General features: G+C 63.7%; 114 protein-coding genes and 2 pseudogenes (2 of these 116 only partly in view). 66 read left to right on the top strand and 50 right to left on the bottom strand.

Annotation, left to right across the window (positions count from 1 at the left end; translation table 11 throughout):
• Positions 1-89, bottom strand: partial view of a preprotein translocase subunit SecA gene (secA, locus tag AB7008_RS03415; RefSeq protein ID WP_304492462.1) — the 5' end (the start) only. It extends 2752 nt beyond the left edge of the window; only the first 89 of its 2841 coding nucleotides appear in the window; its start codon is at positions 87-89; the stop codon falls past the left edge of the window.
• Between the two features lie 354 nt (positions 90-443).
• Between secA and AB7008_RS03410 the strand changes: the two genes are divergently transcribed.
• From AB7008_RS03410 to AB7008_RS03400, 3 genes are all read left to right on the top strand, one after another.
• Entirely contained in the window at positions 444-1364 is a 921-nt protein-coding gene (locus AB7008_RS03410; protein ID WP_028159575.1) for a peptidylprolyl isomerase, read from the top strand.
• Between the two features lie 100 nt (positions 1365-1464).
• Positions 1465-2706 carry a bifunctional glutamate N-acetyltransferase/amino-acid acetyltransferase ArgJ gene (argJ, locus tag AB7008_RS03405; protein WP_028159576.1) on the top strand — a complete coding sequence of 414 codons (1242 nt, stop codon included), beginning with the start codon at positions 1465-1467 and terminating at the stop codon, positions 2704-2706.
• 11 nt (positions 2707-2717) lie between these two features.
• Positions 2718-3128, top strand: a complete 411-nt coding sequence (locus AB7008_RS03400; RefSeq protein WP_038959663.1) for a (deoxy)nucleoside triphosphate pyrophosphohydrolase — start codon at positions 2718-2720, stop codon at positions 3126-3128.
• Positions 3129-3260: 132 nt separating this feature from the next.
• On the opposite strand, the gene AB7008_RS03395 is transcribed toward AB7008_RS03400, so the two are convergent.
• Positions 3261-4097, bottom strand: coding sequence for a methyltransferase domain-containing protein (locus AB7008_RS03395; RefSeq protein ID WP_304494311.1), 837 nt, complete (start codon positions 4095-4097; stop codon positions 3261-3263).
• Positions 4098-4265: 168 nt separating this feature from the next.
• Here AB7008_RS03395 and AB7008_RS03390 point away from each other — a divergent pair, with 168 nt between their 5' ends.
• From AB7008_RS03390 to AB7008_RS03375, 4 genes are read left to right on the top strand one after another with little or no spacing between them, the layout of a single operon-like run.
• Complete coding sequence (locus tag AB7008_RS03390; protein ID WP_304492461.1) at positions 4266-5075, top strand: ComF family protein; 810 nt, start codon at positions 4266-4268, stop codon at positions 5073-5075.
• Positions 5076-5110: 35 nt separating this feature from the next.
• Complete coding sequence (gene grxC, locus AB7008_RS03385) at positions 5111-5386, top strand: glutaredoxin 3 (RefSeq protein WP_014490422.1); 276 nt, start codon at positions 5111-5113, stop codon at positions 5384-5386.
• Positions 5383-6261: a carbon-nitrogen hydrolase family protein gene (locus tag AB7008_RS03380; RefSeq protein ID WP_304492460.1), complete on the top strand. Its 879-nt coding sequence runs from the start codon at positions 5383-5385 to the stop codon at positions 6259-6261. The genes grxC and AB7008_RS03380 overlap by 4 nt, the downstream gene beginning before the upstream one ends.
• Positions 6258-6740 (top strand): DUF1178 family protein, encoded by a 483-nt coding sequence (locus AB7008_RS03375; RefSeq protein ID WP_028149488.1) that lies wholly within the window; start codon positions 6258-6260, stop codon positions 6738-6740. The genes AB7008_RS03380 and AB7008_RS03375 overlap by 4 nt, the downstream gene beginning before the upstream one ends.
• 113 nt (positions 6741-6853) lie before the next feature.
• Here AB7008_RS03375 and AB7008_RS03370 read toward each other — a convergent pair whose 3' ends face one another.
• From AB7008_RS03370 to AB7008_RS03360, 3 genes are all read right to left on the bottom strand, one after another.
• Positions 6854-7753, bottom strand: coding sequence for an EamA family transporter (locus AB7008_RS03370; RefSeq protein ID WP_304492459.1), 900 nt, complete (start codon positions 7751-7753; stop codon positions 6854-6856).
• A gap of 108 nt (positions 7754-7861) precedes the next feature.
• Positions 7862-8635 (bottom strand): bifunctional 2-polyprenyl-6-hydroxyphenol methylase/3-demethylubiquinol 3-O-methyltransferase UbiG, encoded by a 774-nt coding sequence (ubiG, locus tag AB7008_RS03365; protein ID WP_028159583.1) that lies wholly within the window; start codon positions 8633-8635, stop codon positions 7862-7864.
• 14 nt (positions 8636-8649) lie between these two features.
• Complete coding sequence (locus AB7008_RS03360; RefSeq protein WP_014490427.1) at positions 8650-9117, bottom strand: PH domain-containing protein; 468 nt, start codon at positions 9115-9117, stop codon at positions 8650-8652.
• Positions 9118-9290: 173 nt separating this feature from the next.
• On the opposite strand from AB7008_RS03360, the gene AB7008_RS03355 reads away from it, so the two are divergent.
• From AB7008_RS03355 to prfA, 3 genes are all read left to right on the top strand, one after another.
• On the top strand, positions 9291-10547 hold the full coding sequence (locus AB7008_RS03355) for an aspartate kinase (RefSeq protein ID WP_441258424.1): 1257 nt from the start codon (positions 9291-9293) through the stop codon (positions 10545-10547).
• A gap of 288 nt (positions 10548-10835) precedes the next feature.
• Entirely contained in the window at positions 10836-13103 is a 2268-nt protein-coding gene (gene ptsP, locus AB7008_RS03350) for a phosphoenolpyruvate--protein phosphotransferase (protein WP_014490429.1), read from the top strand.
• 57 nt (positions 13104-13160) lie between these two features.
• Positions 13161-14246: a peptide chain release factor 1 gene (prfA, locus tag AB7008_RS03345; protein WP_028159584.1), complete on the top strand. Its 1086-nt coding sequence runs from the start codon at positions 13161-13163 to the stop codon at positions 14244-14246.
• A gap of 8 nt (positions 14247-14254) precedes the next feature.
• Here the strand turns inward: prfA and AB7008_RS03340 are convergent, their stop codons facing one another.
• Together AB7008_RS03340 and AB7008_RS03335 are read right to left on the bottom strand one after the other, a co-directional pair.
• Positions 14255-14725 (bottom strand): MarR family winged helix-turn-helix transcriptional regulator, encoded by a 471-nt coding sequence (locus AB7008_RS03340; protein ID WP_441258423.1) that lies wholly within the window; start codon positions 14723-14725, stop codon positions 14255-14257.
• 112 nt (positions 14726-14837) lie between these two features.
• Positions 14838-15455, bottom strand: a complete 618-nt coding sequence (locus AB7008_RS03335) for a hypothetical protein (RefSeq protein WP_304492457.1) — start codon at positions 15453-15455, stop codon at positions 14838-14840.
• A gap of 249 nt (positions 15456-15704) precedes the next feature.
• Here AB7008_RS03335 and AB7008_RS03330 point away from each other — a divergent pair, with 249 nt between their 5' ends.
• The 5 genes from AB7008_RS03330 to AB7008_RS03310 all read left to right on the top strand — a co-directional run bounded on the left by AB7008_RS03330 (position 15705) and on the right by AB7008_RS03310 (position 21669).
• Positions 15705-17039 carry a substrate-binding protein gene (locus AB7008_RS03330; protein ID WP_441258422.1) on the top strand — a complete coding sequence of 445 codons (1335 nt, stop codon included), beginning with the start codon at positions 15705-15707 and terminating at the stop codon, positions 17037-17039.
• 99 nt (positions 17040-17138) lie between these two features.
• Positions 17139-18014, top strand: a complete 876-nt coding sequence (locus AB7008_RS03325; protein WP_014490434.1) for a branched-chain amino acid ABC transporter permease — start codon at positions 17139-17141, stop codon at positions 18012-18014.
• A gap of 11 nt (positions 18015-18025) precedes the next feature.
• Positions 18026-19873 carry a branched-chain amino acid ABC transporter ATP-binding protein/permease gene (locus AB7008_RS03320; protein ID WP_028159588.1) on the top strand — a complete coding sequence of 616 codons (1848 nt, stop codon included), beginning with the start codon at positions 18026-18028 and terminating at the stop codon, positions 19871-19873.
• On the top strand, positions 19870-20568 hold the full coding sequence (locus AB7008_RS03315) for an ABC transporter ATP-binding protein (protein ID WP_028149500.1): 699 nt from the start codon (positions 19870-19872) through the stop codon (positions 20566-20568). Before AB7008_RS03320 ends, AB7008_RS03315 begins: the two co-directional genes overlap by 4 nt.
• Positions 20569-20724: 156 nt before the next feature.
• Positions 20725-21669 (top strand): DUF5996 family protein, encoded by a 945-nt coding sequence (locus AB7008_RS03310; RefSeq protein WP_041960047.1) that lies wholly within the window; start codon positions 20725-20727, stop codon positions 21667-21669.
• Positions 21670-21814: 145 nt separating this feature from the next.
• Here AB7008_RS03310 and AB7008_RS03305 read toward each other — a convergent pair whose 3' ends face one another.
• Entirely contained in the window at positions 21815-22240 is a 426-nt protein-coding gene (locus AB7008_RS03305) for an HIT family protein (protein WP_304492456.1), read from the bottom strand.
• Positions 22241-22329: 89 nt separating this feature from the next.
• Between AB7008_RS03305 and prmC the strand changes: the two genes are divergently transcribed.
• Both prmC and AB7008_RS03295 read left to right on the top strand, forming a co-directional pair.
• Positions 22330-23226, top strand: coding sequence for a peptide chain release factor N(5)-glutamine methyltransferase (gene prmC / locus AB7008_RS03300; RefSeq protein WP_304492455.1), 897 nt, complete (start codon positions 22330-22332; stop codon positions 23224-23226).
• A gap of 463 nt (positions 23227-23689) precedes the next feature.
• The gene (locus AB7008_RS03295) at positions 23690-24472 is read left to right on the top strand and encodes a DUF4167 domain-containing protein (RefSeq protein WP_304492454.1); all 783 of its coding nucleotides are present in this window, start codon (positions 23690-23692) and stop codon (positions 24470-24472) included.
• Positions 24473-24529: 57 nt separating this feature from the next.
• Here AB7008_RS03295 and AB7008_RS03290 read toward each other — a convergent pair whose 3' ends face one another.
• Positions 24530-25270 (bottom strand): class I SAM-dependent methyltransferase, encoded by a 741-nt coding sequence (locus AB7008_RS03290; protein WP_014490441.1) that lies wholly within the window; start codon positions 25268-25270, stop codon positions 24530-24532.
• A gap of 107 nt (positions 25271-25377) precedes the next feature.
• On the opposite strand from AB7008_RS03290, the gene gloB reads away from it, so the two are divergent.
• A complete protein-coding gene (gloB, locus tag AB7008_RS03285; protein ID WP_028159594.1) occupies positions 25378-26145 on the top strand; it encodes a hydroxyacylglutathione hydrolase in 768 nt (255 codons plus the stop codon).
• A 23-nt stretch (positions 26146-26168) separates the two neighbouring features.
• Positions 26169-26591, top strand: coding sequence for a cupin domain-containing protein (locus tag AB7008_RS03280; RefSeq protein ID WP_041960039.1), 423 nt, complete (start codon positions 26169-26171; stop codon positions 26589-26591).
• A gap of 51 nt (positions 26592-26642) precedes the next feature.
• Here the strand turns inward: AB7008_RS03280 and yddG are convergent, their stop codons facing one another.
• The 3 genes from yddG to AB7008_RS03265 all read right to left on the bottom strand — a co-directional run bounded on the left by yddG (position 26643) and on the right by AB7008_RS03265 (position 29764).
• On the bottom strand, positions 26643-27512 hold the full coding sequence (yddG, locus tag AB7008_RS03275) for an aromatic amino acid exporter YddG (protein ID WP_304492453.1): 870 nt from the start codon (positions 27510-27512) through the stop codon (positions 26643-26645).
• A 100-nt stretch (positions 27513-27612) separates the two neighbouring features.
• The gene (phbB, locus tag AB7008_RS03270; RefSeq protein ID WP_028159596.1) at positions 27613-28338 is read right to left on the bottom strand and encodes an acetoacetyl-CoA reductase; all 726 of its coding nucleotides are present in this window, start codon (positions 28336-28338) and stop codon (positions 27613-27615) included.
• A gap of 247 nt (positions 28339-28585) precedes the next feature.
• A complete protein-coding gene (locus AB7008_RS03265) occupies positions 28586-29764 on the bottom strand; it encodes an acetyl-CoA C-acetyltransferase (RefSeq protein WP_014490446.1) in 1179 nt (392 codons plus the stop codon).
• A 303-nt stretch (positions 29765-30067) separates the two neighbouring features.
• On the opposite strand from AB7008_RS03265, the gene phaR reads away from it, so the two are divergent.
• Together phaR and AB7008_RS03255 are read left to right on the top strand one after the other, a co-directional pair.
• Positions 30068-30667, top strand: a complete 600-nt coding sequence (gene phaR, locus AB7008_RS03260; protein WP_028159597.1) for a polyhydroxyalkanoate synthesis repressor PhaR — start codon at positions 30068-30070, stop codon at positions 30665-30667.
• Between the two features lie 103 nt (positions 30668-30770).
• Positions 30771-31388 (top strand): class I SAM-dependent methyltransferase, encoded by a 618-nt coding sequence (locus AB7008_RS03255; RefSeq protein WP_441258421.1) that lies wholly within the window; start codon positions 30771-30773, stop codon positions 31386-31388.
• Between the two features lie 21 nt (positions 31389-31409).
• Here AB7008_RS03255 and AB7008_RS03250 read toward each other — a convergent pair whose 3' ends face one another.
• Positions 31410-32297, bottom strand: a complete 888-nt coding sequence (locus tag AB7008_RS03250; RefSeq protein WP_441258420.1) for a branched-chain amino acid aminotransferase — start codon at positions 32295-32297, stop codon at positions 31410-31412.
• 104 nt (positions 32298-32401) lie between these two features.
• Here AB7008_RS03250 and AB7008_RS03245 point away from each other — a divergent pair, with 104 nt between their 5' ends.
• Positions 32402-33337 carry an alpha/beta hydrolase gene (locus AB7008_RS03245; protein ID WP_441258419.1) on the top strand — a complete coding sequence of 312 codons (936 nt, stop codon included), beginning with the start codon at positions 32402-32404 and terminating at the stop codon, positions 33335-33337.
• Between the two features lie 85 nt (positions 33338-33422).
• Here AB7008_RS03245 and AB7008_RS03240 read toward each other — a convergent pair whose 3' ends face one another.
• Positions 33423-33671: a hypothetical protein gene (locus AB7008_RS03240; protein ID WP_039158278.1), complete on the bottom strand. Its 249-nt coding sequence runs from the start codon at positions 33669-33671 to the stop codon at positions 33423-33425.
• A gap of 463 nt (positions 33672-34134) precedes the next feature.
• Between AB7008_RS03240 and AB7008_RS03235 the strand changes: the two genes are divergently transcribed.
• Positions 34135-35718: a diguanylate cyclase gene (locus AB7008_RS03235; RefSeq protein ID WP_441258418.1), complete on the top strand. Its 1584-nt coding sequence runs from the start codon at positions 34135-34137 to the stop codon at positions 35716-35718.
• A 16-nt stretch (positions 35719-35734) separates the two neighbouring features.
• Here the strand turns inward: AB7008_RS03235 and AB7008_RS03230 are convergent, their stop codons facing one another.
• On the bottom strand, positions 35735-36295 hold the full coding sequence (locus AB7008_RS03230) for a carboxymuconolactone decarboxylase family protein (RefSeq protein ID WP_028159603.1): 561 nt from the start codon (positions 36293-36295) through the stop codon (positions 35735-35737).
• A 155-nt stretch (positions 36296-36450) separates the two neighbouring features.
• Between AB7008_RS03230 and AB7008_RS03225 the strand changes: the two genes are divergently transcribed.
• Positions 36451-37026: a hypothetical protein gene (locus tag AB7008_RS03225; RefSeq protein ID WP_248881104.1), complete on the top strand. Its 576-nt coding sequence runs from the start codon at positions 36451-36453 to the stop codon at positions 37024-37026.
• Positions 37027-37051: 25 nt separating this feature from the next.
• On the opposite strand, the gene AB7008_RS03220 is transcribed toward AB7008_RS03225, so the two are convergent.
• Complete coding sequence (locus tag AB7008_RS03220) at positions 37052-37516, bottom strand: Lrp/AsnC family transcriptional regulator (RefSeq protein ID WP_014490456.1); 465 nt, start codon at positions 37514-37516, stop codon at positions 37052-37054.
• A gap of 163 nt (positions 37517-37679) precedes the next feature.
• On the opposite strand from AB7008_RS03220, the gene AB7008_RS03215 reads away from it, so the two are divergent.
• Positions 37680-38693, top strand: a complete 1014-nt coding sequence (locus AB7008_RS03215) for a 1-aminocyclopropane-1-carboxylate deaminase (RefSeq protein WP_441261178.1) — start codon at positions 37680-37682, stop codon at positions 38691-38693.
• Positions 38694-38880: 187 nt separating this feature from the next.
• Here AB7008_RS03215 and recQ read toward each other — a convergent pair whose 3' ends face one another.
• The 5 genes from recQ to AB7008_RS03190 all read right to left on the bottom strand — a co-directional run bounded on the left by recQ (position 38881) and on the right by AB7008_RS03190 (position 46136).
• Positions 38881-40746, bottom strand: coding sequence for a DNA helicase RecQ (gene recQ, locus AB7008_RS03210; protein WP_441258417.1), 1866 nt, complete (start codon positions 40744-40746; stop codon positions 38881-38883).
• Positions 40747-41016: 270 nt separating this feature from the next.
• Positions 41017-41760 carry a polysaccharide deacetylase family protein gene (locus AB7008_RS03205; RefSeq protein ID WP_038934348.1) on the bottom strand — a complete coding sequence of 248 codons (744 nt, stop codon included), beginning with the start codon at positions 41758-41760 and terminating at the stop codon, positions 41017-41019.
• 103 nt (positions 41761-41863) lie between these two features.
• Positions 41864-42865: a homoserine O-succinyltransferase MetA gene (gene metA / locus AB7008_RS03200; RefSeq protein WP_441258416.1), complete on the bottom strand. Its 1002-nt coding sequence runs from the start codon at positions 42863-42865 to the stop codon at positions 41864-41866.
• A gap of 12 nt (positions 42866-42877) precedes the next feature.
• Positions 42878-44179 carry an O-acetylhomoserine aminocarboxypropyltransferase/cysteine synthase family protein gene (locus AB7008_RS03195; protein WP_028159608.1) on the bottom strand — a complete coding sequence of 434 codons (1302 nt, stop codon included), beginning with the start codon at positions 44177-44179 and terminating at the stop codon, positions 42878-42880.
• A gap of 370 nt (positions 44180-44549) precedes the next feature.
• Positions 44550-46136 carry an amidase family protein gene (locus AB7008_RS03190; protein ID WP_441258415.1) on the bottom strand — a complete coding sequence of 529 codons (1587 nt, stop codon included), beginning with the start codon at positions 46134-46136 and terminating at the stop codon, positions 44550-44552.
• A gap of 247 nt (positions 46137-46383) precedes the next feature.
• On the opposite strand from AB7008_RS03190, the gene AB7008_RS03185 reads away from it, so the two are divergent.
• The gene (locus AB7008_RS03185; RefSeq protein ID WP_441258414.1) at positions 46384-47202 is read left to right on the top strand and encodes a uracil-DNA glycosylase; all 819 of its coding nucleotides are present in this window, start codon (positions 46384-46386) and stop codon (positions 47200-47202) included.
• On the top strand, positions 47199-48809 hold the full coding sequence (locus AB7008_RS03180; RefSeq protein ID WP_441258413.1) for an amidohydrolase family protein: 1611 nt from the start codon (positions 47199-47201) through the stop codon (positions 48807-48809). The genes AB7008_RS03185 and AB7008_RS03180 overlap by 4 nt, the downstream gene beginning before the upstream one ends.
• Before the next feature lie 7 nt (positions 48810-48816).
• Here AB7008_RS03180 and AB7008_RS03175 read toward each other — a convergent pair whose 3' ends face one another.
• Both AB7008_RS03175 and AB7008_RS03170 read right to left on the bottom strand, forming a co-directional pair.
• Complete coding sequence (locus AB7008_RS03175; protein ID WP_441258412.1) at positions 48817-49851, bottom strand: aldo/keto reductase; 1035 nt, start codon at positions 49849-49851, stop codon at positions 48817-48819.
• Between the two features lie 10 nt (positions 49852-49861).
• The gene (locus tag AB7008_RS03170) at positions 49862-51043 is read right to left on the bottom strand and encodes an MFS transporter (protein ID WP_441258411.1); all 1182 of its coding nucleotides are present in this window, start codon (positions 51041-51043) and stop codon (positions 49862-49864) included.
• Positions 51044-51141: 98 nt separating this feature from the next.
• On the opposite strand from AB7008_RS03170, the gene AB7008_RS03165 reads away from it, so the two are divergent.
• The gene (locus AB7008_RS03165) at positions 51142-52092 is read left to right on the top strand and encodes a LysR family transcriptional regulator (RefSeq protein ID WP_441258410.1); all 951 of its coding nucleotides are present in this window, start codon (positions 51142-51144) and stop codon (positions 52090-52092) included.
• A 46-nt stretch (positions 52093-52138) separates the two neighbouring features.
• Here the strand turns inward: AB7008_RS03165 and AB7008_RS03160 are convergent, their stop codons facing one another.
• The 3 genes from AB7008_RS03160 to AB7008_RS03150 all read right to left on the bottom strand — a co-directional run bounded on the left by AB7008_RS03160 (position 52139) and on the right by AB7008_RS03150 (position 55363).
• A complete protein-coding gene (locus AB7008_RS03160) occupies positions 52139-52573 on the bottom strand; it encodes a cupin domain-containing protein (RefSeq protein WP_028159615.1) in 435 nt (144 codons plus the stop codon).
• Between the two features lie 186 nt (positions 52574-52759).
• Positions 52760-53725, bottom strand: coding sequence for a LysR family transcriptional regulator (locus AB7008_RS03155; RefSeq protein ID WP_441258409.1), 966 nt, complete (start codon positions 53723-53725; stop codon positions 52760-52762).
• 228 nt (positions 53726-53953) lie between these two features.
• Complete coding sequence (locus tag AB7008_RS03150; RefSeq protein WP_441258408.1) at positions 53954-55363, bottom strand: amidase; 1410 nt, start codon at positions 55361-55363, stop codon at positions 53954-53956.
• Between the two features lie 100 nt (positions 55364-55463).
• Between AB7008_RS03150 and AB7008_RS03145 the strand changes: the two genes are divergently transcribed.
• The 7 genes from AB7008_RS03145 (at position 55464) to AB7008_RS03115 (ending at position 66265) form a co-directional block, all read left to right on the top strand.
• On the top strand, positions 55464-56024 hold the full coding sequence (locus tag AB7008_RS03145; RefSeq protein WP_441258407.1) for a TetR/AcrR family transcriptional regulator: 561 nt from the start codon (positions 55464-55466) through the stop codon (positions 56022-56024).
• A 708-nt stretch (positions 56025-56732) separates the two neighbouring features.
• Entirely contained in the window at positions 56733-59378 is a 2646-nt protein-coding gene (locus tag AB7008_RS03140; RefSeq protein WP_441258406.1) for an MMPL family transporter, read from the top strand.
• Between the two features lie 304 nt (positions 59379-59682).
• Complete coding sequence (locus AB7008_RS03135) at positions 59683-60417, top strand: class I SAM-dependent methyltransferase (RefSeq protein WP_049801893.1); 735 nt, start codon at positions 59683-59685, stop codon at positions 60415-60417.
• A 331-nt stretch (positions 60418-60748) separates the two neighbouring features.
• The gene (locus AB7008_RS03130) at positions 60749-62971 is read left to right on the top strand and encodes an ATP-binding protein (RefSeq protein WP_049801894.1); all 2223 of its coding nucleotides are present in this window, start codon (positions 60749-60751) and stop codon (positions 62969-62971) included.
• Positions 62972-63430, top strand: a complete 459-nt coding sequence (locus AB7008_RS03125) for a response regulator (RefSeq protein ID WP_028141937.1) — start codon at positions 62972-62974, stop codon at positions 63428-63430.
• Positions 63427-65862, top strand: a complete 2436-nt coding sequence (locus AB7008_RS03120; RefSeq protein WP_049801895.1) for a response regulator — start codon at positions 63427-63429, stop codon at positions 65860-65862. The genes AB7008_RS03125 and AB7008_RS03120 overlap by 4 nt, the downstream gene beginning before the upstream one ends.
• 55 nt (positions 65863-65917) lie before the next feature.
• On the top strand, positions 65918-66265 hold the full coding sequence (locus AB7008_RS03115) for a response regulator (protein WP_028141938.1): 348 nt from the start codon (positions 65918-65920) through the stop codon (positions 66263-66265).
• A gap of 341 nt (positions 66266-66606) precedes the next feature.
• On the opposite strand, the gene AB7008_RS03110 is transcribed toward AB7008_RS03115, so the two are convergent.
• The 3 genes from AB7008_RS03110 to AB7008_RS03100 form a co-directional block, all read right to left on the bottom strand.
• Positions 66607-67359 carry a ZIP family metal transporter gene (locus AB7008_RS03110; RefSeq protein ID WP_028141939.1) on the bottom strand — a complete coding sequence of 251 codons (753 nt, stop codon included), beginning with the start codon at positions 67357-67359 and terminating at the stop codon, positions 66607-66609.
• A 247-nt stretch (positions 67360-67606) separates the two neighbouring features.
• On the bottom strand, positions 67607-68512 hold the full coding sequence (locus AB7008_RS03105) for a glucose 1-dehydrogenase (protein WP_244429559.1): 906 nt from the start codon (positions 68510-68512) through the stop codon (positions 67607-67609).
• A complete protein-coding gene (locus AB7008_RS03100) occupies positions 68490-70319 on the bottom strand; it encodes a glycoside hydrolase family 15 protein (RefSeq protein WP_441258405.1) in 1830 nt (609 codons plus the stop codon). The genes AB7008_RS03105 and AB7008_RS03100 overlap by 23 nt, the downstream gene beginning before the upstream one ends.
• Positions 70320-70465: 146 nt before the next feature.
• On the opposite strand from AB7008_RS03100, the gene AB7008_RS03095 reads away from it, so the two are divergent.
• The 10 genes and pseudogenes from AB7008_RS03095 (at position 70466) to AB7008_RS03050 (ending at position 78404) form a co-directional block, all read left to right on the top strand.
• Positions 70466-70921, top strand: a complete 456-nt coding sequence (locus tag AB7008_RS03095; RefSeq protein WP_028141941.1) for a low affinity iron permease family protein — start codon at positions 70466-70468, stop codon at positions 70919-70921.
• A 644-nt stretch (positions 70922-71565) separates the two neighbouring features.
• The gene (locus tag AB7008_RS03090; RefSeq protein ID WP_080670152.1) at positions 71566-73026 is read left to right on the top strand and encodes a glucan biosynthesis protein G; all 1461 of its coding nucleotides are present in this window, start codon (positions 71566-71568) and stop codon (positions 73024-73026) included.
• Positions 73014-75125: a glucans biosynthesis glucosyltransferase MdoH gene (mdoH, locus tag AB7008_RS03085; protein WP_028141943.1), complete on the top strand. Its 2112-nt coding sequence runs from the start codon at positions 73014-73016 to the stop codon at positions 75123-75125. The genes AB7008_RS03090 and mdoH overlap by 13 nt, the downstream gene beginning before the upstream one ends.
• A gap of 180 nt (positions 75126-75305) precedes the next feature.
• The gene (locus AB7008_RS03080; protein WP_028141944.1) at positions 75306-75644 is read left to right on the top strand and encodes a DUF1236 domain-containing protein; all 339 of its coding nucleotides are present in this window, start codon (positions 75306-75308) and stop codon (positions 75642-75644) included.
• Positions 75645-75724: 80 nt separating this feature from the next.
• On the top strand, positions 75725-76144 hold the full coding sequence (locus AB7008_RS03075; RefSeq protein ID WP_049801898.1) for a hypothetical protein: 420 nt from the start codon (positions 75725-75727) through the stop codon (positions 76142-76144).
• Positions 76145-76315: 171 nt separating this feature from the next.
• Positions 76316-76516 (top strand): hypothetical protein, encoded by a 201-nt coding sequence (locus AB7008_RS03070; RefSeq protein WP_441258404.1) that lies wholly within the window; start codon positions 76316-76318, stop codon positions 76514-76516.
• Positions 76517-76532: 16 nt separating this feature from the next.
• Positions 76533-76940, top strand: a complete 408-nt coding sequence (locus AB7008_RS03065) for a hypothetical protein (protein ID WP_028141946.1) — start codon at positions 76533-76535, stop codon at positions 76938-76940.
• A gap of 100 nt (positions 76941-77040) precedes the next feature.
• Positions 77041-77250: a hypothetical protein gene (locus AB7008_RS03060; RefSeq protein ID WP_028141947.1), complete on the top strand. Its 210-nt coding sequence runs from the start codon at positions 77041-77043 to the stop codon at positions 77248-77250.
• Positions 77251-77255: 5 nt separating this feature from the next.
• On the top strand, positions 77256-77378 hold the full coding sequence (locus AB7008_RS03055; protein ID WP_256379450.1) for a hypothetical protein: 123 nt from the start codon (positions 77256-77258) through the stop codon (positions 77376-77378).
• A 4-nt stretch (positions 77379-77382) separates the two neighbouring features.
• Positions 77383-78404, top strand: a pseudogene (locus AB7008_RS03050) (glycosyltransferase family 4 protein).
• Between the two features lie 81 nt (positions 78405-78485).
• Here AB7008_RS03050 and AB7008_RS03045 read toward each other — a convergent pair.
• A complete protein-coding gene (locus tag AB7008_RS03045) occupies positions 78486-78713 on the bottom strand; it encodes a hypothetical protein (RefSeq protein WP_028141949.1) in 228 nt (75 codons plus the stop codon).
• A gap of 25 nt (positions 78714-78738) precedes the next feature.
• Between AB7008_RS03045 and AB7008_RS03040 the strand changes: the two genes are divergently transcribed.
• Positions 78739-79056 (top strand): hypothetical protein, encoded by a 318-nt coding sequence (locus tag AB7008_RS03040; protein ID WP_441258403.1) that lies wholly within the window; start codon positions 78739-78741, stop codon positions 79054-79056.
• 114 nt (positions 79057-79170) lie between these two features.
• Here AB7008_RS03040 and AB7008_RS03035 read toward each other — a convergent pair whose 3' ends face one another.
• A complete protein-coding gene (locus AB7008_RS03035) occupies positions 79171-79626 on the bottom strand; it encodes a carboxymuconolactone decarboxylase family protein (RefSeq protein ID WP_028141951.1) in 456 nt (151 codons plus the stop codon).
• Positions 79627-79836: 210 nt separating this feature from the next.
• On the opposite strand from AB7008_RS03035, the gene sigJ reads away from it, so the two are divergent.
• The 5 genes from sigJ to AB7008_RS03010 all read left to right on the top strand — a co-directional run bounded on the left by sigJ (position 79837) and on the right by AB7008_RS03010 (position 84146).
• The gene (gene sigJ / locus AB7008_RS03030; protein ID WP_244659518.1) at positions 79837-80739 is read left to right on the top strand and encodes an RNA polymerase sigma factor SigJ; all 903 of its coding nucleotides are present in this window, start codon (positions 79837-79839) and stop codon (positions 80737-80739) included.
• 449 nt (positions 80740-81188) lie between these two features.
• The gene (locus AB7008_RS03025) at positions 81189-82787 is read left to right on the top strand and encodes a hypothetical protein (RefSeq protein ID WP_028141952.1); all 1599 of its coding nucleotides are present in this window, start codon (positions 81189-81191) and stop codon (positions 82785-82787) included.
• A gap of 22 nt (positions 82788-82809) precedes the next feature.
• Positions 82810-83376: a hypothetical protein gene (locus tag AB7008_RS03020; RefSeq protein WP_028141953.1), complete on the top strand. Its 567-nt coding sequence runs from the start codon at positions 82810-82812 to the stop codon at positions 83374-83376.
• Positions 83377-83520: 144 nt separating this feature from the next.
• Complete coding sequence (locus AB7008_RS03015) at positions 83521-83721, top strand: hypothetical protein (RefSeq protein WP_028141954.1); 201 nt, start codon at positions 83521-83523, stop codon at positions 83719-83721.
• A 20-nt stretch (positions 83722-83741) separates the two neighbouring features.
• The gene (locus tag AB7008_RS03010; RefSeq protein ID WP_441258402.1) at positions 83742-84146 is read left to right on the top strand and encodes a hypothetical protein; all 405 of its coding nucleotides are present in this window, start codon (positions 83742-83744) and stop codon (positions 84144-84146) included.
• A 663-nt stretch (positions 84147-84809) separates the two neighbouring features.
• On the opposite strand, the gene AB7008_RS03005 is transcribed toward AB7008_RS03010, so the two are convergent.
• Entirely contained in the window at positions 84810-85541 is a 732-nt protein-coding gene (locus tag AB7008_RS03005; RefSeq protein ID WP_049801900.1) for a winged helix-turn-helix transcriptional regulator, read from the bottom strand.
• A gap of 130 nt (positions 85542-85671) precedes the next feature.
• Here AB7008_RS03005 and AB7008_RS03000 point away from each other — a divergent pair, with 130 nt between their 5' ends.
• The gene (locus tag AB7008_RS03000; protein ID WP_063615322.1) at positions 85672-86916 is read left to right on the top strand and encodes a vanadium-dependent haloperoxidase; all 1245 of its coding nucleotides are present in this window, start codon (positions 85672-85674) and stop codon (positions 86914-86916) included.
• A 113-nt stretch (positions 86917-87029) separates the two neighbouring features.
• Here the strand turns inward: AB7008_RS03000 and AB7008_RS02995 are convergent, their stop codons facing one another.
• Positions 87030-88133: a DNA topoisomerase IB gene (locus AB7008_RS02995; protein ID WP_220013878.1), complete on the bottom strand. Its 1104-nt coding sequence runs from the start codon at positions 88131-88133 to the stop codon at positions 87030-87032.
• A gap of 261 nt (positions 88134-88394) precedes the next feature.
• Here AB7008_RS02995 and AB7008_RS02990 point away from each other — a divergent pair, with 261 nt between their 5' ends.
• Entirely contained in the window at positions 88395-89219 is an 825-nt protein-coding gene (locus tag AB7008_RS02990; RefSeq protein WP_220013877.1) for a ribonuclease HII, read from the top strand.
• A 28-nt stretch (positions 89220-89247) separates the two neighbouring features.
• Here the strand turns inward: AB7008_RS02990 and ligD (AB7008_RS02985) are convergent, their stop codons facing one another.
• The 4 genes from ligD (AB7008_RS02985) to AB7008_RS02970 are packed head-to-tail and all read right to left on the bottom strand — an operon-like array spanning position 89248 to position 92666.
• Positions 89248-90195 (bottom strand): non-homologous end-joining DNA ligase, encoded by a 948-nt coding sequence (gene ligD, locus AB7008_RS02985; protein WP_441258401.1) that lies wholly within the window; start codon positions 90193-90195, stop codon positions 89248-89250.
• 12 nt (positions 90196-90207) lie between these two features.
• Positions 90208-90771 carry an MOSC domain-containing protein gene (locus AB7008_RS02980; RefSeq protein WP_028141960.1) on the bottom strand — a complete coding sequence of 188 codons (564 nt, stop codon included), beginning with the start codon at positions 90769-90771 and terminating at the stop codon, positions 90208-90210.
• Positions 90771-92450, bottom strand: a complete 1680-nt coding sequence (locus AB7008_RS02975) for a DNA polymerase/3'-5' exonuclease PolX (RefSeq protein ID WP_028141961.1) — start codon at positions 92448-92450, stop codon at positions 90771-90773. The genes AB7008_RS02980 and AB7008_RS02975 overlap by 1 nt, the downstream gene beginning before the upstream one ends.
• Positions 92451-92666: a hypothetical protein gene (locus tag AB7008_RS02970; protein ID WP_441258400.1), complete on the bottom strand. Its 216-nt coding sequence runs from the start codon at positions 92664-92666 to the stop codon at positions 92451-92453. It abuts the gene before it with no gap.
• 320 nt (positions 92667-92986) lie between these two features.
• Between AB7008_RS02970 and ligD (AB7008_RS02965) the strand changes: the two genes are divergently transcribed.
• The 4 genes from ligD (AB7008_RS02965) to AB7008_RS02950 all read left to right on the top strand — a co-directional run bounded on the left by ligD (AB7008_RS02965) (position 92987) and on the right by AB7008_RS02950 (position 94758).
• A complete protein-coding gene (gene ligD / locus AB7008_RS02965) occupies positions 92987-93877 on the top strand; it encodes a non-homologous end-joining DNA ligase (RefSeq protein WP_441258399.1) in 891 nt (296 codons plus the stop codon).
• Positions 93878-93911: 34 nt separating this feature from the next.
• The gene (locus AB7008_RS02960; protein WP_049801902.1) at positions 93912-94217 is read left to right on the top strand and encodes a hypothetical protein; all 306 of its coding nucleotides are present in this window, start codon (positions 93912-93914) and stop codon (positions 94215-94217) included.
• 70 nt (positions 94218-94287) lie between these two features.
• Entirely contained in the window at positions 94288-94491 is a 204-nt protein-coding gene (locus AB7008_RS02955; RefSeq protein WP_038974728.1) for a hypothetical protein, read from the top strand.
• A gap of 81 nt (positions 94492-94572) precedes the next feature.
• Positions 94573-94758: a DUF3606 domain-containing protein gene (locus tag AB7008_RS02950; protein ID WP_028133503.1), complete on the top strand. Its 186-nt coding sequence runs from the start codon at positions 94573-94575 to the stop codon at positions 94756-94758.
• 30 nt (positions 94759-94788) lie between these two features.
• On the opposite strand, the gene AB7008_RS02945 is transcribed toward AB7008_RS02950, so the two are convergent.
• Entirely contained in the window at positions 94789-95001 is a 213-nt protein-coding gene (locus tag AB7008_RS02945) for a hypothetical protein (RefSeq protein WP_028141964.1), read from the bottom strand.
• A gap of 199 nt (positions 95002-95200) precedes the next feature.
• On the opposite strand from AB7008_RS02945, the gene AB7008_RS02940 reads away from it, so the two are divergent.
• Positions 95201-95332, top strand: a complete 132-nt coding sequence (locus AB7008_RS02940; RefSeq protein WP_312017539.1) for a hypothetical protein — start codon at positions 95201-95203, stop codon at positions 95330-95332.
• Between the two features lie 23 nt (positions 95333-95355).
• Here AB7008_RS02940 and AB7008_RS02935 read toward each other — a convergent pair whose 3' ends face one another.
• Positions 95356-96285 (bottom strand): 3'-5' exonuclease, encoded by a 930-nt coding sequence (locus AB7008_RS02935; RefSeq protein ID WP_441261177.1) that lies wholly within the window; start codon positions 96283-96285, stop codon positions 95356-95358.
• A gap of 188 nt (positions 96286-96473) precedes the next feature.
• Here AB7008_RS02935 and ku point away from each other — a divergent pair, with 188 nt between their 5' ends.
• From ku to AB7008_RS02900, 7 genes and pseudogenes are all read left to right on the top strand, one after another.
• Positions 96474-97403, top strand: coding sequence for a non-homologous end joining protein Ku (gene ku / locus AB7008_RS02930; RefSeq protein ID WP_028141966.1), 930 nt, complete (start codon positions 96474-96476; stop codon positions 97401-97403).
• An 8-nt stretch (positions 97404-97411) separates the two neighbouring features.
• Complete coding sequence (locus AB7008_RS02925) at positions 97412-97735, top strand: hypothetical protein (protein WP_441258398.1); 324 nt, start codon at positions 97412-97414, stop codon at positions 97733-97735.
• Positions 97736-98398, top strand: coding sequence for an HAD family hydrolase (locus AB7008_RS02920; RefSeq protein ID WP_441258397.1), 663 nt, complete (start codon positions 97736-97738; stop codon positions 98396-98398).
• A 6-nt stretch (positions 98399-98404) separates the two neighbouring features.
• Positions 98405-98996 (top strand): annotated as a pseudogene (locus AB7008_RS02915) (cell envelope biogenesis protein TolA).
• Positions 98997-99194: 198 nt separating this feature from the next.
• On the top strand, positions 99195-99650 hold the full coding sequence (locus AB7008_RS02910; protein ID WP_028141969.1) for an Hsp20 family protein: 456 nt from the start codon (positions 99195-99197) through the stop codon (positions 99648-99650).
• A gap of 85 nt (positions 99651-99735) precedes the next feature.
• Positions 99736-100056, top strand: a complete 321-nt coding sequence (locus tag AB7008_RS02905) for a hypothetical protein (protein ID WP_028141970.1) — start codon at positions 99736-99738, stop codon at positions 100054-100056.
• 19 nt (positions 100057-100075) lie between these two features.
• Positions 100076-100255, top strand: coding sequence for a hypothetical protein (locus tag AB7008_RS02900; RefSeq protein WP_441258396.1), 180 nt, complete (start codon positions 100076-100078; stop codon positions 100253-100255).
• Positions 100256-100814: 559 nt separating this feature from the next.
• Here the strand turns inward: AB7008_RS02900 and AB7008_RS02895 are convergent.
• From AB7008_RS02895 to AB7008_RS02870, 6 genes are all read right to left on the bottom strand, one after another.
• Positions 100815-102374 (bottom strand): response regulator, encoded by a 1560-nt coding sequence (locus AB7008_RS02895; RefSeq protein ID WP_049801903.1) that lies wholly within the window; start codon positions 102372-102374, stop codon positions 100815-100817.
• Positions 102375-102596: 222 nt separating this feature from the next.
• Positions 102597-103058 carry a 2'-5' RNA ligase family protein gene (locus tag AB7008_RS02890; protein WP_441258395.1) on the bottom strand — a complete coding sequence of 154 codons (462 nt, stop codon included), beginning with the start codon at positions 103056-103058 and terminating at the stop codon, positions 102597-102599.
• A gap of 268 nt (positions 103059-103326) precedes the next feature.
• Entirely contained in the window at positions 103327-103701 is a 375-nt protein-coding gene (locus AB7008_RS02885) for a response regulator (RefSeq protein WP_049801905.1), read from the bottom strand.
• A 2-nt stretch (positions 103702-103703) separates the two neighbouring features.
• Positions 103704-105380, bottom strand: a complete 1677-nt coding sequence (locus AB7008_RS02880) for a sensor histidine kinase (protein WP_028141974.1) — start codon at positions 105378-105380, stop codon at positions 103704-103706.
• A 158-nt stretch (positions 105381-105538) separates the two neighbouring features.
• On the bottom strand, positions 105539-105748 hold the full coding sequence (locus tag AB7008_RS02875) for a hypothetical protein (protein ID WP_038974731.1): 210 nt from the start codon (positions 105746-105748) through the stop codon (positions 105539-105541).
• 401 nt (positions 105749-106149) lie between these two features.
• Complete coding sequence (locus AB7008_RS02870; protein ID WP_028141975.1) at positions 106150-106419, bottom strand: hypothetical protein; 270 nt, start codon at positions 106417-106419, stop codon at positions 106150-106152.
• 205 nt (positions 106420-106624) lie between these two features.
• Here AB7008_RS02870 and AB7008_RS02865 point away from each other — a divergent pair, with 205 nt between their 5' ends.
• Positions 106625-108352 (top strand): recombinase family protein, encoded by a 1728-nt coding sequence (locus AB7008_RS02865; protein ID WP_441258394.1) that lies wholly within the window; start codon positions 106625-106627, stop codon positions 108350-108352.
• Between the two features lie 217 nt (positions 108353-108569).
• On the opposite strand, the gene AB7008_RS02860 is transcribed toward AB7008_RS02865, so the two are convergent.
• The 5 genes from AB7008_RS02860 to AB7008_RS02840 form a co-directional block, all read right to left on the bottom strand.
• On the bottom strand, positions 108570-110726 hold the full coding sequence (locus AB7008_RS02860; RefSeq protein ID WP_028141976.1) for a 3'-5' exonuclease: 2157 nt from the start codon (positions 110724-110726) through the stop codon (positions 108570-108572).
• Positions 110727-110801: 75 nt separating this feature from the next.
• Positions 110802-111551: an SOS response-associated peptidase gene (locus tag AB7008_RS02855; RefSeq protein WP_028141977.1), complete on the bottom strand. Its 750-nt coding sequence runs from the start codon at positions 111549-111551 to the stop codon at positions 110802-110804.
• A gap of 2 nt (positions 111552-111553) precedes the next feature.
• Complete coding sequence (locus tag AB7008_RS02850; RefSeq protein ID WP_028141978.1) at positions 111554-112003, bottom strand: hypothetical protein; 450 nt, start codon at positions 112001-112003, stop codon at positions 111554-111556.
• A gap of 8 nt (positions 112004-112011) precedes the next feature.
• Positions 112012-112416, bottom strand: a complete 405-nt coding sequence (locus AB7008_RS02845; RefSeq protein ID WP_028141979.1) for a hypothetical protein — start codon at positions 112414-112416, stop codon at positions 112012-112014.
• A gap of 171 nt (positions 112417-112587) precedes the next feature.
• A protein-coding gene (locus tag AB7008_RS02840; protein ID WP_441258393.1) for a hypothetical protein crosses the window boundary here: on the bottom strand, positions 112588-112707 show its 3' end. It continues 840 nt past the right edge of the window; only the last 120 of its 960 coding nucleotides appear in the window; the start codon falls outside the window, past its right edge — the gene reads right to left on this strand; it ends in the stop codon at positions 112588-112590.

Genomic DNA, 112707 nt, shown 5'->3' with positions numbered 1-112707 from the left:
GCGTTGATCGCGTTGACGCGGGATTGGTATCCCTTCACCCGCCGGTCGTTGGCGGAGCCGAAAAACTTGCGGGCGAGCGCGCCGATCATGCCTAGTTCCTGTGTTCGCGATTCAACCGCGTTGCAGCCAAGAAGTTGTCACCCCCCTGCCTATCAACTCACCGTGACGCCTGATGGCGGCAGAGCCCGGACTGCGGGGGGTCATCCGCCATATGGGTGGGAATTGGGCAAGTCTGGGTTCAACGGCCAAAAACGCAGCAAAATAAACGCCATCGCCATGGTCGCGACCGGGCAGAGATATGGCCCGGTCAGGGCCTTGTCAACGGCGGGCGCATTGCGGCTAATTCATCATTTTGACAGACTTTTCGCGTTGCCAAGGCCCCCTGAATTAGGCGAGTGTCCGCCCGCTTCGAGCAGCCCCCTGCTTCAACAAAAGGATTTTCCATGACCACCTCGTTCCCGGTAACCAAAACCGGCCTGCGCTTCGGCCTCGCCACCGCCCTCGTGGGCTGCCTTGCGCTGGCGCTGATCGCGGGTCCCGGCCGGGCTGCCGACGATCCGGTGCTGGCGAAGGTCAATGGCGCGGAAATCAAGAAGAGCGACGTCGCCATGGCCGAGGAGGAACTCGGGCCGAGCCTCGCCCAGATGGACCCGGCGACCAAGGACGAGAACGTGCTGTCCTTCCTGATCGACATGAAAATCGTCAGCAAGGCTGCCGAGGACAAGAAGGTCGCCGACAGCGAGGAGTTCAAGAAGCGCCTGGCGTTCGCCAGGAACCGCCTGCTGATGGACAGCCTGCTCGCCAACGAGGGCAAGGCCGCCACCACCCCCGACGCCATGAAGAAGGTCTATGAGGAGGCCTCCAAGCAGATCACCGGCGAGCAGGAGGTGCGCGCCCGCCACATCCTGGTCGAGACCGAGGACGAGGCTAAGGCGGTGAAGGCCGAGCTCGACAAGGGCGCCGATTTCGCCGAGCTCGCCAAGAAGAAGTCCAAGGATCCGGGCTCCGCCGATGGCGGCGACCTCGGCTTCTTCACCAAGGAGCAGATGGTGCCGGAATTCTCGGCCGTGGCCTTCACGCTGGAGCCGGGCAAGATCTCCGATCCCGTGAAGTCGCAGTTCGGCTGGCACATCATCAAGGTCGAGGAAAAGCGCAGTCGCAAGGCGCCGGACTTCGAGCAGGTCAAGGCCCAGATCGAGAACTACGTCACCCGCAAGGCCCAGGCCGACTTTGTCGCCAAGCTCCGCACTGAAGCCAAGGTCGAGCGGCTGGACCAGCCGGCGGCGGATGCCAAGCCGGATGCCAAGCCGGCCGACCCTGCCAAGCCGGCCGACAGCAAGATGGCGCCCCCCGCGAAGAAGTAAGAATTCGCTGTCACTTCGCGGACGCCAATAGTATCTAACGTCGCAATGGCCGGGCAAATGCCCGGCCATCTGCATATCCAGACCTCACCAAGGCGCCCCGATGTCCTCCTCCGTCTCCCCGCTCGCCCCCAAAACCGTCCCCGACATGCCCGTGATCGCGGGCGTCCGCCTTGCGACGGCCGAAGCCGGCATCCGCTACAAGAACCGCACCGACGTGCTGCTCGCGGTGATGGACAAGGGCACCGCGGTCGCGGGCGTCTTCACCAAGTCGAAATGCCCCTCCGCGCCGGTGGAATGGTGCCGCGCCAAGCTGAAGGGCGGCAAGGCGCGCGCGCTGGTGGTGAATTCCGGCAACGCCAATGCCTTCACCGGCAAGACCGGACGCAGCTCCACCGCGCTGACCGCGAAGATCGCGGCCAAGGCGGTCGGATGCAGCGAGGGTGAGATCTTCCTGGCCTCGACCGGCGTGATCGGCGAGCCGCTGGACGCGACCAAGTTCGACGGCGTGCTCGGCCGGCTGGCCGAGACTGCCGAGCCCGGCGACTATCTCGCCGCGGCCAAGGCGATCATGACCACCGACACCTTCCCCAAGGTCGCGACCGCGACCGTCAAGCTCGGCAAGGCCAAGGTCACCATCAACGGCATGGCCAAGGGCGCCGGGATGATCGCCCCCGACATGGCGACGATGCTGTCCTTCATCTTCACCGACGCGCCGATCGCGCCGGCCGCCCTGCAAGCGCTGCTCAAGAGCGGCGTCGAGGACACCTTCAACGCGGTGACGATCGACGGCGACACCTCGACCTCGGACACGCTGCTGGCCTTCGCCACCGGCGCCGCCGCCCAGCACGGCGCGCCGAAGATCAGCCGCGCCAGCGACCCCCGCCTGAAGGCCTTCGTGAAGGCCTTCAACCAGGTGCTCGCCAATCTCTCCGAGCAGGTCGCCCGCGACGGCGAGGGCGCGCGCAAACTGGTCGAGATCACCGTGGAGGGCGCCAAGACCAAGGCGTCGGCGCGCAAGATCGCGATGTCGATTGCCAACTCGCCGCTGGTCAAGACCGCAATCGCCGGCGAGGACGCCAATTGGGGCCGCGTGGTGATGGCGGTCGGCAAGGCCGGCGAGCCGGCCGATCGCGACAAGCTCTCGATCTCCTTCAACGGCATCCGCGTCGCCAAGAGCGGCGCGCGCGATCCGTCCTATGACGAGGCGCAGGTGTCGGAAGCGATGAAGGCCCCGGAAATCGCCATCAAGGTCTCGCTCGGCCTCGGCAAGGGTCGCGACCGCGTGCTGACCTGCGACCTGACGAAGGAGTATGTCGCAATCAACGGGGATTACAGGTCTTAAACCGAACGCCGATGGCCGATCTCAAACTGACATTGGTGGTGGCCTGCGCGCTCGTCGACGCCGACAAGCGCGTCCTGATCGCACAGCGCCCGGAGGGCAAGACGCTTGCGGGCCTTTGGGAATTCCCCGGCGGCAAGCTCGAGCCGGGCGAACGGCCGGAGCAGAGCCTGATCCGCGAGCTGCATGAAGAGCTCGGCATCACCGTCGCCGAACCGTGCCTGGCGCCGCTGACCTTTGCGAGCTACGGCTACGAGACGTTTCACCTGCTGATGCCGCTCTACATCTGCCGGCGCTGGGAGGGGTTGGTCACCCCGCGCGAAGGCCAGACCCTGGCCTGGGTCCGCGCCAACAAGCTGCGCGACTACCCGATGCCGCCCGCGGACATCCCGCTGATCCCGCATCTGATCGATTTGCTGATGTGAGCTGAGTCGCGCACCGGACGCAGCGCAGCGCTTCTTCAGCGGTGCGCTGCAGAGCCGGGACCCATGCTTGCCGCAAACTGGGTCCCGGCTCTGCGCAGCAGCGTAAGGACGCTTCAGCGCGGCCGGGACACATCACTCCTTCCCCGCCCTCTTTACCGCCTCCGCCAGGCTCGCTTTCGCCGACCCCGGCTTCAGCGGCTGCTGCTGGCTCGCATGCGGGGCCCAGCCGGAGAGCCAGATGATGTCGAATGTCGCGCGGATGCGGCCGTCGGCATCCGCAAAGCGTTCGGCGTAGATTTCGGCCATGCGCAGCAGTGTCGCGCGGGGCGTCGGCGTGCGCCGCCGCTCGATCAGCACATTGGCCGCGCCCATGCGGCGGAGATCCTGCATCAGCGCAAACGCATTGGCGTAGCGCACCACGACACGGTCGACGTCGGTGACCGGAAGCGCAAAGCCCGCCCGCTGCAACAGCGCGCCGATGTCGCGCAAATCCGCGAACGGGGCCACGCGCGGCGACACGCCGCCCTCGCATTCGGCCTCCGCCGCGGCAAAGGCCTGCCGCAACTCGGTCAGGCTGTCGCCGCCGATCATCGCTGCGAGCAGCAATCCGTCCGGCTTCAACGCACGCCGCACCTGAGCAAGCACCCCCGGCAGGTCGTTGACGAATTGCAGCGCCAGCGCGGAGACGACGAGATCGAGGCTTTCGGGCGCGAAGGCCAGTTTTTCCGCGCCCGCTTCGTCGAGCGCGATCCGCTGAAGTGATGGCGGCCCCGTGAGCCCCTCACCAGGTGTCCAGAGATCGGCCGCGGCGTGAAACTCCCGCATCACGGCGGCCAGCCGGTCGGTCATGTCCTCTGCAACCCGATCGAGCAGGAATGTCACCTCGCCCTGCACATGTGCGCGCCGCTGCCGTACATGCAGCAATGCGCGATCGAACAGAGCGGGCGGGGTTTGCGGGATCTGGGCCATGCCGCTGGTTACGCTGATCGCCGTGGTTCTGGCAACGCTCTCGTGTCCCGGACGCGCTGCACCGCGCCGCACCGGACGATGCTTCGCATGGCCGGGAGCGCTGCGCAGCGTCCGGGGCACGAGACTGAGTCGCTTGAGCCCTCGCAAGCAGAACGCTAGCCTCTCCCCATGGAAGCCGACACCGCCCCCACTCGCTCCATCGCCGCACCGTTGCGTGCCGCATGGACGGCCGGTCGCCACGTGCTGTCGCGCGCCGCACGGCTCGCGCTCGACATTGCACTGCCGACGCTGTGCGTGTCCTGCCGCGAGCCGGTCGATGGCGAGGGCGTCTGCGCAGCCTGCTGGGCGCGGCTGTCGTTCATCGAACGGCCCTATTGCCCGCGCCTCGGCATTCCCTTCGTCTATGATCCCGGCCCCGAGATGCTGTCGATGGAGGCGATCGCGAGCCCGCCCGCCTACCAGCGGGCACGCGCGGCGGTGCGCTATGACGACGTCGCGCGCACGCTGGTGCATGCGCTGAAATACCAGGACCGTACCGATCTGGCGCCTGCCATGGGCCGCTGGATGGCGCGGGCGGGCGGCGAGCTACTGATCGAGGCCGACATGCTGGTGCCCGTTCCCCTGCATTGGCGCCGGGCGTGGCGCCGCCGCTACAACCAGTCCGGGGCGCTGGCGCGCATCATCGCGCGGCAGAGTGGTGTCAGGGTGCGCGGCGAAGTGCTGCGCCGGGTGCGCGCGACCGAGCAGCAGATCGGCCTGTCGCGGACCCAGCGCGCCACCAATGTGCAGGGCGCATTCCAGGTATCCCCCGACCGCCAGGCGGAAATCCAGGGCCGCCGCATCGTCCTGATCGACGATGTCCTCACCTCGGGGGCGACGCTGGACGCCTGTGCGCGGGCCCTGCTGCGCGCCAAGGCGGCCCAGGTGGACGTGCTGGTGTTCGCCCGGGTTGTCGAGAGCGGCCTCCGTCCCATATAATTCAATGACTTCATGACATGAGAGCGCCACACGACATGACCGACGCTGTCGAAATCTACACCAGGCCGGGCTGTGGCTATTGTTCCGCCGCCAAATCGCTGCTGACCCGCAAGAAGGCAACCTTCACGGAGTTCGACATCGCCAAGAACCCGTCCTGGCGCGAAGAGATGTACGACCGCGCTGGCGGGGGCTCGACCTTCCCGCAGATCTGGATCGGCGGAACCCATGTCGGCGGTTGCGACGAGCTCTATGCGCTCGACCGCGAAGGCAAGCTCGACGGCATGCTGGGCAGCGTGAAGGCCACGTCATGAGCGAGGATCGCACCTTCACCGCCGCGATGATCCAGATGCGCACCGGCCTGATGCCCGAGCCGAGCCTCTCGCAGGCCACCAGGCTGATCCGGCAGGCTGCCGCCGATGGCGCCGACTACGTGCAGACGCCCGAAGTCAGCAACATGATGCAGCTCAACCGGAAGGCGCTGTTCGAGCACCTCCAGAGCGAAGAGGACGACACCTCGCTAAGGGCCTATCGCGCGCTCGCGGCCGAGCTGAAGATCCACATCCATGTCGGATCGCTGGCGCTGCGCTTCTCGCCGGAGAAGGCGGTCAATCGGTCCTTCCTGATTGGCCCCGAGGGCAATGTGCTCGCGAGCTACGACAAGATCCACATGTTCGACATCGAGTTGCCGGACGGCGAGAGCTATCGCGAATCCGCCAATTACCAGCCGGGCGAAACCGCCGTGATCTCCGACCTGCCCTGGGGCCGCGTCGGGCTGACGATCTGCTACGACGTGCGCTTCCCCGCGCTCTACCGCGCGCTGGCCGAGAGCGGCGCGTATTTCATCACCGTGCCCTCGGCCTTCACCCGCAAGACCGGCGAGGCGCACTGGCACATCCTGCTGCGCTCGCGCGCGATCGAGACCGGCTGCTTCATCTTCGCTGCCGCGCAGGCCGGCCTGCATGAGAACAAGCGCGAGACCTATGGCCACTCGCTGATCATCGACCCCTGGGGCGAGATCCTCGCCGAGGGTGATGTCGAGCCCGGCTTCATCATGGCCAAGATCGACCCGGCCAAGGTCGAGACCGCCCGCCGCGCGATCCCCTCGCTCCAGCACGGCCGCCGCTTCGGCGTCGCCGATCCCAAGGCCGGGCCGGACCATCTCCACCTCGTGCGAGGATCGGCATGATCCGCTACGCGCTCCATTGCGACCGAAGCCACGCGTTCGAAAGCTGGTTCCAGAGCTCGTCGGCCTATGATTCGCAGGTGAAGCGCAAGCTCGTGACTTGCCCGATCTGCGGCTCGGCCAAGGTCGAGAAGGCGATCATGGCCCCGCGGATCATCGGCAAGAAGGGCCGCGGACGGGCGACGCCGCCGCCGGAGCCGGCCTCAACGCCTGCGCCCGAGGCCGCGCCGTCGGGACCGACCTCGCTGATGATGGCGCAGGAGCGCGAGTTGCGCGCCAAGCTCAAGGAGCTGCGCGATCACATCGTCAAGCACGCCGACAATGTCGGCGAGCGCTTTGCGAACGAAGCCCGCGCGATGCATTACGGCGACAAGGAGCACCGCCCGATCTATGGCGAGGCTTCGCCCGACGAGGCCAAGTCGCTGATCGACGAAGGCATCGAGGTGTCGCCGCTGCCGACGCTCCCGGAAGACAGGAACTGACAGTTCACACTTTCCGTCATGGCCGGGCTTGACCCGGCCATCCACGCCTTTCAAGCGGCACTAAGAACGTGGATGCCCGGGACAAGCCCGCGCATGACGGCGGTGAGATGCGGCTACACTCCCACCAGCAACGCGACTCCAACCACGATCAGCGCGATACCAAAAATCTCGCGCGGCGCGATCGGCTGCTTGAACGAGTAATACGCCACGCCTTGCGCGAACAGCACCTCGATCAAAGCGAGCGTGCGGACATTGGCGGCGGCCGTCAGCGCAAATGCCAGGAACCAGAACTGCGAGGCGAAGGCGCCCATGAAGCCGGCGAGCAGCGACGGCTTCCACAATCCCAGGATCGACTGGAGCACCTTTGGCGCGCGCCAGAGCAGAAAGATCGTCAGCACCAGCGTCTGCACGAACAGACCGAGCACCAGCGTGAACGACGCCGCCGTCACGAAGGAGACGTCAGGCACGTTGATGATCGCGCCGCGAAAACCGACCGCTGACAACGCGAACGCTGCAGCTGCGACGAGGCCAGTGATCGTCGGCTTCAGCTCGGCGAAGCTCTTCTCGCCGCCGGGCCGCAGCGCCGTGATGACGACGCCGACGGTCGCGATCACGATCGCCAGGACCTTCAGCCAGGTGAGATGATCGCCAAGGAACACGAAGCCGAAAATCGCGGTCTGGATCGCCTCGGTCTTCAGGTACGCCGTCGTCACCACGAAGGAGCGATCGTTCATCGCGAGCAGCATCAGCCCGGTCGCGACGATCTGGCTGAGCGCCCCGAGCAGCAGCCAGGGCCAGAACACGGTCGGCGGCATGCCGAGGTGATCGCCGGTCGCGACCAGCACCACACCCAGAAACAGCAGCGAGAACGGAAAGCCGAACAGGAAGCGGATATTGGTCGCGCCCCAGGTCCCCAGCGGCTTCGTCAGCGACCGCTGCATCGCATTGCGCGCGACCTGGCCGAGCGCAGCAATGACGGTGAAGGGAATCCAGAGGCTGGCGATGGTGAGCATGCGGATGGGAGCGGTAGGAGGAGAAGCCCTGGTCAACCTGCCGCTAGCGGCGAGGCAGGTCAATTACGTGGATGTCATGGGTGCGATGCTCTCGCCTCGCGTACCCCCTCACACCATCCCTTCCGCCACGACCATGTAGTTCACGTCCATATCCGACGAGAGGGTCCATTTGTCGGCGAAGGGTGAGTAGACGACGCCGGTCTGCTCGGTGATGACGAGGCGGTTGTCGAGGAGATATTTCGTCAGCTCGTCGGGGGTGACGAACTTGTTCCATTCGTGGGTGCCGCGCGGCAGCCAGCGCAGGACGTATTCGGCGCCGACGATGGCGAGCGCGAAGCTCTTCCAGTTCCGGTTCAGCGTCGAGACCACCATCAGCCCGTTCGGCTTCAGCATCGCCGCGCAGCGCTTGAGGAAGACGCCGACATCGACGACGTGCTCGACCACTTCCATTGCCAGCACGATGTCGAAGCGCTCGCGTGGGTCGATCTCCTCGACCGTGGTGCAGCGGTAATCAATCGACAGATGGCTCTTGTCGGCATGCAGCTTCGCGGCGGCGATATTGCTCACCGAGGGATCGACGCCGATGACCTGGGCGCCGAGGCGCGACAGCGGCTCGCACAACAGGCCGGCGCCGCAGCCGATGTCGAGCACGCGCAGGCCGCCGAGACAGTTGAGGCTGCGCACGTTGCGCTCGAACTTGCGGCAGGCGGCGTCGCGGATGTAGCCGAGCCGCAACGGGTTGATCCGGTGCAGCGGCGCCATCTTGCCGTTGGGGTCCCACCACTCGGCCGAAAGTTTCGAGAATTTCGCGATCTCGGCGGCATCGACGGTCGAGCCCGGCTGCGGGCTTGCGGTTGCGGAAGTATTTTGCTGCATGCTCATGATTGGGCGCGGTCCTACCGCGTGGTGATCGAACTACGGAAGGCGAGCGGCGAGTCGACGGTGGTGATCTTTTCGATCCCCTCGCCAACGCCGCGAATCGTCACGTCGCCGTAGTTGAGAATACGTCCAAGAATCGACTGGTCGACGTCGACACTCTCGACCTTATCCAGCGCCATTTCAAAGGTCCGGCGCTTGATGAACCCCGTCTTGTGCACAACCCGCAAGTTGGTGACGTCGGTCTCGGTCGTGAAGCGATGGAACCAGCCCTTGATGGTCCAGTAAAGGGCGGCCAGAGCCACGACGCCGGCGGCTATGAGGGACAGCACCCTGAGGCCATCGGCCGTGGCCTGCGGCATCAGGACGAGAAAGGCGAGGGCCACGATCCAGGCCACGATGGCCGGAAAATAGAAGATCCAGTGCGCATTGGTCGAATACAGCACCCGCTCGCCCGGTTGCAGGATCTCGTCGATATAACGCGCCATGATCTCGGTTAACCCATACCCCCAAGCCAGACCTTAGGCCGGACCTTACCCTGCCCCCGCAGGAACCCGCTTGCCCCCGGCCCCGCCGCTATGTATACGCGCGGTCGGTGTCCGCAGGCATTGCCTCGCGCGGGTCACCATACTGATCCTTATGAGGGAATGCACGCGTCGTCATGAGCCGCCTCGTGATGAAATTCGGCGGCACGTCCGTCGCCAATATCGAACGTACCCGCAACGTCGCACGCCATGTGAAGCGTGAGGTCGACGCCGGCCATGAAGTGGCCGTGGTCGTCTCGGCGATGTCCGGCAAAACCAACGAGCTGGTGGCCTGGTGCACCGAGGCCTCGCCGATGCACGACGCGCGCGAATACGACGCCGTCGTCGCCTCCGGCGAACAGGTGACGTCGGGCCTGCTCGCCATCGTGCTTCAGGGCATGGGCATCCAGGCCCGCTCCTGGCAGGGCTGGCAGATCCCGATCAAGACCAGCGACGCCCATGCCTCGGCCCGGATCGAGGACATCGACGGCAGCGAGATCATCAAGCGCTTCCAGGAGCGCAAGGAGGTCGCGGTCATCGCCGGCTTCCAGGGCATCAATCCCGAGACCAATCGCATCACCACGCTCGGCCGCGGCGGCTCCGACACCTCGGCCGTGGCGATCGCCGCCGCGGTCAAGGCCGACCGCTGCGACATCTACACCGACGTCGACGGCGTCTACACCACCGACCCGCGAATCGTGCCGAAGGCCCGCCGCCTCGACAAGATCGCGTTCGAAGACATGCTGGAACTGGCCTCCCAGGGCGCAAAAGTGCTCCAGGTCCGCTCGGTGGAACTCGGCATGGTCCACAACATGCCGATCTTCGTCCGCTCGAGCTTCGACAAGCCCGAGGATATCGACCCGCATGCCAACCAGCCGCCCGGCACGCTGATCTGCAGCGAGGAGGAGATCATGGAAAGCCACGTCGTCACCGGCATCGCCTTTTCGAAGGACGAGGCCCAGATCTCGGTACGCCAGATCGAGGACAAGCCCGGCGTGGCAGCGTCGATCTTCGGCCCGCTGGCGGATGCCAACATCAACGTCGACATGATCGTGCAGAACGTCTCCGAGGACGGCAAGACCACCGACCTCACCTTCACGGTGCCGGCGGCCGACTACACCCGCGCCAAGGACACGATCACGGCCGCCAAGGGCAAGATCGGCTATGCCCGGCTCGATACAGCCACGGACGTCGCCAAGATATCGGTAATCGGCAGCGGCATGCGCAGCCATGCCGGCGTCGCCGCCCAGGCGTTCTCGGCCCTCGCCGGACGGAATATCAACATCCGGGCCATCACAACCTCCGAGATCAAATTCTCGGTTTTGATCGACACCGCCTATACCGAGCTTGCGGTGCGCACCCTGCACACGCTCTACGGTCTCGATCAGGCCTAGACGAATTTTCTCTTAGCGGTCGCAGCAAACGCGAAGGTGTACACACCTTCGCGTTTGGCAGGCGTTTTGCTTGGCAAAACAAGCCTCAATTCGCTATACGGCGAACAGGGTGGGCTGCCGCAGACTGTGTCCCAGTTCAGGCGGCGCTGATTCGGTGCAAGCGCTAAATCTTGAGTAGATTTGTGTTTGTGCCTGCGCCGGACGAACAATTTGGTTGTTTTTCTGGAATTTTGGGCCAGCCGCCGGCCGATACCGCCGGGCCAGGCAGACGGAGGAGATTGACGGTTCATGCGGAGCGCGTCGGGAGGTCCCCGCGTCTTGTTGAGACGGCTCCGCGAAACCATGGCGGAGCAGGTCTCGGCCCAGGAGCGGCTGGACAAGATCGTGGTGCTGATCGCCGCCAATATGGTGGCCGAGGTGTGCTCGGTCTATGTGCTGCGCATCGACAACACGCTCGAGCTCTACGCCACCGAAGGCCTCAACCGCGAGGCGGTGCACCACACCGTGCTGAGCGCCCATGAGGGCTTGGTCGGCCTCGTCGCCAGCGAGGCGACCCCGCTCAACCTCAGCGACGCGCAAAGCCACCCGGCCTTCTCGTTCCGCCCGGAGACCGGCGAAGAAATCTACCACTCCTTCCTCGGCGTGCCGATCCTGCGCGCCGGCAACACGCTCGGCGTGCTGGTGGTGCAGAACCGCGCCAAGCGCAATTATGTCGAGGAGGAGCTCGAGGCGCTCCAGACCACCGCGATGGTGCTGGCGGAGCTGATCGCTTCCGGCGAATTGTCCGCGCTGGCCCAGCCGGGCCAGGAGCCGGCCGCGCGCCATTCGGCGCAGAAGGTCGGCGCCATCCTCTCGGAAGGCATTGCGCTCGGCCATGTCGTGCTGCACGAGCCGCGCGTCGTCATCAAGGACTACATCGCCGAGGATCTACCGAAGGAGATCAAGCGGCTCGACACCGCGCTCGCGAAGCTGCGCGCCGATCTCGACCGCATGCTGGAGCGTGGCGACGTCGCCGAGGGCGGCGAGCACCGCGAGGTGCTGGAAGCCTATCGCATGTTCGCCAACGATCAGGGCTGGTCGCACAAGCTGCATGAGGCGGTCGCCACCGGCCTCACGGCAGAAGCCGCCGTCGAGCGCGTGCAGTCCGACACCCGCGCGCGCATGCTGCGCTCCACCGATCCCTATCTGCGCGACCGGCTGCACGATCTCGAGGATCTCGGCTACCGACTGATGCGGCAGCTGGTCGGCCAGGACCACGCGCCCTCGCGCGAACAATTGCCCGACAATGCCATCGTCATCGCGCGCGCGATGGGCCCGGCGGCGCTGCTCGATTACGACCGCAAGCGCCTGCGCGGCATCGTGCTGGAGGAAGGCACCGCCAACTCCCACGTCTCGATCGTGGCCCGCGCGCTCGGCATCCCCGCGGTCGGCGAAGTGCCGAACGCGCCCGGCATCGCCGACCCCGGCGACGCCATCATCGTCGACGGCACCTCGGGCTCGATCTATGTGCGCCCGTCGCAGGAGGTCGAAGCCGCCTTCGCCGAGCGCGTGCGCTTCCGGGCTCGCCGCCAGGCGCAGTACCTCGCGCTGCGCGACCTGCCCTGCGTCACCAGGGACGGCCAGAAGGTCGAGCTGATGATCAACGCAGGGTTGGCGATCGACCTGCCGCATATCGAGGACACCGGCAGCGCCGGCATCGGCCTGTTCCGCACCGAGCTGCAGTTCATGGTGGGACAGAGCCTGCCGCGCACCAGCGACCAGCTCGCGCTCTATCGCACGGTGCTCGATGCCGCCGGCACCAAGCCCGTCACCTTCCGCACCCTCGACATCGGCGGCGACAAGGCGCTGCCCTATATGGAAGCCGTGATCGAGGAAAATCCCGCGCTCGGCTGGCGCGCGATCCGGCTCGGCCTCGATCGCCCCGGCCTGCTGCGCGGCCAGATCCGAGCGCTCTTGCGGGCCGGCGGCGGCCGCGCGCTGCGCATCATGTTCCCGATGATCTCGGAGGTCGCGGAGTTCGACTCGGCGAAAGCGCTGGTCGAGCGCGAGCTGACCTATCTGCGCCAGCACGGCCACACCCTGCCGGAGCGCATCGACATCGGCACGATGGTCGAGGTGCCCGCCCTGCTCTACCAGCTCGACGAACTCCTGAAGAAGGTCGACTTCATCTCGGTCGGCTCCAACGATCTGTTCCAGTTCCTGTTCGCGGTCGACCGCGGCAATGCCAAGGTGTCCGAGCGCTTCGACACCATGTCGGCGCCGATCCTGCGCGTGCTGCGCGAGATCGCGCGGAAGTCGAACGATGCGAAGAAGTCGCTATCGCTGTGCGGCGAGATGGCTTCCAAGCCGATCGGCGCGCTGGCGCTGATCGCGATGGGTTATCGTTCGCTGTCGCTCTCGGCGACCGCGCTCGGCCCGGTCAAGGCGATGGTGATCGACCTCGATGCCAAGAAGGCCGAAGCGGTGCTCGGCCCCTTGCTGGACGCGCCCGCCGGTAGCGTCTCGATCCGGCAGAAGCTGACGGAATTTGCCGAGGCCGAAGGCCTGGCGTTGTAGCGGGCCTGTCGCCCCTTCCCGCCGCCTCGCCCTCTTCCGCCATTTGAGACTGAACCGATGTCGTCACTCCCCGAAGCCAAACTGGACGTCCTGCTCGCGCATCACGCCTCGCTCGAGGCCGAATCGCTCGGCCAGCTCGCCTCCGAACGCTATGTGCAGATCACCCGCGAGCTCGCCGAGCTCACGCCGCTGATCGAGGCGGTGAAGGCTTATCGCTCCGCCGTGAAAGAGCTCGCCGACACCGCGGCACTGATCGCCGATCCCGCGACGGATGCCGAGATGCGCGGCATGGCAGAAGCCGAGCGCGACGAGCTGACGCCCAAGATCGAAGAGCTGGTCCAGAAGATTCGCGTCGCGCTGCTGCCCAAGGACGCCATGGACGACCGCAACGTGGTGCTGGAAATCCGCGCCGGCACCGGCGGCGACGAAGCCTCGCTGTTCGCCGGCGATCTGTTCCGGATGTACGAGCGCTTCGCCAGCTTGCAGGGCTGGAAGGTCGAGGTGATCTCGGCCAGCGAAGGCACGGTCGGCGGCTACAAGGAAATCATCGCGGAGATCCAGGGCCGCGGCGCGTTCTCGAAACTGAAATTCGAATCCGGCGTGCATCGCGTGCAGCGCGTGCCCGACACCGAGACGCAGGGACGCATCCACACCTCCGCGGCGACGGTCGCCGTGCTGCCTGAGGTCGAGGATGTCGACGTCGAGATCAAGAACGACGATCTGCGGATCGAGACCATGCGTGCGCAAGGCGCCGGCGGCCAGCACGTCAACAAGACCGAATCGGCGATCCGTATCACCCACATCCCCACCGGTATCGTGGTGATGATGCAGGACAGCCGCTCGCAGCACAAGAACCGCGCCTCCGCCATGAACATCCTGCGCTCGCGCATCTACGATGCCGAGCGCCAGCGCGTCGATGCCGCCCGCTCGGCCGAGCGCAAGGAGAAGGTCGGCTCCGGCGACCGCAGCGAGCGCATCCGCACCTATAATTTCCCGCAAGGACGCGTCACCGATCATCGCATCAATCTGACGCTCTACAAGCTGCCGCAGGTGATCGCCGGCGAAGCGCTCGGCGAATTGACCGACGCGCTGACCACCGAGCATCAGGCAGCACAGCTCGCCGCGCAAGGCGCTGCCGCCTGAACCGCGCCTCAGCGCGCTTTGGCCCGGAACGATCGCAGGATCTTGGCCAGGGCGGGTGCCGCGGCACCCAGCTCGTCCAGGTGAATGCGCGAGAGCGATCGCAGCTTCTGCTCGCCCTTGGCCGTCAGCCTGACCAGGACGCGTCTTGCGTCCTGCGGATCGGCTTCCCGTCCGATCAGCTTCAGCTTCGCCATGCGATCCACCAGCTCCACCGCGGTATGGTGCCGGATCAGGAGGAAGCGCGCGATGTCGCCGACGCTTGCGCCGTCAGGGGCGGCCAGGCCCTTGATCGCCAGCAGCGCCTGATGCTGCTGCGGCGTCAACCCGGCACTCTGGGCCGCGGCTTCGCTGAAGGCCAGGAAGGTCCGGAGCTGATAGCGGAACTGTGCGAGCGCCGCATAGTCGGCCTCGCGCATCGCGCCGCCCTTTGAGGGCGCCGCGGACGAGGGGCGTGTCGTCTTCCGCTTCGATTGGGTCATTCCTGCCTGCGACGTCGAGCCCGCCGGTGAAGCAAGCGGTCGTTGCCGAGACTAGCAAGGAAGGACAGGCGGAACCAACCGAGCGGCGCCGCGGATGCACAAATATCGGGGGCTATTCGAAACTGGAGAGCAGGATCTTCACCAGGATGACCTGAAACGCGATCGGGATGCGAACGCTCTTCCGCCTGATCGAGCGCTGGAGCGCGCTGGCGATCTCGGCGCTGGTCAAGGCGCCGGCCGACGCATTGGCAATCAACTCCGCCCACATCTGCGACAGCGAGCCGCCCGGCGGGATCACCGCCTTGATGGTGACGCCACAGCCCTGCGCCCAATCCACGATCTCCCGCATCGTATGGGGACCGCAGTTGCGCGCGGTCGCGAGCCGCTCGGCCGTCAGCACGCGCAGCAGCTCGCGCGAGGGCGACCACGCCCCCTTCGGCGGCTGCTCGCCGGTGAGTTCGACCGCAAGCTCCTTCAGGACGTTCTGAGCGCGCACGCTCAGTCTCTTCATCGGTGCCGGTGCGCGCTTCGCCTGAACGGAGCCGACAGCCGGTCCCCGCTCGCCGGTCGGGCGATTGCGCGGCTCGGACACGCGGGAGGCATCGCCCGACTGCGGCGCCGCACGCTGGTCGCTGCCCTCCCCCGCGGGCCACGCGGTCTCCGGCCGCTCCGCCTCCTGCGGCCAGGATCGTCGCTTCCGGGCACCCGCCACTGTCGTCTGCCGCGCCATTTCTCTCGCCGAACCCGCCAGCCTCGTACTCACAAAGACTAATATATATCGTGATCCGATATGTTTTCACGTGATAATTTTCGTCGTTCGACCAAAGACGAAATTGACAGAAAGGCTTCACAAGCAATGCTTAGGGCCAAGAGCTACACGCGGATGTGACGTGCCCGGCGCAGCAGGCCAGCGAGGCCGGCTGGCCGGACAGGTCGTGCTTGCGCCTGCAAACAAGAACGATGTTCGGAGGAAACGACCATGACTGACGATCTCATCCGCCGCGGCTTCTCGCGCCGTGGCCTGCTCCAGACCACAGCTAGCCTCATCGGCGGCTCGATGCTGCCCGCGATGCCGGCCTTTGCCGAGGACAAGCCGGCGATCGGCTCGTATCCCGCCGGCGTTTCGGGTTCCACCGCCTTCATCGGAATCTCGGTCCCGCGCACCGGCACCTACGCCGTGCAGGGCGAGGACGAACTCAAGGGCTACCAGCTCGCGATCGAGCACATCAACAGCGGCCATGACCTGATCAAGAAGATCTCGCCGAAGACCAGCAAGGGTGTGCTCGGCAAGGAGCTGAAGTTCGGCGTCGCGGATTCCGCGGCCAAGCCGAACGAGGCGGTGCAGGCGCAGCAGCGCTTCATCAGCGAGAACAAGGCGATCATGATCACCGGCGGCACGTCGAGCGCCGTTGCGGTTGCGCTCAACAAGCTCGCGCAGCGCGAACACGTGCTGTTCGTGTGCGGCATTTCCGGCTCGAACGACACCACCGGCAAGGACTGCGTTCGCTACGGCTTCCGCCAGAACTTCTTCGGCCAGACCGCCGCCGCGGCGATCGGCCCGGTGATGGTGAGGGAGTTCGGCAAGAACAAGAAGGCCGCCTACCTGACGCCCGATTACACCTACGGCCACACCGTCACCAAGTCGATGCAGGACTTCCTCGCGACCGCGGGCTGGACGACGGTGACCAATCAGGTCGCACCGCTCGGCGCGCCCGACTACTCCTCATATCTGCTGAACGTCGCGAATTCCGGCGCCGACGTGCTCATCAACGTCAACTGGGGCCACGACGCGGTGCTGTCGACCCAGCAGGCCAAGCAGTTCGGCGTGCTCGACAAGATGAAGCTGGTCGTTCCCTACCAGGTGCCCTTCATCGCGCGCGAAACCGGCGGCCTGATGCAGGGCGTCTACGCCGCCACCGACTATTGGTGGACGATCGAGGACAAGTTCCCGCTCGCCAAGATGTTCAACGAGGCCTTCGAGAAGAAGTACGGCTACAAGCCCGAATGGGGCGCCGAGAACGCCTATGTCAGCTTCGCGCACTGGGCCCGCATGTGCGAGCAGGCCGGCAGCTTCAATCCGCCCGACGTGATCAAGGCCTACGAGAAGGGCGAGACGATCCCCTCCCTGGTCGGCGACGTGCATTACCGCCCTGAGGATCACCAATGCGTCCGCCCGGTGATCATCGTGAAGGGCAAGCAGCAGAAGGACATGAAGAACAAAGAAGACTGGTACGACGTCGTCGAGATCGTCGCCGGTGAAGGCCTGATGCAGAAGCCGGACGCGTTCGGCTGCCATCCCGGCGATTACAGCTGAGCCCGCGCTAACCCCTGTGACGCCGCGGGCTGCACTCCGGTCCTGCGGCGTCACCTTTTTCTGACGCGCACCATGGCGCGTCACAACGGCGATTGTCGCATGATCAGTTGGCCCAACCTCGTTTCGCAGCTTTTCAACGGGCTCGCGCTCGGCGCTCTGCTCGCGCTGATCAGCTCCGGCCTGACCATCATCTACGGCACGCTCGGCGTGCTCAACCTCGCGCATGGCGCGATGTTTATGATCGGCGGCTATGCCGGCTTCGTCGCCTACCAGTACACGGAGTCCTTCATCATCGCCGTCATCGCGGGCTCGTTGTTCGTGATGCTGCTCGGCGTCGCGATGGAACGCGTCATCATCCGCCATTTCTATCATCGCCCGCATGAGGATCAGCTGCTCGTGACCTTCGGGCTCGGCATCTGTTTCGTCGAGCTCGTGCGCCTGATCTTCTCGAGCCAGTCGCAGCTGGTGCCGCCGCCGGCCCTGTTCCAGGGCATCACCAATCTCGGCTTCATGTTCTATCCGACCTACCGCCTCGCCGTCGTCGGCATCGTCGCGGTCGCCCTCGGCGCACTGTTCATCGTCCTCTACCGGACCCGGCTCGGCATGATCGTGCGCGCCGGGATCGAGGATTCGGTGATGGTCGATTCGCTCGGCATCAACGTCTACCGCGTCTTCATGGTCGTGTTCGGCATCGGCGCAATGGCCGCCGGATTTGCCGGCATCGTCAACGCGCCGGTGGTGTCGCTGACACCGGGCATCGGCGACGACATCCTGGTCCAGACCTTCGTGGTGGTGGTGATCGGCGGCGTCGGCTCGTTCCCGGGCGCGATCCTCGGCGGCCTGATCGCCGGCGAGATCATCAGCGTCACCTCCATGTTCAACCCCGGCTACGCCTATGTGATGCTGTTTGCAGCGATGACGCTCGTGCTCGTGGTGCGACCGCATGGCCTGCTCGGCGTCCAGGGCCGCGAGTAAGCGATTTCCTGATGCTCAAGCAACGCCCGTTCCTGATCGAGACCCTGACCGCGATCGGTTTGATCGCAGCCCCGTTCGTGCTGCCTCATCTCGGCTTCGCCCCGAACACCGTGAACCGGATCCTGGTCTGGGGCCTGTTCGGGCTCGGCTTCGACATCCTGTTCGGATTCACCGGCTTGCTGTCGTTCGGCCAGTCCGCCTTCTACGGCACCGGCGGCTTTGTCGCGGCCTACCTCCTGACCCGCGCTGGTTTCAGCAACGTGCTGGGAGCCCTGATCATCGGCATGATCGCGGCGGCCGCGACCGGCTACCTGATCGGCCTGATCGCACTGCGCCGCACCGGCATCTATTTCGCCATGATCACCGTGGCGATCGCGGAGGTGTTCTTCTTCGTCGAGTTCAATCCACTCTCGGATTTCACCGGCGGCGAGAACGGCCTGCCGGGCGTACCGACACCGAGCTTCAATCTCGGCTTCACCACCATCCACTTCACCAATGGCTGGTCGCTCTACCAGTTCATCGCGCTGTGCTACTTCATTGGCGTCATCATCGCGCTCAGGATCGTCCGCTCGCCGGTCGGCGCCATCTTCAGCGCGATCCGGGACAATCCGCTGCGCGCCACCGCCGTCGGCCACAACATCCACGGCTACAAGTTGACCGCCTTCGTGATCGCTGCGGCCTATGCGGGCTTCGCCGGCGGCCTGCTCGGCGTATTGCAGGCCTTCATGCCGCCCGACGCCTTCACCTTCGACACCTCGGGCCAGCTCGTGATGCAGACTGCCATCGGCGGCAGGGGTACGTTGTTCGGACCGCTGGTCGGTGCGGCGGTCTGGCTCTTCCTTCAGGACTTTCTTCAGGCGGCGCTGGGCCTCGGCGCAGCCTGGAAGCTCGTGCTCGGCGTCGTGTTCGTGGTGCTGGTCTGCTTCCTGCGCGGCGGCATCGTCGGCGGTCTTGCGGACCTCTATCGCCTCGCAGCCGGCAAACGGGCGCGGAGCGAGGTGGATACGGAACAGCCGTCCGCTGACGCCGAGGCCGCACGGCAGCCCGTGCCGGCGCCGATGCAGGCCAAGGAGGTCGCGCATCCCGCCTATTCCGGGCCGATCCTGAAAGCCACCGGCCTCACCAAGCGCTATGGCGGTCTCGTCGCCAACAGCGACATCGATTTCAGCGTCAATCAGGGCGAGCTGCGCGGTATCATCGGCCCCAACGGCGCCGGCAAATCGACCTTCTTCAAGATGCTGACCTGCGAGATCGCGCCGACCTCCGGCCAGATCGCGTTCGAGGGCCGCGACATCACGGGATTGAAGGTCACCGAGGTCTGCCAGCTCGGCCTCACCAAGAGCTACCAGGTCAACCAGCTCTTCACGGGCCTGACGGTGCGGCAGAACCTGACGATCGCCGCACTCGCCGAGCTGCGCGGCAAGTTCCGGCTCGACCTGTTCCGCAAGCTCTCGGGGGTCAAGGGCCTGACGGAGCAGGTAGCGCACACGCTCGCCCTGGTCGATTTGACCCGCCGCGCCGACACGCCGGTGTCCGAGCTCGCCTATGGCGAGAAGCGCCGGCTGGAGATCGGGCTTGCGCTCGCCACCTCGCCGCGCCTGTTGCTGCTCGACGAGCCGCTCGCGGGCATGAGCCCGCGCGAGCGGGTCGAGACCGTCAAGCTGCTCAAATCGATCGCGCGCGGGCGCACCATGATCATCATCGACCATGACATGGATTCGCTGTTCGAGCTGGTCGAGCGCGTGACGGTGCTCCAGGAGGGCAAGGTGCTGCTGGACGGCACTCCGGAGGAAATCAGGACCAACGCCGCAGTGCAGGAAGCCTATCTCGGCGGCGTTCACGGAGAGATCGCCGCATGAGCCTGATCGAGGTCAATGGCCTGAACAGCTATTACGGGGACTCCCACATCCTGTTCGACGTCGCCATGCGCGTCGAGCGGCACGAGGTGGTGGCGCTGCTCGGGCGGAACGGCGCCGGCAAGAGCACGACGCTCAAGAGCCTGATGGGCGTCGTGACGCCCCGCAGCGGCAGCGTGAAGTTCGACGGCATCGATATCGCCGGACGCAAGAGCCACAGGATCGCGCAGGCCGGCATGCAGCTCGTGCACGAGGAGCGCCGGATCTTCGGAAGCCTGTCGGTGGAGGAGAACATCGTCCTCGCCGGGATCACCGCACCGAAACGCTGGCCGCTCGAGCGCATCTACGAGATGTTTCCGCGGCTGAAGGAGCGGCGCAACAACCGCGGCACCGAGCTCTCCGGCGGCGAACAGCAGATGCTCGCGATCGCCCGGGCGCTGGTGCGCGATCCCAAGATCGTGCTGCTGGACGAGCCGTTCGAGGGGCTCGCGCCCGTCATCGTCCACGATCTCGTCAAGGCCTGCCGCGAGCTCGCAGCCGCCGGCCAGACCATCGTGCTGGTCGAGCAAAATCTGGCGGCGACGCTGGCGCTGGCGACGCGGATCTACATCATCAACAACGGCCACATCGTGCACGAGGGACCGGCGCAGGAGCTCAAGGCCCAGCCGGAGCTGCTGCAGCGATACCTTGGCGTCTAGGTCGCGCCCTCCTAAATCCGGGATATCTGCTTTCGAGGGGGTAGCATCCGGCCTCGCCCCCGGGATGTCGCCTTGTGTCCAAAGCGGACACAGGGTTGCCTTTTTGCCGAGGTCAGTGTCTTGCCAAGCCGAACCGAGCCTGAGGGAGGAAACGCTATGAGCGCGATCTGGCCGGAGATCCCCTTCGAGGCATGGCGCAAAAGCTGTTCCGCGCTTCATCTGTATTGCCAGATTGTCGGCAAGTATCGGCTCGCGAGAACGCCATGGGTCAACCATTCCTGGCACGCGACCCTCTACGTGAATGCACGCGGGCTCACGACTTCACTGATTCCAGACGCATCAGGCATCGAAATCGTCTTCGATCTCTCCCGTCATGTCCTGATCGGAGAGGCAGCAGATGGGTGCAGGGCGGAAATGCCGCTCGGGCGAATGTCCGTCGCCGAATTTCACGCCCGGTTCTGTGATTTGGTAAGACATCTCGGAGGAACACCAGAATTTGACGGTCGGCCCAGTGAGGTCCCAGATCCGATCCCGTTCACGGAGGACCGCCAAATCAGGCCCTATGACGCAGACGCCGTGACGCGGTTCTTCCGCGCCCTCGTCGCGATCAACGGAGTGTTTTATCGGTTTCGGACGGGGTTCACCGGGAAGGTCAGTCCGGTCCATCTCTTCTGGGGCAGCTTCGATCTCGCCGTGACGCGCTTCTCGGGGCGTTCCGCTCCGCTTCACCCGGGTGGCGTCCCGGGTTTGCCGGACGTCGTGACACGCGAGGCCTATAGCGATGAGGTCTCGTCCGCCGGCTTTTGGCCGGGCGGAGGTGGTACAGACTTTCCGGCTTTCTACTCCTATGCCTACCCCACCCCGAATGGCTTTGCTGACGGACAGGTCATGCCGGCGGGCGCATACTTCGATCGGAAGCTCGGCGAATATCTCCTGCCCTACGACCTTGTGCGAAATTCCAGCGAGCCAGAGGCCACGCTCATGGCGTTTCTGCAAAGCACCTATCAGGCAGCAGCTGATAGCGGACGCTGGGATCGTGCCGCGCTCGAATGTCCAATTGGCTCACCCCTTCGACCCCGCCCGCTGAACAAGAACCGATAAAGGTTCGATGAAGGATCGCTGGCTCGCAGTTTCGGTGGAGCGAAGCTGCGCCAGTCAATTTCGAGTTTGTCTCGATAGTTTGTCTCGATGATGGGTTTCGCAACAGCTCTACCCGTCCTCCGGACTTGCTGCAGCGCTATCTCGATCAACTGCCAAGCGCCGCGATCATCCGCTTGGCGTGATCGGCGAGCACGGCGATGTCTTCCTTGCGCGTCTGCGCCGGCAGTAGCTCGATTCCGGCCCTGACCGGCATGACGTGCATGTGCAGGTGGAAGACCACCTGCCCGCTCGCCGGTTCGCTGAACTGCTGCAAGATGATACCCTCGGCGTCGAACGCCTTGATCGCCGCAATCGCGATGCGTTTGCCGGTTCGGGCGACCGCGGCGAGATCGTCATCCGCGATGTCGAGGATGCCACGCGCCGGCGCCCGGGGAATGACCAGCGTGTGTCCGGGCGAGCGCGGCATGATGTCGAGGAAGGCGAGGCTGCGGTCGTCGCTGAAAACCTCGAAGCAGGGAATCTCGCCGCGCAGGATCTTTGCGAAGACGTTCTGATCGTCGTAAGCCGCCATGGATCCCTCCTCGCTGCGAGGTGCGATCAGACGCGCTCCTTTCCGTTGACGCAAGCAATGCTGCCGATCTATCCACGATACCAGGCAGGATGGCTCCATTGGCGACAGGTTTCGATTCCGGACACAGCATCGAGAGTGCGCGCCGCGCGCTTGCGGCGCGGCTGCAATCGGCCGGTATCGAAGAGCCCGCCCTCGACGCGCGCCTGCTCGTCGGAGCCGCGCTGAGGCTTGATTTGACCGGTATCGTCACGCAGGCGGCGCGCCAGCTCACGCCCGAAGAGGCCGCGCGGCTCGAAGCCTATGCGCAGCGCCGGCTCGCGCATGAACCGGTCGCCCGCATTCTCGGGGCGCGCGAATTCTGGGGCCTGCCGTTCCAACTGTCCGAGGCGACGCTGGTGCCGCGGCCTGACACCGAGACCGTGGTCGAACTGGCACTGGAGATATTTCGGGAAACCACGATATCGGGGCCGCGCCCGCGAATCGCCGATATCGGCACCGGATCCGGCGCGATCCTGCTCGCGCTGCTGCACGAACTTCCCGATGCCTTCGGTGTCGGAACCGATCTCAGCCTCTCCGCGCTCAACACTGCGCGGAGCAATGCTGCAGCTCTGGGCCTCGCCTGCCGCTCCGGCTTCGTCGCCTGCTCCTATGCGGCGGCGCTGCGCGGCCCGTTCGATCTCATCGTGTCGAATCCGCCCTATATTCCCTCAGGGGAAATTCCGAAACTGAGCCTCGATGTGCGCGAGCACGATCCGCATCTGGCGCTCGACGGCGGCAATGACGGCTATGACGCCTACCGCGCCCTGATCCCGCAGGCGGCCGAGCGGCTCGCCCCCGGCGGGGCGTTGATCGTCGAGGCCGGGCAAGGTCAGGCCCGCGATATTGAAACCTTGATGACGGCCGCCGCGTTGTCTGTGGACAGGCCGCCCAAGGCCGATTTGGCGGGCATCCCGCGGGCGGTTTCGGCCCGAAAAAGGCCCCCATAAAAGCCGGATCGGGTAGCAAAAAACCTCTTGGAATATCCCTTGGGAACGACTACGTTCCGGTCAACACATCGGTGCCGGCCCCGTAGACCTACGGGCGAAAGCCGGGCTCTCGGACGAGAGCTTTACTGATTTAAAGGTTCCAAGCCGCAGGTCCTGTTGAGCGCGATGGCCATTGGAGCTGCGCTGCTCTCCGACCGCAAAGTGAACGAAAGCCTGATATTGCGCTTGAAGACTTACGCAACAAAGCTGGGCTTGTTTCGGCAGGCGATATGAATGGGTTCGCTGGCAATGGATGCTGGCGGGTGGGGAACGCGTCTTTGTTGAACGCGACGGTCGACGAACATTGGCAGGGTTCAAGCCGCTCTTGCGCGCGGTGCGCACGAGAGATGTGAACCGTTGTCATCAGTCACTCCGAGCAATCAGTAACGCGTGCAACCTCTAGGGCTGGAATTAAAGGCAGGACATGAGAAACGGTCAGAACAAGCAGCGGATGCGCAACCGCAATAACAATAACAACAACAACAACCGGCGCGGCCAGAACCCGATGACCCGGGTTTACGAATCGAACGGACCCGACATCAAGATCCGCGGCACGGCTTCGCACATCGCCGAAAAATATCTTCAGCTCGCGCGCGATGCGCGCTCTTCCGGCGACCCGGTTGCCGCCGAGAACTACTACCAGCACGCCGAGCATTATTTCCGCCTGATCGCGGCAGCCCAGGAACAGTTCCGCCAGAACCAGCAGCCCCGCGGCGACGAGCCCGTCAGCACCAGCGGCGACGACAGCGAGGATGACGGCGAGAATTTCTCGAATTTCGGCCAGGAGCCGGGCTTCGTCCCGCAGCCGCAGCAGCAGCCCTTCATGCGCGACCGCGACGGCCAGCGCGATCACCAGCGTGATCATCAGCCGCGCGACGGCCAGCAGCCCTATCAGCGCGACAACCAGCAGCCGCGCGAGCATCGCGAACGCGACCATCGTGCGCAGCCGCAATATCAGCCGCAGCCGCTGCCGCTGAACCAGCCGCAGCCCGTCGTTGCCGACACCGGCAGCGTCGATCGCCTGCCCTCCTTCATCACCGGCGCACAGCCGCAAGTGAATAGTGGCGCGAATGGCGGTCAGGGCGGCCTGGAAGGCGGCGGTGGCGGCGAACGCTTTCCGCGGCGGCGCCGCCGGCCGCATGGCCCGCGCCCCGAGCGCGAGGCGGCTCCGGCCGGCTCCAGCGACGAAGTCGCCTCCGGCGAGTAAGCTTCTTCCGATGTTCTGATCTGCATCGTCCCGGCCTCGCGCCGGGACGATTTGTTTTCAAGTGCGCGTCACCGTCGAGGACGGCACCAGCACCGGCTTCAACGAGGGAATCAGCCGCGCGCGCTCGCGCTTGGCGGGGATCGCGCGATAGACCTGCTTGGTCGCCTCGACAATGTGCACGCCGGCAAAGGGCAACGATAGCGCCGCGCCCGCACGCTCCCACACCTGCGCCGATTTCAGCACCCAGCCGCCGGCATAGGGCGGCATGAACAACGCCTCGCCCCAGGCGGTCGGCGTGAACCAGGTCTGGCGCAACAGGTCGGTGATCTGCGAGCGCGAATAGGGCCGGCCGTGACCGAACGGCGTGCTGTCGGTGCGGGTCCATACCCCGCGCCGGTTCGGGATCACCGCGATCACGCGGCCGGAGGGCGACAGCACCCGCCACACCTCGCGCAAGAGCGCGGCCGGATCGTCCGACATCTCCAGCGCATGAATCAGCAGGATCCGGTCGACCGCGGCGTCAGGAAGCGGCAGCGAGAATTCATCGACCAGCGAGGCCAGCGCCGGCCGCCCCGTCGGCCATTTCAGGACGCCCTGCGCCGACGGCATGAAGGCGATGCAGCGCTCCGCGTCCTCGCGGAACAGGCCGAGATAGGGCGTGGGATAGCCGATGCCGAGCACACGCTGGCCCGCGGCGGTCGGCCAGCGCTCCCTGATGCCGCGATTGATCATTTGCCGCGCCACAATCCCGAGGCGACGGGAGTAGAACTCGCGGAGGTCGACGACATCAATGGTCATGACCGCAATGTAACATGCACGAGGCGGCTCCCGCGCGCGGAATATTGCATTGCCTGCGCAACGTTAACGCCATATTTGTCTGCGGGGCTGAGCGCGATGGAGATGACATGGCCGCCGAAATTCGTACTTTCAACTGTTTAAACGACAATTTCGGTTATCTGATCCACGATGTGGAAACCAAGGCGACGGCGTCGATCGACGCGCCGGAAGCCGGCCCCATCCTGAAGGCGCTTGAGCGCGAGGGCTGGCAGCTCACCGACATCCTGATCACCCATCATCATGGCGATCATGTCGGCGGGGTCGCCGAACTCAAGCAGAAATACAATTGCCGCGTCGTCGCGCCGCATGACAAGACGACCAAGATCGCCAACGTCGACCTGCGCGTCGCCAATGCCGACATCGTCAAGGTCGGCAGCTTGCTGGGGCGCGTACTGGAGACGCCCGGCCACACGCTCGACCACATCTCCTACGTGTTCGACAACGAGAAGACGCTGTTCGCGGCCGACACGCTGTTCTCGATCGGCTGCGGCCGCGTGTTCGAAGGCGACTACCCGATGATGTGGGACTCGCTTCTGAAGCTGCGGGCGCTGCCTGACGACTTCAAGCTCTATTGCGGGCACGAATACACCGCATCCAACGTCAAGTTCGCGCTCACCATCGACCCCGACAATGCGGCGCTCCAGGCACGCGCGGCGGAGGTAGCGAAGCTGCGGGCCGAGAATAGGCCAACCATTCCATCACTGCTTGGTGACGAGAAGCGAGCAAACGTGTTCCTGCGTGCTGATGAACCGTCGGTCGCAACCAGGCTACATATGAAGGGCGCGGACGCCGCCGCGGTGTTCGGCGAACTGCGCGAGCGCAAGAACAAATCCTGAAGAACAAATCCTGACGGGGATCGATGCCGACCGCAGCCGAGATCATCGCACGCCTCGAACTCCGCCCGCATCCCGAAGGCGGCCACTACCGCGAGACGTTTCGCGACCAGACCACCGATACCAATGGCCGGTCGCGCTCGACCCTCATTTATTTCCTGCTCGCGCGCGGCGAACGCTCGCATTGGCATCGCATCGACGCCGTGGAGATCTGGCACTACTACGCCGGCAGCCCGCTGACGCTGCGCATCGCACATGAAGGCTGCTCGCAACACGAGGTTCAGCTCGGCACGGACCTTGTGAGCGGCGAGCGGCCGCAGGGAATCGTGCCGGCGAATGCCTGGCAGATGGCGGAGAGCATGGGAGAGTGGACGCTGGTCGGCTGCACCGTGGCGCCAGCATTCGAGTTCGCAAAATTCGAGCTCGCGCCGAAGGGCTGGGAGCCGTAAGGCGCACTGTCATTCCGGGGCGCCGCATGGCGGCGAACCCGGCAACAACTGTCACCGCTTCCGCAGCACCATATCCTTCGCCGCGATCAGGCCGCCGCCGGCGATCAGGATCGCGGCGATGGCAATGTTGGCGCTGGCTTTTGCAAAACCGGCGGCGATGAGGAATCCGGTCGAGAGCAGCGGCGTCGCATAGGATGCGGCCCCGAGCACGCGGATGTCGCCGCGCTTCATGCCGATGTCCCAGGCGTAGAACGCGGCGCCGACGGGGCCGATGCCGAGGGCGGCCACGGAGAGCCATTGCAGCGTCGTCTCCGGCCACACCGTGGTTTCAAGCAGACCATGCATCAGCGCGGCGAGCACCGCGGTGGCAAGGCAGAAGCCCGCGACCGCATCGGTCGGCACCGCCTTCAAGCGCCGCGACAGCACCGAATAGGCCGCCCAGACGAACGCCGCGATGAACGCCGCGATCAATCCCGGCAGCTGGCCCGGCGCGAAGCCGGAGGTGCTCCCGGCGAACAGCAGCACGGTGCCGACGAGGCCGAGCACGGCACCGATGATGTGATGCACCGCAAGCCGCTCGCCCGGCAGGAACGACGAGAACAGCACGATCAGGAGCGGCCACATGTAATTCAAAAGACCGGCTTCGGCCGGCGGCGCAAAGCGCAGCGCCAGGAAATACAGTGCGTGATAGCCGAACAGGCCACCGACGCCGACGACCCATACGACCAGCGGCTGACGCAAGCTCCTCGCCGCATCGCCACGGCCGACCCAGGTGAGGAGGCCGACGAGACCACCGATCGCGAACGTCATGGCGGCGAGCTGGAACGCCGGAATCTTTCCGGTCGCCACCGTCATCACTGATAGCAGCGACCACATCAGGATCGCGGTCAATCCGATCAGTGTGGCTGTGCGCGGGGTCATCAATCGAAAGGCTCTGAGGACGATGATGCCCGGCACGAGGCCGGGCATTTCGTCTTCACTATCGCCTTGTCGCGCCTGAATCTACAGGCTTGACGTCTCATCAGGCGTGATACTGGCCGCCATTGATGGTCAGCGTCGAGCCGGTGATGAAGCCGGCATCGTCGGCGGCGAGGAACACCACGGCGCGCGCGATCTCCTCGGGTTCGCCGAGCCGGTTGACCGGGATCTGCGGGATCACGTTCTTCTCCAACACGTCCTTCGGCACGGCCTGCACCATCTCAGTATTGATGTAGCCCGGCGCGATCACGTTGACGGTGATGCCGCCCTTGGCGTTCTCAAGCGCGAGCGCCTTGGTGAAGCCGATGTCGCCGGCCTTTGCCGCGGAATAGTTGACCTGGCCGAACTGCCCCTTCTGGCCGTTGATCGACGAGATCGAGATGACGCGGCCGAACTTGCGCGCGCGCATGCCTTCGATGACCTGGCGCGTCATGTTGAACAGCGAGCCGAGATTGGTGTTGATGACGGCGTTCCACTGATCGAGCGTCATCTTGTGGAAGGCGGTGTCGCGGGTGATGCCGGCATTGTTGACGAGGATGTCGACGGGACCGAGATCGGCCTCGACCTTCTTCACGCCTTCCGCGCAAGCATCGAACGACGCGACATCCCATTTGTAGACGGCAATGCCGGTCTCCGCCCTGAACTTCTCCGCCGCCGCATCATTGCCGGCATAGCTTGCCGCGACCTTGTAGCCGGCCGCCTTCAGCGCCTTGCTGATCGCAGCTCCGATGCCCCGCGTACCACCCGTCACCAGTGCAACACGTGCCATATCGTATTCCTTCCCTTGGACTCTGCGGACGTTTCTGGGTGATCGTTTTTAGTGGTGGATTATGCGGTTGGTTTGACGGACATCAAGAACAAAACGCCCGGCGTCGAGCCGGGCGTTTGTATTTAGTCGAGGCTGGCGCTGTTGCGAAGAATATTTGATTTGCAACCGCCGCCTTTTTAGTCGCGTGCAACGCACTCATCTATGTGTGCAGCGCACGCGCAAGTGACACGTAAGTTAGATGTCAGCCTCAGTCGCGCGCCAGGCACATCGCGATACCCATGCCGCCGCCGATGCACAGCGTGGCGAGGCCCTTCTTCGAATCTCGCTTCTGCATTTCGTGCAGCAGCGTCACCAGCACGCGTGCGCCGGAAGCGCCGACCGGATGGCCGATCGCGATCGCACCGCCGTTGACGTTGACCTTCGAGGTGTCCCAGCCGAGATCCTTGTTGACGGCGCAGGCCTGCGCCGCGAAGGCCTCGTTGGCCTCGATCAGGTCGAGATCGCCGACGCTCCAGCCGGCCTTCTTCAGCGCGGCGCGCGAGGCCGGGATCGGGCCCGAGCCCATGATCTTCGGATCGACGCCGGCCTGCGCCCAGGACACGATGCGCGCGAGCGGCTTCTTGCCTTCCTTGGCCGCCTGCTTGGCGGTCATCAGCACCACGGCGGCAGCGCCGTCGTTGATGCCGGAGGCCGAACCCGCGGTGACCGTGCCTTCCTTCTCGAAGGCGGGACGGAGCTTGGCCATGGCATCGAGGGTGGCGCCGTGGCGTGGATATTCGTCGGCGCTGACGACGACGTCGCCCTTGCGGGACTTGACGGTGACGGGAACGATCTCGTCGTTGAACTTGCCGGCCTTCTGCGCGGCCTCGGCCTTCTGCTGCGAGGCGACGGCGAATTCATCCTGCTGGGCGCGGGTGATCTGCCACTGGCGCGCGACGTTCTCGGCCGTGTTGCCCATGTGATAGCCGTTGAAGGCATCCCACAGGCCGTCCTTGATCATGGTGTCGACGAACTCGACCGGGCCCATCTTGACGCCCCCGCGCAGATACTGGGCGTGCGGAGCCATGCTCATGGATTCCTGGCCGCCGGCGACCACGATTTCGGAATCGCCGTTGAGCAGCGCCTGGTAGCCGAGCGCGACGGTGCGCAGGCCCGAGCCGCAAAGCTGGTTGACGCCCCAGGCCGGGCTCTCCACCGGAATGCCGGCGGCAATCGAGGCCTGGCGAGCCGGGTTCTGGCCCTGAGCCGCGGTCAGGATCTGCCCCATGATGACTTCGGAGACCCGGCCGGGCTCGATGCCACCACGCTCCAGCGCGGCCTTGATGGCGATGGCGCCGAGGTCATGGGCGGGAAGGGTCGCGAACGCTCCGTTGAAGCTTCCGACCGGGGTGCGGGCGGCGCTGACGATGACGACATCGTCTGACATGGGCATCTCCTGGTGTTGAAAGGGGGCAGGCGGGGCTGGGAAACGGCTCGCCAGTCTCGAATGGCATCCTGTTAACGTCGTTGAGGCATGTCAATCGGCCGGTGACCGAATTCATGCCGCATCGCATTCAAAATAGCGTTCTTGGCGCTTTCGCAAGCACGTTTTTGCTGCCCGATTAACCGTGGCGCACAAAACGGTAGCGTGACCCCTTTGAAAATGCTTATTTTGTTGCGTTGCGTACTCTTCCCGCCCTGCGGCATTATCCGCCGGGTTCCCGTTCTCCGCGCTTGCAAGTGAGAGCCCATGGCGAAATCAGACCAACCCACCACCATCAAGAAATACGCGAACCGCCGGCTCTATAACACCGGAACGAGCACCTACGTGACGCTCGAAGACCTCGCCGCCATGGTCAAGGACGGAGAGGATTTCCTGGTCTACGACGCCAAGACCGGCGACGATATCACCCGCTCCGTGCTCGCCCAGATCATCTTCGAGCAGGAGAACAAGGCCGGCCAGAACCTGTTGCCGACCACCTTCCTGCGCCAGCTCATCCGCTTCTACGGCGACAGCATGCAGATGGTGGTGCCGAAATATCTGGAGCAGTCGATTGCGACGCTGACCCAGGAGCAGGAGAAGTTCCGCAAGCAGATCGCCAACACGCTCTCCGGCACTCCTTTTGCGCCGTTGGAAGAACAGGTCCGCCGCAACATGGAGCTGTTCCAGCAGACCTTCTCGATGTTCAAGCCGTTTGCCCCCAACGCGGGCCGTCCGGCGACCAGCCCCGAACCGGAGCCCGACGCAAGCGCCGCGGCGCCGACGGACAGCAGCAACATCGACGACCTGCGCCAGCAGATGAAGGACATGCAGGAACGGCTCGAGCGGATGTCGAAGAAGGACGAGTAGGGATTTCGTTCGCGCCGGCGCGTCCCCCTGCGGCGGGCGCGCAGGCCGCCGGTTCATAGCAGCGCGACTTGCGCGCTGTCGTCCCGGCCATGCCGGAGCCGCCATGTCCGACCGCAGCACCCACTGGGACAACGTCTACGCCACCAAGGGCGAGACCGAGGTGAGCTGGTTTCAGGACAGCCCGGCGATCTCGCTCGAGATGATCCACTCGGCCTGTCCTGACCATGGCGCCGCCATCATCGACATCGGCGGCGGTGCTTCGCGGCTGGTGGACGCTCTCCTGCGGGACGGATACCGCGACCTCGCCGTGCTCGATCTCTCCGCCAACGCGCTTGAAGCGGCGAAGAAACGAATCGGCCGCGCCGCTTCAGCAGTCGACTGGATCGTTGCCGACGCCACGACATGGCGGCCGGGGCGCAGCTACAACGTCTGGCACGATCGCGCGGCATTTCACTTCCTGACCGATCCGCGCGACAGGGCCGCTTACGTCGAGCGCCTGCGGTCGGCGATTACGCCCGGCGGCCAAATCATCATCGCGACATTTGCGCTTGATGGCCCGGAGAAATGCAGCGGCCTGCCGGTGCAGCGGCACGACAGCGCGAGTCTTGCAGCGGAGCTGGGGCCGGAGTTCGAGCTGGTCGAGACGCGGAGCGAGACGCATCACACACCGTGGAAGTCGACCCAGGCGTTTCAGTTCAGCCGGTTCAAGCGACGCAGCTAGGACGACGGAAAGTGCGGCGCCCTACGCCGCCAGCTTCACCGCATGCGCAAAGTCCCAATAGAGCTTGCGCGCTTTGGTGTAGTGCGGGCCCGGCTTCAGCTCGCGATCGTCGATGCGGATGACAGGGGCGACCTTGGCGAAATTGCCGGTCGAGAAAATCTCGTCGGCGGCGAGGAAGTCGGCATAGCGCAGCGTCTTCTCGACCACGGTGACGCCGTCGCCGCGCAGCAGGCCGATGACGCGCTGGCGCGTGATGCCGTTCAGGAACGTGCCGTTCGGCACCGGCGTGTAGACCACGCCGTCCTTGGCCATGAACACGTTGGAATTGCCGAACTCCGCGACGTTGCCGAGCATGTCGAGCATCAGCGCGTTCTGGAAGCCGCGCCCGGCGGCTTCCGCGAGCGCCCGCGAATTGTTCGGATAGAGACAGGCGGCCTTGGCCTCGACCGGCGCGCATTCGGCGGTGGGCCGGCGGAACGGCGACAGCGTGATGGCGTTGCCGACGGGTTTCGGCATCGGCGCCTCGTAGATGCACAGGCACCAATTGGTCGTCTCGGGGTCAAACAGCACGCCGCCGCCCGAACCGTTCTGGGCCCAGTACATCGGGCGGACGTACAGCTCGGCATTCGCGGCGAAGCGCGCGATGCCTTCGTGTGCGAGCGAAAGCCAGGTGCCGGTGTCGACCACCGGCTTCAGGCCAAAATTGATCGCGGACTGATTGGCGCGGGCGACGTGACGGTCGAGATCGGGCGCGACGCCCTCGAACGCACGCGCGCCGTCGAACACGACCGAGCCGAGCCAGGCCGCATGCGTGCGCGGGCCCATGATCGGCACGTTGCCGTCGTGCCATTTGCCCTCGAAGAAGGTCCAGCTCGGCGAGTATTCGATCGGTTTCTTGATCTCGGCCATGACCGGCCTCCCTTGGACATACCCGGGCACTATTGTCCCAATGTCTAAATGATTCCCTGCCGGGATATGGTGCGTTACCCTCTCCAACAAGGGGAGAAGGATCCATGCCGCTCGATCCGCTTGCAAGGCGTTTGTTGACCATGATGGCTGCGGCCGCCCCGCAGGGGCGGAGCCGGCCGAGCGTCGAGGCGCGGCGGCAGTCGCTGGCGAAGCTGATGCAGTTTGCGCGCACTGATGCGCCGGATGTGACCACCGCCGACGGCACGCTTCCGGGTCCCGGCGGAGAGCTGCCCTACCGCCTTTATTCGCCCGCGTCTGCCGGCGACCGCGCGCCGGGCTTCATGTTCTTTCATGGCGGCGGGCTCGTGGCCGGCAGCATTGCAACCCATGACCGCATCGCGGCCGCGTTGGCGCATGTAACCGGCTGTCGCCTCGTCTCGGTCGATTACCGGCTCGCGCCCGAGCACAAATTTCCTGCCGCCGTCATTGATGCGATCGCGGCCACGGAATGGGTCGCGCGGCAAGCTTCGTCGCTGGGCATCGACGCCGAACGTCTGGTGGTCGGCGGCGATTCTGCCGGCGCCACGCTCGCTGCGATCGTGTGCCAGGAAGCGATGCAGACCGCCGGCCTCTCGATCGTCGCACAATGCCTGATCTGCCCGGTGCTGGATTTCGAGGAGACTTCGCCGTCGCGCGAGGCATTCGCCGAAGGCCATCTGATCGATCGCGCCACCATCGAAGCCGATCTCGCCGACTATCTGCCTGATGGCATCGACACCGCCGACCCCCGCATCTCGCCCTTGCGCGCGACGCGGCTTGCAGGCCTGCCGACCGCGATCATCCACACCGCCGAATTCGATCCGATGCGCGACGAGGGCAACGCCTATGCGCGCAAGCTGCTCGCCGCGGGCGTCGCGGTCGAGCACGTCTGCCATGACGGCATGGTCCACAATTTCCACGCCATGGGCGCGATCCTGCCGCAGGCGCAGCTCGTGCTGTCGCAGATCGGCGAACAGGTCCGGCGGGCGGTGGAGAAATGAGGCGCTTTCTTACCCTCTCCCCCTGTGGAGCCGCGTAGCGGCAAGACGGGTGAGGGGTTTCTCAAGGGGAGAAGGAAAGAAAGCATCACGCGCGCGCGCCGAGCACGGCCCGCGCCGCCACGACATATTCCAACCAATGCGCATCCGCATAGCGTTCGGCCTGCCGTGCGCAAGTGACGTCAGGGGCATGGGCGGCGGCAATCGTGCGCGCGAACCGCTCTTCGGCGACCGTCACGTCACCGGGCTCGGCCGACGGTATGCTAGCCGCCACCGCGGTCGGAGCGACAGCGAGGCCCGCCAGACCGGTGAGCAGGATGCGGCGTGACGTGTTCATGGCTGTGTCCTTCCAATGTCCGGCCCGCACTCCGGCCGGCGCGTGTGTCAGTGCGATCACGGCAGGGTAGCCGCGCACATCCGTGCCGTCCATCGTCTGCGGATAGCGCTTGACCAGGGCAGCGATCACGTTCCATCCAACAACGATCTTGCCATCAAATCGCCACGCGTCGGATCGTCACGCGTCCCATAGCAGCCAGTCCCGTCGTCCGGCTTCGCCGCGCTGCCATCCGGTCAATTTGCGGGTGCTGCGCTTGATCGAAAATCGCCCGCGGCCACAGTCAGTTGCGTACCGCGTAGAGTACGGAACCGGCCTCAAAGCCTAAGGCATCAGCCGCTTCGCATTGCGCGTCAACCGGCTGTTAATCCTCATCCCAAAACATCGATTGCGTTACACCGCCGCAAGGATCCTTGCGCGAAACTGGGCCGACCTTTCGCACCGCGTTTCGCCTTGGAGGCTGAGAATGTCCCGCTTGGTCCCGGAACGGACGTTCCTCGCTGGGAAGATCTTTTTCAATTTCGGCCAGTCGTCGATCGATTGCATCGTGCGCCGGCTGTCCGAGGAAGCTGCAACGCTCGAGATGGAGAGCGGCATCGGCGTGCCCGAGCGATTCCAGCTCAGGCTTGCAGGGCGCGAGAGCCTGACCTGCCGCGTGATCTGGCGATCGGACCGTCAGGTCGGGGTCGCCTTCGAGCGGCCGGGCGGCGTCGAGCGACCAGCCGGCGAGGACCGGGAGCGCTCGTCCGACGCGCTGATGCGCAGCCAGATGCTGGCGCTGCGCGCCGCGCTCGATCATGTGCCGACCGGTATCGTGCTACTCGACTCGAGCCTCAGGGCGCGCCTGATCAACCGGTCGTTTCGCCAGATGTGGCGCCTGCCTGACGAGGTTGCCGACAGCAACCCATCGATTCTCACACTGCTTCATCATGGACGTGACACCGGAGCCTATGAGGTGCCGGACCCCGACCTCGACGCCCTGATCACGGAGCGTGTTCGTGTGATCGAGGCGGGTGATCCGACGCCGATCGATCTGCGCCGGACCAATGGCGATGTCGTGCGCGTCCAGGTAACGCCGTTGCCCGATGGCGGGCGCATGCTGACCTACACGCCCGTCACCGACATCGTGCGCTATTCCGACGAGCTGAAGCTGCTGCGCGATGCGCTGGAGAATGTTCAAGATGGGGTCCTCCTGCTCGACCCCGACCTGCGCGCCACCTTCATGAACCGGCGCATGCGGCGCTTTTGGGAGGTCAGCGAAGACGAGGCCGCGAACCGGCCGGCCTATTCGTCGCTGGTGCGACGCCTGCATCGCGCCAGCGCGCCCCATCTTCCAACGAGCGAACTCGCGAAATTTCCGGCGAGACGCGTCGAAGAGGTCAAGGCCGGCGATCACGTGCGCGACCTGCAGACGCCGGACGGCCGGCGCATCAGGGCCCATTGCACCACGATGTCGAATGGCGGCCGCATGCTGACCTATGTCGACACCACCGATCTGACGCAAAAGGCCGCGATGCTGGAGACGCTCGCCACCACCGATCCGCTCACCGGCCTCTACAACCGCCGCCACTTTCTCGAAAGCCTCGATGCGGAATGGAGCCGCTTTCAGCGCTATTACCGCTCCGTCTCTGTGCTGATGCTCGACATCGACCACTTCAAGTCGGTCAACGATCGCTACGGCCATGCGGTGGGCGACGCCGCGATCAAGGCGGTTGCGGCCGCGTGCCTCGACGGCAAGCGCAAGTCGGACATCGTCGGCCGCCTCGGCGGCGAGGAATTTGCGGTTCTCCTGCCCGAGACCAGCCTGTCTCGTGCGAGGACGGTAGCCGAACGCATCCGCAAGCGCGTGATGAGCGCGCAGGTCTTTGCCGACAAGGTTCAGTTCGGCCTCACCGTGAGCATCGGCATGGCGGAAGCCACCGTCAGCATGTCCGGCATCGACGCGCTGATGGGCGCGGCCGATGATGCGCTCTACCAGGCCAAGGCCGAAGGCCGCAATCGCTGCATCGCCTGGGCGCCCCCGCCGCCTGCAAGCAAGGCGGCGGAGTGATCGAAGGACGCGGCGTCTACTCTGGTACCGGGACGTCGAACGTGTTGAGCGTGACCGAGACCATGCAGTAGACCCCGACGAGATAGGACAGCTCGGCCGCGCCATGCTCGCCGAACTCCTTCACCGCGGCGCGCCAGGTCAATTCCGGCAGCACGCCGCCGCTGACCAATGAGGACGCCACGTCGTAGGCGACGGCTTCCTGCCTGGTGAGATCCACCGGCCGCTGCCCCGCGACGATGGACGCGAGCTTCTCGTCCGAGAGGCCGCGTTGCTCGGCGACGAGCACATGAGCATAGAGCTCGTAGCCGGAGCGGAAATGCGAACCGGTGACCAGGATCGCGACCTCGCGCACCGGCGCCGGCAGCAGCGGGTTCGACGCGATCGCCTTGACCAGCTCCCACACCGGCTTGCCGAAACGCGGCTCGCGGATCCAGGGATTCCAGGGCCCCAGCAACGCGCCGTCGTCGCGCATATTCACGAAGCCCTTGAAGTGGTCCTTGATGCCGGCTCGCATGTCGTCATAGAGCGGCTTCTGTTCGTCGGTCAGATCTTTCAGATCGAGAATGGGAAGGCGCACGGCGGGGATCTCCTCGTTGAGAAGAGGCGACGCTCACCCGCGTGCGCGTGCAAGGCAAGTGAAGTTGCCGTGACGATCGTTTAATTTTGCAAGTGGCATGGAGATGCGAACACAACCATGTTATGTCCGGTCAGTTGTCGTTAGCGAGGCATGGGATGGCCGATCTAATCGTCGGACTTGATAATTGGATCATTCAAGACGGCAATTATGGTGATTTCGCGCAAGCGACAAACGTCTCATTCGCGCTCGAATTCTGCCCAGTCGTCCCGCTTCCGAAGTACGGGCGACCTGACCACAAAGCGCCGTCAATCACGCATCTGTTCGAGAGCTCTTACGAAATTGTTGCCCAGGTCGTGCATGCGCAAGATGACTGGTGGGTGCTGAACGCCGGCCTTCTCATCTATTGCGATGGAAATCCACCCGACAACGCTCGCCCAGGTACGTGGTTGGGAGGGCTGGTCTACATCGGAGTAGACCCATTCTTTTACTTCGAAAGTCATGCGCACCAGCCAGGCGCACCCGCCTTGGTCTACGATTGGAACATCGACAAGATCGAAACGGAGACAGGCCCTTTCATTGAAACGAAGCCAAAGCACTTTGAGCGAGATCCCGAGAAATGCGGATGGAAAGAGGTCGCCAAGACCGATGCATGGCGAGAACAAGGCCCCTATCTGCTCCACTGTACGCGTCTAGGTGGGCCGCGCGCAGCCCAGAGCAGGCGTCGTCCCTGATCGGCTGATTGCTCGTCTGCCCCGCTCAAAACTCCAGCGGCGCGTTGTCGACGACTTCCTTCATCACGAAGAAGGTGCGGGTCTGGCGCACGCCGGGCAGCGCGATCAGCTGTTCGCCGTGGATGCGGTTGAAATCCTCCATGTCGCCAACGCGGATCTTCAGGAAGTAATCGAAGTCGCCGGCGACGAGGTGGCAGTCGAGCACGAATTTCAGTTTTGCGATCGCCTGCTCGAAGATGGCAAAGCTTTCCGGGGTCGAGCGGTCCAGCACGACTCCGACCATCACCAGCGTGCCCTTCGCCACCTTCTTCGGGGCGACCATGGCGCGGACCGCGGCGATGAAGCCGTCCTCGAACAGGCGCTGGGTGCGGCGATGGCAGGTGGCGGGGCTGATGGCGACGGTTTCGGCCAGTTCGGCGTTACTGAGCCGGCCGTTATTCTGAAGTAATCTCAATATCTTGAGATCGATACGGTCGAGTCGGGACGCCATGGAAGAAGCTTCCTCTATTTGATGCCTTTCTGGAAGAAATATTAGATATTGCAGTAAAGCTCGCAAGATTGAATGCAATATCGATGCAGCATTCGAGAGTACATTTCTCGTGACGCGTGCTAGTCGCTGCGGCCAGATCAACGCCAATCGGGATACCCCAATGATGCTGGACAAATTCGCGCGCTATCCGTTGACCTTCGGCCCGACGCCCATCGAGAAGCTGGAACGGCTTTCGAAGCACCTCGGAGGCAAGGTCGAGATCTATGCCAAGCGCGAGGACTGCAATTCCGGCCTCGCCTATGGCGGCAACAAGCTGCGCAAGCTCGAATACATCATCCCCGACGCGATCGCCTCGAACGCGGACACGCTGGTCTCAATCGGCGGCGTGCAGTCCAACCACACCCGCATGATTGCGGCGGTCGCCGCCAAGATCGGCATGAAGTGCCGCCTGGTGCAGGAAGCCTGGGTCCCGCACGAGGACGCCGTCTATGACCGTGTCGGCAACATCATGCTGTCGCGCATCATGGGCGCCGACGTGCGCCTGGTGGACGACGGCTTCGACATCGGCATCCGCAAGAGCTGGGAGCAGGCGATCGAGGAGGTGAAGGCGGCGGGCGGCAAGCCTTACGCGATTCCCGCCGGTGCCTCCGTGCACAAATTCGGCGGCCTCGGCTATGTCGGCTTCGCCGAGGAAGTGCGCAAGCAGGAAGCCGAACTCGGCTTCAAGTTCGACTACATCGTGGTCTGCACCGTCACCGGCTCGACCCATGCCGGCATGCTGGTCGGCTTCGCCGCCGACGGCCGCGGGCGAAAGGTGATCGGCATCGACGCCTCGTTCACGCCGGCGCAAACGAAAGCGCAGGTGCTCTCGATCGCACAGAACACCGCAAAGCTCGTCGAGCTCGGCAAGGACATCGTCGAAGACGACGTCGTTCTGATCGAGGACTACGCCTATCCCGCCTATGGCGTGCCGTCGGAAGAGACCAAGGAAGCGATCCGCCTCACCGCACGGTTAGAGGCGATGATCACCGACCCCGTCTATGAGGGCAAATCCATGCAAGGCCTGATCGACCTGACCCAGAAGGGCCATTTCGAGAAGGGCGCAAAGATTCTCTACGCCCATCTCGGCGGCGCGCCGGCGCTCAACGGCTACGGTTACGCATTCCGGAACGGCTGACGCGGCGCCGTACCTCGCGCCTCCACTCGCTGTCGTCCCGGGCAAGCGTAGCGCAGACCCGGGACCCATAACCACAGGGAGTAGTTTGGCGAAGAACGTCTCCCCGCGTGCCCCAAGATAAATCACGCGGTATGGATCCCGGATCTGCGCTCCGCTTCGCTGCGCTTGTCCGGGATGACGAGAAGCCCTACCGCGTCCTGACGATCTGGAGCAGCTCGTCGCCGTAATGCTCGAGCTTCTTGTCGCCGATGCCGGGCACGTTGCGGAGCTCGTCCAGCGTCGTCGGCCAGGCCCGGACGATGCCGTCGATGGTGGCATCGTGCAGCACGACATAGGCCGGCACACCGCGTTCGCGCGCGATGTCCGAACGCCAGGACCTCAGCCGCGCCCGCAATTCGGGATCGACATCGCCCTGTGGCGCGTTGGCAGCAGGCGCGAGGTCACCACGGCGGGATTTCGCCCGGCTCGCGCGAACACGCGTGCCCGGCGCTTCCTCGCGCAGCCACACCTCGGTCTCGCCGCGTAGCACGCCGCGCGCGCTCTCCGTCAGCTTCAGCGCGCCGAACGCTTCGCTGTCGCTGTACAAATGGCCCATCGCCACCAGCTGCCGCAGCACGGTGCGCCACTGCTTCTCGTTCAGCTCGCGCCCGATGCCGAACACGGACAATTTGTCGTGGCCGAACTGCGTCACCTTTTCGGTGAGGCGGCCAATCAGCACGTCGATCAGCTGCATCGCACCGAAACGCTGCCCGGTGCGGTAGGCGCAGGACAGCAGCTTCTGCGCCAGCACCTTGCCGTCGCGCATCTTGGGCGGCGCCAGGCAGTTGTCGCAATTGCCGCAATTGTTCGCCGTCTCCGCCTCGCCGAAATAGGCGAGCAGCCGCTTGCGCCGGCACTGCGCGGTCTCGGCGAGGCCGACCAGTGCGTCGAGCTTGCCGATCGACACCCGCTTGAAATCGTCAGAACCGCTGGACTCGTCGATCATGCGGCGCTGCTGCACGATGTCGGAAAGACCGTAGGCCATCCAGGCCGCCGACGGCTTGCCGTCGCGGCCGGCGCGCCCCGTCTCCTGATAATAGGCCTCGATGCTCTTGGGCAGATCGAGATGGGCGACGAAGCGGACGTCGGGCTTGTCGATGCCCATGCCGAAGGCGATGGTTGCGACGATGACGATGCCGTCCTCGTTGAGGAACCGGTCCTGGTTGCGCGAGCGTATGCTGCTGTCGAGCCCAGCGTGATAAGGCAGCGCCACAATGCCGGCGTCGTCGAGTGCAGCGGCAACCTCCTCGACGCGATTGCGCGACAGGCAATAGACCACGCCGGCGTCGCCCGCATGCCGCTCCCGGATGAATTCCTTCAGCTGCGACACGGCATTGCGCTTGTCGACGATCTCGTAGCGGATATTCGGGCGATCGAAGCTGGAGACGAATTGCGGGCTGTCGGCTAGCCGGAGGCGCTCGACGATCTCCTTGCGGGTCAGCTCGTCGGCGGTCGCGGTCAGCGCGATGCGCGGAACGTTCGGAAAACGTTCGGCGATGATGGAGAGGCCGACATATTCGGGGCGGAAGTCATGGCCCCATTGTGAGACGCAATGCGCCTCGTCGATCGCGAACAGCGCGACCTTCGCCTGCGCCAGCAGCGACAGGCAGCGCGGCGTCACCAGGCGTTCCGGCGCGACATAGAGCAGGTCGAGATCGCCCGCGATCAGGCGGCGCTCGATGTCGGAAGCTTCCTGCAGCGTCAACGACGAGTTCAGCGCCGCGGCGTTGACCCCGGCCTCGAGCAGGCCGGCGACCTGGTCGCGCATCAGCGCGATCAGCGGCGACACCACGATACCGCAGCCTTCGCGCAGCAGTGACGGCAATTGATAGCACAGCGACTTGCCGCCGCCGGTCGGCATCAAGACCAGGCAATTGCCGCCATCCGTGACGTGCCGGATGATCTCGCCCTGCGCGCCGCGGAACCCCGGCAGGCCGAACACCGAATGCAGCACCGACAGCGCGTCGCGGCCGTTGGCCGGCGCAGGCAGCGGGGCGGTGGAGGGAGCGGACATGGGCGCGTCGGTGCAAGGCCGTAGGATTCGTCACAAGGCCAGTCGCATGACCGCGCGGGCATGGCAAGACTGTTTGCGGGGCTTGTACCGCTGCTTCCTCTCCCTCTCGCCGTTCTTACGGGGCCGCGACGAGCTTTGCTCGCGCTGGGAGGGTTGGGTGAGGGGCCTCTCTCCACACATGAGATTGCCGATGGACCTGTACCCCCTCACCCGATTTCGATCTGCGATCGAAATTCGACCTCTCCCCGCAGGCGGGGCGAGGTGAAGAAGCTACGCCCCGATCCGTCGCAGCGCTTCCGCCACCGTCACGATCGGCATGTCGCGCTTCCCGGCCGCCTCCAGCGCATGGCGCATCAGGTGCGGCGTGCAGCCGTAGGGGCTTGGCGCGTCGGCGACGTCGTGGCCGTAGAAGATCAGCCATCCGCCGCTCGCCACCGCCTCGTCGAAATAGCGATCGACGCCCGCAACATCGATCTCGCGATCGACCAGGGGCGAGGCGCGCAGGAACTGGAGGTCGATGACGTCGCGATTGACGCCGGGAAGGATGCCGCGCGCCGAGCGAAAGGCCTTTGCAAGCTGCGGCTTGCGCCAGACCGAGGCGATTCCATAGGGGTAGGCGAAGTTCTCCAGCACGATCGAGGAATCGATGGCGTGGAAATGGCTGCGGTTACGCTCGATCTCGCGCGCCATGGCCGCCTCGTCGAGATCGGCCGAGCTCTGGTGCGAAAAGGTATGGCAGGCAATCTCGTGACCGGCCCGGTGAAGCCGTACGATCGCGTCATTCGACAGACCGTGCCAATGATCCGACGGACGATCGATCAGGCTGCCGGCGAGGTAGAACGTGCCGCGGCCGCCATGCGTCTCCAGAAGCGCGGCGCCCTCGCCTGCGGCGCTATCGGGCGCATCGTCAAACGTGAAGCTCACCATCGGCGCATGCGCAGGCAGCCGGTGCGGCGCGGCACGGAAATGCCGGGCCAGCCGATTGCTCACGCGTCCCTGGAGTGCCGACCACACCGTCGTTTCCTGCGATTCCCTATTTGTCTACTGAAACATTCGTGCGCTGGTAGAGGCAAGCCCAACGCCCGGGTAATCCTAATGCGGAACCAACGCCCTTCGTCTAGCGAGCCAGGACCGAAATATCGGCTTCCGCACCGAGATATTGCAGCCAGTTGCGGAATAGCGCCGCCGCGGCGCTGCCGGCGGCGATATCGGCGCGCAGATTCAGCGCAGGCAGTTCGTTGGTGAGCGCCGGGTGGCGCTGTTGGATCGCCTTCTTCTCGAAGCGGGCGAGCTTCTCTTCGGTCGCTGCGTCAAAATAACTCACGGGCAGATGCGGATAGGTCTCGCGCTCGCGCGCGAGATAGCGGCCGATGTCACGCAGATATTCGCGCTGGAGCGACAGCGCATCGTATTCCGGGTGGCCCTGGAAGAAGATGAAGCGGCTGGCATATTGCCTGACGAAGATATCGACGCCGGCCTTTGCCGAACGCGTCAGCACCTCGTAGCCGGCCTGCGTGAGATCGCTCTCGGCGATCTCGTTCAGGCGGGAATGCGAGACCTTGAGGGGCGCAGGCGCAGCGCGCGTCAGCGGATCGTTCGTCGCAGCTTCGCAGTCGAAAATGCCGTGACATTTGGTCGGGAGCCGCCGCCGCGCGATGCCGTCGAGATGCAGCACCGCCGCATGCGCGGCGAGGCACGACCAGATCGTCGAGCGCGTGTTGACCTTGGCCCAGTCGATCAGCTCGGTGAGGTCGCGCCAATACGGCTCCTGGTCGAGCTCGGGCGCGACCGGCTCGGCGCCGGTCACGATCAGCCCGTCGAACTTGTGGTGCCTGAGCTCGCTGAGTTCCGAATATTCGCTCTCGACATGCCATTTCGCCTCGGGCGACCGCTTCACCGAGGGCAGCGAGAAACAATGGAAACGAATGCGGCGCGGACCTGCGGCCGCCTGGAGCAGCTTCATGAACTGCCGCTCGGTCGCCTTCAGCGCCGGATCCGGCATATTGTTGATCAGACCGATCGTGAGATCGGCGAAACCGTGGTCGCGCGCGAGATCGCCCTCGGCCGGTACCAGCGCCGGGCTCGATATCCCTTGATCCCTGTCGATCAAGATCGTCATCGGCGCGGTCGCCTACTCCGCGGCCTGGAGGCGTGCCGACGGGCAGGCCTTCTCGAGCGCCTGGTCGATGTCCTCGATGATATCTGCGGAATGCTCGATGCCGATCGACAGGCGGATCGTCTCCGGCAGCACGCCTGCGACGCGCTGCTGCTCCGCCGACATCTGCCGGTGCGTGGTCGAGGCCGGATGGCACGCCAGCGACTTGGCATCGCCGATATTGACCAGACGCGTGATCAGCTTCAGCGCATCGTAGAAGGTCTTGCCAGCCTCCATGCCGCCCTTGATGCCGAAGGTGAACAGCGAGGAAGCATTGCCGTCGAGGTATTTCTGAACGAGCGGGTAATAGGGGCTGTCCGGAAAGCCGGTGTAGTTGACCCAGGCAACGCGCGAGTCCTTGCGCAGGAATTCGGCGACCTTGCGGGCGTTCTCGACGTGGCGCTCCATGCGCAGCGCGACCGTCTCGATGCCCTGGAGCAGCAGGAAGGCGTTGAACGGCGACAGCACCGAACCCATGGTGCGCTGATAGACGCTGCGGGCGCGCTCGATATAGGCGGTCCGGCCGAAGCGCTCGGCATAGACGAGGCCGTGATAGGAGGCGTCGGGCTTGTTGTAGGCCGGGAAGCGGTCGGCGTGCTTGGCCCAGGGGAAGTTTCCGGAATCGACGATGGCCCCACCCAGCGTGGTGCCGTGGCCGCCCAGAAACTTGGTCAGCGAATGCACGGCGATGTCGGCACCGTAATCGAACGGCTTGAGCAGGATCGGGGTCGCGACGGTGTTGTCCACGATCAGCGGCACGCCATGCGCATGCGCGATCTTGGCGAGAGCCTCGATGTCGCAGACATTGCCGGCGGGATTGCCGATGGTCTCGGCGAACACGGCGCGCGTGTTCTCGTCGATCAGTTTTGCGATCGCATCCGGCTTGTCGCTCTCGGCGAAGCGGCCGGTGATGCCCTGCCGCGGCAGGATGTGCGAGAGCAGCGTGTGCGTGGTACCGTAGAGCTGCGGCACGGAAACGATGTTGCCGCCGTGATCGGCGACGTTGACGAAGGCGAAATGCAGCGCAGCCTGGCCGGTCGCGACCGCGAGCGCGCCGACGCCGCCTTCGAGCTGGGCGATGCGCTTCTCCAGCACCGCGCTGGTCGGATTGGCGATGCGGCTGTAGCGAAAACCCTCGGCCTCGAGATTGAAGAGCGCGGCGCCGTGATCGGCGCTGTCGAAGGCATAGGCCGCGGTCTGGTAGATCGGCACCGCAACCGCGTGCGTGGTGGCTTCGGGCTCGTAGCCGGCGTGAATAGCGATCGTCTCGTTGCGCATCGTGCCACCTCCGCGTGGAGCGGGCCGCACTTATTGACCTGTATGAGGCATGTGCGTTGTCCGCCGTTCCTCTGTTAGAGGCGGGTGGTAAAGCGGACAATAATTCGCCTAGAGATCGAGGAAGTAACCCTAACGGTTGTTGGTGAATTGGCTAAAACTTGAATCGAATTGCATTAATGAATTGCTGCGAGCCAACGCGGCAGTGACTGTGCTTTCCCTTCTCCCCTTGCGGGAGAAGGTGGCGCGAAGCGCCGGATGAGGGGTATCTATCCATACGGCTAAATGCTCGCCTGTGGGGAGAGACCCCTCTCCCGTCTCGCCGCTTTGCGGCGAGCCACCCTCTCCCACAAGGGGAGAGGGTGAGAGTACCTTACTCCATCGTGTCCCAGAGCCGGTGAGCGAGCACACCGGCACGCTTCTCGATCGCGGCCGCCGCATCGAGCGCGAGGTCCTCGCGATAGCGTCCCGCGATGAGCTGCACGCCGATCGGCTTGCCGTCATGCAGGGTCACCGGCACCACCGCGCCGGGCAGGCCCAGCACGTTGATGGCGGAGATGAAGCGGATCTCGCCCCAGAAGATTTCCTTCACGCGATCGGCACTGACGGTGTCGTCGCGCGGTCCCGGCGTCGGCTTGACCGTGGTCGGCGCCAGCACGACAGGATATTCCTCGAAGAACAATTGCCAGGCGCGGATATGGCCGTTGCGTGCGGCCGTCGCCTGCATCCAGGCCTTGAGATCGAGCACATTGGCCTTGGTCTTCATGCCGCCCCAGGCCTTGTGGAAGTCCTCGGACGTCACCTTCAGCATGCCGGCCTCCTGCATCACCACGGTCTCGTTGGTGATGATGTCGCACCAGGTCTGCCAGACCCCGTCGATGTCGGGGACATCGACCTCGGTCACGCGATAGCCGGAACGCTCCAGGTGATCGGCGGCCTGACGCAGCGCCGCGCGGACGGACGGATCGACGTCCATATCCTCCGGGATCCTGGCCAGAGCGACCTTGATCGGTCCCTTCGGCCTCGGCCCGGCCAGCGGCGCCGGTACCCACCAGGGATCGCGCGGATCGCGCTGGCTCATCACATCGAGCGCGAGGCGGACGTCACCGACGTGACGGGCGAGCGGGCCTTGCGCCGACATCAGATGCGCCAGCATCGGCCGCTCGGCCGTGGCGCTTCCGTTGAAGGCGGGGATGCGGCCCTGGGTCGGCTTGATGGTGGCGACGCCGTTGCAATGCGCCGGCCAGCGCAGCGAGCCGCCGATATCATTGCCATGGGCGATGGTGCCGATGCCGGCCGCAACCGCCGAGCCGGCGCCCCCCGAAGAGCCGCCGCAGGTGATGTTCGGGTCCCAGGGGTTCAGCGTCAGCCCGTGCAGCGGATTGTCGGTGAAGCCGCGGAAGGAGAATTCCGGCGTGTTGGTGAGGCCGATGACGATCGCGCCGGCTTTCTTGAGATTGCGCACCACGGGCGAGTCCGACGGCGCGACAAAATCCTTGTTGGCTGGCACACCGTTGAAATTCGGCCGGCCTTCGTAGTCGACATTCTCCTTGATCGTGATGGGCACGCCGTGCAGCAGGCCGAGCGCGCCGCCCTTGGCGCGCTGCTTGTCGGCCGCATGCGCAGCCTTCAGCGCTTCCTCGCTGAGATCGACGACAACCGCGTTCAACCGCGGATTGACGGCGCGCATCCGTTCGAGATGTGCTTCGACGGTCTCGACCGCGGAGATCGCGCCGTTGCGGATCGCGGCCGCGGTGTCGACCGCGGACCATTGCCAGACCGGGCCTCTCGGACGGCGCGCCGTCGCCGACTTGCGCGGCGCCGGCTTCTTGACCGTCTTCTTGACCGTCTTCTTGGCCGCCTTCGCAACAGCCCCCTTGCGGGCGGTGCTCGTCTTGACCGAGGTCTTCGCTACTTTCCTTGCAACACTTTTCTTCTTCGTCGCCGTCTTCTTCGCCACGCCGCATCTCCAAAAAATTGCGCGGCGGAGGTTATGGAGATCACGCGAGCGTGTACAGGCGCGTTTCTGCATGGCGCGTCGCCGCGACGCTCTGCCACGGGCCTGCGCGAGAGACGTGCATGAACCTTTGGCCCCACTGTCCTGACCCATATACTGGTTGAATGGTGGAACAAACCACCGCCAAGATTGTGCCATGGCGATTAGGTTTTTGACCTAGCGATCTGACAGCGACATCGGAGCATTTGCCATGCTCGTGGAATTCGACAGCGGATACGACCAGCAGCCATTTCGCGATCTGTGCGCCGACTATCCGGCCGCTGAAACCTACGATCCCGACGATTTCCGGATTGAATGGGGGCCGATCTTTCACCGCGGCCGGCTCGACGGATCGGCGCGTGTGCTCGTCGTCGGTCAGGATCCCGCCCAGCACGAGACGATCGTGCGCAGGATCCTGGTCGGCACCGCGGGCCGCCGCACTCAAGGCTTTCTCGCCAAGCTCGGCATCACGCGGAGCTACGTGATGGTGAACACCTTCCTGTACAGCGTCTATGGGCAGAGCGGCGGCAACAAGCACAAGAACGAGCCGGGCATCGTCGACTATCGCAACAAATGGTTCAAGGCCGTGCTCGCGCCCGGCAATGTCGAGGCCGTTGTCTCGCTCGGCGGCCTCGCCGACGAGGCCTGGAAAGCCTGGCTCAAGACGTCCGACGGCGCGGCCTACAAGACCCTCGCGTATCAGCACATCACCCACCCGACCTGGCCGGAAAGCTCGGCCCACGATAACGCGACGCGGACCGCGAACACCAAGATCATGCTGACCAAGTGGAACGCCGCGCTCGCGGCTCTCGCACCTAAGGTCCAGCATCCCGACGTGCCGACGACGCTCGTGCCATATGGCGACGCCTTCAAACCGGGTGAGCTCTTCGACATCATCGCAAAGGATCTTCCCGCCGGACTGCCGGCGTGGATGCGCGGCGACACCCCATGGGCCGTGCGCCAGGGCGCCGACGCGGCCACCAAGCGGCGCACGATCACGATCACCATCCCCGACGGAGTGATCCCATGAGCCCGACTGCCAACCCGAAGCGATGGGCCCTGAGCGGGCGGATCGTGACGATGACCGCCGAGGGCGACGTCATCAAGAGCGGGACGATCTTCATCGAGGACAATCGCATCGCCGCGATCATACCCAAGGGACAGCCGGCCCCGGCAGGCTTCGAGGCCGTCGTTGCAGTGGCGACCGGCGGCACCATCTATCCCGGCCTGATCGAGCTGCATAATCACCTGAGCTACAACATCCTGCCGCTCTGGCGCGTGCCGCAGCCCTACGGCAATCGCGACCAATGGCAAAATGCCAAATCGTACAAGACGTCGGTGACCGGCCCCATGGGCGCGATTGCGCTGGCCGACGACGGCTCGCTGCTGCCGGCCCTGGTCCGCTATGTCGAAGCCAAATGCATGGTCGCGGGCACGACGACGAGCCAGGGGATCACGCTGTCGAACTGGAGCGGCACGATCCACAAATATTACAAGGGCGCGTTGCGCGCCGCCGAGATCGGCAGCCCGCCCGATCTGCCGAAGGCACACTCGAAGATTCCCGACATCGATGCCGAGGACTGGGCGAAGTTCGACAACGAGCTGAAATCGTCATCGTGCTTCCTGCTGCATCTCAGCGAAGGTATCGACACCAAGGCGCATAGCCACTTCCTCGCCTTGCGCAATTCCGAGGGGGATTGGGCGATCGAGCCCTCGCTCGCCGGCATTCATTGCACGGCACTCGATGCGACCGACTTCGGAACGATGGCCGAAAACCATGCCAAGGTCATCTGGTCGCCCCTGAGCAATCTGCTGCTCTACGGAAAGACGACCAATGTCGTTGCCGCGCGCACGGCCGGCCTCACCATTGCGCTCGGCTCGGACTGGTCGCCGTCCGGCAGCAAGAACCTGCTCGGCGAGCTGAAGGCGGCCAAGGTCGTATCCGCGCATTTCAATCTCGGCTTCAGCGACTACGACATCGTCTCGATGGCGACGCGCAATCCGGCCGCGATCCTCAAGTGGGATGCGAAGCTGGGAACGATTGCCAATGGCAAGTTCGCCGACCTTCTGGTCGTCAAGGGAGTCACCGGCGATCCCTACGCTCATCTGATCAAATCGCGCGAGCAGGACATCGTTCTGGTCACCATCGGCGGACGAGCCCGTTATGGGACGAAGACGGTCATGCAGAAGGCGGGCGGAATCGGCGAGGCGCTCAAGATCGGCAGCAGCGCACGGGTGATCGACTTCACCTCGCCCGACCAGGATCCCGGGATCGAGAGGATCACGCTGGCGGAGGCGACGAGCCGCCTCCGTGCCGCGCTCGGCAATCTCGGCACCCTGCAACCGCACAGCCTCGCCATGAGCGATGCGATCGCCCGCGGAGCGGTATCACGCACCGGATGGCGTCTCGCGCTCGACGAGCAGTTCGGCAACAACGTCCAGCTCCGCCCGCGGCTGGAATATAACGGTGTCAGGACCGGCCCGGATTTGGCGGCGGTCGCCGCAGCGGCCGAGCCGCTGCACCCGATCAAGCTGGATGGCCTCACGGTATCAGGCGATCCCGCGTTTCTGGACACGCTGAAGAACGAGCCGAATCTTCCAGCGGGAATCGCAACGGCGATCGCTGCCTTTTACTAGTCGTTCGTCACACCAGCGGCGGATTGAGGCGCCTAAAGCCTTCCTGGATGCGATAGGGGTAGTAGGGATAAGGCGGCATCACGGCGCTGACCTCGTCGAGACGCGCGATCTGCGCAGCGCTCAGCGACCAGCCAACCGCGCCGAGATTGTCGCGCAACTGCGCTTCGTCGCGGGCGCCGATGATCACCGAGGATACGGTCGGACGCGCCAGCAGCCAGGCAATCGCGATTTGCGGCACGGTGCGGCCGGTCTCCGCGGCGATCGCATCAAGCACGTCGACGATGGCATAGAGCCGCTCGTCGTCCACGGGCGGGCCGAACTGCGCGGTGGCGTGCAGACGGCTGTTCGCGGGGAGCGGCGTTCCGCGCCGGATCTTGCCGGTGAGCCGGCCCCAGCCGAGCGGGCTCCAGACCAGCGCGCCGACGCCCTGGTCGCGTGCGAGCGGCATCAGCTCCCATTCGTAGTCGCGGCCGAGCAGCGAATAATAAACCTGATGCGCGACATGGCGCGGCCAGCCGTGCCGATCGGCGATGGAAAGCGACTTCATCAGCTGCCAGCCGGCGAAATTGGAGACACCGACATAACGGAGCTTGCCGGCGCGTACGAGCGTATCGAGGGTGGACAGCACCTCCTCGATCGGCGTCAACGCATCGAAGGCATGGAGCTGCAGCAGATCGAGGTAATCGGTGCCGAGCCGCCGCAGCGCAGCTTCGACCGAGGCGACCAGACGATGCCGCGAAGAGCCGGCATCGAGCGGACCGTCGCCCATCGGCAGACTCATCTTGGTGGAGATCAGCACCTTGTCGCGGCGTCCCTTGATCGCGGCGCCGAGGATTTCCTCGGATGCGCCGTTCGAATAGACATCGGCGCTGTCGAACAGATTGACGCCGGCTTCGAGACAGATGTCGACCAGCCTGCGCGCTTCTTCGGCGCCGCTGCGGCCCCAGGCCGAGAACAGCGGGCCTTGGCCGCCGAACGTGCCGGTGCCGAAGCTGAGGACGGGTACCCTGAGGCCGGAAGCGCCGAGATTGCGATATTCCATGATCATTCTCCTATTCCGCCGGGCACGCCGCGACTGCGGACTGCGTTCGATCGAGCTGAAGGCTCCATAGCGCGAGCACGAGACCGACGGCCGTGATGCCGGCCGCGACCAGCGGCAGCGCGGAGAGACCGAGCCCGCGATCGATGGTGACGCCGCCCGCCCAGGCGCCGAGCGCGTTGCCGAGATTGAAGGCGGCGATGTTGAGGCTGGAGGCGAGCGTGCGGCCGCTGGGGCCGGCGGCTTCCAGCACGCGAAGCTGGAGCGGCGCGACGGTCGCAAAGGCCGCAATGCCAAGCAGCAGGATCAGCGCGATGGCTGCAAACTTGATCGACAGCACGGCGGCAAGGCCAAGCAGCACGATGGCGAGCGCCGCGAGCGTGCCGATCAGGGCACGCGCAAGGCCGCGATCGGCGAGCTTGCCGCCCGCGACGTTGCCGATCGCGAGACCTGCACCGAACACCAGCAGGATCGGCGACACCGCGGCTTCCGAGAAGCCGGTGAAGCGCGTCAGGATCGGCTGGATATAGGTGAAGACGACGAACAGGCCGGCAAAGCCGAACACGGTCATGGCGAGGCCGAGCAGCACCTGCGGCCGGCCGAGCACCGCGATCTCCTCGGAGAGCGAGATTGGCTTGTCGCCATTGCCGACATGGCCGGGCACGAATGTGGCCACCACCGCAAAGGCGATCACGCCGATCACCGTCACCGCCCAGAATGCCGCGCGCCAGCCGAGCATCAGGCCGAACCAGGCGCCGAAGGGCACGCCCAGGAGCGTCGCGACCGTCAGGCCGATGAACATGGTCGCAATCGCCGAGGCGCGCTTGTCCTCCGCGACGAGGCTGGTGGCGACCACCGAGCCGACGCCGAAGAAGGTGCCGTGGGCGAGCGAGGTCAGCACCCGCGCCGCCATCAGCAACTCGTAGTTCGGCGCCAGCGCGCAAGCCGCGTTGCCGAGCGTGAAGATCGCCATCAGCGCCAGCAGCACGGTTTTCCGCGGCATCCGCCGCGTCGCCAGCGTCAGGATAGGCGCGCCGACGAACACTCCGAGCGCATAGCCGGAGATCAGCAGCCCCGCGACCGGCACGGAGACGTGCATGTCGGCGGCGACCTGGAGCAACAGGCCCATGATGATGAACTCGGTGGTGCCGATACCGAAGGCACCGGCGGTGAGGGCGAGGACGGCGGGAGGCATGCGTGGCTCCAATGCGAGGGACGAGCCACGCAGATAGCCGCAGCACAGCAAAACCATTAGGATGTCCGCAATCCAATCATTTGTGACATGAATTCAACATGGCCCGTTTCGACACCAACCGCTCCGCCGAGATGGAGGTTTTCGTTCGCGTCGTCGATCTCGGCGGATTCACCCAGGCTGCGCGAAAACTGCGCCTGACGCCGTCGGGCGTCAGCAAGCTGATCTCGCGGCTGGAGACGCGCCTCGGCTCGCGGCTGATCAACCGCACCACGCGCAAGTTGACGCTGACGGAGGAGGGCCAGGCCTTCTACCAGCGCTCGTTGCGCATCCTCGGAGAGATGGAGGAGGCCGAACGCGAGGCGGCTTCAGGCGCGGCGCCGCGCGGCCGTCTCACGGTCAACTGCAACATTCCCTTCGGCATGCTGCACGTCCTACCGCTGATTCCCCGCTTCCTGGAACGGCATCCCGAGGTCACACTCGACCTCGTCCTGACCGACACGCTGATCGACCTGATGCAGGAACGGGCCGATATCGCCATTCGCGTCGGGCCCCTGAAAGCTTCGCGCCTGGTCGCGCGAAAGCTCGGCACCAGCCGCATGGTCGTCGTCGGCACCCCAAACTATCTGGCGCGCTTCGGCACGCCGAAGACGCCGGCAGATCTCGCCGATCATCGCGGCATCGGCTGGACCTTTCCGCGCATCCGCGGCGGCTGGCCATTCCGGCGCGGCGACCACACCGAGGAAGCCCTGCCACCGCCCGTCGCGCGCGCCAGCGACGGCGAAATCGCCCGCCGTCTCGCCCTCGGCGGCGTCGGCCTCGCCCGCCTCGCCCTCTTCCACATCGGCCCCGACATCGAATCGGGCCGTCTCGTCCCGGTGCTGCAAAGCTACAATCCCGGCGACCGCGAAGACATCCACGCCGTCTATGTCGGCCACGCCGCGCCCCTGCCCGCGCGCGTGCGCGCGTTCATCGATTTCCTCGCCGAGCATGTGCGGGTGAGCGATCCCGTGCTGAAGCGGACGGGGGACGGGAGGTGGAGGGTGGCCTAGGACGTCGAAATCGCAGCGATACGCGCGTTCGGTGCTGCACATCGTGTCACGGGAGCGGACCAACTATCCGTTGGCCGTTGCGCGCTGCGATCGTCGGCAGCATGTCCATGTGCTGCTCGCGCGGCTCGGGGATCCTGTGCAGATCGCGGAAGAATTCCTCGTGACGACGCGGCGTGGAGACGAGGATGTGTCTTGCGTCGGCCGGCCCCTCATTGGTGAAGCCGTGAACAACTCCTCTCGGCACAAGAATCCGCGAACCGGGTCCAGCGACCTCGGTCTGGTCTCCCACGAGGTATTTCACCTGGCCCTCCAGGAGGACAAACAGCTTGTCCTCCTCCTCGGAGATGTGGGCGGGCGCGCCGAAGCCCGGCTTGATGGTCATGTCCAGCACCGTGAACGGGCTTTCCTGCGGATTGATAATTCTCGTCGTGAGACCGGCAAATTCGGTCGTTTCGAACTTCGTCGTGATGACGCTCTGCATTGGCCAAGGCTCCATTGACTTCGGAGCTCGATAGATTGCATGCGGGAGGGCTGCGGATTAGTCCCCTTCCGCAAGCCACAGCGGCTGTAGTTCTGGCCAATTGGCATCGGAGTTTCCCGAAGACCAGTTCTGCTGCCCGAACGGTCCACCTCAAACTGTCGGCATGAACAACGACAACAACGGAAATCACCGCCCCGCAGCTGCAAGGTGTCGCTCGAACACACGGGTAAAATCCGCGACCTTGGCGCTTAGATCGGCCCGCGACGGATATGTGAGATGCAGGCGGATCGTCCCGGAGAACTGCTCTGGCAAAACCGGCACGACGAGCTCCGATGCGTATTCCACTCTGCAGAGGGCTTCCGGAAGCAGACCAATCCCCTGGTGATTCAGCACGAGCTCACGAGCAAGAGCGAAGGAGTCGACGGCGACATGAAAGGCGGGCCACGTCGCCCCGCCCGGCAAGGAGCGGGATAGAAGGCGCAGCAATCCCGGCCTCGATGGCCCGATCAAGGTCGACGCGTCGCGAATATCGACGGGGATCCCGTGACTGCTCACATAGTCTGCGCTCGCATAAAGACCAAACTTCATGTCGATTGCGCCCTTGATCAGGGCCTCCTGAGGATTGGCCGCTCCGATGCGGAGCGCAATATCAATATCCTGGGAGATGAGATCGAGCACGTCGTTAGTGAGCGACACCTCAAAGCGCACATTGGGGTGATCGCTTCTGAAATCCCCGATCGCGGCTGCCACGATCCTGACCGGAAAGTCGGCCGGCAGCGTGATGCGGATTTCGCCGGCATAAGGGTCGTCAGCACCGCTTACCCCCCGGAGCGCGTTGACAAGCAGGGCAAGCGCGCCAGCCGAACGCTGGTAGAGTTCTCGTCCTGCGGCAGTGAGGGCAAAAGCGCGCGTGGACCTCTTGAAGAGCCGCGCACCGAGCGCCGCCTCCAGGCTGCGGATGCGCAAGCTGACGGACGACCTCGGCGTGTTGGTTTCGCGGGCTGCCGCCGCAAATCCGCCGGCGCGCACGACAGCCACGAATGTCTGCAGGGAATTCAGGTCGATCGGCTGCGCGTCGGTGTGAGCGAGACTTGAATGTTCATTCTGATCATCCTTCTCGGCCTCTTCGAGAGCGCTGCTGTGTGCCTTCATGACGTCCTGTTTCCGGTGATGATCCGGCGCGCGCGGGAACTTCATGAGGGAAGGGAGCGGCAACCGATAGCGAACCTATGGACGGTAACAATGACCGGAGCGCACCAGGATTTGCGACGCAATTGAACGTGACCGTCGGTTGATTGAGCAAGCCGCGATATCGTCAGCTCATCGTTCATGGTGGATGCTCTCAGGGGAGAGGGCGGGATGAATCCCGCCCTTTCATCGTCAGATAGTCGGATGAAGGTCGCGAACGGGGCTCACCTCTTCGAGGAGCGAGGCGACCTTGAGCACCGTCGATTCCGCCAGCCAGGACGAGACGATCTGCACACCGATCGGAAGACCGTCGCGGCTCGTTCCGAACCGCATCGAGAGAGCGGGCATTCCCGTCAGGCTGAACGGTGATGTCGCGCTCATCACGTGGAACGGCGAAACCGTGACGCCATCGACCACGACGTCGTTGAGACCATGCTTGGTCGCCGGGAACGGGGTCACCGGACAGAGCAGCACATCGTAGCGCTGGAAGTATTCGGCGAAGCTGTCGCGAAGGCGCTCTATGGCCTGCTCGGCGGCGACGAAGTCGGCGATCGGCGTATCTGGTGCATCAAGAACCAGTTTGGCGTGCCTGAATATCTCGGCCTCGTGGCCGGCAGTGACCTTCTCGAACTCGGGTTGGCTTTCCATCTGTTGAAGCTGCCAGAGGACACTGTTGGCATCGGTCTGCTCCACCACTGGCAGGCGGACCTGTTCGACGTGGTAGCCAGCACGGCTTAGCGCCTGCGCCGCTGCCTTCACCGTCGCGACCACTTCCGGATCGATGGGTCCGAAGAAGCCCGGAGAGGCCATCCAGCCCACGCGAAGCTGACGGGTCGATTTCGTGCCAACGCCCGTATCGAGGCAGGGCGAACTGATCGAGAAGCCGTCGGCACCGTCGGGACCTGCCATCAAGGAATAAGCCAGCGCTACGTCGCGAACCGACCGTGCCATTGGACCGATGTGCCAGAAGCGACGTGGCACCCGGGGCCAGTGACCTGTCATCGGCATTCGCCCGTGAGTGGCTTTGAAGCCAACGATACCGGTATGCGCCGCCGGCCCGCGCAATGAGATCGAGAGATCGCTGCCCACACCGAGTGGCGACATGCCAGCTGCGATGGCGGCGGATTCACCGCCGCTCGATCCGCCCGGCGTGTAGTCGAGGCTCCAAGGGTTGTTGGTCTGGCCCGTCAGGAGATTGTCCGTTTCGATCGAATAGGAGAATTCGGGAGGGTTCGTCTTTGCGATGAGGATGGCGCCGGCGGCTTTCAGCCTGGCCACAACGGTGGCGTCAGTTTCAGGCACACGCCCTCTGAAAATGGGCGAACCACGCTGCGTCAGCAGGCCCGCCGTGTCGATCCCATCCTTGACCGTAAAGGGAACGCCATGGAGCGGGCCGAGCTGGGCGCCTGACATCACCGCTGCCTCGGCCTTCCCGGCGCTTTCCATCGCGCCATCGGCCAGCGTCACGATCGCGTTCAGCTTGGGATTGACCGCCGCGATGCGGTCGAGATGCGCTTGCATGACCTCGACGGGCGACAGCTCCCGTTGAGCGATGAGTTGGGAGATGCGGGTGGCGTCCATTCTAACGATGTCATCAGCCATATCGATCCTACCTGTCATTTGGTAGGCTAGACATGCCCCTCGCATTTACGCACTTCAATCCCTACCTGTCATTTGGTAGGGACACGTTAAGGTGATCACGATGAGCGAAAATGCGAGGGAAGCAATCCTGGCCGCGGCGCGCAGGACTGCGCAGGCGCACGGGTATGGCGGGTTGAACTTCCGCGACATCGGAGCTGAAGTCGGCATCAAGGCTGCGAGCATCTATCACCACTTCCCCGGCAAGGCCGAGCTGGGCGCGGCGGTGGCAAGACGCTACTGGGAGGATACGGCGGCGAACCTCGAAGCTCTTTCAAAAGCGAACGGAGATCCAAGAAAGGCGCTCCGGGCCTATCCGGGACTTTTTCGTCGATCGCTCGAGCAGGACAATCGCATCTGCCTCTGCAGCTTCATGGCGGCCGAATATGATGATCTGCCGGACGCCGTCAAAACCGAGGTGCAGGCCTTCGCCGATGTCAACGTGGCCTGGCTGACCAGGATGCTCGCCGCGGCTTCAGTTCCCGCCAGCAAGCGTGAAGCAAGGGCACGCGCGATCTACGCGGCCGTTGCCGGCGCGCAACTGATGGCGCGGAGCCGTGCAGACCTGAAACTCTTCGATGTGCTGATCGAAAGCTATCGCGGATCAGGCTTGATCCCGGCTTGAGGGTGGATCTGCTGTCCAAATGCGTATGGCAGAGGGAGAGGAGCTGGGATCGAACCTTCTCCGCCTCCGGGTCGAATCCAGTCCGGTGACTGTGCGAATACCAGCGCACGCTGGAAGCCCTGAAGCCCTATGGCTGGTCGCCGAGCCGCTGCATCCCGCACAGTGGCCACCAGATGTAACATGGCTCGCGACGTCATTCTGGGTTCGCCCTGCGACCGCCTGGTCGATATCATCCGGCGTTTCAGCCAAATCCCTGATGCGCGGATGGGACGAGATTTCGCCGTGAGGCTTTCGCCAACGTCGAGATTCAATCGGCTGCCCAGCTAGGGCACACCAAGATTGAAAGCACTGTCCGATACATCGGGCTCCCGTTTAGGGACGCGCAGCGGAGCTTCACTCCTGGTTGGTCCGTTCACGAGCTGTCGTCTCGACGTGTTACCTCGGGCGTCTCGATCATTCGAAAAAGCACGACGCCGTTTCACATTCGCACGCTGGGGTGCACGCTCACTTCCAGAGTTCAGACGCTGATCGCGCTAATTTGACCAGCGGCGAGGCTGCTGCAGCTTGGGACCATGATCGTCTGAACACATGTGACCGTCAGCGGGCAGATTCCTTCCAGCCCAAGCCACGCACAGAGACGGTCTCAGCTCGCCCCACCCGCGGCGCTGGCACCGCTTTCCCTTCGATTATGAGATAGGGACAAATGTGATGCGTTCTTTTTGGTCCATGACGATGAATACGGCGATCATCACAGTTGTCGATTTCTGCAGTCGCCGCCGGTGGATGGTCATCGTCGCCGGATTATTACTGCTGCTGGGAACCGCCAGCTATACCATTGCGCGCTTTTCGATCGATACTGACATCGAAGGACTGATCTCGAAAAAGCTTCCCTGGCACGAACGTCAGGTGCAGTTGGCGCATGCCTTTCCGCAGAGAGCGATCTTAGCAGTCGTTAGCGCGCCAACGCCTGAAAACGCGGAGATGGCCACGAATGAACTGTCGGAAGCGCTCGCAAAGAACCCGAACCTGTTTCCCAGGGTCGCGCAGCCGGACAGCGGGAAGTTCTTCGAGCGCAATGGATTGCTGCTTGGCTCCACATCGGAAGTTCAAAAGACCGCCGAGGGACTAACCCGTGCGCGCCCCTTCATTGCCGAACTTGCGGCGGATCCGAGCCTGCAAGGCGTCATGAAGGTGCTCGTATCAGCAACCGAAGGCGTCCAGGCAGGCGAGATCAAGCTGGAGCAAATGGCATGGCCGCTTTCGCTTGCCAAACAGACGTTGAGCGACGTTCTCTCCGGCAAGCCTGCCTTCTTTTCCTGGCAGGAGCTTCTGCAGGGTCACACCCTGCCAGCCAGTCAGTTGCGACATTTTGTGGAGATCGCGCCAAAGCTCAATTTTTCGGCGCTTCAACCGGGGCATGCCGCTGAACAGGGAATCAATAAAGCGGCCGCCGATCTAAATCTGAACAGCAGGCTCGGCGCCAACTTGAGCCTCACGGGCCAGGTACCGATGAACGACGAGCAGTTCTCGGTGATCCGAAGCAGCGCGTTGCGCGACACACTAACGGCGACGTTGGGCGTGCTGATTGTTCTATGGCTCGCGCTTCGCTCCTGGAAACTGATCATATCTGTTTTCTGCAGCCTGGTCGTGGGCCTCGCAGCGACCGCTGCGCTGGGCCTTCTAATGGTCGGCTCCTTCAACCTGATCTCGATTGCGTTTTTTGTGCTGTTCGTGGGCCTGGGTGTGGACTTCGGAATTCAGTTCAGTGTGCGCTATCGCACCGAGCGGCATGAACTTGGCGATCTGCGACAAGCGCTGCGCAGTGCGGCGAAAAAGTCCGGAAAACCACTCGCGCTGGCTGCCGCAGCCACCTCTGTCGGCTTTTTCGCCTTCCTGCCTACAAGCTATCGCGGTCTCTCAGAGCTGGGACTGATCGCCGGATGCGGCATGTTGATCGCTTTCGCATGCAGCATCACGCTGGTGCCGGCGATGCTCACCGTGCTCAATCCGCCCGGCGAACCAGCGCCGATCGGCTTCGGGAGCCTCGGGCCGCTGGATCGCTTTCTGCAGCGACACCGTATCGCCGTGATCGTCGGCACATTCGGGGTGGTGCTCGCCGGCTCGCCGCTGCTGCTCCATCTACAGTTCGATTTCGACCCGGTCGATTTGCAGAGGGCCGATTCGCCGGCGGTCGCGACGTATCGACAATTGCAGTCCGACCCGCAGACCACCGGCCAAGATGCGGAGGTCATGGCACCATCGCTCGAACAGGCTGATGCCATCGCCACGCGCCTTGCGGCGGTTCCCGAGGTTTCGCGCGTACTCACGCTGACGAACTTCATTCCCAGTGATCAGCGGCGGAAAATCGCCGCCTTGCACGCTGCATCGCAGTCTCTCAGTCCGGCGCTCAATCCGCCCGGGCGGCGGCCCGCGCCGAGCGATCAGGAACTCGTCGTGGCGATCCGTGGCGCAGCGGACGCTCTCACCAGAGCGGCAACCGGTGCCCATGGCAGCGCGGCGGACGACGCACGTGAGGTCGCCGTTCTCCTCGATCGCCTTGCGGATGCCCCATCTAATTTTAGGAGCAAGGCCGAGGCGGCGATTGTCGCACCATTGACCTACGACCTCGATCTCGTTCGCAAGAGCCTTGCTCCCGAAACCATAACGATGCAGACGCTGCCTCCAGATCTGGTCCGCGATTGGGTGCTGCCGGACGGCCGTGCTCGCGCTCAGGTCTTACCAAAGGGCGACGCCAATGATGTCAACGTTCTGCGGAAGTTCGCCGTTGCGGTACTTCGTGCCGAGCCGTCCGCGACAGGCGAGGTGATCAGCTACTATGAGTCCGAGAAAACCGTCACCAGCGCTTTCATCAAGGCAGGCGTCTTGGCACTCGTCGCCATCTCGATCCTGCTGATCATCGCGTTGCGCAGGATAACTGACGTTCTGTTGACATTGATTCCACTCCTTCTCGCCGGCGTGGTGACGCTCGAACTTTCCGAGATCTTGGGCCTTTCGCTCAACTTCGCGAATATCGTCGCGCTTCCGCTGCTTCTCGGAGTCGGAGTTGCGTTCAAGATCTACTACATCATGGCCTGGCGCGCTGGCAAAACGAACCTGTTGCAGTCTACGCTCACCCGTGCAGTGGTATTCAGCGCCATGACCAACGCAGTCGCCTTCGGCAGCATGTGGGTGTCGAGTTATCCGGGCATGTCAAGCATGGGCAAGATGATGGCGCTGGCGCTGGCGTGCACCATGGCTGCAGCTGTCCTCTTTCAACCGGTGCTGATGGGCCGTCCGCGGCAAATCAAGCGTTTCGTCGATATGCCTTCGCAACTGTCCGAAGCAGCCGAATAAGACCTGCCATATCGAAGTACGAAGTGACTTTGGGTGGCTGGCGGAGAGAGTGGGACTCTCTTCCCCAGAGCGCCGGAGGCGCGAGAACCGCCGAAAAACAAGGATTCCTAAAAGGGCCGGTTGGTTTTTGTGGCCACCGCTGTGTACCACCTGTTTAGCGCTTCGGACGTTCAATCCAAGCCATTTTCGAGGCGGTCGAGGATCGTAGGATCGGATCACAGGGGATTCTCGCGAGGGGCGGAGACACTTCGCGAAGTCGGATTAGCGGCCGCCCTAAGCCCGCCTTCGCGGCGGGAGACGGTTTATGCTAGTTATCACGGGACCAAGACAGCGACGGCCCGCCTTGACAGCCACGACCATTGCCGACCCGCAATCCTTCATCCGCGCCAACACCCGGCTGCGGTCGGTGCCGCTGGTGCCGGAAATCGCGGTCTTCCTCGCCGATGAATCGGTGCCGATCTGGCAGCAGACCGAGGAAGAGCTGAACGAGGCCGGTCTCCCCCCGCCCTTCTGGGCCTTTGCCTGGGCGGGCGGTCAAGCGCTGGCTCGCTACGTGCTCGATCACCCCGTTACCGTGCGGGACCGGCACGTGCTCGACATCGCTTCTGGCTCTGGACTCGTCGGCATCGCGGCGATGAAGGCCGGCGCGGTCGGGGTGACAGTGTCTGATATCGACCCCTTCGCGATCGCGGCGGCCGAACTCAATGCGGAGGTCAACCTGGTCCACCTCACGTTGTGCGGCGAGGACGTGCTCGACACTCAACCAAACGGCCGATGGCAGACCATCCTCGCGGGCGACATTTTCTATGAGGGGGACACCGCGACGCGTGCCTTTGCATTTCTGGCCGACCATGCGCGCGCCGGCGCGACTATCTTGATCGGCGATCCCGGGCGCACTTTCCTTCCGAAGGCAAAGCTTGTCCGACTCGCCGACTATCGCGTACCGGTGACCCGCGATCTAGAAGACGCCGAGATCAAGCTTACGGCGGTTTGGACCATCTCGCCGGATTGTCTGGTAAGTTGCATTAGCCGGCGTTAGTCGTGCTCTCGATGAACAGGCGCGCAACAGCTCAAGCACCATCAGAAGCTCGGCGAAGCGCCGACGTTGGCCTCAGCGCCTTTTCGCCTGCGAGTACGACTGTATTTCTTCTTGCCCTCGACCTTCGGAGCGCGAGACGCGAAGGGTCAGAGTCCACAGTAAACACTTGTCATAGCGAGCAAATCTCGCCCCGCCTTCGCATCATGGAACAAAATGCCGGAACTTGGGTTAAGTTCATTCCGTTCCCTATGCGCAAATCCGCATCCCAGAAAAGTCTACTGACCACCGGCATTTGCTTGCCATAAGCTCTGAGTCAAGAAGGCATCACCCAGTGACCGAGTTGGATGACGGCTATCTTGAAGAGTGTGCCGCAGAGCCCATTAAGATCCCGGGAGCAATTCAGCCTCACGGCGCGCTTTTGGTGGTCGAACCTGAAACCCTGAAGATATTGCAACAGAGCGCGAACGCTCGCCGACTGCTTGGGTTCGATGTCCGCAATGACGCGTTGCTCTCTGCTTATGAGGAAGCGACCACGCTTTGCGAGGAAATCCGTGGGTGGTTGTCGGGAGGCGAAAACACGCTTTTCTACCTGGTTGCAGTCGGATCGCAGCAGCTTCAGCTCACCGCCCACCGCAGCCCCCAAGGACTCTTGTTGGAATTCGAACCACCGCCGCGGCCAGGCGAGTCGACGCTGGATGGTCTTTACCCGCGGTTGCGGGACTTTCTGGACCGCATATCCGGTGCCCACGATATTACTAGCATCGCTGAGGAGGTGGCCCGCGAGGTGCGGGCAATCACCCATTTTGATCGAGTTCTCCTTTACAGCTTCGACGGTAACGGCGACGGCACGGTTTTGGCCGAAGACACGAATAAAATTCTTCCTTCCTACCTCGGCCTTCGATTTCCCGCATCCGATATTCCCGCTCAAGCGCGGGAGCTCTATCGCCTGAACAGGATCCGGCTCATTCCTGACGCCAGCTACGATCCGGTCGAGATCGAACCCTCGATCAGTCCCCTCAACGGACTGCCGCTTGACCTGTCGCAGGTGGCGCTGCGCAGCGTTTCGCCCGTTCATCTCGAATACATGCGCAACATGGAGACGGCGTCGTCGATGTCGATGTCAATCATCGTCGACGGTGCGTTGTGGGGGCTCATCTCCGGGCATAGCCGCGCCTCTCGGATGGTCAACGCGCAGATCCGCACCGCATGCGACATCCTCGCTCAAGTCGTGTCGCTGCAGATTGGCTCGCGCCTGAAGGCAAGCAGTGCCGCGGAACGCCTTGAGCTGAAGAGCGTGGAGACGTCGCTGCTCAGCAAGCTTTCGGTCGCGACTTCGTTTCAGCGCGGGCTGGTAAACAATCCGCACGAATGGCTGCGGCTTGTGGATGCGGAAGGCGCTGCAGTTGTCGTGCAGGGCGGCATACTGACGACCGGTCAGACGCCGAGCGAGCGCCAGATACGTGATCTGGCGACGTGGCTCTTCGAGGCCGGGCACGACGTATTGGAAACGAATTCGCTGGCTTCGATATGGTCGGGCGGCGAGTTCTTGAGCGAAAAAGCCAGTGGTGTGCTGGCGGTCTCCATCTCGCAGATCCGGGGCGATTACATCATCTGGTTCAGGCCCGAAGTCGTCAAGACGGTTGCTTGGGGAGGCGATCCCAACAAGCCTATGGAGAGCGGGGCCGGCCGGCTTCATCCGCGCAAGTCTTTCGACCTTTGGAAACAGCTTGTCCGTCAGCAGTCGAAGCCGTGGACTTCGGCAGAAGTGGAGAGCGCGCTCGGCTTCCGCGCGTCGATTCAGACTCTTGTGCTGAAGGCTGCGGAGGAGCGTGCTGAACTCACGGACCGGCTGGAAGCCGCCAACAAGGAGCTGGAGTCGTTTTCCTATTCGATTTCGCACGATCTGCGTGCCCCTTTCCGGCACATCGTCGGTTTCGCAGAACTTCTGTCGGACAAGGAGAAGGGGCTCGATCAAAAGTCGCGTCACTACATCGAAACAATTAGGGGCGCCGCCATCTCGGCAGGAAGGCTCGTCGACGACCTTTTGCATTTTTCCCAACTCGGGCGCTCTCAGCTTCTCAAGTCGAACGTCGATGTCGCCAAGATTGTCAACGAATTGAGGCATTCGTTGCGGACGGAGACCGAGGGGCGAAACATCGAATGGCAGGTAGGGGCGCTTCCAATAGGCTATGGCGACCCCGCCATGCTTCGTCAGGTGCTTCAGAACCTGCTTCACAACGCCATCAAGTATACGGCGCCGCGGGACCCGGCCATCATCACCATCTCAGGCCACGAAGACGCGAACAGCACGACTTATATCGTCGCTGACAACGGCGTCGGCTTCGAGATGAAGTACGTCGACAAGCTTTTTGGCGTCTTTCAGCGCCTTCATAGGGCCGAGGAATTCGAGGGGACTGGCATCGGATTGGCCTTGGCCAAGCGCATCCTCGACCGCCACGGCGGCTCAATTAGCGCCGAAGGCAAGGTAGGGGCCGGCGCCTCCCTCACTTTCACCTTGCCGCGCCCCAAAGATTTGAAGAAGAGGAGCTCTTAATTGCCGGACCTCAGACCGATTCTGCTTGTTGAAGACAACCCGCGAGACCTCGAGCTGACGCTGGCGGCGCTTGCGAAGTGCCAGTTGGCTAACGAGATCGTCATTGCTCGCGACGGAGCCGAAGCGCTCGATTACCTGGCCGCGAGAGGCAGCTTCGAAGGCAGGCCGCCCGGCGATCCGGCCGTTGTGCTGCTCGATCTAAAGCTTCCCAAAATCGACGGGCTGCAGGTTCTCGAAAAGGTCAAGAATGACCGCCACCAGCGCCAGATCCCCGTCGTGATGCTGACCTCCTCGAGAGAGGAGCGCGATCTGGTGAAGAGCTACGAACTGGGCGTCAACGCCTTTGTCGTGAAGCCCGTGGACTTCAACGCCTTCTTCGAAGCCATCCAGGATCTCGGAATGTTTTGGGCCGTGCTGAACGAGCCGCCTCCCCGCCCCTTCACCAACGAGGCCCAATGATGAAGCAAGAGCCTATCCGCATTCTGCTGCTTGAAGACAGTGAGATCGATGCCGAACTGCTGGCGGCGCATCTATCGAAGGCCCAATTGGGCTTCACACTCGACCGCGTCTACAACAGACGGGATTTCGTCGCGGCTTTGGAAGGCGGCGGCCATGACATCGTGCTGGCGGACTATTCATTGCCCGATTTCGACGGCCTCTCGGCACTGAACATCTCCACGGTTCTGCAGCCCGATCTTCCCTTCATCTTCGTATCGGGAGTCGTTGGCGAGGAATTTGCCACAAACGCGCTCAAGCGGGGCGCCACTGATTACGTGGTGAAGCGGAATCTCACACGGCTGTCGACAGCGGTAGAGCGTGCGCTCGAACAAGCCCGCCAGCGCGCATCGGCCAAGAAGATCCAAGATGCTTTGGCCCGCAGCGAAGTCAGCGCGCGTCTGGCGATGGAAGCGGCCAAGCTCGGCCTGTGGGACTATGATCCGGCGACGAGAGAGCTCAAGTGGGACGCCAGCGCGAAGGCGATGCTCGGCTGGCCGGTCCAGAAATCGCCGGGTTATCGAGACTATCTTGCCGCCTGTCATCCGGACGACCGCGACCGACTTCATCAGGCTGTCCGCCAGGCGACGAAGTGGTCTCGCGAACACGATGGCACGTTCGGTGCGGAATATCGTATCTTCTCGGACGCCGGCAGCGAGCGTTGGGTAGCCGCCCGCGGTCAGGCATTGTTCGAAGAGAAGGAATTCAAACGCTTTGTCGGGGTCGTGCGCGACATCACCGAGGAACGCAGAGCGAAGAAGGATCTGGAAGACCTCACGACCGACCTGGAACGTCGCGTCGCGGAACGAACCGCGGAGCGAGACAGCCTTTGGCGGCTCAGTCCAGACCTGTTCGCCGTGATCGGACGGGAGGGACGATTGCGGCGCCTCAACCCGGCTTGGAGCACAATGCTCGGGTACGCCGAAGGCACCCTTACGGAGAGCATGTTCGATCTGTTGCTGCCCCCCGAAGAGCGCACCGAGGTGAAGCGACAGCTTGCCGATACGATCCGCGATCGCACCGTCGGTCGCTTCGAAAGCCGTATCCGCCATGCGAACGGCGAATGGCGGTGGGTCACCTGGAATGCGGCGCCGGATGAGGAAGCCATCTATCTCGTTGGACGCGACTGCACCGCCGAAAGAGCGGCAGCGACCGCGCTGGCTGAACGCAACGCCGAACTCGCCCGGCAGATCGAAGAGCGGGAGCGCGTCGAACAGACCCTCCGGCAGATGCAGCGGCTCGAGGCCGTCGGACAGCTCACCGCCGGGGTCGCTCACGATTTCAACAACCTTCTTACGGTCATCCTGGGCAACATTGCTTTCGTGGAGAAGCGGTTCGACAAGCCGGAGCGCGAGCAGGACGTCCGATCGCGCCTCCAATACATGCGGACCGCGGCTGAGCGAGGAGCCACACTTACCGCCCAGTTGCTGGCGTTCTCGCGGCGCCAGAAGCTCGAGCCAAAGCCCGTCGACCTGAATGAAACCGTGACCGGGATGAGCGAGCTTCTGCAGAGCACGATGAAAGGCTCAATCCGGATCGAAACCGTGTTGAAGAGCGACCTAGCCCCAGCACTCGTTGACCCGACCCAGATCGAATTGATCATTCTCAATCTGGCCATCAACGCGCGGGACGCAATGGAGATCGGCGGCGCGCTGACCGTCGAAACCAGTCAGGCGGTCGTCAAAGAACCGCCGGCCAGGCCGGCCGACCCGCCTCCGGGTGATTACGTGGTCCTGACGGTGAGCGACACCGGTACCGGCATTCCTCCACATGTTCTCGACCATGTGTTCGAGCCGTTTTTCACCACAAAGGAGGTCGGAAAAGGTTCAGGCCTTGGATTGCCGCAAGTATTCGGGTTCGCCAAGCAGTCCGGCGGTGGCGTGAAGATCAGGACGGCTACAGGGGAAGGTACCAGCGTTAGCGTCTATCTTCCTCGCGCCGCCAATGCCTCCCAGGCCCCTGGGCAGACGCCGAAAAGCGAGACCGCGTCAGGCCGGGCCTCCGCCAAGACAATCCTTCTGGTCGACGACGACAGCGCCGTTCGCGAGGTGGTCGGCATGATGCTCGAAGAGCTGGGGTACTCCGTTGTCAGCGTGGGTAGCGGCGCCGCCGCCTTGGATATCCTTGCCGGGCCGGAGCATTTTGACGCTCTGATAGTGGACTACGCCATGCCGGCGATGAGCGGCGTGGAGGTTGCCAAGAAGGCACATGGACTCCGACCGCATCTTCCGACTCTTTTTGCGACCGGCTATGCCGACCTCAAGGCTCTTGAAGAGATCCATCACGCGAGGCTGATAAGGAAGCCGTTTCAGGAGGAAGAGTTGGCGCGCCGGCTCCACGAAGCATTTGCCGAGTTCGACGATCCCAAAATCGTTCGTCTGCGGGGCGCCGGCTAGGTCATGGTCGGCAAAACCTTTCTATCTTGCCTGAGATGCACCTTTGGAGATCGACATGCCGCTGCGGCTGCTGGTGGTGGAAGACGAAAGCTTAATTGCCATGATGATAGAAGACATGGCCGAAGAACTGGGCCACGAAGTCGTTGCCAAGGCGACTAATGTCCCACAAGCAACGAGCTTGATCGACGCTGGCGGATTCGATGTAGCCCTCTTGGACGTCAACCTCGCCGGCGAATTCAGCTATGGTCTGGCCGAGATGCTGCAGACCAGGGACGTCCCATTCTTGTTCACGACAGGCTACGGAGCAGGGATCGAGGAAGAATGGCGAAATTGCAAAATCCTGCAAAAGCCGTTTGCAGAGGATCAGCTCAACGCTGAACTTGTCGCGTTCGAGAAAGGGTGAAGCGGCGCCTTGTCGTGGTATTTGACACGCGCGCCCGGTATGTTTTCGCAGAAATCGTAGTCTGGCGCGGAAAATCTCGGCGTCAGTGGGACTCTCTTCCCCCTTCGCCGCGATTGTGTGAAAATCCGCGGAAAACAAGGATTCATGACCACCCCTGTGTACCACCCGTTCCGCGATTCAGGGTGTCATTCTCAGTCGATTTCGAGACGCTTCAGGACGCCAATCGATCGTCGCTTGTCGTCCTGGAGAGGGTGAAGTCCAGGCTTTCCCCTTCACGTCGCGAGCGACCCGCAGGGCCCGTCCGACAACAGCCTTGCTTCTGCATCGCACGGCCCGGCGTTCTAAGTCTCTCCTAAGTTAGAGAGCGCAAAGGCGACGAGGAGGCCGACGACAACGAGCAAGCCGGCCAGCTTCTGTTCGCCTTCGACCGCTTCGGGCACCATGGTGTTCACCACCATCGTCAGGAGAGCGCCCGCAGCGACGGCACTCACGGCAGCAACGACCTGAGGGGAAGCTCCGCCAAGGAAAGCCGCTCCCGCGGAAGCAGCAAGCCCGGAGAGGACGGCGATCGTTGCCCAAAGGCCAAAGATGTAGAGCCGGGAGCGACCCGCGGTTCGCATGCCGAGCGCACTGGACAGTCCTTCCGGGAAATTGGACAGGAAGATAGCTGCCAGCATAGCGAGGCTGATGCCTTTCCCGCTCAACAGCCCGAGCCCCAGAACCACGCTTTCCGGAACCCCGTCGAGGAGCGACCCGATTGCGATCGCCAACCCTCCGCCTTGGCCGGCGTTCGCCTGCTGGTCCCCGGACCGTTTACGTGAATGCGCGCCTGCTCGAGAGACCGCCCAATCGGCAAGGGCATACATTGCGGAGCCCGCAACGGCACCGGCGACGATCGGCCAGATCCCGCCTTCCTGATACCCGTCCTCCAACAGGTCGTAGGCCACGGCCGAGATCAGCACGCCGCAACCGAACGACATGATCCCCGCGGTAACGTACCGAGGCATTCTGAGGACGAATGCGACGGCTGCTCCCAGGAGCAGCGATGAGGCACCAAGCAGCCCCCAAAGGCCGGCGGTCAACCAGATCGGCATCGGAGCACCAGCTATGTTTCGCGACCTGGGGGCGGCGAGACCTGGCTTGCGCTCTTCTCCCGCGTCTTACTTGCCTTCTTCACCGCCGAGCGGCGCTTCAGAACCGATGTCAGAGCGCTCGCCATCTTGCGCGCGATCTTACCTGCAGCCATTGCCCGTGCGCCATTTACCAAAGTTCGATCCTCCAATTGCTGCGTAAGCGATGCGACCAGCGGTTCTCGTTGGGATCATGACCCTGAGGCTTTGCCTAGCCTCCGCTTGCGAAGCCGGGGAATAGGGTCATGCCGCCGTCGATGAACAGGGTGGCGCCGGTGACGTAGTCGGCGGCGTCGGAGACGAGCCAGGCGACCGCCTGCGCGATGTCGTCCGGCTCTCCGATGCGCTTGTAGGGCACCAGCGTCATCAGGCTTTCGTACGCTTCCCTCGTCTCCCAGGCGCGCTGATTGATGGGCGTCCGGATGGCGCCGGGTGCGATGCCGTTGACGCGGATGCCGATGGGGGCGACTTCCTGCGCGATGCTTCGCATCATCTGCATCACGCCGCCTTTCGATGCCGCGTAGTTCGCGTGGCCCGCCCACGGAATCTCCTGATGGACCGAACTCATGCAGACGAGCTTGCCGGCCGCGGCCGAGATGTCACCGACGATGCCCCGTCTTTTGAATTCGCGGACTGCCTCCCGGGCACATAGGAACTGGCCGGTGAGATTGACGCCGATCACCTTATTCCACTGATCGATCGTCATCTCATGGAGGGGCGCGTCGCGCTGCAGTCCGGCGTTGTTCACCACGATGTGCAACGTGCCGAAATGATCGATGGCACGGGCGAACATCGACCGGACGTCATCCTCGTTGCTGACGTCCGCCTTGATTGCGATCGCTTTTCTGCCCCGGGCCTCGATTTCATGAACGACTTCTTCGGCTGAGACGGGATCCACGACATAGTTGACGACGACGTCGGCGCCGGCCGCGGCCAGCCCCAGCGCGACCGCGCGGCCGATACCTGAGTTGGCGCCGGTCACCAGCGCAGGCTGCCCTTCCAGGGTCACGGGAAAGCGGGCCTGCGGTCGCAAGCGCTCGCCCGGGCTTGCCGGAGCGGCCGGGTCGGTTGAATTCACTGTCATGGCGGACCTCCTAGTCGGAGCGCGCGGCTTCATCTCCCTCGCTGGCGAGGGCTCTCTTGCTACCGCGGTGCTCCGAGGGTTTTTCGCGGTGGGTGAGGTTGTGGGCGGTATTGACGAGGGCTATGTGAGAAAAGGCCTGCGGAAAGTTTCCGACCAAGCGCCGCCGCGAAATGTCGTATTCTTCCGATAGCAGGCCGACGTCGTTGCGAAGCGCGAGAAGCCGCTCGAACAATTCCTTGGCCTCGGCGTCGCGGCCGATCAGATGGTAGGCGTCCGCCAGCCAGAAGCTGCAGGCCAGGAACATGCCTTCCCCCGGCGGCAGACCATCCTTCGTCGCACCCGTATCGTAACGCCGGACGAAACCGTCCTGGAGCAATTCCCGTTCGATCGCCTGGATCGTCGAGATCACGCGAGGATCCTCGGGTGGCAGAAAGCCCACGGCCGGGATCAGCAGCAAGCTCGCGTCGAGTTGCGGCTCGCCGTAGACCTGGACGAAGGTTTTGCGCTCAAGGTCGTAGCCGCGCCGGCACACCTCGTCGTGGATCGCGGCTCGTTGCGCTTCCCACTCCTCGACGCGGCCCTTCATGCCGAACTCGGCAGCCGACTTGATGGCCCGATCGTAGGCGACCCACGCCATGATCTTGGAATACGTGAAGTGTTTCGCGCCGCCCCGCACCTCCCATATGCCCTCGTCCGGCTGGCTCCAGATGCTCTTGAGATGGTCGAGCAGCGCGCATTGTACTGCCCAGGCGCGCTTGTTCTCGCGGAGACCGCCGCGGCGCGCCTGATATAGGGCGTCCATCAGCTCGCCGTAGACGTCGAGCTGAAGCTGGGTGTGCGCCGCGTTTCCGATCCGGACGGGCTTGGAGTTCTCATATCCGGAGAGCCACGGGACTTCCCACTCGGTCAGCCTGCGTTCGCCGGTGACCGCGTACATGATCTGGAGCTGCCGCGGACTTCCCGCGACGGCGCGGACGAGCCAGTCGCGCCAAGCGCGCGCTTCGTCGAAGAAGCCCGCGCCCACGAGGGCCAGTAGCGTCAAGGTGGCGTCACGTACCCAGCAGAAGCGGTAGTCCCAATTTCTCGAGCCTCCGATCTGCTCCGGCAGCGACGTCGTAGCGGCGGCGACGATGCCGCCGCTCGGCCCGAACGTCAGCGCTTTGAGAGCTATCAGGGATCGCTGGACCGCCTCCGAATATGGCCCTGCCGTCTTGCAGCGGCTGGACCAATTGCGCCAGAAATCCTCTGCCTGTTTCAGAAGAGACGCAGGGTCCTCGGGAGCGGCGGGATCCTGGTAGGATATCTGATGGGAAAGCACGAAAGCCACGGTCTCGCCGCGCGCGACCGAGAACGAGCCCACAGTTTTCATGGCTTCGCCGCGCATCGGCACCGCGGTCCTGAGCAGTAGCATCGACGCGCCCGCGACCATGCTGACCGCTCCGTCCTCAAGGCGGCTGACCCAAGGTACGCTGGTCCCGTAGTCGAAGCGCGCGACAAGTTCGCTGCGCATCTCGACCTCGCCCTCCAGTCCTTCGACGATTCTGACGACCTTCGAGAGATCCGTCTTAGGCGGCATGAGATCGATGAGGCGGACCCGGCCGCAGTCGGTCGTAAAGGTCGTCTCGAGGATCAAGGTGCCCGGTCGGTAGCGTCGTTCGCTGCTCGAGCGAGCCTCGGGGCAAATCTTCCAGTATCCGTTGTGCTCATCGCCGAGTAGCTTCGCGAAGCAGCTGTCCGAATCGAAGCGGGGGACGCAGAGCCAGTCGATTGACCCGTCGCGCCCGACCAGACCCGCAGTCTCACAATCGCCGATCAAGGCGTAGTCTTCGATCCGAGCCATGCTGGGCATCCAACCGGAACGTTTGCCCTCCAGTTCCGCAGATCCCATTGCGGACGTTCATACTTTCGACTGAGGTCTAGTGGTCGATGCGCCTTACGGGGAACCCGCGAACCTCTTCGCCCGTTCTCTCAAAATCGGAGGATCTCATGCGTGATAGGCGGAAGAAAACGGAAGGCGGCACCGCCCGCTTCTTCGGCGAGTTTGCTACCCGCACCTCGCAGGCTGCGGGGCGCGCGTCGACCTTCGTGCTCGCGGCCCTGGTGGTCATCATCTGGGCAGTCACCGGTCCGTTGTTCGGCTATTCGGACACGTGGCAGTTGGTCATCAACACCGGCACCACCATCGTCACCTTCCTGATGGTCTTCCTCATTCAGAATTCCCAGAACCGCGACAGCGCAGCCATGCAGGTCAAGCTTGACGAATTGATCCGCGTCGGGACGGCGCGAAACTCCCTTGTCGGTATCGAGCATCTCACGGACGAAGAGATCGAAGACCTGCGGGAGAAATGCGAATCGCGCGCCAAAGCGGAAAAAACGGCGAACGAGCGTGTGAAGACGACCGGACGACGGGCCCGCCGCGCCGCCGAGCAGGCGGCAAGTTAATCGCTGCGGCACCTATACCGCGAAGGGTGTCAGGGCCGCCCGCAACAGGGTACAGGTCGGTCGTCACGATAGAAGGAAGGTGCTCTCCAGACGTAAGTGGGTCCTTGGCCGATCACCTGCGCGAAGCGACGAGAGCTACGCTCCGAAGGGAGTTAGGTACTCGCCGGGCATTCGCGTAGCGAGCCGACGCTGAGTTGAACCGCTGCCTACCGATTTCTCGAATGGTCAGATCGGAGAGTGCGGCAGCATCGGTCACACCGCGCTGATGAAGTTCGAGCATCTTCCTTGCGACGACAGCGCACAAGGGCCCTCGCGATCGACGAGTTCGAGTTTTCGGAGAGCGGCCTTGAAGGCCAACTCGAGAGCGTTCCGCTATTCTGGCGCAATGGTGATGTCCGCGAGCAAGCGCGCAATAGGCATGGTTGTGCTCCACTTGGTGCGGGCGGGAGCGCAATCGGTCTCTCAGCCACCGACGCCTACGGGCAGAGCCTCGGCCAATGATGCTGGAAGTATGTACCTCTGGGACTATACGCGGGCCGTGGAACCCACGGGCCATGGTGATCGTTGCTTGGCCGCGGCAGCAGTAGCGAGGAGTACACGTGAACCGACGCCAGCTTGTTCAAGGGTCGGCGTTACTGCCGGCGATGCTACTCGCCTCGCGCAGCGGCTTCGCCGCTGCGTCGGACGAGACCTTTGGCCCGTCGACGGTGAGGGATCTTGCCCGTGCGATCGCAAGCAAGCCGTTCGAGGCGCCCGACGAGAAGCTGCCGGCCGGGTTGAAAGACCTGGACTACGACCAGTACCGTTCGATCCGCTTTTTGCCTGAGCGGGCCCTTTGGCGTGGCAAGAATCTTCCGTTCGAAGCGCAGTTCTTCCATCGTGGCTTCTTTTACAAGAACAGGGTGAATATCTTCGAGGTCGCGGATGGAAAGGTCGCCGAGATCAAGTACCGCAAGGCGGACTTTTCTTTCGGAGAGAAGGTCCCGGCGTTCGAGGAGACGGATCTCGGGTTCGCAGGCTTCCGCATCCATGCGCCCATAAACCGTCCCGACTATTACGACGAGGTCTGCGTATTCCTGGGCGCGAGTTATTTCCGCGCTGTGGCCAAGGGGCAGACGTACGGGCTCTCCGCCCGCGGACTCTCGATCGATACCGGCGAAGCCAAGGGCGAGGAGTTTCCGCTCTTCAAGGCCTTCTGGCTCGAGCGGCCGGCGTCGGGTGCAACCTCGATGGTCATCCAAGCTCTCCTCGACAGCAAAAGCTGCGCGGCAAGCTACCGCTTCACCGTCCGGCCGGGCGAAACCACGGTGTTCGACGTTGAAATGTCGGTCTATCCGCGCGTCGAAATGCAGCGCGCCGGTCTCGCGCCCATGACCAGCATGTTCTTCTACGGCCCGAACGACCGCAACGACATCGACGACTTCCGTCCGTCGGTCCACGATTCCGACGGCCTGGCGATCTTCAACGGCAAGGGCGAAAGCCTTTGGCGCCCGCTCAGCAATCCGCGCGATCTGCAGATCAGCACCTTTCAGGATCTCAATCCCCGCGGCTTCGGCTTGATGCAACGGGAGCGAAACTTCTTCGCCTACCAGGACATCGAGTCCAGCTTCGAAAAACGCCCAAGTCTCTGGATGGAGCCCATCGGCGATTGGGGCGAGGGCGGGGTCACGCTATTCGAGATCCCGACCAAGGAGGAGGTTCACGACAACATTGCCGCGTTCTGGCGGCCGAAGAACCCCCTGCAGGCCAAGGGCGAACACAACTACACCTATCGGCTGCACTGGGGCCCGGATAGCCCGAAGCCGCATTCGCTGGCGCGCTTCACGCGAAGCGGAATAGGGGCGCGGGGCGAGGATGCCCGCCTCTTCGTCCTCGATCTGGTCGGTGAGAACCTGAAGGGCATCGATCCCGCGGGCGTGAAAGGCGTGGTGACGGCGGAGAAGTCCGAAGTGAAGAACATCGTCACGCAGCCCAATCCCTACACCGGTGGCTGGCGGCTCAGCTTCCAGTGCCAGGTGAAAGGCGAGCCGATCGAGCTGCGCGCGTTTCTGACCGAGGGTGACAAGCCCTTGTCGGAAGTCTGGGTCTACCGATGGGCCCCCTGACCACGGCGACGCGACCGGTCGCCGGCGATATCGCGACGGAGCGCCTGCTGCCTCGCGAGACGCCGCTTCCGATGGCTCCTGGCAACCTCGGGAAGGCCCGGGTCCCCGACCGCGTTCCTGCGGCGGTGGGCTCCGCGATGGCTTGGCGCCGCGGCCTCATTCTGCTCGCGACGGCGGCGCTCACGGGCGCGGGCGGCTACGAGATGTATCGCGTGCTGGAGGTCGGCGGCGTCACCGTACTGGAAGCCATGGTGCTGGTGCTGTTCCTCGTTTTGCTCGCGTGGGTGGCTTTCTCGTTTGCCTCCGCACTCGCCGGGTTCTTCGTGCTGCTGACCCATCCGACCGCGGTAGTTGCGGAGCTGCCTGCGATCGTGAGCCGCACCGCCATGCTGCTTCCCACCTACAACGAGGACCCGCACCGATTGACGGCGCGGCTTCGCGCGATGATCGAATCCTTGGAGGCGACCTCGCACGGGGAGCTGTTCGACTGGTACGTTCTGAGCGACAGCACCGACCCGGACATCTGGGTCGCCGAGGAGAAAGCGTTGCTCGCGCTACGGCAGGCGGTGGGGACGCCGCGACTGTACTATCGCCACCGCGCCGACAACACGGCGCGGAAAGCCGGCAACATCTCCGAGTGGATCACGCGGTTCGGCGCCGTCTACGACTTCATGATCGTGCTCGACGCCGACAGTCTCATGAGCGGACAGACCATCGTCCGGTTGGTCCATGCCATCGAGGCCAATCCGACCGCGGGGCTCGTCCAAACGCTCCCGATGGTGGTCAACGCGCGAAGTTTTTTTAGCCGCGTCCAGCAATTCGCGGGCCGGCTGTACGGGCCGATGATCGCCGCCGGCGTGGCCTGGTGGCACGGCTCGGAAGGCAACTATTGGGGCCACAACGCGATCATCCGCGTGAAGGCGTTCGCGGAAGCGGCGGCGCTGCCGCAGCTTCGGGGACCCAAGCCGTTCGGCGGGCACATCCTCAGCCACGATTTCGTCGAGGCCGCGCTGATGCGGCGGGCGGGGTGGGGTATCTACATGCTGCCGACGCTCGGCGGAAGCTTTGAGGAGGTGCCGCCTTCGCTGCTCGATTTCGCCGCGCGCGACCGGCGCTGGTGTCAGGGCAATCTTCAGCATCTCGCCGTGGTGCCCGCTCGCGGTCTCCATTGGGTATCGCGCCTGCATTTCATGGTGGGGATCGGGGCCTATCTAACGGCGCCGCTGTGGCTGCTATTCCTGCTGCTGGGGATGCTGATCTCGCTCCAGGCCCGCTTCGTGCGCCCGGAGTATTTTCCCAAGGGCTTCTCCCTCTTTCCGACCTGGCCGGCCCAGGATCCCGTGCTCGCTATTTGGGTGTTCGTCGCCACGATGGGACTGTTGTTGTTGCCGAAGCTGCTCAGTCTGGTCGTCGTTTGGACGCGGAGCCCGGTGAGGCGCCAATTCGGCGGCGCGTTGCGGACCTCGGCCGGAGTTCTCGCGGAGATCGTCATCTCTGCATTGATGGCGCCCGTAATGATGATCTTTCAGTCGATCGCGGTCGTCGAGATTCTGGCCGGCCGCGATGCCGGATGGCAGACGCAAAGACGAGACGACGGCACTGTGGAGCGCCGCGAGCTCTATCGGAAGTACGGCATCCCGACCTTGTGCGGCGTTGCGATGGCCGCAAGCGCCTACGCCGTTTCGTTGCCACTTTTGCTCTGGATGTCGCCGGTGATCGTCGGGCTGCTGTTCGCTGTTCCTATCGGGGCGCTGACGGCCAGGCCGTCGTCCGGCAAACTGTTCGCCACCCCTGAAGACCGGGAGCCGCCTTCAATCCTGCGCCGGGCCAACGAATTGAGTGCGGCGGCGGAGGTCGGCATCAAACCCGCTCTCACGGAGCTTCGCGAAGCCCCCGAGCTGCTGGCCTTTCATGTCGCCCAGTTGCCGCCACCGCGCGCTGCCAGGCCCGATACCGTAGACGCCAACCTGGCGGTCGGACGTGCCAAGGTGGATGCCAGCGAGACGTTCGAGGAAGCCGCCGCGCATCTGTCTTCGCGCGAGGTCTTCTCGATATTGAATGACGCCTCGGCGCTCTCGACCGTGCTGCAGAAGGGATGACCTTACCGAGTGCCTGGCGGACCACGCTCTCGGGGCTCGAGCCAATCCTTGATCCGAGCCGACTTCCCGCGCTCTCGCCTCCGACGTTCGGGAAAATATGGCAATTCTCCTGCCTCTTTCCGGAACCTTGCCATCATCTGCGGGTTCTCGCATGCCGCATCTGGCGGCGAGGAGAACAACATGAACAATCTTCTAGTGACGACGGCCCTGGCCGCGCTGATCTCGACGGGCGCGATGGCGCAGTCGACGGTCGTCACCACCACCGGCACCGGTCACTCGGCCGCCGTGCAGATCGAGCCGGAATACCGCACCAAGATCCGCACCTACGTCACCGAGCACAAGGTTCGTCCGGTGCAGCAGAAGATCGTGGTCGGCCAGCCCGTCCCGCGCGAGGTCGAGCTCGAGGCGGTGCCCGCCGATTGGGGTCCTTCGCTCAGGAAGTACCGCTATGTCTACTCGGGCGAGCGCGTGATGCTGGTCGATCCGTCGACCCGGACGGTCGTCCAGGAGATCGACTGAGCATTCTAGCGGGTCGCTGATCGCAGCGGCCCGCCTCCCATCCGCCGATACCTTGATTTCCCATTTCCGAGCGGCCATCCATGCCGATCATTCGTTATTTCGTCTTCGTCGGCGGGTTCCTGCTGGCGTTGCTCTTCGCTGCGGATCGGTACCTGCCCGCTCCGGTAGAAGCCGCCGCCGTGGCCGACCCCGACAGGACCATCATCCGGATAAAATCGGCGAGGAGCCTTCCGGAGAAAATCGTCTTCGACACCAGCCAGCGCGCCGAGGTACCGATGATCGCGCAGGCCGATCCGATCCCGGAAGAGCTGCCGCGGGAAGTGCGAGAAGCCATGGCCGCCATGCCTGCCGCACCATCCGGCGAGGCCCGGAAGGAAGAGCCGGCCCACGTTGCGGCGGTCCTCACGCATCCGAAGCGGTCGGCAATGCTGCGGAAGCGGACACCCGACCGCCGTCTCGCCTTCGAGCGCGCCGATGCGACTGCCGGCGGATCGTGGTGAGCGGAAAGCCTGGGAGAGGGTCAAAGAAGGGGACCGAAGGAGCAGCTTTGCAGCCGGGTGGGCTGCTCGCACGTGGGGGCCGTTCATGCTTGGGGCGGGGCGGTTAACTTTGTTGAATTCGTCGCAAAGCTATTCCGCGGTAAGCTAACTCTTCCTGCGTTGGGGGTTTCCATGTTCGATCCGGCCACGACCGCGCTCTTGCGCGCCGTATCCGACGAGGTCTGCGAAGACGTCTTGCGCCACGAAACCGCGGCGCGCACCCATGTTGCTTCGAGGATTCTGGAAGCGGCGACGAACGGCGACAGCTCGCCGGAGAAGCTGAAGCAGGTCGGACGCGCGGCCCTCCACGACGCTCCGACCATGTGGCGATAGGTCGAGGAAGGCTGGGGTGAACTTCCAGGTCACCGTGCTCAAGATCCTGGTGAGCTATCCCGACGGGTTCGCCGTCATGGTCGATCTCAAGCGCGACATGGCGATCCTGGCGACGAGCGGGCGCGACTGGGCCGAGCGGACCAAGCGCCTTGCCGCTCGCGTGCCGGAGCTCGACATCTTCTCGCAAGGATTGGTCGAGCGTCTGAATGGCGGATGGCGGATCACGGAGAAGGGCCGTGCCGTGCTGGGGTTCATGGAAGCCAAGCCTGCCGAGACAACGACGGAGAGCGCTGCGCCCGCCGTGGAGCCGCCGGCTTCAAGTCCAGCGGCGTCCACACCTCTCGCCGCCAGGCGCTCCGGCCGAAGCCAGCGCCTGCAGCGCCGTCGTGCGGCACGCGAGCGGGCCCGCGCAAAAGCTTGCTGAACGCCCGCTTGTGCGTTGAGGCACGCGCTCGGGAAAAACTGGAAACTTTGCCGACTGTGTCGAGTTGCCAGCGATCGGATCGGTCGCCGGGAGCGCAGAAATGGTTGACGATGTCGTCTTGAAGAACGCCTCGGAGACCCCCTGGAACGTGTACCGCGCTCGGCGCCCCGACGTCGGCGCTCGCGACAGCCGACGCTGTTTGCTGGAGCGCCATCTGCACAGGAGATGGGAAGAGCGCCAGGGTGATACCGGAGAGCTCGCCAGCTTCGGGATCGCCTACCTGCACCGGCTTCCCAGAGACGAATGTTGACGTGCATGAAAATGCTATTGGCACGCGCAGCCATCGGAAGCACAAGGCCCGGTTGGACGCTGCTCGCGATTTCGTTTCTGATCTCCGCGATCATCGTGATCGGCTTGCGCATCGTGTTCGGAGCCTAGCTCGATGCGGATCGCCCAGCTTGCCCCGTTGGCCGAGAGCGTCCCTCCGAAGCTGTACGGAGGCACCGAGCGGGTGATCGCCTGGCTGGTAGACGAGCTCGTCGATCGCGGGCACGACGTGACGCTGTTTGCGAGCGGCGACTCGAGCACGAAAGCCAAGCTCCATGCCGTGTGGCCGCGCGCGCTACGCCTGGGGCGGAAAGGCGTCGATCCGAACGCCGCCTGCGCGCTCTTGATCGAGGCCATCGGCGAGCGCGCGCGCGATTAATTCATTCTCATGTGGATTGGTTGCCTCTGCCGGTCCTGGGCCGCACTGGAGTGCCGTTTCTGACGACCATGCACGGGCGGCTCGACCTTCCGGGGCTGCCCGATGTGATCGGCACTTTCCCGAAGGCTCCTTTTGTCTCGATCTCGGACAACCAGCGGCGTCCGCTCCCGGACGCGAATTGGATCGCGACGATTCCGCACGGGCTGCCCAAGGATCTGTTTCGTCCCTCCTACGAAGCCGGATCGTACCTGGCCTTCCTCGGGCGGCTGACGGCGGAGAAGGGGCCTGAAGCAGCGATACGCATCGCGCGGGCGGTTCAGATGCCGCTCCGGATCGCCGCCAAGATACCCCGGGCCGAAACGGCCTACTTCAAGAAGAAGCTCGAACCCGAGATCGATGGAGAGACGGTCCAGCTCATCGGCGAGGTGGACGAACTGCGGAAGCAGCCGTTCCTCGCCGGCGCCTCCGCCTTGCTGTTTCCGATCGATTGGCCCGAGCCCTTCGGCCTGGTGATGATCGAGGCGATGGCATGCGGGACGCCGGTGATCGCCTATCGCTCCGGATCGGTGCCGGAGGTCGTGGAGGACGGCGTCACCGGATTCATCGTGGACGGCGAGCAGGAGGCGATCGAAGCAGTCGAGAAGGTCATCCGCTTGGACCGACGAAGGGTCCGCGCCCGCTTCGAGGAGCGCTTCGTCGCGAGCCGAATGGCGAAGGAATACGAAGAACGATATCGCGAGCTGGTCGCTGGCAGGTAGCGCCTCCGAAGGAATCGTTCGGCCGAAACAAAGCGGCCCGCCCGGCGTACCGGACGAGCCGCTCGTTAAATCGGCCTGCGATCAGTGCTCGGTGCAAACCTTGGTGGTCTTTACGGCGGACTCGGCCTCCGTCTTGGTCTTGTAGACGCCGTTGCCCACCACTGTCGTGGTGGTGGTCGTCGGCTTGGTGTCGACGACGGTGCATTTCTTGGTCGTCGCATCGCGGACGATGTAGAACTCGGCGGCACTGGCGGCCTGGGTGCCGAGAGCGAAAGCGGCGAGCGCGCCGCACACGACCAGCTTCTTCATGGAGTTCTCCTCAAGCAGTTGTAAAGTGGCTATTGCTAACGAGGCGGACGCGGCAGAAATTCCACTTTTTCCCGGTCTGGAAGCCATGATGGAACCGCTTTCAGGTGGTCTGCTTGCCCCCCTTGATGACCTGAAATCGCGGTCCGGCCAGCCTGTTTGGCGGCACGACAACCGGCTCGAAATCCGTGTCCTGTCCTTGCGCGCCCTTGCAATTTGGGCAGACGAAGAGGTGCGCGATCATCGTCGTGGGATTGTCCCGGACGAGTTCGGACCGAAACCATTTCATTGTTACACGGCAATTTGGACAGCTAGGATTGCCGACGTCCCCCAAGGAATGCCTTAGTCGTTTCATCGGCCGCCCCGCGGGCGCAACTTCCGCTCCGGTTCATAGGCCGGCACCCGCGGCTCCGCTTCGGAACGGCCCTTGGGCCATTCCGAATCGATGCGAAGAAGCGGATCAGGCCTTGGCCTTGACCGGGAGCCGAAAGGGCGCCCCCAACCGGTTGAACGCGTTCATGGCCGCAATCGTGATCGTGAGGTCCACGAGATCCTTTGGGGCGAAAGCCGCGCTTGCGGCCGCATAGGCCTCGTCGGAGGCGTGCGTCTCGCTGACGAGCGTAACTTCCTCCGCCCACGCGAGGGCAGCCCGGTACTTGTCGGGAAACAGGTGGGGCACCTCGGCCCAGACTGGAACGAGGGCGACTTTTTCAAATGACATCGTGGCCAAGAGGTCCCGGGTGTGCAGGTCAATGCAGTGCGCGCAGCCGTTGATCTGCGAAACCCGCAGGAAGACGAGGTGGATCAGTTCGTGGGGCAGGTCGGTACCCGTGGTGATGTAGTGGTGGATGCTGAAGAGCGCCTTTGCACCGTGGGGTGCCACTTCGTTCCAGACCAGCCGCTTGTTCTCGCTCATGACGTGCCTCGTTGTTCGGAACGCCGGAGATTCGACGCTCGGAGCGATGACGGGCCAAGCGGTCAGGGTGTGACATGACACTCGGCGGTTCCATTCAAAGCGGCCGATGTCACATCCACGCAGGTCCGATCGTCTTATTCTCGGGTTCGGGATGCGCGAGCGACGGTGACAGCGGATATGATCTGCGAGGAAACTGGGCGGATGGAGGCGATGGACGATCAGCGGACCACCGAGTTCGAAGCGGAGCGCAGGCGCCTGACACGCTTGGCCTATCGGATGATGGGCTCGCTCACCGAGGCGGAGGACGTCGTTCAGGACGCATGGCTACGGTGGGTCGGGGTGGAGGGTGGCGTCGATTCGCCTCCCGGCTATCTGACCCGCATTGTCACACGCCTGTGCCTCGACCGACGCCGCTCCGCGCGGGCGCGCCGGGAAACCTACGTCGGACCCTGGCTGCCAGATCCTCTCGTCGGTTCCGTGGAGCCGAACGAGACGGTCGCCGACGACGTCACGGTCACGTTGATGCTGGCCCTTGAGCGCCTGTCGCCTCTTGAGCGGGCCGCTTTCCTTCTCCACGACGTCTTTGACGTGCCGCTGACCGAAGTGGCCATCACGCTCGGCCGCCAGCCGGCAGCTGTTCGTCAGCTCGCGGCGCGCGCCCGCAAGCACGTGCAGACCGCACGTCCCCGCTTTGATGTCGAACCCGCGGATGCGGATCGGATCACCCGTGCTTTCTTCGCCGCAGCACGCGACGGGGACGTGGCGGCGCTTTCGGCGCTGCTGGCAAGGAATGTCGAGATCCATACCGATGGCGGCGGCAAAGTCCTTGCTTTCCGCAATGTCATTCGGGGGGTCGAGCGGGCCCTGCGCCTATTTGCTAGGCAGCGACGCAAATACGTCGTACCGCCGAAGCTGCTTCGTGTCGTCACCATCGACGGCCTGCCAGGCTACGTTAGCCTCGATGGACGCGGCGTTCTGCAGACGACTGCGCTCGACATCCGCGAGGACGGGATCACCGCGATCTACATCGTCAAAAACCCGGACAAGCTGTCGCACTTAGCGACAGAAATGGAATTTCCAGCTCGCATCTCGCCGATACCGCCAGCTTCATGAACTGCCCGAGTGACTGCGGCAACGTGGAGAGTCGTTCGATGGGCTGCATATGAGGCTCGCCCACGGTCGACGTCCGCTCCGGGTCATTCGCGTCGATCTGACCGCGTTCTCCGCACGTCCGGTGTCGCCTCAATTGCTGCCATGCTGAGCTCGACTTTCCTCCTTCGCCTGAGGACAAAAGCCCTCACTACAACCTTCTTACATCGCGCCATCGGTTTTGCATTTTAGCGGCATTGCATGCGACCGCTTCCCCTCCGGATATTCCGCTTGCAGAAGGATGAATTCTGACAGGCGTTCTTCCCTAACCACATCATTCCCTCCTATTGACACCTGCCGCAAATGGGCAAATCCTTTCCAAAGCGAATTTTCAGCACGATAAATTTCGGCGCTAAGGCCTTTCTTTGGCGCCTTCTGAATCCATTTGCTTCTAACCGAAAGCGGAGGGGCCCATGCGCGCGCTCGCTTTAAAAAGCGTCTCTCTTCTCCTCGCCACTCTTGCTTCGATCTGCGCCACGGCCTGCGCCCGCGCACAGGATGCGACCGACGAGCAGTTTGGCAAGGTGCACTTCCAGACCACTTGCAACGAGGTCGCGCAACGCCGCTTTGATCGCGGCATGCGCTACCAGCACTCGTTCTGGTACCGGCCTGCGAAGGAGATTTTCAAGGAGACGTTGCAAGCCGATCCGGAATGCGCGATCGCCTTTTGGGGCATTGCACTGAGCCTGCTCTACAATCCTCATTTTCCCGCACCGAAGGAAAATCTCGCCGAGGGCCTCGCAGCGCTGCAAAAAGCCAAGGCACTCGGCGCCAAGAGCGACCGCGAACGAGACTATGTCGACGCACTGCTGGCCTTCTACTCGGGGGACGAGAAGACGACGTTTGGCCAGCGGGCACAGGCCTATCTCAAGGCAACCGAGGCCGTCGCGGAGCGCTATCCCAATGATGACGAGGCGCAGATCGCCTACGCCATCACCCTGAATGTCACGGCCTCACCAAACGATAAGACGTATGCTAACCAGCTCAAGGGCGCGGCCATCCTGGAGCCGATCTTCAAGCGGCAGCCGCGGCACCCCGGCGTCGCGCATTACCTGATCCACCTCTATGACTATCCGGCGATAGCGGAGCAAGGCCTCGACGCTGCCAAGCGCTATTCCGAGATCGCGCCGGCGGCGCCGCACGCCTTGCACATGCCGTCACACATCTTCACGCGCGTCGGCTACTGGAACGAATCCATCGATGCCAATAGCCGTTCCGCCAAGGCTGCCAAGGAGGGCAAGGACCCTAGCGAGCAGCTCCACGCCGACGACTACATGGTCTACGCCCTGCTCCAGCTTGCACAGGACAGCCGAGCCCGCGACGTCATCGCGGACATGCTTGCGACCACGGGCTATGCGCCGGCCGTTCGCGCCGGCCCCTACGCGATAGCGGCGAGCCAAGCGCGCTACATGGTCGAGCGAGGTGATTGGCCGAGGGCTGCCGCACTGAAGGTCGAGCCGAGCCGGTTTGCCTATGTCGATGCGATCACCTACTTCGCCCGCGCCCTCGGCGCCGCGCGCTCCGGCAATGCCGACGCAGCGACGGCGGACATCGCCAAGCTGGCGGAGTTGCGGGACAAGCTGCAGCAGGACAAGGACGCCTATTGGGCCGAAATCGTCGAGATCCAGCGGCAGGTCGCCACAGCCTGGCAGCTCAACGCCTGGGGGAAACCGGCGGACGCGTTGGAAGCGATGCGCCTTGCGGCCGATGCCGAAGACAAGACCGAGAAATCCATCGTCACGCCTGGACCGCTTGCTCCGGCACGCGAGCTTTATGGGACCATGCTGCTCGAACGCGGCATGGCGACGGAGGCATTGGTCGCGTTCGAAAGCACGATGCGCAAGGAGCCCAACCGGTTCGGCGCGATGATCGGCGCGGCTCACGCCGCCGAGAAAGCAGGGGATGCCGTGAAGGCACGCCAGTACTATGCGAAGGTGGTCGACATGGCACGGGATGGCGACTCCTCGCGGGAAGATCTGGCGGCCGCACGAAAGTTCATGGCTCAGAATTAGAGAGAGTTCGGCGGCAGGTGCTATGCGTCTGACCAGCAAATTCACCGCGATCGGCGCAGCCGCGGCACTGTTCTGTGCGGTCGCTGCGGTCTGGATGCTGCGATCCGGCGACCTGACACGTGCAACAGCGGCAACCGGGCAGATCCGCCCGGTGTGGACGGAAACCGAGTGGCCCTTCGGGGTAGATCCTTGGGGGAAAGGCAAGGCGTTTCGCTGCAATGCCAACGATTGCGGCGGTGAGGTCCAGCTTTACGTTCGCGCCAAGCTCGGCTTTTGCAATTGCACCACCGGCGTCGCCGACGATACTGACCTCGAGCAAATGGGCGACTTGGCGCTGATTGGTAAGACAACGCCGATCGGTGCCGGTCGGGAGATTGTCGTTGGGCCCATGCAAGGCCGCAGCCGCGCGTATCGGGTCGAGGGAAATGGTAACGCAGCGCTTTCGTTCGCTTTCAATCAGCGCTGCGACATGGTGGCTGCAACGGCCTTGGTTGGACGGGGCGTACCCGGCTCACTGGAGCCAGCGGTGCTGGCATTCCTCAACAGCGATCGCATGTTGAAGTGGGCCGAGATCGCGTTAGGTTTATAACTCGGCGCTACCTCGAAGCTCGCATTTCGGCACGTCAGCGTCGCTCCCTAATCCCCGAGCACAAATCCGCAAACTTAGCATGCCTCAATCGTAAGATCGGGAAAACTCGGCTAAGATGCTACTTTCCCTTGTTGGGGGCATTTCATGTTCGACATGGCAACCACGGCGCTTTTGCGCGCGGTTTTCGACGAAGTGTGCGAGGGTCTTCCGCAGCGCGAGATCGGCGCGCGGACGCATGTGGCTTCGAAGATCCTGGAGGCCGCCAATGGCGGCGAGCTCTGTCCCGAGGACCTCAGACAGGTCGGCCGCAAGGCCCTTTCGCACGCGCCCACCATGTGGCGCTAACTGAAAACCGGGACGCGGGCGTGAACTTCCAGGTCACCGTTTTGAAGATTTTGGCGGCATATCCGGACGGGTTTGCCGTCATGGAGGACCTCAAGCGGGACATGGCAATTCTGGCGACCAGTGGCCGCGATTGGGCGGACCGGACCAGGCGGCTCGCGGCACGGGTTCCGGATCTCGACATCTGGTCACAAGGGCTGGTCGAACGCATCAGCGGCGGCTGGAAGATCACTGTAAAGGGACGGGCTGTGCTCGAGTTCATGGAAGCTCGCCCTGCTGCGCCGGAGCCCATTCCGGTGCCTTCGGTTGAGCAGACGGTCGTCGCTTCGCCGACGCTGCGGCAGCCGGCCGACCGGGCCAAGCGCCGCCGCGAACGTCGGGAACGGCGCCGCGAGGCGCGCGAAAGGGCTAGGGCCAACGCTTCCTAAGTAGGATCAGGCCAAGAAAAAGCCGCCGGTACGCGCGGCGGCTTGGATAGTGCCGGACTGCCGGTTACTTCCCCAGCCCCAAGCGTACCGCCGTTACCTTGTTTGCGGCCATGCCAGTCCGACCTACCGGACGAGCTTCGATTCGGCGATCGGCGAGCCGAGTTGTGCACCGGCTCCTACAAAGCCGGCAGAGGTCCAACGAGGAGGACGGAAGGCGAACCCGCGCGGCATCACCAGCTGCGAACGCCCCCGGCCAGTACCATGTCCAGCACACCGGATTCGAACGGAGGGCCCGTTTCCGCCGACGAGAGCACCTGCCGTTTCAGCCGGTCCGGCAGCGATCAGGACACAAGGAGGGCGCACGGGCGCTCAATGGCCGCCGTGGCATGGGATCAATGAACATCCCTAGGGGCACAGATGTCCAGTGGTGGTGATGATGTCGCCCAAGTCTTCCGCTGCGACTGCGAACTCGGCTCTGTAGGGGTCTAAAAGAGCCCGGACGCGATGAGGTGAACCTGCTGCAGGTTGGGAAGCTGGCCCGCGGACGGTGATATAGCGATGGTGACGAGGGGCCGGCTGGGCGTCGCCTTCGACACCCCGGCCGATCCGACCCCGTGGCGGCCTGCGACACACCGCGGAAGACGCCGCCGATGGGGCGGCCGATTAAATCGCTCCGGTGGTGCGCTCGCGGACAACTCCCTTCACGACAGGAAAGTCGCGCCCGACGATTTTATCGAGCCGGATCCACGTCGGCACCTCCTTGATCAGGCGACGATCTGTCCCTTCCACGATGATCTCTTTGCCTTCGACCTGCCGCCACGGCAGATATCCCAAGTACACCGCAACGAAATCGGCGATTTTGCCGCGGAAAGTAACGTCGACTGCGAAGCCGGGATCCTTGGCGCAGACGTCTACGCCCTGCGGATCGAGGACCAGCCACAGAATGCTGTACTTCGTTCGGTTGGCCGGCACGCCGGCGAATTCGAAGCGAGCGACGACTTTCTTATCAATGGCGTCCCGAACCGCCCTCTTTCGGAAACCCCATACAAGGAAGAAGGGATCAAGGTCCGTCGGCTTGATCGCATCCCGCGCGTGTACCAGACCCCAATGTCCCATCTCGCTGACGATCGGCCGGAGTGCCTCGCCAGCGGGGGTAAGCCAATATTCGTGTCCAGTCCCGTTGGACCGCGCGCGCCTTTCGATGATTCCTTGATCTTCCAATTCGCGAAGTCGTGTCACAAGGACCGCTCTCGAGATAAGCGGCACGCCACGATGAACATCGTTGAATGTTCGGTTGTCAGCCATCAATTCGCGCAGGATCAGCGGCGTCCAACGCGTCGCCAGTACCTCAGCCGTTTTAGCGATGGGGCAAAATTGGTCATAGCCGTCTTGCATGATCGCGATTGAACCACCGAAGGCTTTGCTTCGCTAGTTCGAAAAACAGACTTGAGCGGAACCGGTAGCGATGTTTGCCTCGGCGCGCCCGGCTCTCACGCCTGGTCGGTCGCAGCAAACGGAGGCCTACATGAACCGAGCACCCCTGCGCCGCAGCATTCTCGCCGGACTGATGTTGTCGCTCCCTGTCACTTCTGCCTTTGCGGATGTCATTTCAGACTGGAATGAGCGAGCCGTCACTTTGCTGCTGGCCCAAAAGCTGGGACCGCCGGCGGCAGAGCGCGTGCTGGCGATGATGCACCTCGCCATGTTCGATGCAACCAACTCAGTGGAGCCGAGATACGCACCGTTCCTCACCAAGCTTCACATCAGCCGCGAAGTCTCCAAAGAAGTAGCGGCAGGCGTTGCTGCCGCAACCGTACTACTCGCGAGCAGCCCGGAGGCAAACGCGCCCGAGCTCAAACAAGCGCTCAGCAACGACCTTCAGCGCGTCCCCGACGGCCCAGCGAAGGAAGAAGGCATTAGAGTTGGCGAAACGGTGGCCGCGAAAATCCTGACGAACAGAAAGGACGACGGGTCCGCCGCGCCCGACGGCCATCGGCCCATCACCACTCCGGGCGTCTACGTTCCGACGCCCAGCCTGGTCGTCGCACAGTGGCCGGGCGTTCGACCCTTCGCGATGAATAAGGCTGACCAATTCCGACCGGAGCCGCCCGTTGCGCTCTCCAGCTCGGAATGGGCGCACGACTTCAACGAGATTTCCAAAGTCGGCCGCTTCGACAGCAAGTCCCGCACCGCGGATCAGACCGAAGCGGCCAAGTTCTGGATCTCGATCGGCGGCGACGTGTTCTATCCGCTCGCACGCGCTCTGATAGCCGCCAAGAAGCTAGACCAAACCGATAATTCCCGCATCTTTGCCTTGATCGCCGTCGCTCGGGCAGACAGCCTGATTGCAGTGTTCGACGCCAAGTACCACTACAATTTCTGGCGGCCGATTACGGCGATCCGCAATGGCGACAGGGATGACAACGCCGAAACAGAGAGGGACCCATTGTGGCGTCCGATCGCGGATACTCCGATGCACCCAGAATACCCATGCGCTCACTGTGTGCAGGCGTCTGCTATGTGTGCGGTTCTCGAAGCCGCATTGGGTACGACCACGTTCTCTGAGATCAGCATGACGAGCACCACTGCGCCGGGGGCTGAGCGCCGCTGGACAGACCTTAAATCATTCATCAACGCGGTGTCCGAAGCCCGGGTTTGGGCAGGCTTTCACTATCGGTTCTCGACAAGGGTCGGTCGTGAGATGGGGTATGAGATCGGCAAGTACGTCGTCAAGAATCTTCTCAGGCCGGTGGAAAGCGCGTCTAAGTGACTAACAACAGTTATTTGACCGAGGCCGGCCGGTGCGCTTGGCGAGTCCAGGCATGAAGATAGGGTAGGCCGTCCTTCGCGGCGCCGCCAGCGTGGTAAGCGTCGCAGGAGGCACTAGTCGGGGGCCTTCAAAGAATCGAGGCGTTTGCGGAGAAACGCCAACACCATGACTTCATCCGACGTGAGCTTGGCATACTGTCGCTTGAACTTCCGAGCGATCTTGGCTTCGATCATCTTGACAAGATCACCGGACATGTAGGCGTTCAGGACTTCCGGGTGCACGTAGCACTTGCGGCAAATGGCCGGCGTATTCCCGAGCTGCTTGGAGACGCTTTCGATCGCGGCGACGACGTTGCGCTTCGCCTCGGCCTGGCTGTCGTACTTCTTGAACTCGGTCAGCGCCAACGCCGCCAGAACCGTCCCCGCCCAAGTGCGGAAATCCTTGGCGCTGAAGTCCTCGCCCGTGATCTCCTTGATGTAAGCATTGACGTCGCCGGAATCGACCGTACGCGGCTGCCCGTCGTCGTCCAGGTACTTGAAGAGCTCATGTCCGGGGATTTCCGCGCAGCGCTTCACGATGGCGGCAATCCGCTTGTCCTCGACCCGAAGTTTCCACTGTTTGCCCGACTTGCCCGTGAAGTCGAACCGAAGGACGCCGCGACCCACCGCAACGTGCTTCCGTCGCATGGTGGTGAGCCCGTAGGATTTGTTTTTCTCGGCATACTCGGCGTTGCCGACCCGGATCAAAGTCTTCTCCAGAAGGCTGACGATCGTGGCAAGAACCTTCTCGCGAGGTAGTCCTTCCAGCTTCATGTCGGCCGCGACACGGTCGCGCAGCGCGGGCAACGCGGCTGCGAACTGGACGATGTGTTCGTACTTGTTCTGGTCGCGCAGCTCGCGCCATTTCGCGTGGTAGCGGTACTGCTTGCGGCCCCGCGCATCGAGCCCGGTCGCCTGGATGTGGCCGTTCGCCGAGGGGCAGATCCAAACGGATTCATAGGCCGGCGGGATACCGATGGACTTGATGCGCCGGATGACGGCGGCATCGGTGATGCGCTTGCCGTCCTTGTCGTAGTAGCTGAAGGTAGTCCCCGTCCGCTTGCGGGTGTAGCCGGGCGCGGAGTCGCTGACATAGCGAAGACCTTCTTCCGCAATGGCTGCTGCGACCTCGGCGGTGCGGTCCAGAACCTGTTCTTCGTTGCGAGTCTCTCGGAGCATGGGCCTGTTCCCTCGGAAGCACCCAGGGATCGAGGCTCCACTCCTTTCTAAAGGAACGGAGACAGCGGTTGGTTCCGTTCGTGAGATCGGCGGTTCGTAGATCAGATCAGTGGCCGCGCAAGATACTTGCCCTATCTGAAGCCGGCGGTTCCTTTCGACGGTCCGCTGCGCAGGCCGACGATGGCTGCAAGGCCGAGCTTCAGACAATCGCCACAAAGTTTACGGACACGCTTTCCCAATTAGTCTGTGCGAAGGTCCGCTATGTCCCAATATTCGCTCGATGTATTGCGTCAGCGCTATGTCGTCGAGAAACGACCGCTCGAGGCCAGCGTCGAGCAGATCCTGCGGGCTGACGCTCGCGCGGGAGCCCGCGCGATCCTGGCTTCGATCGATAAGAGGCGCTTCGAAAACAGGTCCGAGGGGCAGCGCCTCCGCAAGATGCTGCGCTTCGAGACCTCTCTCTGGGAAAGCGGCCTTCATGCTGTGGCAGGCGTGGACGAGGCCGGAATGAGCCCTCTTGCGGGGCCAGTATCCGCGGGCGCGGTGATTCTGAAACCCGGCACGCGGATCGTCGGGATCGATGACTCGAAGAAGCTCGACGCCGCGGCTCGCGAAGAACTCGCGAAGGAGATCAAGGCAAAGGCAGAGAGTTGGTGTGTGGCGTTCGTAGAGGTCGAGGAGATCGACGCGATCAACATCTATTGGGCTGGCATCCAGGCCATGCAGCGTGCGGTCCGGGGGCTGGGATTGACGCCGCAACACTTGCTGATCGACGCCAAGCGATTGAAGGAGATCGACATCCCTCAGCAGGCCATCATTAAGGGCGATGCCAAGTCAGCCAGCATCGCTGCGGCGTCGATCCTCGCGAAAGTCGAGCGCGACATCGTCATGCGGACCCTCGACGCGCGTCACCCTGGCTACGGCTTCGCGGATCACAAAGGCTACCCCGTGCCGGCTCACTATGAAGCTCTTGCCAGGCTCGGCGCATGCGCAGCTCACCGTCGGTCGTTCGGACCAGTACGCAAGACTCTCGGGTTGCCGCCCCTGCCGCCGTGGCCTTCTGCATCCGAGCGAGCCGCCGGCTGAACAGGTCGATTACTTGGTCTAGACGGCACTATTCCCGCGACCAACTCTTTTCGCGAACGACGTCCTTGGCCTTTTTGTCGGACCGCAGGCCGAGATAGACTGGCTGGCGCAGCTCTCCCTTGCTGGTCCACTCCGCGAACTTCACCTCTGCGACCAACGAAGGACGCACCCAGGTCGTGACCTCCGCATCCTTCACCTTGGCGGAAAAGGGCGACTTGGGCGTCTTGAGCTTCAGGAGCTTGCCGTGAAGCTCTCCGAGAACCTGGTGGCTGAAGCCGGTGCCGACGTGGCCAATGTACCGCCAGGCTTCGCCTTCGCGTACCGCCAGCACAAGGGCACCGAAGAAGGGCCGGGTCCGCCTCGGCGCCGTGAACCCGGCGATGACGACCTCCTGCCGCTGCGCGGTCTTCACCTTCAGCCAATCGGCTGTCCGGCGTCCGGACGCATACGGGCTGTCGGCGCGCTTGGCCATGATACCTTCGAGATGTCTCCGCTCGGCTTCTGCGAAGAACTTTGTGCCACTGCCTTTGCGGTGCTTGCTGAAGGCGATGAGCTTGTGGCGCGGCAGGAGGGCCTTGAGCCGCTGCTTGCGCTCGAGCAGCGGCAGCGTGCGTAGGTCCTCTCCGTCCGCGAACATGAGGTCGAACGCGCAGTACAGAAGCTTGGCCTCATGGCGCAGGGCGTTCTGGAGCAATTGGAAATGCGATGCGCCGTCCTTGCCGATCGCGACGAGCTCGCCATCGATCACGGCATCCGCCTTCACGCCCTCTAGCGATTTCGCAACCTCGACATAGGAGTGGCTGATGATTTTCCCGTTGCGGCTGTAGAGCGCGACCCGACCACGCCGGATTTCGGCCACCATGCGAAAACCATCGAATTTGTCCTCGAAGACCCAGTCGGGATCGTCGAACGGCGCATCCGTCAGCGTGGCCAGCATGGGCTGCAGGCGAAGAGGCAAGGTCGATTTTCGGGCCATGGCAGGGGCTCTCTACAGGGCCGGCAAAGGCCGAAACGAGGAGGATGGAAGGCGAACCCGCGCGCTGTCGCCGGCTACGACCGGTCCCCCGGCCCGGACCACGCCCAGCACTCCAGATTTGAACGCAGGGCCCGTTTCCGCCGACGAGAGCACCTGTCGCTTCAGGCCGGCCCGGAAGCGGTCGATGAGGACACAGGGCGTCCGGAGGCCCGTCAGCTCGACGACCGCGGACGGGCCGAGCTCGATTAGAGTCCCGAGCGGCATCCGTTCCAGGTCCAATCCGGCGGTGGTGACGTTCTCGCCGAGGTCGCCTGCGCCAACGTCGAAGCCAGCTTCTAGGAGGGACGGGAAGAGTTCGGACGGGATCAAGTGGACTTGCCGGAGATTGGGCAGGCGGGGCCGGCGGCGCGCCAAATAGCGGTGCCGGACGAAAGGGCCGGCGTGGGCGTCGCCTTCGACGCCGTGGCCTTGCACCAGGATTATGCGCTCCTGAGTTGGTTTGCTGAAGTGGTGCCCGCGATCGGCGGCGACCGCCACGACCCTGCCCTCGAGCGCCAGATCGTGCCCCTCCGACATCAGGCGGCGCGGGCGAGCGAGCGCCGCTTCTGGCGTAGGTAGCGCGTGATTTCTAAGAGCGGCATCGCGTTCAGGACCCGCTCGGCAGGGACACTGCCCTTGCGGGCCATCAGGACGCCCCAGCGCATGTGGTCGAGCTCGGGAATCGAGTGCGCGTCCGGATTGATGCTCAGCATGCAGCCGAACTCGAGCGCAGCCTGGTGCCAGCGCCAGTCCAGGTCGAGCCGCCATGGGTGAGCGTTGATCTCGACGACAACGTCGTGCTTGGCGCAGGCCCGCAGCACCTTCTCGACGTCGATTTCGTAGCCCGGCCGCCGCTGGAGTTGTCGCCCCGTCATGTGGCCGATGATGGTGGTGTGAGGGTCGGAAATAGCCCGAAGCAGGCGCTGCGTCTGCGCCTTGCGATTCAGCTTGAAGCGCCCGTGGATGCTGGCCACCACGAAGTCGAAGCGCTCCAGCACCTCGTCGTCGTAGTCGAGCGACCCGTCCGCCAGGATGTCGGACTCGATGCCCTTGAGGATCCGGAAGTTCTTTCCGTAGCGCTTGTTCAGTCGATCAGCTTCCCGGTGCTGCTGCGCGATCTCCTCAACGGAGAGACCGCCGGCATAGTGGGCGGACTTGGAATGGTCCGCCACGCCGAAATACTCGAAGCCCCGCTGGCGCGTGGCCTTGGCCATGGTCTCCAGTGTCTCGGTGCCGTCGGAGGCATCAGTGTGGCAGTGAAGAATGCCGCGGAGGTCCTGGTCGGTGACGAGCTTCGGGAGCTTGCCTTTCAGAGCCGCCTCGATCTCGCCGCGCCCCTCCCGGAGCTCAGGGTCGATGAAGGGCAGACCGAGGGCGCGGTAGATCTCAGCCTCCTCGCCGGCGATCAGCATGCGGCCCTTGTGCAGGCCGTCAGCGTCAAACCGCATGCCCTTCTCGGCGGCCCGGGCTTGGAGCTGCTCGATGTGGCCGGCGGACCCGGTGGCGAAGAGAAGGGCGGCGCCGAAGTGCTTGCGGTCGGATACTCGGATTTGCAGCCCGTCGGCCGATGGCGTCGATGTCTTGTCCGGCTTGGCAGCCTCGGCAACAATCGCGAGGTCGCCGATGAGTTCGCAGCCGCGGCGGAAATCGCCGGCGATCGTCACCCGCTTGAGTTCGGGGCGGGACTTGCGGATGAAATCCTTCGCATGCGCGAGCAGCGCGGCAGCGCGGTGCAGGTGGAGGCGGCCTTCTCCGCTTTTGGCGATCGCCAGGTTCTGCAGGATCTTGGCCTGCAGGGCGGCGCCGAGTCCTTTTGCCTTCTTGATGCGGTCATCCTTGGCAGCGGCCTCCAACTCCGATAGCGAGCCGATGCCGAGATCCTTGTATAGGCGCAGCACCTTCTCCGGACGAAGGCCGGGCACAGCGAGCATCTCGAGCACGCCCGCAGGAATCTCCTTCCGTAGCTTTTCGAGGCTAGGATGACTGCCCGTCTTCTGAACCTTGGTGATGATGTCGGCAATCGCATCGCCGACGCCCGGGATCTCGGTAAGGCGATCTTCGGCGACGAGCACGTTCAAAGGAACGGCCAGGGCCGCGAGGCTGTCGGCGGCCCGAGAGTAGGCTTTCGCCCGATAGGGATTGCCGCCTCGCAAGGCAGTGCGCTGCGCGTACTCCCGCAGAAGAGTTGCCACCCCGCGCGCATCGAGCGGAGGCATTCAGCCAGCCTCCCGACCGGGGCTTTGCGATGCCGCCGGAGCTGGACGGCCGCCGGAGCGGCCACTTGGCCGCCGATCGAGAGAGGCCTCGAGCTTCTGGGCTGCACGAAAGTCATCAAGGTGTTGGACATTGGGGCCGTAGGCAGCCTCCTTCTTGAGGAGATTGTAGATCCGGCCGGCCACCAGTTGCAGATGCTTCATCTTGCCCCGCGGCATGGATCTCGCTCTGCAGAGAGCCCGGACGGCGTAGGCGCGGAAATAGTCGAATGCGTCTGACATGATGTCAGTAAACGCGGGCTCTCGCCGGGAGTTCGATGGACGCTGCGAGGACTTGATCGCCCGTCGCAGCTTTGCGCAAACACGCGAAAAGTGCTGTCCCTGGAACTCCTCGCCGCCTTCGAAGTTGCGAGACTCGTTGATTGAGGTAGGTAGACTGCCCGCCGTCGGCCCCAACCCGGCGGCGGGTTTTTTGTGAGTTGAGTAGCGTGGCAAAGCGTACAAAGGCGCCTCGGGCCGAAGTGCCGGAGGTCCCTCCCATGCCGGGGTTCATCGTACCCCAGTTGGCGACCCTGAAGATCAAGGCACCTTCGGGATCCCAATGGATTCACGAAGTCAAATACGACGGCTACCGGATCCAGCTCCGGATCGACGGTGACGACCGGCGGGCCTACACCCGTAACGGCTACAACTGGATCAGCAAGTTCTCAAGGATTGCGGGTGCCTTCGATATCGAAGGACAGGCCATCGTCGACGGCGAGGTTGTCGTTATCCATGATGGGCGCACGAACTTCTCCGAGCTGCAGGCAGACCTCGGCAGAGGCGATCAGGATCGACTGGTCTACTTCGCTTTCGATTTGCTGTGGCTGGATGGCAGAGATCTGCGCAAGGAGCCGCAGATCGAGCGGAAGAGGCTGCTCAAGGATCTGATCGAGGAGCACGACCTCAGAGAGCCCGTCCTCTATAGCGAGCACCACGAAGGGGACGGCCAGGCACTGTTCGCCGCAGCGACCAAGCTGAATTACGAAGGCATCGTCTCCAAGCGGGTGGACGCACCATACCGATCGGATCGGGTCGAGGCTTGGCAGAAGATCAAAGTCATTCAGAAGGGCAAGTTTCCCGTAGTCGGCTTCATCAAGGACCCATCCGGTGTGGCCGCGCTTTATTTGGGCAAGAAGGAAGGCAAGGATCTGGTCTACATGGGAAAGGTCGGGACCGGATGGAGCCGAACCACCTCGGCGCAGATCCGCAAGGCGCTCGACACCGTGGTAAGCCCGAAGCAAAAGCTGACCAAGGCCATCAGAAAGCCGAAGGCCACTTGGGTCGAACCCAAGTTCTATGCCGATATCGAGTACCGCGACATCACCACCGAAGGTCTGCTGCGGGCCAGCTCGTTCAAAGGGCTGAGCAAAGGAACGCGCCGATCATAGCCGCGTTTTCCTGCGGAGTATGTGGAGTACCGGCATGGATCCGGAAAGGCGAGTTGCGAAGGCCTTGGAAGACGCACAAGGCATCTTGGCCCGGTATGTCGAGCCCGGCCCCAGAGATTGCGAGCAAACCATAAACAAGCTGCTCAGTGTGCTCGACGACGAAACTGTCGTGCAGGCCCTCAAGGATTCGAAGATGGAAAAGCCCACAACAGAACAACTCGACGAGCTCAAGCGGCTCAGTGCAATCGCCCGCGTGCCGGACGAATCGGAGATCGTGACTTCGAAGGAAGAAGCCGAAATCCGGATCCGCGATCTGAAAGACAAGGCTCGGATGGAGTGAGACGATCCCCGGACGACGTCCAGAGCGAAGATCTCGGTCGGTGAAGGGACGTCGATCCAGGACATCCGGCATGAACCCGATGGACACGTTCGATCCCGATATGCCGTGCCGCGTTCGCGATGGTCTGAACGACCAGATCATCGAATGGAGCGCTCAGTGGGCTTCGATGTACCACGAGCACGCGTCGAAATGGGATGAAGGCGTCATTTCCTGGGACGGCCTTTTGCTTAACGGGTGGGCGCCCATCGTTCCGAGCCATCCTTGCAGTCACTGAAGCGTCGCAGCGAAGCCGGCTGGGAACTCGCGATTCCTTGCGGCGTTGCACCTCATCGAACATTCGCAAGAGGAGGAGCCGATGGCGGCAGCGAAGAAGAAGACCGCACGTGGACGCAAGCAGGACCGGGCACGCGTCGCGAAGGGACAGGACTACGAAGTCCGCTACGAAGCGAAGAAGACCGGCCGCTCCGCATCGGCCGTGAAGAAGGCCGTCAAGAAGGTCGGCAACAGCCGCAAGCGGGTCGAGAAGCGTCTCGGGCGGTAGGTCCTGACCGGCCGCTCCGCTGTTCGCGTGTCAGGCCTCGCCGGGCCCGGAGAAGATTGAGGTTGGAGGCGTCGTGCGAGGCAGGGGAAGCGGGCGCTCGGGCGGGGAGGATCGCAATGCCTGGCCGCCCTTCGCATCATACCGCTTCGCCAGGTCGAGGAGGCGTCGCCGGGTGAATGGGTCGGCTCTTTCGGCAATGGTCCGGACCCGGTGCGCGAGACCCCGATAGAATTCCTGCTCCATGGCGCTCCCCACGACATCACTCGTCAAATTTGAGTGGCCTGCACTCGGGGAGTCAAGCGGCGTAGGCGCGGAGGTCTGAAAACTTTCCAACACGCCTTGTACCGACGCCTCAGGCAGGCCTAAGCTGCCGGCGGCAGGAAAATTCGACATGACTGTGCTGCACCCGATCCGGAAGGCGTGTCCGGCCTGCGGAAGGCCCATGAAGGTCGTCAAGAACGATGCGGACCCCGGCAGGGAGCGCTATGTCTGTCCGGTTTGCGACAACGATCCTTTGCACGACCCTGCCGCTCGCAAGTGGGTGGATAGCCCGCTGAAGCCACCGGCGGACTGAGCTCTCGTCAGCCGGAACGGTCGTTAGATGCGGCTGGAGAACCGGGTGAAGGCGGTCAGCCTTTGCACGTTGGGCTCGACGTCCTGCATGTAGATCTCGGTCCGGAGGAACGCGATCTCATCGTCGAGCGCGCTCTCGTCGACGTCTCTGAACCAGGACTTTGCCCTGCCGTCGCTGCCGTCGTTCCAGCGATAGCCCCTGCGTTTCAGCGAGTCCTTGAGCTCGAACGCGGTCTGCTCCGCCCAGACCCGCATCGTCGGCTTGCGGGCGGTCTCCAGCAGGAGCGCCAGTGCGGACGAGCCAGTCGGCGGCAATTCGAGAGCGAGAACCTCCAGCAAGGCGTGGCAATCGTCGACTGCCCGGTGCGCCTGATGGAAGAAACCGGCACCGTTCAGCAGATAGCCGAGTTGCGCTCCCGCGAAGCCGTGTTTGCGCCAGTCGATCTCGCTCATGCTGCAGCCCCAGGCCTTGTGCTCGAACACGGGCCAGTAGCGCTCGACGAACCTTCTGTCGAAAGAGCTGTTATGCGCGATCGTAATGACCCCGCTTTCGGCGAAGGTCGTGACGGCGCCATCGTCGAATTTTTGACCGGCAACCACTTCGTTGGTGATCCCGGTCAGTGCCGTCACTTCCGCGGTGATCGGCGCACTCGGTTCGTTGAAAGCGGAGAACGTGTCTCTGACGCCGACGATCCGCCCCTCCGGCGTGTAGTCGAACTTGACCATCCCGAGCTCGATGATCTCGTCTTTCACGTGGTCGAGGCCGGTTGTCTCCGTATCGAGCAGAATGCCGGTCCTGACCTCCTGCCCGGCGTCCGGCGTGTAGGGAGACCGGGGGATCAGGCGTCGAAGGACCCTGTAATCGGTCGATTGAGCCAACGCGTCGGCCATTGCGGCCAAGTCCGCCGGGTTGCGAGTTTGCCCGCATCTGAGGGGCTGGGTCAGGGCGTCCATGGGTGCACAATACCGGCCAAAAGCTCCACGAGGTACCTGGAAAACAAGCGATTCACGAGGTTTTCGAACGTGCCCGGGGGCGCTGCGGGCAGATGGCCAATTTTCCTGTTGGCGAACCCCGAGCATGTCGGAACCGGTAGGCTCCGTTCGTCTTGAATCCAGCACCGTCCCTCCGGAGTATCGCGTTCATGGCCCCCCGCGCCAATTGGAAAGGCTTCCTGCGCCTCTCGCTCGTCACTTGCCCGGTGGCGCTGTATCCGGCGACCTCGGAGAGCGAGAAGATCTCGTTCAACCAGCTAAACCGCGCGACCGGCCACCGGATCAAGTATCTCAAAGTGGACGCCGACACCGGCGACGAGGTCCCGAACGAGGACATCGTGAAGGGCTACAAGGTCGACACCGACACCTTCATCGAGGTCACCAAAGAAGAACTCGAAAACGTCGCCCTGGAATCCACTCGCACCATCGAGATCGACGAGTTCGTCGACAAGACCGACATCGATCCGCGCTACCTCATCCGCCCCTACTATCTGCGTCCGGACGGCAAGGTCGGTCACGACGCCTTCGCGGTGATCCGCGAGACCATTCGGGAGATGGACAAGGTCGCGATCGGACGGGTCGTCCTGACCAACCGCGAGCACATCATCGCGCTTGAGCCCCTGGAGAAAGGCCTGATGGGGACGCTGCTGCGCTACCCCTACGAAGTGCGCGACCCGAAGCAGTATTTCGACGAGATCGATGACGTCAAAGTCACCAAGGACATGCTCGATCTCGCTCGGCACATCGTCGAGCAGAAGGCCGGCAATTTCGAACCTGACAAATTCGAGGATCAGTACGAAACCGCCCTGGTCGATCTCATCAACCAGAAGCGCGCAGGCAAACCGATTACGCCGAAGGAACGTCCGCGCGGCGAGAACGTCGTCGACCTGATGGACGCGCTGCGCAAGAGCGTCGGTGGTGCTGCAGCCTCGCCGCCGGCTTCGAAGAAACCGGCCAAGAAATCGAAGAAGGCGGCGGCTGGCCAGAAAGAAATGCTGATGCCGATCGCGGGCAAGAAGCCCGCGAAGGAAGCGGCCGCGAAGAAGCCGGCCACAGGGGCCCGGCGAAAGTCGGCGTGAAGTATCCGGTGACACCGGACGGCCGCTACTTCGTCGTCCGCGGCCGGCTTTGGCGGATGGCCAACCCGGGCCTTGATGAGGCGCAGAGATCGAAGCTGACAAAGCGACTCATGACAGCCAGGCGGGCTGTCCGGGACGCCAAGGCGCAGCAAGATCCGAAGGCCGAAGCGGTCGCCCATCATGCCGTGAACGATGCCAAGACGGCGCTCGGCGAGCGGGGCCCCGTCTGGTCGGGCGATGGTTCGCCCGACCTCAACCGCCACATGGCGAAGAATACGATCTACGCCGACTGGTACGCGAAGACAGGGCGGTCCCGCCCGGGAGGATCCTGAATGCCCAGAGCCGCCATCTTCGACGTGGACGGGACCCTTCTCGACTCCGTCGATCTCCACGCTCTCGCCTGGCACGAAGCCATGGTGAAGTTCGGTCACGACGTCAGCTTCGAGCAGGCGAGAAGCCAGATCGGCCAGGGCGGCGATAAGCTGATTCCGCATTTCCTCACGGCCGAGGCGCAGCGCGACCACGGCAGCGAGATGGAGGAATGGCGCGGCAAGCGCTTCAAGAGCGAATACCTGCCGCTGGTGCGTCCCTTCTCCGCGGTACCGGATCTGCTGCGGCGCGTGCACGATGCCGGGCTCCGCATCGCCGTCGCGTCCTCCGCCAAGAAGGACGAGCTCGAAAAGTACCTGGAGATCGCCGGCATCGCCGACCTGGTCGATGTCACCACCAGTTCGGATGATGCAAAGGAATCCAAGCCGGCCCCCGACATCTTCGAGGTCGCTCTGGGCAAGCTCGGGATCGGAGGCGCAGATGCCGTCGCGGTCGGCGACACCCCCTACGATGCCGAGGCGGCGGGCAAAGCCGGCATCCGGACGATCGGCGTGCTTTGCGGCGGGTTTACCGAAGCAGCGCTGTGGCAGGCCGGTTGCGCCGAAGTCCGCCCCGGGCCGGCAACATTGCTGGCCTGCTTCGCGGGTTCGCTCCTCGCAAAGTAGACGCCCATGGCGCGCAAGCTGAAGACCTACCAGACCTCGCTCGGGTTCTAGATCTCGCGATCGCGGCGCCGTCCATGAAGGCCGCGCTGGAAGCGTGGGGCGCCGGCAGCAATCTCTTTCCACCAAGGCTTTGCCAAGGAGACCGACGATCCGGACGTCGTCGCGGCGGCCATGGCGAAGCCCGGCGTGGTGTTGAAGCGGCCGGCCGGATCGAGCGGGCCGTTTGCCGAGCACGCCGACCTGCCGGACCGACCAAGCCGAAGAAAAGCCGTCGTCCGGAGCCGAGGCGACGAACCGCTCCCAACATCAGCGTCAAGGATCCGCGCAAGGCGGCCGCGCAGTTCGAGCGGGAGCAGAGGCGGCGCGATGCTGAGCGCCGCAAGGAAGAGGCGGCCCGGGAGCAGGAGCGGCTAGGCGCGAGAAGGCGATCGCGAAGGCGCAGGCTGCGCTGGACGCCGCGCAGCGGGAGCACGACGAACGATCGGAACATCTGGAAGCGGAGCGGTGCGACGTCGAGAAGCGCGTCGAGGCCGAGGATGCGCGATGGGAAGGTGAAAGGGAGAAGCTCAGGGACGCCCTGCACCGCGCCCGGGAATAGGCCGGCAATTCCCCATTAACCGTCCCGAATCCTGGGGCGAATTTTTTGCGTCGGCCCCTTGAAACTTTTTTCGAGATTCGTAATTTTTTCGTCGTCGCCATCATGGCGACCGGGATGCCGTCAGGGTCCCGCCACTCGAGACGGGCACCGGTCGTGTCCGGTGCCGCTCAACCATTTTGCTCCTTGGAGGATCTGGCTATGCGCACTGTAGATTTTTCGCCCTTGTTCCGGTCGGCCATCGGCTTCGACCGTCTTTTCGATCTCGCCGAAGCCGCCCAGCGCGTGGGCGAGGAAAGCTATCCCCCCTACAACATCGAACGCCTCGACGAGAACCGCTTCCAGATCTCCGTCGCGCTCGCCGGTTTCAAACCGGATGAAGTCGATCTGACGGTCGAGCAGAACATCCTTACGCTGGAGAGCCGCAAGAACGACAGGGAAGAGCGTACCTTCCTGCATCGCGGCATCTCGGCCCGCAACTTCAAGCGCCAGTTCACGCTCGCCGACCACGTCGAGGTCAAGGGCGCAGCGTTCGAGAACGGCCTGCTGGTCATCGACCTGCAGCGGGAGATTCCCGAAGCGAAGAAGCCCCGCCGCATCGCAATCGGCGGCGCCGTGCCGAGCAACGTGACTCAGATCGAATCTAAAGCCGCCTGACCGGACACAGGCGCTTGGAGTCGCCGGCCGCGCGGTTTGTCCCGCGCGGCCTCCTCCTAACTCGTCTTCAGAAATGGAGCCAGCCATGCGGCCGACGACCGCACGCGACGACAACGTCATCGATCTCAACGCCGTCCTGCATCCAGGCACGGTATTCGAACATCCGCGGGACGTGGTCTCGCATCCCACGCTCACTTTCTCCGAGAAGAGGGCTATCCTGGCATCGTGGGCCTCCGACGCCTCCGCCATCGCGTCCTGCCCGTCGCTGCGGGCGCCCGAGGGTTTGAGGGCCCCCGTTACGATCGACGAGATCTTGGAGGCGCTTTGTGCGTTAGACGGTAGTCCTCGCAATCCGCCCGGCGGCAAGCCTATGCGCCTGAGGCCGGTCGACCGCGCTGCTGCCTAAGACAGGGGAGAAAATGCAGATGACGGATCTGTCGCAAGACAAGCCTGAAGCCATCGAGCCGGATGTCGCACGCGAACTACAACGGCAGGTCGCAGAGTGGAAGGCGATGCGGGCTCCGCTGCGGTCGCGCACCGCCTCCGGCGTGCAGGTCGAACGTCGGTTCAAATGCCGGCCTGTCACAGCCGCGCTACAGGTTTGACGAACCGATGAACGCCGCCTTGACCGTATGCGCCGCGCGCCATGCCCCGCTTCTTTTTCGATGCGACCGATCGATCAGGGCGCCTCGTCCGGGACGAGGTGGGCGAGCAGCCGACCGACGACGCTGCGGCCTGCCAGGAGGCGTTATCGCAGACCCTGAGCATCGAGCATTCGCTCTGGCCGGGAGGCACCTGGTGCAGGGACAGTCCGCGACGGCAAACGCGTGGTCTTCGAGTTCACTTGCAGAGCCGAACAATCTCGTCAGCGGAATACTGGTACCGGGATCGAGCGGCAGATGGAGCAATTCTGAATTTTGCCGCCGACCCGAGGTCCGGGAGGACGCTAGTCGGTTGGCGGATTTGAAGCCATGGCTTTCTCCAGCTCTCCTATCAGTACCTTGAAGTGCTGGGCGAGACGGCCAAAGAGCTCGCGCTTCTTGGGGCAGTGGCGAGATCCCGGATCATCTCGCACTCCACAAGCTGGATTCGAAGCTTTTCGAGATGCAGCTGGATATCCTGCATGGCGGTCTAGCGTGGTTTGCGGCGGCTCACGGCAAAGCATTATGACCGTCCGGCGGCACTCTTCAAGAGTTCGGCGATGGCCGCCTGCAGGTCGGCCACTCTGAACGGCTTGTGTAGGATCCGCGACCGCTCCCCCTGGACCGAACTGACGGCGGCGCTTTCGGAATAGCCGCTCGCGAAGATGATCGGCAGTTCAGGCAGACGCTCGCGGGCCTGCCTGGCCACTTCCGCTCCGTTCATTCCGGGCATCGCAAAGTCCAGGATCAAGACATCGGGAATGACCCTCTCCAATGTCCGGAGCGCGGCAGCGCCGTCATCGGCGACGATCGGTTCGTACCCCAGACTATCCAGCGAGTCCTTCAGGAAGGCGCGGACGTCGGGATCGTCGTCCACGACGAGAACCGTCGCCTGCGGGGCCTCGCCGGCCGCCGGGAGTCTCGGTTGTTGCTCGTCGCGGGATCGTCCGTCGGTCCTGCGGAGATAGAGCCGGACCGTCGTGCCGGCGCCTGGGGTGCTGTCGATCCGTACTGTGCCGCCGGACTGGTGCAGCGTGCCGTATACCTGACTCAGCCCGAGGCCCGTGCCTTTGCCGGTCTCCTTGGTGGTGAAGAAGGGTTCGAAGGCCCGCTCGGCGACTTCGGGCGTCATGCCGGTGCCGAAGTCCTTGACCGCCAGCTCCACGTAGTCACCGTCCGGAAGCTCGGCATCGCCTTGCAGAGGGCGCAGCCTGGTGGTGATGAGAATTTCACCGCCGTTCGGCATCGCGTCTCTGGCGTTCAAGGCGAGGTTCAGCACCGCCATTTCGAGTTGGACCTGGTCGCCCTCGACGCGCAGTCCATCGGTCTTGAGATCGGTGCGGATTTGAATGGTCGGCCCGATGCTTCGGCGCAGCATGTCCACGAATCCGTCGACCGCCTTCGAGATGTCGATCGGTGCGATCTCCAGCTTCTGGGTCCGCGAGAAGGAGAGCAACTGGCTTGCGAGCCGGGCTCCCCTCTCTGCGGCCTTCAGGCCTGCGCCTGCCCAGCGGCTCACGCGGCCAGGGTCGTCCGGCTTCCGGCTGATGAGATCGAGACTACCGGTGATGCCTTGCAGGAGATTGTTAAAGTCGTGCGCGATCCCCCCGGTCAGTCGCCCGACCGCTTCCATCTTCTGCGCTTGGCGTAAGGCTGCGTGGACGACCTCGAGCTCGCGAGTACGTTCGGCGACTTTCTGCTCGAGGGTCCCGTTGAGTTCGCGCAGGGCTGCTTCCGCGCGCACGCGCTCGGTGGTCTCGGAAACGATGCAGAGCACGCCCCCGACGCCGCCATCCGCCTCGGGCACGGCAGAATAGGAAACGTCGAAATACACCGTCTCTCCGAAGCCGCGACGCTCGATGTAGAAGGGTCGGTCCTTGGCCGAAAAGGTCTTGCCGGTCTCCCGGACCCCCCGCAGCAGCGGCTCCAGATCGTCCCAGAGCTCCGCCCAGTTCTCCCGAGCGGGGCGCCCCAGCGCCTTCGGGTGTTTGTCACCGATGGTGGGCGCGTACGCGTCGTTGTAGAGGGCGACGAATTCCGGCCCCCAGAACAGGACGATCTGCGCGTCCGCCCCCAGCATCATGGCTACGGTGGTCGCGAGGCTCGGGGACCAGCAGTGAGGCGGCCCCAGGGGTGATGTCGCCCAGACCGCGTCCCGATAATGGTCGCCCAGAGGCGTGTCGGGAAAACCGATCGGTCGGAGAGGAGCCGCCCCCATTGCGATTTACCGGTAAGATGATGCTCGGAATATAATTGGATCGTACTGCAACGCCGTCATAATTCCCGAAGGACGTTCTGGTTCCAATCAGGCCAGAGGCAGCCGCCGGACCGGTTTCCATGGGCCACCGAGATACTCCCAGATAAGCAGGCCCGTGACCGAACCCGGGCGCGGAGCAAACTCGCGTTCGAGTGCTCGATGCAGCTGGCGCGCAGCATCCGGGGCCACCTTGTTCTGTATCGTGACATGTGGCCGCCAGGACTGGCTGTCTTGCCGCGAGAATGCGCCGCCCATGACGTCGCGAGCTCTCGCCCTTAACCGGTCGAGCTCCGAAGATTTGATCCGGACGGCGACGCCGAACCCGAGCAGGAAGGTAGCGTCGAACACGATGGGCACGGGAGCGGCCGGAAGCTCCATGACCTGCAGGCGCCCTGTCTGCGCCGACGACAGACGGTGAAACAGCGTGAGGTGAGCCGGCAGGACGTTCCGCTCCGGAGGAAAATGCTCGCGGCGAAGTCCGTCCAACCAGACGAAGCTGGTTTCGTCCAACTCGGCTGTCAGGATGAACGTCCGATCCATGCATAACCGCGATATAGCGACCGGTGCAGTTCAGCAACCTCAGTCCGGAATTCCGGGCACGCGCCGCCGATCGAACCGAGGACTTCGCAGAAATCCGCCACGGCTCGCACCCGCGCCTCGATCTCGACAAGAGGACGGAGGCCGAGGAGGCGCGGTGGGAGAGCGAGAGGGAAAACTCGAGGACGCGCTGCGGCGTTCAAGGGAATTGCGCCGGCAAGCGCGCTCCGGACCAGATTGGTCATCGTGTCAGCAGCTTGGCCAGGTGCGCGGCAAGCCTGGCTCGGGTCAAGGGCTTCTGCAGCACTGCGACCGGTCGGATGGCTTCGGCTCTCGCCAATGTCGATGGATCGGTATTCGCCGTTACGAAGATGGCTTCGATGCCGTAACGAGATCGAATCTCGAGCGCCGCGGCGATCCCATCAACGGCGCCTAGGAGCCTGATGTCCATCAGCACTATGTCCGGCCGCGCCTCGCCCGCGATCTGGATCGCCTGTTCGGCCGAAACTGCCGTTCCGACCACGGTGTGCCCCAACGATCTGACTTGGTCCTCCGCGTCGAGAGCGATGAAAAACTCGTCCTCGACGATCAACACCTTCAATTTTTTGGCGTCCACATTCACTCCTGAATCGGTTTGCCGGAATTGCGGACGATATGGGCGGCGGGTATCGTAAGCTCCCAGTGGATGCCGTGCGGCGTAAAGTCGAGCTTGGAAACTCCGTTCAGCGCGCGGGGAACGAGTTCGGTGATCACGCGGTGGCCAAATCCTTCGCGCTGCCGCTCGGACGGCGGACCATCGTGCTCACTCCACTCGAGTCGAACCCCGCCGTCCGCAAGCAGACTCCACGCGACGACGATCCGACCTCGGTCTGTCGACAGGGCCCCGTACTTCGAGGCGTTTGTCGCCAGCTCGTGGAGAGCGAATCCCACGTTCTGCACTGCCGATGTGTCGAGGAAAGCGGCTGGCCCGCTGATCTGGGCGCGCGCCTCGGCGCCGAACGTTTCCAGATGGGCATGGACGAGCTCGTTCATCCACGCGCCGCGCCAATTCTGCCGGAGAAGGAGGTCCTGCGATTGCGCAAGTCCTTGGATACGGCGGTCGAACTGGCCGATGAAGTCGTCGACCGTCGCGCTCTGACGTGCGGTCTGAAGAGCCATCCCCTTCACCACCGCAAGCTGGTTCTTCGCGCGGTGGGCGAGTTCGCGCATCAGGAAATCCGCGTGCCGTGCGCGCTCGTTCAAATCCTTGGACGCCTTCGACAGAGTTTCCGTCAAAACGTTCGCCTCGCGGAGCGACGTCCGTGCCGCGTGTACGTCCTCTCCGCGACCGACCGACGCGGCAGCACGCGTGGCCAGGTCCAAGGGAAGCGCCATGAGTCTTGCGAACAGATAGGCGAGCCCTCCTCCGAGAATGAGAGCCAGACCGACAAGAACAGCGGCAAAGAAAGCGCTTCGGTCGTAGGGCTCCTCTGCATGCGACCGGGGGACCGTGGCGGATATGAACCAGCCCGCACGCTCCGACCTCACCGTCGCGCGCAAGATACTTTGTCCGGCGATGTTTACTGCGGGGTAGACGCCGTCCGCACGTTTGGTCTGCTCGAACAGATCCGGCGGCAGTGGTTTGCCGACGTACTCGTCCTGCTGCCGCGAACGTGCAAGGACGACGCCATTCGTGTCGGTGACGCCGGCAAGCCAAGCCGGGTCGAGCCGAACCTCTTTCAATACATCGGCGATGTAGGCGGCCTGAAACGACATGATGAGGACGTAGCGCACGCGGTTGTCGCCGCCGAAGACCGGGACTTCCACATTAAACACCGGCAGGCCGTTCACGGACCCTTTGAACAAATTCGATATCTGCGCCTTCCCGCTGTCGATCACCCGTTGCGCGGTCACTGGATCCGACGTCGGCGGAAGGTCCGCCCCGTAATCCTTGAGCGTGTCGACAAGCTGCCGATAGGACGTGTCGATCAGGACGATCGCGGCTTTCGTAGGCTTCAACGCCAGTACCGCCTGGCGGTGGAACGCGTCGAGATCACCGCTTCGAAGCTCGGAAGAGGTCACCAGGGTCTCCAGAGTGATGAGCGAGCGATCGAGCTCTCGGTCCACGACGAACCGGAGGTTTTGGGCGACTTGCATGACCCTGCGCTCGATCTGAGCCTGCTCGATTGCGGCCATCCGGTTCAAACCGATGAACGCGACGAGGAGCAGCGGCAGGACCAGCGCAAGCGCGAACAGTCCGAGATAGGTTCGGATCCGTTGCGGGCGGACCGCAAAGCTAGGCAAATATCCCTTCATGCGATCGATGTCGCATGGCCTGAAATTCTTAAACCACGCATATGAACGCCCCCGGCCCCCTCCCCAAACGCGATTGGAGTTCCATGGTTCCATGCGATGCGATCCGAGACCTGCGGCCGTCGGGGTTGCCGCACGCTCGTTCGCCCACGGGTCGACTGCTAAGCGGACCTCTTTGTCATCTCTGCCAGAGCGGCCCTCGCGACGTCGGTCAACTCGCCGAGAGTCCTGTTTCCCTGCAGCGCGCTGTCGAGAAGTTTCTGAGCTATGGCCTTCCGCAGTTCATGATCGCCGCCATGAGGCAGCGAGCGGCAGATCTCCTCCAGCACGACGTCAAGATTCGCCATGGTTCGCTCGTCGATCTGGGTCATAGCTCATCCCGTCCATCCTTGGGCGGCGCGACTGCGGGACCCCGGTCCTCTTGGCTATTGCTTGCCGCAACCAAACCGTCCAGCCGAGAAGCATTTTCGGCCTGACGTGCCTTCCTTAGCAGGACCTCCCGATCGGGACCGGGCGGGAGATTTGATGCCTGGTCGCTGACCTGTTTGGCGAAAGATGCGAGCCGATCCTGCAAAGATGTAGACTGCTTGAAACGACGCCTTTTCTGCACGGCACTACCCTCCCCTGCGCTACATCGGCCGAGACGACACTTGGCCGATTGGGCTTTCAAGGATCCAAAACCAGCGAATTGGCGAGCCGCGAAAAAGTTCCGGCGGTTAGCCCTCCGGCCCGATCGTTCCGGATGCGGGTCTTGTAGTCGGCGACGCGCTGGTCAGCCGACCCCGGGCAGACATTCCGGGCAAGTGTCGCCGACCGAGGCGAGCACCTCCCTGATCTCTGCGACCGCTTCGTCCGCGGACAGGCCGAACGGCGGATCCTGCTTTGCGATGTCGAAGGCGATTTCCCGCGCATGCGGGTCGGCCCGCTCCTTCGCCCAGCCGTGCTCCTCGCATTCATGGATGGCACCGGCTTCCTGCAGCACGTGGATCGCCCAGCCGCGCAGCGTCCGGATCGCCGGCCGTCTTTCCTTCGTCATCAGCATCGAGATAGCTCCTGCCGGTACGAATCCTTCCGCCCGCCCGCTCGTTCCGGGCGGTTAGCACGGGTCAGGGATTCGCAATCGGCAGAGCTGGGCATTTGTCCGCGTGTTCCCGCGGCGCTGTGCACAACCGGGTGCAGCGGCTGCCCCAGGGTGCCGGCTCTCGGCAGTTCGGACCGGGATTGCCATCCAGAACGCAGAGGGTGTATTGGCTGACACGGGTACCTCTAAGTCGTGGGAGAGGTGCATGGGTAATTGGCTTATTGTCCCCAAAGGGACGAGCCTGGCGAGGCGGACCCGAACGCGCCGGGCAGCGCAGTACGTCCGAATGTCGAGGGAGCTTCAGCGCTACTCGATCAAGAACCAGCTCGCAGCCATTGCCAGCTATGAGGCGAACACTCTCACGATCGTCCGCACTTATGCCGACGAAGGCCGCAGCGGTCTCCGGATCAAGGGGCGGCCTGGTCTCGTCGAGCTGATCGACGACGTTCAGTCGGGACAAGCCGACTTCGACCACATCCTCGTCTACGACGTCAGTCGCTGGGGCCGCTTCCAGGACGTCGACGAGAGTGCCTATTACGAATTCCTGTGCAAGCGGAGCGGCGTCCAAGTCGAATACTGCGCGGAGCTCTTCAAAAACGACCGCACCTTCGTTTCCGGTATCGCCAAGAGTCTGAAGCGCGGCATGGCCGCAGAGTGGAGCCGGGAACTCTCGGTCAAGGTGCACGCTGGACACTGCCGAGTCGTAAGCCTGGGGTACCGCGTCGGCGCTCCCGTGGGCTACGGCCTCCGGCGCCTGATGGTCGACGAGAGCGAGCATCCGAAGGGCTTCCTCGAAAAGGGCCAGTTTAAGGCTTTGCAATCGGATCGCGTTCGACTACAGCCCGGCTCCGGTGAGGAGGCAGCCGTGGTCCGGATCATTTTTGATCAGTTCGTCAACGACCGGAAATCCTACAGCGACATCCGGCGCCAACTGAACGATGCCGGCATCGCCAATCACAACGGTCGGCCGTGGACCGACGGCATGATCCCGACCATCCTCGCGAACGAGAACTACATCGGCAAGACCATCTACAATCGCACCTCGCGACGTCTGGGACAGAAGCTCGTCAAGAATCCGGATCACGCATGGGTCCGAGGCGCAGCGGCTATCGAGCCTATCGTGGACCCTAGCATCTTCGCTCGAGCCCAGAAACTGCTGGCCGAACGGCGTGTGGAGATTCCAGAAGATGAGATGCTGGTGCGCCTTCGTCTCACGCTACGCCGCCGTGGAAAGCTCAATTCGCACATCATCAACACGACGCTTGGTCTCAATCACGTCTCGTCGTACGTGAAGCATTTCGGCTCGCTGCGGAAAGCCTACGCGCTGATCGGATACAAGTCGCCGCGGGATTGCGATTGGATCGACACCCGAGAGCATTGGGCCTCCGAACAGGCGAGGCACGCAACCGAGCTCGCGGAGGTGTTGCGAAACGACCTTGGACTTCGGCCGGAGCTCGCTCCGGACGGGATCGGCGTCGATGTCGAAGGCCGGCGGGTAGTTTCGTTTCTCGTCGCGCGACGGCTGGCGCGACGGGGAGAGGATCACGCTGCGCAATGGAAGGCCTATCGAAGGCAGATTTCATCGGGCCTGCTTGCCGTGATGCGGTTGGATGCGGCAAATCGCGAGATCGAGGATTACGCTCTACTGCCTGCCTCGTTGAGGTCGGGACGCTACGTCTGGCTCGCGTCAGGCTCCCTTCGTCGCCATCGCGGGGCGCTTTACCGGGAAAGGGGGGCACTGTTCGCGGCCATCAAAGCAACGCTGGCAAAAACCAACCGTGCCGACCCAACCAGTTCAGCATCGCCGAAAAAGCAATCGAAACCAGGCCGGCCCAAAGCCAAGGGCTTCGGCGGGCGGCGCTCACGGTGCGGAGATACAAAATCGCTCCGATGAGAGTGCCGTAGTTCCTTCGGAAGTCACCGTTCAGTTTCGCAATCTTGGACAGTTCCGAGGAGGTGTCGACGTCATTTGCCATCGGGCCGGCTCCGGTATCTGCGAGGACCAGCGCCTTATGAACCACTGTTTTGCCCGACGGCACAAGCAAAAATTCGTATTATCGGAATTGATCTAGAGGAATTGCTTCTCGGGGTCTGATGGAACTCTGAAGCTGCTACGCGGCTTGACCGATATCTCCTTCCTCGCTTCGCTTTTGATTGATGAGGTTCAACAACTGCGCCGAGGCCCGCGCGTCGCATAGGGCGCGGTGGTGATTGTCGAGCGATATGCCGTAGATCTCGCAGAGCTTTCCTAGTCCGTAGGACTTGTGTCCCGGATAGCGCCGCCGCATCCCGGCGCACGTGCAGAGCTTCGGAAATCTGAAGCGCCGCCCGATCCGCTCGAATTCGTGGGTGATGAAACCGTAGTCGAAGCTGACGTTGTGGGCGACGAAGATGCCGTCGGCCATGAACTGCATGAAGGAATCCGCGACTTCGGCGAACAAAGGCGCGCCGCGAACCATCTCGTTCGTGATGCCGGTCAGCTGGACGATCTTTGCCGGAATGGCACGCTGCGGGTTGAGGAGAGAGTGCCACTCGTCCACGACGCGGTGGTTCCGCACCTTCACCGCGCCGATCTCTGTGATACGGTCGCCGTTCGACCATGAGCCAGTGGTCTCAATGTCGACCACCACGTAATCCTGGTCGGGGTCGAAGCGGTAGTCGACCCGCCCGATCTCGGCCACGATACCGGCTTCGCCGAGCTGACGGAGACGGGTCAGTTGGTTGCGGCGGATCACATCGCCTTCCGCCTTGACCTCCATGAAGGACGCCTTGCCGGCTTGCACCAGCATGAGATCGGGGAAGCCGTCTCGCATCCCGCGGAAATCGTCGCACATGCTGCGGACGATGCTCGCGATGCCGACCGGATCGGTTCCTTCGAGCACGGCTCGCAGCGCCTCCACTTGCACGTGATCCCAACTGAAGATCCCGTTCGGGCGGCCCCATCTTGCTGCGACGGTGCGGAGGATCAACGGGAGGGCGGATCCGGACGCGATGGCCGCCAGTTTCTCCTCGATCGTCGCGGCAAAAAGCCGACGGAAGCTGCGATCCTTCAGGCAGTGAGGTAGCCAATCGAACCCGCTGGGCAGCCGCGTATTCTCGAAGAGCTCCTCCCAGAACAGCAGGCCGAATAGGGTGTGCCACAGCACGTTCTCGGTGAAGAAAACCTTCGTGCCCTCGCGCCGGAGCACGCCAGCGACGCCTGCCTCGGGATTGCCACGATGGGTGTCGTCCACGGTGATCGTTCGGCCGGACCGCAGAAGTTCAGTACAGAGACCTGTACGCCGTCCGCCGAACTTTCGGGCGTAGAAGTCGGTGGCGAAGAGGTGCTCCTCATCGCTGGCGGGATCATCGATCATCCGCTGCAGCAACGCTTCGGCATCGGCCTTGTCGCCCGTGTTGTAAAGCAGGCGAACCAAGCGCTCATTGCAGTCGGGAGAAGGCCCGGCACGGTAGAGCTGCCGGGCGAGATCGCTCTCGCTTGCTTTCTCGAAGAAAAGGCCCGTCTGATGCGCGGCTCGGCTGCGGAGATCGGCGGCGAACTCGGTCGGGCAGGCAGGGCCCGCCAGCACGTCGACGGCGGCCCGTCTGTGAACGGCTTCCGATCCCTCTTCCAGGCTGTCCAGCACCCGGCTGTAATGGAACGATGCGAGCGCCTCCTCGGCATCGGTGAAGCGTGCGCTGAACGAGGTCTCGCGATTGGTGCGGAGAATGCCCAAGTCGCGTAGCGCGAAGTTTTTTAGGTCTACCTCAGTCTTGCCGAAATAAAGGTAGAGCAGGAACTCGATCGGCCGCGTGCCATCGAGCGCGATGAAGTTGCGGGCGCCGCAGTGCTGCGCGGCGACGGAGAAAGGAATGCTCTGTAGATAATAATCGATGAACTTCGGCTTGGACCAGGATTTGCGGACGTCTCCTCGCCCGGCCGCCTGCGCTCCGGTGACGAGGATGTCCTTTGGCAGGCATGACACGAAGGCCGCATAGTCCGCTTCGCCGAGCTCCCGTGCGTGGCCGGCCGCGGTGAGATCGGATGCCGCACGCTCGACGTCATCGATCTCCGGGTAGCTGAACAAGGATCGGTTGAATATGGCACCGCGCCTGTTGATCATCCGGACCAGCAGGCATCGCGCATCTCTCGGAAGGCCCTCGAAGCGCGCTATGAAGGCGTGATGCTCTGGACCAAGCACGGAGGCGTACGTCCGCTGCACGAACCCCAGCATTTCCGCGAAGTGGTCGAGATAATAGTAGACGGGCAGTTGAGGCAGTTTGGCCAAGCGGACCTTCGCGGCAGGAATCGTTCGTTCTATTTTTGTTCGAGTGGTATCCTCGGAGTCAAGCGCCTAGACGGGCTACAATTGACCAGAATCGCGGGCTTCGGCCGTCGCCGGCGCCGCGTCTTCCTTCACGCCCCGTGCCACGATCCGTAAAGTCCCGTCCGGGAGGGGGCGCTGCAGCTTCAGGGCCTCCTCGGCGGGCGCCGTCATCCAGGTCTCGACCTCGTTCGGCGTCGTCAGGATCACAGGCATCGCCTTCGGATGGATGGCGCCAACCTCGGCGTTGGGCTCCGTCGTCAGGAACGCGTAGAGGTCGTTGGTGGTCTCGCCTTCCTTTACCTTCCGGACCGACGTCCAGTTGGTCCAGATGCCGGCGAAGCATGCGAGCGGGCGGGTCTCGTCAAGCGCGAACCAGATGTCGCCGCCTTCGGCCCTGTTGAACTCGCTGAAGCTGTTGAACGGCACCACGCAGCGGTTCTGGGCCCCCAGCCAACGGGTCCAGTGTTTGCTCTTCACGTTGCGGATGTTGGTCGTGCCTCCATCCGGCTCCATACGCAGCAAATCCTTGAAATCCACGGCCTTGCCTTTGGCCTGCAGTTTCTCGGCTCGCTTCTTCGTCGCGTCCATGAGCGCCTTCGATGAAGACGGCATGCCCCAGCGGGCGGTCGCGAGCTCCCGGCCCGCAGCGCCATTGCGGACGATCGGCGCCGTGTAGTCGGGAAAGACGCCGGGCATCGGAGGGAGGTTGCCGACGTATCGATTGACGACGCGGAACAAGGCGGTGATGGCAGCCTGGTTGGTGGTGATGCTGTAGAGGTTGCACATCGTCAGGTCTCTGGAGCGGCCTGGCGAGGGCGCTGCGCCAACTGTAGCAGCGTGGCGGCCGGTCGGCGACTGGCCTTGGCGCATTCGCTGCAGCGAAGTCGGCTCGCGAGGTCATGGACGAATGTTGTTGGCGGATGACGCAGCGCAACCAAGTCGACGTCCCGCTTGGTCTTGCATCGCGAGCACTCGATCTCGAGCCAGCGATAGCCGCCGTTGATGGCTTGGTCGATCGTCGGGGACGGATCGAGGGGCCCACCATCCGACCACAAGCGTTCGTTGACCGACTCGCATAGGAGCTTGTCGGCCTGGCGGATCAAGGCCTCTCCCTTGGCCCGAGCCTCGGCGGACTGCGCCGCAAGGATCGTCGTCATCGCGCGGGCGCGGCCGAGCTCCTTCTGCAGAGCCTTTCGGTCGCCGCCGCTAAGCGGGGTCGGGTGGTGCTTCGGCGCCATCGGCGTGATCACTCGAACGACGGCCAGCAGCCGTCTTCCTCATGGCGACCCGTCCGGATCGTGCACGTGTTGTCCAGCAGGCGCTGCCCGACATCCCGCCAGATTGCGATCTGCCCGTACAACCGGACGGCATCCGCCTTTTGGATCTCGACGGTCCGGCCGCAGCGGCGGCAACTCACCCTCAGTAAATGCTTGGGAATTTCGTTCAGCCGCAGCGCGCGTCCGGACGCACGGGCGACCGGATTGGCCTCGTCGGCGCGAGCGTCGGCCAGGAGCGCTTGCCAATATTCGGGCGGGAGGTCGTCGTTCGGTGCCAGCCCGCGCGCAGGAGGCATCTTTCTGCCGACGGCAGCGGCCATCTTCTCCATTTGGGCTCGGGTCGGCATGCGCCAGCTCGCGGGTCGGTCGGACATGGCTCAATAGAACATATCAGGAACGAAAGAGTCGAGTCCCCGTGATGCCGGATGGCAAAAAAACCATCGTCAGATCGGCTGAGCAATAGGATTTGATGCAATCGAGGCGCGCCACGGGGGCTGTCTGAACCCGAGAGGTTGGTTGCCTCGGCCCCCAAACGCCACCCAGCTCTAATGTTCTTCCGCCCCCGTGATGGGATGTTCGCCAACAAGGTACTCGGCAACGCCGGAATGGATTCCTTGGTACACCAGTTTGTCGGGGCGATCCGCGGGGATCATTCCGATCTCGAG

Source organism: Bradyrhizobium sp. 521_C7_N1_3 (assembly GCF_052075975.1).
GTDB classification, from domain to species: Bacteria; Pseudomonadota; Alphaproteobacteria; order Rhizobiales; family Xanthobacteraceae; genus Bradyrhizobium; species Bradyrhizobium japonicum.
The sequence above is the reverse complement of the archived record's forward strand: the minus strand, read 5'-3'. Positions and strand labels throughout refer to the sequence as shown.

Coding starts and splice junctions, on each gene's coding strand:
- AB7008_RS03410 (WP_028159575.1), top strand. CDS start 444: ATGACCACCTCGTTCCCGGTAACCAAAACCGGCCTGCGCTTCGGCCTC.
- argJ (WP_028159576.1), top strand. CDS start 1,465: ATGTCCTCCTCCGTCTCCCCGCTCGCCCCCAAAACCGTCCCCGACATG.
- AB7008_RS03400 (WP_038959663.1), top strand. CDS start 2,718: ATGGCCGATCTCAAACTGACATTGGTGGTGGCCTGCGCGCTCGTCGAC.
- AB7008_RS03395 (WP_304494311.1), bottom strand. CDS start 4,097: ATGGCCCAGATCCCGCAAACCCCGCCCGCTCTGTTCGATCGCGCATTG.
- AB7008_RS03390 (WP_304492461.1), top strand. CDS start 4,266: ATGGAAGCCGACACCGCCCCCACTCGCTCCATCGCCGCACCGTTGCGT.
- grxC (WP_014490422.1), top strand. CDS start 5,111: ATGACCGACGCTGTCGAAATCTACACCAGGCCGGGCTGTGGCTATTGT.
- AB7008_RS03380 (WP_304492460.1), top strand. CDS start 5,383: ATGAGCGAGGATCGCACCTTCACCGCCGCGATGATCCAGATGCGCACC.
- AB7008_RS03375 (WP_028149488.1), top strand. CDS start 6,258: ATGATCCGCTACGCGCTCCATTGCGACCGAAGCCACGCGTTCGAAAGC.
- AB7008_RS03370 (WP_304492459.1), bottom strand. CDS start 7,753: ATGCTCACCATCGCCAGCCTCTGGATTCCCTTCACCGTCATTGCTGCG.
- ubiG (WP_028159583.1), bottom strand. CDS start 8,635: ATGAGCATGCAGCAAAATACTTCCGCAACCGCAAGCCCGCAGCCGGGC.
- AB7008_RS03360 (WP_014490427.1), bottom strand. CDS start 9,117: ATGGCGCGTTATATCGACGAGATCCTGCAACCGGGCGAGCGGGTGCTG.
- AB7008_RS03355 (WP_441258424.1), top strand. CDS start 9,291: ATGAGCCGCCTCGTGATGAAATTCGGCGGCACGTCCGTCGCCAATATC.
- ptsP (WP_014490429.1), top strand. CDS start 10,836: ATGCGGAGCGCGTCGGGAGGTCCCCGCGTCTTGTTGAGACGGCTCCGC.
- prfA (WP_028159584.1), top strand. CDS start 13,161: ATGTCGTCACTCCCCGAAGCCAAACTGGACGTCCTGCTCGCGCATCAC.
- AB7008_RS03340 (WP_441258423.1), bottom strand. CDS start 14,725: ATGACCCAATCGAAGCGGAAGACGACACGCCCCTCGTCCGCGGCGCCC.
- AB7008_RS03335 (WP_304492457.1), bottom strand. CDS start 15,455: ATGGCGCGGCAGACGACAGTGGCGGGTGCCCGGAAGCGACGATCCTGG.
- AB7008_RS03330 (WP_441258422.1), top strand. CDS start 15,705: ATGACTGACGATCTCATCCGCCGCGGCTTCTCGCGCCGTGGCCTGCTC.
- AB7008_RS03325 (WP_014490434.1), top strand. CDS start 17,139: ATGATCAGTTGGCCCAACCTCGTTTCGCAGCTTTTCAACGGGCTCGCG.
- AB7008_RS03320 (WP_028159588.1), top strand. CDS start 18,026: ATGCTCAAGCAACGCCCGTTCCTGATCGAGACCCTGACCGCGATCGGT.
- AB7008_RS03315 (WP_028149500.1), top strand. CDS start 19,870: ATGAGCCTGATCGAGGTCAATGGCCTGAACAGCTATTACGGGGACTCC.
- AB7008_RS03310 (WP_041960047.1), top strand. CDS start 20,725: ATGAGCGCGATCTGGCCGGAGATCCCCTTCGAGGCATGGCGCAAAAGC.
- AB7008_RS03305 (WP_304492456.1), bottom strand. CDS start 22,240: ATGGCGGCTTACGACGATCAGAACGTCTTCGCAAAGATCCTGCGCGGC.
- prmC (WP_304492455.1), top strand. CDS start 22,330: ATGGCTCCATTGGCGACAGGTTTCGATTCCGGACACAGCATCGAGAGT.
- AB7008_RS03295 (WP_304492454.1), top strand. CDS start 23,690: ATGAGAAACGGTCAGAACAAGCAGCGGATGCGCAACCGCAATAACAAT.
- AB7008_RS03290 (WP_014490441.1), bottom strand. CDS start 25,270: ATGACCATTGATGTCGTCGACCTCCGCGAGTTCTACTCCCGTCGCCTC.
- gloB (WP_028159594.1), top strand. CDS start 25,378: ATGGCCGCCGAAATTCGTACTTTCAACTGTTTAAACGACAATTTCGGT.
- AB7008_RS03280 (WP_041960039.1), top strand. CDS start 26,169: ATGCCGACCGCAGCCGAGATCATCGCACGCCTCGAACTCCGCCCGCAT.
- yddG (WP_304492453.1), bottom strand. CDS start 27,512: ATGACCCCGCGCACAGCCACACTGATCGGATTGACCGCGATCCTGATG.
- phbB (WP_028159596.1), bottom strand. CDS start 28,338: ATGGCACGTGTTGCACTGGTGACGGGTGGTACGCGGGGCATCGGAGCT.
- AB7008_RS03265 (WP_014490446.1), bottom strand. CDS start 29,764: ATGTCAGACGATGTCGTCATCGTCAGCGCCGCCCGCACCCCGGTCGGA.
- phaR (WP_028159597.1), top strand. CDS start 30,068: ATGGCGAAATCAGACCAACCCACCACCATCAAGAAATACGCGAACCGC.
- AB7008_RS03255 (WP_441258421.1), top strand. CDS start 30,771: ATGTCCGACCGCAGCACCCACTGGGACAACGTCTACGCCACCAAGGGC.
- AB7008_RS03250 (WP_441258420.1), bottom strand. CDS start 32,297: ATGGCCGAGATCAAGAAACCGATCGAATACTCGCCGAGCTGGACCTTC.
- AB7008_RS03245 (WP_441258419.1), top strand. CDS start 32,402: ATGCCGCTCGATCCGCTTGCAAGGCGTTTGTTGACCATGATGGCTGCG.
- AB7008_RS03240 (WP_039158278.1), bottom strand. CDS start 33,671: ATGAACACGTCACGCCGCATCCTGCTCACCGGTCTGGCGGGCCTCGCT.
- AB7008_RS03235 (WP_441258418.1), top strand. CDS start 34,135: ATGTCCCGCTTGGTCCCGGAACGGACGTTCCTCGCTGGGAAGATCTTT.
- AB7008_RS03225 (WP_248881104.1), top strand. CDS start 36,451: ATGGCCGATCTAATCGTCGGACTTGATAATTGGATCATTCAAGACGGC.
- AB7008_RS03220 (WP_014490456.1), bottom strand. CDS start 37,516: ATGGCGTCCCGACTCGACCGTATCGATCTCAAGATATTGAGATTACTT.
- AB7008_RS03215 (WP_441261178.1), top strand. CDS start 37,680: ATGCTGGACAAATTCGCGCGCTATCCGTTGACCTTCGGCCCGACGCCC.
- recQ (WP_441258417.1), bottom strand. CDS start 40,746: ATGTCCGCTCCCTCCACCGCCCCGCTGCCTGCGCCGGCCAACGGCCGC.
- metA (WP_441258416.1), bottom strand. CDS start 42,865: ATGACGATCTTGATCGACAGGGATCAAGGGATATCGAGCCCGGCGCTG.
- AB7008_RS03195 (WP_028159608.1), bottom strand. CDS start 44,179: ATGCGCAACGAGACGATCGCTATTCACGCCGGCTACGAGCCCGAAGCC.
- AB7008_RS03185 (WP_441258414.1), top strand. CDS start 46,384: ATGCTCGTGGAATTCGACAGCGGATACGACCAGCAGCCATTTCGCGAT.
- AB7008_RS03180 (WP_441258413.1), top strand. CDS start 47,199: ATGAGCCCGACTGCCAACCCGAAGCGATGGGCCCTGAGCGGGCGGATC.
- AB7008_RS03175 (WP_441258412.1), bottom strand. CDS start 49,851: ATGGAATATCGCAATCTCGGCGCTTCCGGCCTCAGGGTACCCGTCCTC.
- AB7008_RS03170 (WP_441258411.1), bottom strand. CDS start 51,043: ATGCCTCCCGCCGTCCTCGCCCTCACCGCCGGTGCCTTCGGTATCGGC.
- AB7008_RS03165 (WP_441258410.1), top strand. CDS start 51,142: ATGGCCCGTTTCGACACCAACCGCTCCGCCGAGATGGAGGTTTTCGTT.
- AB7008_RS03160 (WP_028159615.1), bottom strand. CDS start 52,573: ATGCAGAGCGTCATCACGACGAAGTTCGAAACGACCGAATTTGCCGGT.
- AB7008_RS03155 (WP_441258409.1), bottom strand. CDS start 53,725: ATGAAGGCACACAGCAGCGCTCTCGAAGAGGCCGAGAAGGATGATCAG.
- AB7008_RS03150 (WP_441258408.1), bottom strand. CDS start 55,363: ATGGCTGATGACATCGTTAGAATGGACGCCACCCGCATCTCCCAACTC.
- AB7008_RS03145 (WP_441258407.1), top strand. CDS start 55,464: ATGAGCGAAAATGCGAGGGAAGCAATCCTGGCCGCGGCGCGCAGGACT.
- AB7008_RS03140 (WP_441258406.1), top strand. CDS start 56,733: ATGCGTTCTTTTTGGTCCATGACGATGAATACGGCGATCATCACAGTT.
- AB7008_RS03135 (WP_049801893.1), top strand. CDS start 59,683: ATGCTAGTTATCACGGGACCAAGACAGCGACGGCCCGCCTTGACAGCC.
- AB7008_RS03120 (WP_049801895.1), top strand. CDS start 63,427: ATGATGAAGCAAGAGCCTATCCGCATTCTGCTGCTTGAAGACAGTGAG.
- AB7008_RS03115 (WP_028141938.1), top strand. CDS start 65,918: ATGCCGCTGCGGCTGCTGGTGGTGGAAGACGAAAGCTTAATTGCCATG.
- AB7008_RS03110 (WP_028141939.1), bottom strand. CDS start 67,359: ATGCCGATCTGGTTGACCGCCGGCCTTTGGGGGCTGCTTGGTGCCTCA.
- AB7008_RS03105 (WP_244429559.1), bottom strand. CDS start 68,512: ATGAAGCCGCGCGCTCCGACTAGGAGGTCCGCCATGACAGTGAATTCA.
- AB7008_RS03100 (WP_441258405.1), bottom strand. CDS start 70,319: ATGGCTCGGATCGAAGACTACGCCTTGATCGGCGATTGTGAGACTGCG.
- AB7008_RS03095 (WP_028141941.1), top strand. CDS start 70,466: ATGCGTGATAGGCGGAAGAAAACGGAAGGCGGCACCGCCCGCTTCTTC.
- AB7008_RS03090 (WP_080670152.1), top strand. CDS start 71,566: ATGCTACTCGCCTCGCGCAGCGGCTTCGCCGCTGCGTCGGACGAGACC.
- mdoH (WP_028141943.1), top strand. CDS start 73,014: ATGGGCCCCCTGACCACGGCGACGCGACCGGTCGCCGGCGATATCGCG.
- AB7008_RS03080 (WP_028141944.1), top strand. CDS start 75,306: ATGAACAATCTTCTAGTGACGACGGCCCTGGCCGCGCTGATCTCGACG.
- AB7008_RS03075 (WP_049801898.1), top strand. CDS start 75,725: ATGCCGATCATTCGTTATTTCGTCTTCGTCGGCGGGTTCCTGCTGGCG.
- AB7008_RS03070 (WP_441258404.1), top strand. CDS start 76,316: ATGTTCGATCCGGCCACGACCGCGCTCTTGCGCGCCGTATCCGACGAG.
- AB7008_RS03060 (WP_028141947.1), top strand. CDS start 77,041: ATGGTTGACGATGTCGTCTTGAAGAACGCCTCGGAGACCCCCTGGAAC.
- AB7008_RS03055 (WP_256379450.1), top strand. CDS start 77,256: ATGAAAATGCTATTGGCACGCGCAGCCATCGGAAGCACAAGGCCCGGT.
- AB7008_RS03045 (WP_028141949.1), bottom strand. CDS start 78,713: ATGAAGAAGCTGGTCGTGTGCGGCGCGCTCGCCGCTTTCGCTCTCGGC.
- AB7008_RS03035 (WP_028141951.1), bottom strand. CDS start 79,626: ATGAGCGAGAACAAGCGGCTGGTCTGGAACGAAGTGGCACCCCACGGT.
- sigJ (WP_244659518.1), top strand. CDS start 79,837: ATGGACGATCAGCGGACCACCGAGTTCGAAGCGGAGCGCAGGCGCCTG.
- AB7008_RS03025 (WP_028141952.1), top strand. CDS start 81,189: ATGCGCGCGCTCGCTTTAAAAAGCGTCTCTCTTCTCCTCGCCACTCTT.
- AB7008_RS03020 (WP_028141953.1), top strand. CDS start 82,810: ATGCGTCTGACCAGCAAATTCACCGCGATCGGCGCAGCCGCGGCACTG.
- AB7008_RS03015 (WP_028141954.1), top strand. CDS start 83,521: ATGTTCGACATGGCAACCACGGCGCTTTTGCGCGCGGTTTTCGACGAA.
- AB7008_RS03005 (WP_049801900.1), bottom strand. CDS start 85,541: ATGCAAGACGGCTATGACCAATTTTGCCCCATCGCTAAAACGGCTGAG.
- AB7008_RS03000 (WP_063615322.1), top strand. CDS start 85,672: ATGAACCGAGCACCCCTGCGCCGCAGCATTCTCGCCGGACTGATGTTG.
- AB7008_RS02995 (WP_220013878.1), bottom strand. CDS start 88,133: ATGCTCCGAGAGACTCGCAACGAAGAACAGGTTCTGGACCGCACCGCC.
- AB7008_RS02990 (WP_220013877.1), top strand. CDS start 88,395: ATGTCCCAATATTCGCTCGATGTATTGCGTCAGCGCTATGTCGTCGAG.
- ligD (WP_441258401.1), bottom strand. CDS start 90,195: ATGGCCCGAAAATCGACCTTGCCTCTTCGCCTGCAGCCCATGCTGGCC.
- AB7008_RS02980 (WP_028141960.1), bottom strand. CDS start 90,771: ATGTCGGAGGGGCACGATCTGGCGCTCGAGGGCAGGGTCGTGGCGGTC.
- AB7008_RS02975 (WP_028141961.1), bottom strand. CDS start 92,450: ATGCCTCCGCTCGATGCGCGCGGGGTGGCAACTCTTCTGCGGGAGTAC.
- AB7008_RS02970 (WP_441258400.1), bottom strand. CDS start 92,666: ATGCCGCGGGGCAAGATGAAGCATCTGCAACTGGTGGCCGGCCGGATC.
- ligD (WP_441258399.1), top strand. CDS start 92,987: ATGCCGGGGTTCATCGTACCCCAGTTGGCGACCCTGAAGATCAAGGCA.
- AB7008_RS02960 (WP_049801902.1), top strand. CDS start 93,912: ATGGATCCGGAAAGGCGAGTTGCGAAGGCCTTGGAAGACGCACAAGGC.
- AB7008_RS02955 (WP_038974728.1), top strand. CDS start 94,288: ATGAACCCGATGGACACGTTCGATCCCGATATGCCGTGCCGCGTTCGC.
- AB7008_RS02950 (WP_028133503.1), top strand. CDS start 94,573: ATGGCGGCAGCGAAGAAGAAGACCGCACGTGGACGCAAGCAGGACCGG.
- AB7008_RS02945 (WP_028141964.1), bottom strand. CDS start 95,001: ATGGAGCAGGAATTCTATCGGGGTCTCGCGCACCGGGTCCGGACCATT.
- AB7008_RS02940 (WP_312017539.1), top strand. CDS start 95,201: ATGAAGGTCGTCAAGAACGATGCGGACCCCGGCAGGGAGCGCTATGTC.
- AB7008_RS02935 (WP_441261177.1), bottom strand. CDS start 96,285: ATGGACGCCCTGACCCAGCCCCTCAGATGCGGGCAAACTCGCAACCCG.
- ku (WP_028141966.1), top strand. CDS start 96,474: ATGGCCCCCCGCGCCAATTGGAAAGGCTTCCTGCGCCTCTCGCTCGTC.
- AB7008_RS02920 (WP_441258397.1), top strand. CDS start 97,736: ATGCCCAGAGCCGCCATCTTCGACGTGGACGGGACCCTTCTCGACTCC.
- AB7008_RS02910 (WP_028141969.1), top strand. CDS start 99,195: ATGCGCACTGTAGATTTTTCGCCCTTGTTCCGGTCGGCCATCGGCTTC.
- AB7008_RS02905 (WP_028141970.1), top strand. CDS start 99,736: ATGCGGCCGACGACCGCACGCGACGACAACGTCATCGATCTCAACGCC.
- AB7008_RS02900 (WP_441258396.1), top strand. CDS start 100,076: ATGACGGATCTGTCGCAAGACAAGCCTGAAGCCATCGAGCCGGATGTC.
- AB7008_RS02895 (WP_049801903.1), bottom strand. CDS start 102,374: ATGATGCTGGGGGCGGACGCGCAGATCGTCCTGTTCTGGGGGCCGGAA.
- AB7008_RS02880 (WP_028141974.1), bottom strand. CDS start 105,380: ATGAAGGGATATTTGCCTAGCTTTGCGGTCCGCCCGCAACGGATCCGA.
- AB7008_RS02875 (WP_038974731.1), bottom strand. CDS start 105,748: ATGACCCAGATCGACGAGCGAACCATGGCGAATCTTGACGTCGTGCTG.
- AB7008_RS02870 (WP_028141975.1), bottom strand. CDS start 106,419: ATGCTGATGACGAAGGAAAGACGGCCGGCGATCCGGACGCTGCGCGGC.
- AB7008_RS02855 (WP_028141977.1), bottom strand. CDS start 111,551: ATGTGCAACCTCTACAGCATCACCACCAACCAGGCTGCCATCACCGCC.
- AB7008_RS02850 (WP_028141978.1), bottom strand. CDS start 112,003: ATGGCGCCGAAGCACCACCCGACCCCGCTTAGCGGCGGCGACCGAAAG.
- AB7008_RS02845 (WP_028141979.1), bottom strand. CDS start 112,416: ATGTCCGACCGACCCGCGAGCTGGCGCATGCCGACCCGAGCCCAAATG.